At 68.3% G+C, this 111,330-nt stretch carries 115 protein-coding genes, 1 tRNA gene and 1 pseudogene (1 of these 117 only partly in view); 36 read left to right on the forward strand and 81 right to left on the reverse strand.

Annotated elements, in window-relative coordinates; all coding sequences use genetic code 11:
• Positions 1-818 (reverse strand): AI-2E family transporter (locus N4R40_RS11425; RefSeq protein WP_261607513.1); only part of this gene is annotated, 818 nt, incomplete at its 3' end.
• Positions 819-923: 105 nt separating this feature from the next.
• Between N4R40_RS11425 and N4R40_RS11430 the strand changes: the two genes are divergently transcribed.
• Both N4R40_RS11430 and N4R40_RS11435 read left to right on the forward strand, forming a co-directional pair.
• The gene (locus N4R40_RS11430; RefSeq protein WP_261607514.1) at positions 924-1,133 is read left to right on the forward strand and encodes a hypothetical protein; all 210 of its coding nucleotides are present in this window, start codon (positions 924-926) and stop codon (positions 1,131-1,133) included.
• On the forward strand, positions 1,130-2,485 hold the full coding sequence (locus N4R40_RS11435; protein WP_261607515.1) for a DUF2252 domain-containing protein: 1,356 nt from the start codon (positions 1,130-1,132) through the stop codon (positions 2,483-2,485). Before N4R40_RS11430 ends, N4R40_RS11435 begins: the two co-directional genes overlap by 4 nt.
• On the opposite strand, the gene N4R40_RS11440 is transcribed toward N4R40_RS11435, so the two are convergent.
• The 7 genes from N4R40_RS11440 to N4R40_RS11470 form a co-directional block, all read right to left on the reverse strand.
• Positions 2,462-3,562, reverse strand: a complete 1,101-nt coding sequence (locus tag N4R40_RS11440; RefSeq protein ID WP_261607516.1) for an alcohol dehydrogenase catalytic domain-containing protein — start codon at positions 3,560-3,562, stop codon at positions 2,462-2,464. The two genes, N4R40_RS11435 and N4R40_RS11440, sit on opposite strands and share 24 nt — an antisense overlap.
• A gap of 104 nt (positions 3,563-3,666) precedes the next feature.
• Positions 3,667-4,095, reverse strand: a complete 429-nt coding sequence (locus tag N4R40_RS11445; protein WP_261607517.1) for a heat shock protein transcriptional repressor HspR — start codon at positions 4,093-4,095, stop codon at positions 3,667-3,669.
• A gap of 5 nt (positions 4,096-4,100) precedes the next feature.
• A complete protein-coding gene (locus N4R40_RS11450) occupies positions 4,101-5,090 on the reverse strand; it encodes a DnaJ C-terminal domain-containing protein (protein ID WP_261607518.1) in 990 nt (329 codons plus the stop codon).
• Positions 5,091-5,105: 15 nt separating this feature from the next.
• The gene (locus N4R40_RS11455; protein WP_261607670.1) at positions 5,106-5,690 is read right to left on the reverse strand and encodes a nucleotide exchange factor GrpE; all 585 of its coding nucleotides are present in this window, start codon (positions 5,688-5,690) and stop codon (positions 5,106-5,108) included.
• A gap of 9 nt (positions 5,691-5,699) precedes the next feature.
• Positions 5,700-7,562, reverse strand: coding sequence for a molecular chaperone DnaK (gene dnaK / locus N4R40_RS11460; protein ID WP_261607519.1), 1,863 nt, complete (start codon positions 7,560-7,562; stop codon positions 5,700-5,702).
• Between the two features lie 182 nt (positions 7,563-7,744).
• The gene (locus N4R40_RS11465; RefSeq protein WP_261607520.1) at positions 7,745-8,050 is read right to left on the reverse strand and encodes a hypothetical protein; all 306 of its coding nucleotides are present in this window, start codon (positions 8,048-8,050) and stop codon (positions 7,745-7,747) included.
• A 16-nt stretch (positions 8,051-8,066) separates the two neighbouring features.
• Positions 8,067-9,815, reverse strand: coding sequence for a DEAD/DEAH box helicase (locus N4R40_RS11470; protein ID WP_261607521.1), 1,749 nt, complete (start codon positions 9,813-9,815; stop codon positions 8,067-8,069).
• Between the two features lie 141 nt (positions 9,816-9,956).
• Here N4R40_RS11470 and N4R40_RS11475 point away from each other — a divergent pair, with 141 nt between their 5' ends.
• Together N4R40_RS11475 and N4R40_RS11480 are read left to right on the forward strand one after the other, a co-directional pair.
• Positions 9,957-11,348 (forward strand): MFS transporter, encoded by a 1,392-nt coding sequence (locus tag N4R40_RS11475; RefSeq protein ID WP_261607522.1) that lies wholly within the window; start codon positions 9,957-9,959, stop codon positions 11,346-11,348.
• Positions 11,349-11,477: 129 nt separating this feature from the next.
• On the forward strand, positions 11,478-11,744 hold the full coding sequence (locus N4R40_RS11480; RefSeq protein WP_261607523.1) for a hypothetical protein: 267 nt from the start codon (positions 11,478-11,480) through the stop codon (positions 11,742-11,744).
• A 154-nt stretch (positions 11,745-11,898) separates the two neighbouring features.
• Here N4R40_RS11480 and N4R40_RS11485 read toward each other — a convergent pair whose 3' ends face one another.
• On the reverse strand, positions 11,899-12,447 hold the full coding sequence (locus N4R40_RS11485) for a MarR family winged helix-turn-helix transcriptional regulator (protein WP_261607524.1): 549 nt from the start codon (positions 12,445-12,447) through the stop codon (positions 11,899-11,901).
• 124 nt (positions 12,448-12,571) lie between these two features.
• Here N4R40_RS11485 and N4R40_RS11490 point away from each other — a divergent pair, with 124 nt between their 5' ends.
• Positions 12,572-13,282 (forward strand): MarR family winged helix-turn-helix transcriptional regulator, encoded by a 711-nt coding sequence (locus N4R40_RS11490; protein ID WP_261607525.1) that lies wholly within the window; start codon positions 12,572-12,574, stop codon positions 13,280-13,282.
• A gap of 139 nt (positions 13,283-13,421) precedes the next feature.
• Here the strand turns inward: N4R40_RS11490 and dcd are convergent, their stop codons facing one another.
• Complete coding sequence (dcd, locus tag N4R40_RS11495) at positions 13,422-14,027, reverse strand: dCTP deaminase (protein ID WP_261607526.1); 606 nt, start codon at positions 14,025-14,027, stop codon at positions 13,422-13,424.
• 50 nt (positions 14,028-14,077) lie between these two features.
• On the opposite strand from dcd, the gene N4R40_RS11500 reads away from it, so the two are divergent.
• Complete coding sequence (locus N4R40_RS11500; RefSeq protein ID WP_261607527.1) at positions 14,078-14,317, forward strand: hypothetical protein; 240 nt, start codon at positions 14,078-14,080, stop codon at positions 14,315-14,317.
• 56 nt (positions 14,318-14,373) lie between these two features.
• Here N4R40_RS11500 and N4R40_RS11505 read toward each other — a convergent pair whose 3' ends face one another.
• Positions 14,374-18,540 carry an RICIN domain-containing protein gene (locus N4R40_RS11505; protein ID WP_261607528.1) on the reverse strand — a complete coding sequence of 1,389 codons (4,167 nt, stop codon included), beginning with the start codon at positions 18,538-18,540 and terminating at the stop codon, positions 14,374-14,376.
• A gap of 198 nt (positions 18,541-18,738) precedes the next feature.
• Here N4R40_RS11505 and N4R40_RS11510 point away from each other — a divergent pair.
• Positions 18,739-18,812, forward strand: a tRNA-Gly gene (locus N4R40_RS11510).
• Between the two features lie 40 nt (positions 18,813-18,852).
• A pseudogene (locus tag N4R40_RS11515) lies at positions 18,853-19,068 on the forward strand (aldo/keto reductase); the annotation flags it as partial.
• 278 nt (positions 19,069-19,346) lie between these two features.
• Here N4R40_RS11515 and N4R40_RS11520 read toward each other — a convergent pair.
• From N4R40_RS11520 to N4R40_RS11545, 6 genes are read right to left on the reverse strand one after another with little or no spacing between them, the layout of a single operon-like run.
• A complete protein-coding gene (locus tag N4R40_RS11520; protein ID WP_261607529.1) occupies positions 19,347-20,012 on the reverse strand; it encodes a peptidase M23 in 666 nt (221 codons plus the stop codon).
• A gap of 44 nt (positions 20,013-20,056) precedes the next feature.
• Positions 20,057-20,401, reverse strand: coding sequence for a DUF2834 domain-containing protein (locus N4R40_RS11525; RefSeq protein WP_261607530.1), 345 nt, complete (start codon positions 20,399-20,401; stop codon positions 20,057-20,059).
• A gap of 29 nt (positions 20,402-20,430) precedes the next feature.
• A complete protein-coding gene (locus N4R40_RS11530; protein ID WP_261607531.1) occupies positions 20,431-21,477 on the reverse strand; it encodes an NAD(P)-dependent alcohol dehydrogenase in 1,047 nt (348 codons plus the stop codon).
• A gap of 50 nt (positions 21,478-21,527) precedes the next feature.
• A complete protein-coding gene (locus tag N4R40_RS11535; protein WP_261607532.1) occupies positions 21,528-21,830 on the reverse strand; it encodes a Dabb family protein in 303 nt (100 codons plus the stop codon).
• A 3-nt stretch (positions 21,831-21,833) separates the two neighbouring features.
• Positions 21,834-22,961, reverse strand: coding sequence for a Gfo/Idh/MocA family protein (locus N4R40_RS11540; protein WP_261607533.1), 1,128 nt, complete (start codon positions 22,959-22,961; stop codon positions 21,834-21,836).
• Positions 22,958-23,782, reverse strand: coding sequence for a sugar phosphate isomerase/epimerase family protein (locus tag N4R40_RS11545; protein ID WP_261607534.1), 825 nt, complete (start codon positions 23,780-23,782; stop codon positions 22,958-22,960). Before N4R40_RS11545 ends, N4R40_RS11540 begins: the two co-directional genes overlap by 4 nt.
• A gap of 112 nt (positions 23,783-23,894) precedes the next feature.
• Here N4R40_RS11545 and N4R40_RS11550 point away from each other — a divergent pair, with 112 nt between their 5' ends.
• Entirely contained in the window at positions 23,895-24,497 is a 603-nt protein-coding gene (locus N4R40_RS11550) for a TetR/AcrR family transcriptional regulator (protein WP_261607535.1), read from the forward strand.
• 58 nt (positions 24,498-24,555) lie between these two features.
• Here N4R40_RS11550 and N4R40_RS11555 read toward each other — a convergent pair whose 3' ends face one another.
• The gene (locus N4R40_RS11555) at positions 24,556-26,595 is read right to left on the reverse strand and encodes a beta-galactosidase (protein WP_261607536.1); all 2,040 of its coding nucleotides are present in this window, start codon (positions 26,593-26,595) and stop codon (positions 24,556-24,558) included.
• A gap of 67 nt (positions 26,596-26,662) precedes the next feature.
• Between N4R40_RS11555 and N4R40_RS11560 the strand changes: the two genes are divergently transcribed.
• A complete protein-coding gene (locus N4R40_RS11560) occupies positions 26,663-27,262 on the forward strand; it encodes a TetR/AcrR family transcriptional regulator (protein ID WP_261607537.1) in 600 nt (199 codons plus the stop codon).
• A gap of 8 nt (positions 27,263-27,270) precedes the next feature.
• Here N4R40_RS11560 and N4R40_RS11565 read toward each other — a convergent pair whose 3' ends face one another.
• Both N4R40_RS11565 and N4R40_RS11570 read right to left on the reverse strand, forming a co-directional pair.
• Positions 27,271-28,140 (reverse strand): EamA family transporter, encoded by an 870-nt coding sequence (locus N4R40_RS11565; protein WP_261607538.1) that lies wholly within the window; start codon positions 28,138-28,140, stop codon positions 27,271-27,273.
• A gap of 16 nt (positions 28,141-28,156) precedes the next feature.
• Positions 28,157-29,407 carry a serine hydrolase domain-containing protein gene (locus N4R40_RS11570; RefSeq protein ID WP_261607671.1) on the reverse strand — a complete coding sequence of 417 codons (1,251 nt, stop codon included), beginning with the start codon at positions 29,405-29,407 and terminating at the stop codon, positions 28,157-28,159.
• 80 nt (positions 29,408-29,487) lie between these two features.
• Between N4R40_RS11570 and N4R40_RS11575 the strand changes: the two genes are divergently transcribed.
• Together N4R40_RS11575 and N4R40_RS11580 are read left to right on the forward strand one after the other, a co-directional pair.
• Positions 29,488-29,799, forward strand: coding sequence for a DUF2470 domain-containing protein (locus N4R40_RS11575; protein ID WP_261607539.1), 312 nt, complete (start codon positions 29,488-29,490; stop codon positions 29,797-29,799).
• Positions 29,800-29,844: 45 nt separating this feature from the next.
• The gene (locus N4R40_RS11580) at positions 29,845-30,495 is read left to right on the forward strand and encodes a biliverdin-producing heme oxygenase (protein WP_261607540.1); all 651 of its coding nucleotides are present in this window, start codon (positions 29,845-29,847) and stop codon (positions 30,493-30,495) included.
• A gap of 118 nt (positions 30,496-30,613) precedes the next feature.
• Here the strand turns inward: N4R40_RS11580 and N4R40_RS11585 are convergent, their stop codons facing one another.
• Complete coding sequence (locus tag N4R40_RS11585; protein WP_261607541.1) at positions 30,614-31,996, reverse strand: ATP-dependent DNA helicase; 1,383 nt, start codon at positions 31,994-31,996, stop codon at positions 30,614-30,616.
• A gap of 43 nt (positions 31,997-32,039) precedes the next feature.
• Between N4R40_RS11585 and N4R40_RS11590 the strand changes: the two genes are divergently transcribed.
• Positions 32,040-33,134 (forward strand): hypothetical protein, encoded by a 1,095-nt coding sequence (locus tag N4R40_RS11590; protein WP_261607542.1) that lies wholly within the window; start codon positions 32,040-32,042, stop codon positions 33,132-33,134.
• A 2-nt stretch (positions 33,135-33,136) separates the two neighbouring features.
• On the opposite strand, the gene N4R40_RS11595 is transcribed toward N4R40_RS11590, so the two are convergent.
• The 15 genes from N4R40_RS11595 to N4R40_RS11665 form a co-directional block, all read right to left on the reverse strand.
• Positions 33,137-35,113 carry a bifunctional copper resistance protein CopD/cytochrome c oxidase assembly protein gene (locus tag N4R40_RS11595; protein WP_261607543.1) on the reverse strand — a complete coding sequence of 659 codons (1,977 nt, stop codon included), beginning with the start codon at positions 35,111-35,113 and terminating at the stop codon, positions 33,137-33,139.
• Positions 35,114-35,207: 94 nt separating this feature from the next.
• Complete coding sequence (locus N4R40_RS11600) at positions 35,208-35,486, reverse strand: HU family DNA-binding protein (protein ID WP_203190217.1); 279 nt, start codon at positions 35,484-35,486, stop codon at positions 35,208-35,210.
• Between the two features lie 399 nt (positions 35,487-35,885).
• A complete protein-coding gene (gene rpsN / locus N4R40_RS11605) occupies positions 35,886-36,191 on the reverse strand; it encodes a 30S ribosomal protein S14 (RefSeq protein ID WP_261607544.1) in 306 nt (101 codons plus the stop codon).
• A 3-nt stretch (positions 36,192-36,194) separates the two neighbouring features.
• Positions 36,195-36,365 (reverse strand): 50S ribosomal protein L33, encoded by a 171-nt coding sequence (rpmG, locus tag N4R40_RS11610; protein ID WP_005051772.1) that lies wholly within the window; start codon positions 36,363-36,365, stop codon positions 36,195-36,197.
• Complete coding sequence (gene rpmB / locus N4R40_RS11615; protein ID WP_261607545.1) at positions 36,365-36,601, reverse strand: 50S ribosomal protein L28; 237 nt, start codon at positions 36,599-36,601, stop codon at positions 36,365-36,367. The genes rpmG and rpmB overlap by 1 nt, the downstream gene beginning before the upstream one ends.
• Before the next feature lie 106 nt (positions 36,602-36,707).
• Entirely contained in the window at positions 36,708-37,460 is a 753-nt protein-coding gene (locus N4R40_RS11620; protein WP_261607546.1) for a DNA-3-methyladenine glycosylase, read from the reverse strand.
• A gap of 5 nt (positions 37,461-37,465) precedes the next feature.
• Entirely contained in the window at positions 37,466-38,878 is a 1,413-nt protein-coding gene (locus N4R40_RS11625; RefSeq protein WP_261607547.1) for a hypothetical protein, read from the reverse strand.
• A complete protein-coding gene (locus N4R40_RS11630; protein ID WP_261607548.1) occupies positions 38,868-39,629 on the reverse strand; it encodes a TIGR03943 family putative permease subunit in 762 nt (253 codons plus the stop codon). Before N4R40_RS11630 ends, N4R40_RS11625 begins: the two co-directional genes overlap by 11 nt.
• A complete protein-coding gene (locus N4R40_RS11635; RefSeq protein ID WP_407665899.1) occupies positions 39,622-40,647 on the reverse strand; it encodes a permease in 1,026 nt (341 codons plus the stop codon). The genes N4R40_RS11630 and N4R40_RS11635 overlap by 8 nt, the downstream gene beginning before the upstream one ends.
• Positions 40,640-41,062, reverse strand: coding sequence for a Fur family transcriptional regulator (locus N4R40_RS11640; RefSeq protein WP_261607549.1), 423 nt, complete (start codon positions 41,060-41,062; stop codon positions 40,640-40,642). The genes N4R40_RS11635 and N4R40_RS11640 overlap by 8 nt, the downstream gene beginning before the upstream one ends.
• 77 nt (positions 41,063-41,139) lie before the next feature.
• On the reverse strand, positions 41,140-41,994 hold the full coding sequence (locus N4R40_RS11645) for a metal ABC transporter permease (protein ID WP_261607550.1): 855 nt from the start codon (positions 41,992-41,994) through the stop codon (positions 41,140-41,142).
• A complete protein-coding gene (locus N4R40_RS11650) occupies positions 41,991-42,812 on the reverse strand; it encodes a metal ABC transporter ATP-binding protein (protein WP_261607551.1) in 822 nt (273 codons plus the stop codon). Before N4R40_RS11650 ends, N4R40_RS11645 begins: the two co-directional genes overlap by 4 nt.
• Positions 42,809-43,801: a metal ABC transporter substrate-binding protein gene (locus tag N4R40_RS11655; protein WP_261607552.1), complete on the reverse strand. Its 993-nt coding sequence runs from the start codon at positions 43,799-43,801 to the stop codon at positions 42,809-42,811. The genes N4R40_RS11650 and N4R40_RS11655 overlap by 4 nt, the downstream gene beginning before the upstream one ends.
• Positions 43,802-43,846: 45 nt before the next feature.
• A complete protein-coding gene (locus N4R40_RS11660; protein WP_261607553.1) occupies positions 43,847-45,268 on the reverse strand; it encodes a flavin-containing monooxygenase in 1,422 nt (473 codons plus the stop codon).
• The gene (locus N4R40_RS11665) at positions 45,268-45,846 is read right to left on the reverse strand and encodes a TetR/AcrR family transcriptional regulator (RefSeq protein WP_261607554.1); all 579 of its coding nucleotides are present in this window, start codon (positions 45,844-45,846) and stop codon (positions 45,268-45,270) included. Before N4R40_RS11665 ends, N4R40_RS11660 begins: the two co-directional genes overlap by 1 nt.
• 56 nt (positions 45,847-45,902) lie before the next feature.
• Here N4R40_RS11665 and N4R40_RS11670 point away from each other — a divergent pair, with 56 nt between their 5' ends.
• From N4R40_RS11670 to N4R40_RS11700, 6 genes are all read left to right on the forward strand, one after another.
• Positions 45,903-47,615, forward strand: a complete 1,713-nt coding sequence (locus N4R40_RS11670; protein WP_261607555.1) for a GMC oxidoreductase — start codon at positions 45,903-45,905, stop codon at positions 47,613-47,615.
• Positions 47,616-47,792: 177 nt separating this feature from the next.
• Entirely contained in the window at positions 47,793-48,212 is a 420-nt protein-coding gene (locus N4R40_RS11675; RefSeq protein ID WP_261607556.1) for an alpha/beta fold hydrolase, read from the forward strand.
• On the forward strand, positions 48,209-48,919 hold the full coding sequence (locus N4R40_RS13175; RefSeq protein ID WP_315902499.1) for an acyl-CoA dehydrogenase family protein: 711 nt from the start codon (positions 48,209-48,211) through the stop codon (positions 48,917-48,919). Before N4R40_RS11675 ends, N4R40_RS13175 begins: the two co-directional genes overlap by 4 nt.
• The gene (locus N4R40_RS11690; RefSeq protein ID WP_261607557.1) at positions 48,916-50,130 is read left to right on the forward strand and encodes an acetyl-CoA C-acetyltransferase; all 1,215 of its coding nucleotides are present in this window, start codon (positions 48,916-48,918) and stop codon (positions 50,128-50,130) included. The genes N4R40_RS13175 and N4R40_RS11690 overlap by 4 nt, the downstream gene beginning before the upstream one ends.
• 27 nt (positions 50,131-50,157) lie before the next feature.
• Positions 50,158-52,332 carry a 3-hydroxyacyl-CoA dehydrogenase NAD-binding domain-containing protein gene (locus N4R40_RS11695; RefSeq protein ID WP_261607558.1) on the forward strand — a complete coding sequence of 725 codons (2,175 nt, stop codon included), beginning with the start codon at positions 50,158-50,160 and terminating at the stop codon, positions 52,330-52,332.
• Positions 52,329-52,970, forward strand: coding sequence for an acetoacetate decarboxylase family protein (locus N4R40_RS11700; protein WP_261607559.1), 642 nt, complete (start codon positions 52,329-52,331; stop codon positions 52,968-52,970). The genes N4R40_RS11695 and N4R40_RS11700 overlap by 4 nt, the downstream gene beginning before the upstream one ends.
• A gap of 138 nt (positions 52,971-53,108) precedes the next feature.
• Here the strand turns inward: N4R40_RS11700 and N4R40_RS11705 are convergent, their stop codons facing one another.
• The 4 genes from N4R40_RS11705 to N4R40_RS11720 all read right to left on the reverse strand — a co-directional run bounded on the left by N4R40_RS11705 (position 53,109) and on the right by N4R40_RS11720 (position 57,812).
• Positions 53,109-54,449: a dihydrolipoamide acetyltransferase family protein gene (locus N4R40_RS11705; RefSeq protein ID WP_261607560.1), complete on the reverse strand. Its 1,341-nt coding sequence runs from the start codon at positions 54,447-54,449 to the stop codon at positions 53,109-53,111.
• A 110-nt stretch (positions 54,450-54,559) separates the two neighbouring features.
• A complete protein-coding gene (locus N4R40_RS11710) occupies positions 54,560-55,543 on the reverse strand; it encodes an alpha-ketoacid dehydrogenase subunit beta (RefSeq protein WP_261607561.1) in 984 nt (327 codons plus the stop codon).
• Positions 55,540-56,670, reverse strand: a complete 1,131-nt coding sequence (locus N4R40_RS11715; RefSeq protein ID WP_261607562.1) for a thiamine pyrophosphate-dependent dehydrogenase E1 component subunit alpha — start codon at positions 56,668-56,670, stop codon at positions 55,540-55,542. Before N4R40_RS11715 ends, N4R40_RS11710 begins: the two co-directional genes overlap by 4 nt.
• 77 nt (positions 56,671-56,747) lie before the next feature.
• On the reverse strand, positions 56,748-57,812 hold the full coding sequence (locus N4R40_RS11720) for a histidinol-phosphate transaminase (protein ID WP_261607563.1): 1,065 nt from the start codon (positions 57,810-57,812) through the stop codon (positions 56,748-56,750).
• Positions 57,813-57,957: 145 nt separating this feature from the next.
• On the opposite strand from N4R40_RS11720, the gene N4R40_RS11725 reads away from it, so the two are divergent.
• On the forward strand, positions 57,958-58,359 hold the full coding sequence (locus N4R40_RS11725) for a phage holin family protein (RefSeq protein ID WP_261607564.1): 402 nt from the start codon (positions 57,958-57,960) through the stop codon (positions 58,357-58,359).
• A gap of 1 nt (position 58,360) precedes the next feature.
• Here the strand turns inward: N4R40_RS11725 and N4R40_RS11730 are convergent, their stop codons facing one another.
• Both N4R40_RS11730 and N4R40_RS11735 read right to left on the reverse strand, forming a co-directional pair.
• Entirely contained in the window at positions 58,361-59,668 is a 1,308-nt protein-coding gene (locus N4R40_RS11730; RefSeq protein ID WP_261607565.1) for a hypothetical protein, read from the reverse strand.
• The gene (locus tag N4R40_RS11735; protein WP_261607566.1) at positions 59,659-59,931 is read right to left on the reverse strand and encodes a hypothetical protein; all 273 of its coding nucleotides are present in this window, start codon (positions 59,929-59,931) and stop codon (positions 59,659-59,661) included. The genes N4R40_RS11730 and N4R40_RS11735 overlap by 10 nt, the downstream gene beginning before the upstream one ends.
• 199 nt (positions 59,932-60,130) lie before the next feature.
• Between N4R40_RS11735 and N4R40_RS11740 the strand changes: the two genes are divergently transcribed.
• Both N4R40_RS11740 and purB read left to right on the forward strand, forming a co-directional pair.
• Positions 60,131-60,574 (forward strand): low molecular weight protein-tyrosine-phosphatase, encoded by a 444-nt coding sequence (locus N4R40_RS11740; protein ID WP_407665918.1) that lies wholly within the window; start codon positions 60,131-60,133, stop codon positions 60,572-60,574.
• A gap of 40 nt (positions 60,575-60,614) precedes the next feature.
• On the forward strand, positions 60,615-61,994 hold the full coding sequence (purB, locus tag N4R40_RS11745; protein ID WP_261607567.1) for an adenylosuccinate lyase: 1,380 nt from the start codon (positions 60,615-60,617) through the stop codon (positions 61,992-61,994).
• Between the two features lie 40 nt (positions 61,995-62,034).
• Here purB and N4R40_RS11750 read toward each other — a convergent pair whose 3' ends face one another.
• The 4 genes from N4R40_RS11750 to N4R40_RS11765 form a co-directional block, all read right to left on the reverse strand.
• On the reverse strand, positions 62,035-62,343 hold the full coding sequence (locus N4R40_RS11750; RefSeq protein ID WP_261607568.1) for an amino acid transporter: 309 nt from the start codon (positions 62,341-62,343) through the stop codon (positions 62,035-62,037).
• Positions 62,340-62,978, reverse strand: a complete 639-nt coding sequence (locus tag N4R40_RS11755) for an acyl-CoA synthetase (protein ID WP_261607569.1) — start codon at positions 62,976-62,978, stop codon at positions 62,340-62,342. The genes N4R40_RS11750 and N4R40_RS11755 overlap by 4 nt, the downstream gene beginning before the upstream one ends.
• 65 nt (positions 62,979-63,043) lie before the next feature.
• Complete coding sequence (locus tag N4R40_RS11760) at positions 63,044-63,481, reverse strand: hypothetical protein (protein ID WP_261607570.1); 438 nt, start codon at positions 63,479-63,481, stop codon at positions 63,044-63,046.
• A gap of 19 nt (positions 63,482-63,500) precedes the next feature.
• A complete protein-coding gene (locus N4R40_RS11765) occupies positions 63,501-64,448 on the reverse strand; it encodes a Gfo/Idh/MocA family protein (RefSeq protein ID WP_261607571.1) in 948 nt (315 codons plus the stop codon).
• A gap of 83 nt (positions 64,449-64,531) precedes the next feature.
• On the opposite strand from N4R40_RS11765, the gene N4R40_RS11770 reads away from it, so the two are divergent.
• Complete coding sequence (locus tag N4R40_RS11770) at positions 64,532-65,455, forward strand: NADP-dependent oxidoreductase (RefSeq protein WP_261607674.1); 924 nt, start codon at positions 64,532-64,534, stop codon at positions 65,453-65,455.
• A 20-nt stretch (positions 65,456-65,475) separates the two neighbouring features.
• Here the strand turns inward: N4R40_RS11770 and N4R40_RS11775 are convergent, their stop codons facing one another.
• The 9 genes from N4R40_RS11775 to N4R40_RS11815 all read right to left on the reverse strand — a co-directional run bounded on the left by N4R40_RS11775 (position 65,476) and on the right by N4R40_RS11815 (position 72,046).
• Positions 65,476-65,874: an LssY C-terminal domain-containing protein gene (locus tag N4R40_RS11775; protein ID WP_315902501.1), complete on the reverse strand. Its 399-nt coding sequence runs from the start codon at positions 65,872-65,874 to the stop codon at positions 65,476-65,478.
• Positions 65,875-65,879: 5 nt separating this feature from the next.
• On the reverse strand, positions 65,880-66,680 hold the full coding sequence (locus N4R40_RS11780; protein ID WP_261607572.1) for an alpha/beta fold hydrolase: 801 nt from the start codon (positions 66,678-66,680) through the stop codon (positions 65,880-65,882).
• Between the two features lie 37 nt (positions 66,681-66,717).
• Positions 66,718-67,020, reverse strand: a complete 303-nt coding sequence (locus tag N4R40_RS11785) for a DUF427 domain-containing protein (RefSeq protein WP_261607573.1) — start codon at positions 67,018-67,020, stop codon at positions 66,718-66,720.
• 66 nt (positions 67,021-67,086) lie between these two features.
• A complete protein-coding gene (locus tag N4R40_RS11790) occupies positions 67,087-68,616 on the reverse strand; it encodes an MATE family efflux transporter (RefSeq protein WP_261607574.1) in 1,530 nt (509 codons plus the stop codon).
• A gap of 94 nt (positions 68,617-68,710) precedes the next feature.
• Complete coding sequence (locus tag N4R40_RS11795; RefSeq protein WP_261607575.1) at positions 68,711-69,226, reverse strand: GNAT family N-acetyltransferase; 516 nt, start codon at positions 69,224-69,226, stop codon at positions 68,711-68,713.
• Complete coding sequence (locus tag N4R40_RS11800; protein WP_261607576.1) at positions 69,223-69,825, reverse strand: DUF1349 domain-containing protein; 603 nt, start codon at positions 69,823-69,825, stop codon at positions 69,223-69,225. Before N4R40_RS11800 ends, N4R40_RS11795 begins: the two co-directional genes overlap by 4 nt.
• A 54-nt stretch (positions 69,826-69,879) precedes the next feature.
• Positions 69,880-70,230 (reverse strand): SRPBCC family protein, encoded by a 351-nt coding sequence (locus N4R40_RS11805; protein ID WP_261607577.1) that lies wholly within the window; start codon positions 70,228-70,230, stop codon positions 69,880-69,882.
• Positions 70,227-71,102 carry a 3-methyladenine DNA glycosylase gene (locus N4R40_RS11810; RefSeq protein WP_407665905.1) on the reverse strand — a complete coding sequence of 292 codons (876 nt, stop codon included), beginning with the start codon at positions 71,100-71,102 and terminating at the stop codon, positions 70,227-70,229. The genes N4R40_RS11805 and N4R40_RS11810 overlap by 4 nt, the downstream gene beginning before the upstream one ends.
• 26 nt (positions 71,103-71,128) lie before the next feature.
• Complete coding sequence (locus N4R40_RS11815; protein ID WP_261607578.1) at positions 71,129-72,046, reverse strand: phosphotransferase family protein; 918 nt, start codon at positions 72,044-72,046, stop codon at positions 71,129-71,131.
• A gap of 121 nt (positions 72,047-72,167) precedes the next feature.
• Between N4R40_RS11815 and N4R40_RS11820 the strand changes: the two genes are divergently transcribed.
• The 4 genes from N4R40_RS11820 (at position 72,168) to N4R40_RS11835 (ending at position 75,356) form a co-directional block, all read left to right on the forward strand.
• Positions 72,168-72,548, forward strand: coding sequence for an FAD-dependent oxidoreductase (locus N4R40_RS11820; protein ID WP_324291878.1), 381 nt, complete (start codon positions 72,168-72,170; stop codon positions 72,546-72,548).
• Positions 72,549-72,565: 17 nt separating this feature from the next.
• Positions 72,566-72,964, forward strand: a complete 399-nt coding sequence (locus N4R40_RS11825; protein WP_261607580.1) for a DoxX family protein — start codon at positions 72,566-72,568, stop codon at positions 72,962-72,964.
• Positions 72,965-73,123: 159 nt separating this feature from the next.
• Complete coding sequence (locus tag N4R40_RS11830) at positions 73,124-74,545, forward strand: HNH endonuclease signature motif containing protein (RefSeq protein WP_261607581.1); 1,422 nt, start codon at positions 73,124-73,126, stop codon at positions 74,543-74,545.
• A gap of 22 nt (positions 74,546-74,567) precedes the next feature.
• Positions 74,568-75,356 carry an EI24 domain-containing protein gene (locus N4R40_RS11835; protein WP_261607582.1) on the forward strand — a complete coding sequence of 263 codons (789 nt, stop codon included), beginning with the start codon at positions 74,568-74,570 and terminating at the stop codon, positions 75,354-75,356.
• Positions 75,357-75,390: 34 nt separating this feature from the next.
• On the opposite strand, the gene N4R40_RS11840 is transcribed toward N4R40_RS11835, so the two are convergent.
• The 5 genes from N4R40_RS11840 to N4R40_RS11860 all read right to left on the reverse strand — a co-directional run bounded on the left by N4R40_RS11840 (position 75,391) and on the right by N4R40_RS11860 (position 78,879).
• Positions 75,391-76,032 (reverse strand): cation diffusion facilitator family transporter, encoded by a 642-nt coding sequence (locus N4R40_RS11840; protein ID WP_261607583.1) that lies wholly within the window; start codon positions 76,030-76,032, stop codon positions 75,391-75,393.
• Positions 76,029-76,382 carry a Cd(II)/Pb(II)-sensing metalloregulatory transcriptional regulator CmtR gene (cmtR, locus tag N4R40_RS11845; RefSeq protein ID WP_261607584.1) on the reverse strand — a complete coding sequence of 118 codons (354 nt, stop codon included), beginning with the start codon at positions 76,380-76,382 and terminating at the stop codon, positions 76,029-76,031. The genes N4R40_RS11840 and cmtR overlap by 4 nt, the downstream gene beginning before the upstream one ends.
• A gap of 341 nt (positions 76,383-76,723) precedes the next feature.
• On the reverse strand, positions 76,724-77,062 hold the full coding sequence (locus N4R40_RS11850) for a DUF2269 domain-containing protein (RefSeq protein WP_261607676.1): 339 nt from the start codon (positions 77,060-77,062) through the stop codon (positions 76,724-76,726).
• A gap of 54 nt (positions 77,063-77,116) precedes the next feature.
• Positions 77,117-77,812: an ABC transporter ATP-binding protein gene (locus N4R40_RS11855; protein ID WP_261607585.1), complete on the reverse strand. Its 696-nt coding sequence runs from the start codon at positions 77,810-77,812 to the stop codon at positions 77,117-77,119.
• On the reverse strand, positions 77,809-78,879 hold the full coding sequence (locus N4R40_RS11860) for an ABC transporter permease (RefSeq protein WP_261607586.1): 1,071 nt from the start codon (positions 78,877-78,879) through the stop codon (positions 77,809-77,811). Before N4R40_RS11860 ends, N4R40_RS11855 begins: the two co-directional genes overlap by 4 nt.
• A 163-nt stretch (positions 78,880-79,042) precedes the next feature.
• Between N4R40_RS11860 and N4R40_RS11865 the strand changes: the two genes are divergently transcribed.
• Both N4R40_RS11865 and N4R40_RS11870 read left to right on the forward strand, forming a co-directional pair.
• Entirely contained in the window at positions 79,043-80,230 is a 1,188-nt protein-coding gene (locus N4R40_RS11865) for a sensor histidine kinase (RefSeq protein WP_261607587.1), read from the forward strand.
• Positions 80,227-80,853 carry a response regulator gene (locus N4R40_RS11870; protein WP_261607588.1) on the forward strand — a complete coding sequence of 209 codons (627 nt, stop codon included), beginning with the start codon at positions 80,227-80,229 and terminating at the stop codon, positions 80,851-80,853. Before N4R40_RS11865 ends, N4R40_RS11870 begins: the two co-directional genes overlap by 4 nt.
• A 344-nt stretch (positions 80,854-81,197) precedes the next feature.
• Here the strand turns inward: N4R40_RS11870 and dnaB are convergent, their stop codons facing one another.
• The 6 genes from dnaB to N4R40_RS11900 form a co-directional block, all read right to left on the reverse strand.
• A complete protein-coding gene (dnaB, locus tag N4R40_RS11875; RefSeq protein ID WP_261607589.1) occupies positions 81,198-82,574 on the reverse strand; it encodes a replicative DNA helicase in 1,377 nt (458 codons plus the stop codon).
• 404 nt (positions 82,575-82,978) lie between these two features.
• Positions 82,979-83,431, reverse strand: a complete 453-nt coding sequence (gene rplI / locus N4R40_RS11880) for a 50S ribosomal protein L9 (protein ID WP_261607590.1) — start codon at positions 83,429-83,431, stop codon at positions 82,979-82,981.
• Between the two features lie 11 nt (positions 83,432-83,442).
• Positions 83,443-83,697: a 30S ribosomal protein S18 gene (gene rpsR, locus N4R40_RS11885; protein WP_261607591.1), complete on the reverse strand. Its 255-nt coding sequence runs from the start codon at positions 83,695-83,697 to the stop codon at positions 83,443-83,445.
• Positions 83,698-83,723: 26 nt separating this feature from the next.
• Positions 83,724-84,242, reverse strand: a complete 519-nt coding sequence (locus N4R40_RS11890) for a single-stranded DNA-binding protein (protein ID WP_261607592.1) — start codon at positions 84,240-84,242, stop codon at positions 83,724-83,726.
• A 5-nt stretch (positions 84,243-84,247) separates the two neighbouring features.
• Positions 84,248-84,586 carry a 30S ribosomal protein S6 gene (gene rpsF, locus N4R40_RS11895; protein WP_261607677.1) on the reverse strand — a complete coding sequence of 113 codons (339 nt, stop codon included), beginning with the start codon at positions 84,584-84,586 and terminating at the stop codon, positions 84,248-84,250.
• Between the two features lie 140 nt (positions 84,587-84,726).
• A complete protein-coding gene (locus tag N4R40_RS11900) occupies positions 84,727-86,031 on the reverse strand; it encodes a glycosyltransferase (protein ID WP_261607593.1) in 1,305 nt (434 codons plus the stop codon).
• Between the two features lie 76 nt (positions 86,032-86,107).
• On the opposite strand from N4R40_RS11900, the gene N4R40_RS11905 reads away from it, so the two are divergent.
• The 3 genes from N4R40_RS11905 to N4R40_RS11915 are packed head-to-tail and all read left to right on the forward strand — an operon-like array spanning position 86,108 to position 88,051.
• A complete protein-coding gene (locus tag N4R40_RS11905) occupies positions 86,108-86,728 on the forward strand; it encodes a TetR/AcrR family transcriptional regulator (protein WP_261607594.1) in 621 nt (206 codons plus the stop codon).
• Positions 86,729-86,762: 34 nt separating this feature from the next.
• Positions 86,763-86,933, forward strand: a complete 171-nt coding sequence (locus N4R40_RS11910; RefSeq protein ID WP_261607595.1) for a hypothetical protein — start codon at positions 86,763-86,765, stop codon at positions 86,931-86,933.
• Positions 86,930-88,051 carry a hypothetical protein gene (locus N4R40_RS11915; protein WP_261607596.1) on the forward strand — a complete coding sequence of 374 codons (1,122 nt, stop codon included), beginning with the start codon at positions 86,930-86,932 and terminating at the stop codon, positions 88,049-88,051. Before N4R40_RS11910 ends, N4R40_RS11915 begins: the two co-directional genes overlap by 4 nt.
• Positions 88,052-88,053: 2 nt before the next feature.
• Here N4R40_RS11915 and N4R40_RS11920 read toward each other — a convergent pair whose 3' ends face one another.
• The 11 genes from N4R40_RS11920 to N4R40_RS11970 form a co-directional block, all read right to left on the reverse strand.
• Positions 88,054-88,680: a TMEM175 family protein gene (locus tag N4R40_RS11920; protein WP_261607597.1), complete on the reverse strand. Its 627-nt coding sequence runs from the start codon at positions 88,678-88,680 to the stop codon at positions 88,054-88,056.
• Between the two features lie 172 nt (positions 88,681-88,852).
• Positions 88,853-90,520 (reverse strand): ABC transporter ATP-binding protein, encoded by a 1,668-nt coding sequence (locus N4R40_RS11925; protein WP_261607598.1) that lies wholly within the window; start codon positions 90,518-90,520, stop codon positions 88,853-88,855.
• On the reverse strand, positions 90,520-91,512 hold the full coding sequence (locus N4R40_RS11930) for an ABC transporter permease (protein ID WP_261607599.1): 993 nt from the start codon (positions 91,510-91,512) through the stop codon (positions 90,520-90,522). Before N4R40_RS11930 ends, N4R40_RS11925 begins: the two co-directional genes overlap by 1 nt.
• Before the next feature lies 1 nt (position 91,513).
• The gene (locus N4R40_RS11935; protein ID WP_261607600.1) at positions 91,514-92,599 is read right to left on the reverse strand and encodes an ABC transporter permease; all 1,086 of its coding nucleotides are present in this window, start codon (positions 92,597-92,599) and stop codon (positions 91,514-91,516) included.
• Between the two features lie 79 nt (positions 92,600-92,678).
• Positions 92,679-94,310: an ABC transporter substrate-binding protein gene (locus N4R40_RS11940; RefSeq protein ID WP_261607601.1), complete on the reverse strand. Its 1,632-nt coding sequence runs from the start codon at positions 94,308-94,310 to the stop codon at positions 92,679-92,681.
• Positions 94,311-94,475: 165 nt separating this feature from the next.
• The gene (locus N4R40_RS11945) at positions 94,476-94,859 is read right to left on the reverse strand and encodes a DUF779 domain-containing protein (RefSeq protein WP_261607602.1); all 384 of its coding nucleotides are present in this window, start codon (positions 94,857-94,859) and stop codon (positions 94,476-94,478) included.
• 2 nt (positions 94,860-94,861) lie between these two features.
• Entirely contained in the window at positions 94,862-96,409 is a 1,548-nt protein-coding gene (gene exaC / locus N4R40_RS11950) for an acetaldehyde dehydrogenase ExaC (protein WP_261607603.1), read from the reverse strand.
• Between the two features lie 143 nt (positions 96,410-96,552).
• Positions 96,553-98,685 carry a 4-alpha-glucanotransferase gene (malQ, locus tag N4R40_RS11955; protein ID WP_261607604.1) on the reverse strand — a complete coding sequence of 711 codons (2,133 nt, stop codon included), beginning with the start codon at positions 98,683-98,685 and terminating at the stop codon, positions 96,553-96,555.
• Positions 98,686-98,842: 157 nt separating this feature from the next.
• Positions 98,843-100,162 carry a GAF domain-containing protein gene (locus tag N4R40_RS11960; RefSeq protein WP_261607605.1) on the reverse strand — a complete coding sequence of 440 codons (1,320 nt, stop codon included), beginning with the start codon at positions 100,160-100,162 and terminating at the stop codon, positions 98,843-98,845.
• 51 nt (positions 100,163-100,213) lie between these two features.
• Positions 100,214-101,641, reverse strand: coding sequence for a CCA tRNA nucleotidyltransferase (locus N4R40_RS11965; RefSeq protein ID WP_261607606.1), 1,428 nt, complete (start codon positions 101,639-101,641; stop codon positions 100,214-100,216).
• Between the two features lie 9 nt (positions 101,642-101,650).
• A complete protein-coding gene (locus N4R40_RS11970; RefSeq protein WP_261607607.1) occupies positions 101,651-103,216 on the reverse strand; it encodes a DUF7059 domain-containing protein in 1,566 nt (521 codons plus the stop codon).
• A 110-nt stretch (positions 103,217-103,326) separates the two neighbouring features.
• Between N4R40_RS11970 and N4R40_RS11975 the strand changes: the two genes are divergently transcribed.
• The 4 genes from N4R40_RS11975 (at position 103,327) to trxA (ending at position 108,461) form a co-directional block, all read left to right on the forward strand.
• Positions 103,327-105,393, forward strand: coding sequence for a DUF6049 family protein (locus N4R40_RS11975; protein ID WP_261607608.1), 2,067 nt, complete (start codon positions 103,327-103,329; stop codon positions 105,391-105,393).
• Positions 105,386-106,996, forward strand: a complete 1,611-nt coding sequence (gene murJ / locus N4R40_RS11980) for a murein biosynthesis integral membrane protein MurJ (protein WP_261607609.1) — start codon at positions 105,386-105,388, stop codon at positions 106,994-106,996. Before N4R40_RS11975 ends, murJ begins: the two co-directional genes overlap by 8 nt.
• Positions 106,997-107,092: 96 nt before the next feature.
• A complete protein-coding gene (trxB, locus tag N4R40_RS11985) occupies positions 107,093-108,070 on the forward strand; it encodes a thioredoxin-disulfide reductase (RefSeq protein WP_261607610.1) in 978 nt (325 codons plus the stop codon).
• Positions 108,071-108,137: 67 nt separating this feature from the next.
• On the forward strand, positions 108,138-108,461 hold the full coding sequence (gene trxA, locus N4R40_RS11990) for a thioredoxin (protein ID WP_261607611.1): 324 nt from the start codon (positions 108,138-108,140) through the stop codon (positions 108,459-108,461).
• Positions 108,462-108,522: 61 nt separating this feature from the next.
• On the opposite strand, the gene N4R40_RS11995 is transcribed toward trxA, so the two are convergent.
• The 4 genes from N4R40_RS11995 to N4R40_RS12010 all read right to left on the reverse strand — a co-directional run.
• Positions 108,523-108,855, reverse strand: a complete 333-nt coding sequence (locus N4R40_RS11995; RefSeq protein WP_261607612.1) for a tryptophan synthase subunit alpha — start codon at positions 108,853-108,855, stop codon at positions 108,523-108,525.
• Between the two features lie 34 nt (positions 108,856-108,889).
• Positions 108,890-109,849, reverse strand: a complete 960-nt coding sequence (locus N4R40_RS12000) for a ParB/RepB/Spo0J family partition protein (protein ID WP_261607613.1) — start codon at positions 109,847-109,849, stop codon at positions 108,890-108,892.
• Positions 109,849-110,781, reverse strand: coding sequence for a ParA family protein (locus N4R40_RS12005; protein WP_315902502.1), 933 nt, complete (start codon positions 110,779-110,781; stop codon positions 109,849-109,851). The genes N4R40_RS12000 and N4R40_RS12005 overlap by 1 nt, the downstream gene beginning before the upstream one ends.
• A gap of 425 nt (positions 110,782-111,206) precedes the next feature.
• Positions 111,207-111,330 carry the 3' end of a GIY-YIG nuclease family protein gene (locus N4R40_RS12010; RefSeq protein ID WP_261607614.1) on the reverse strand. The gene runs 200 nt beyond the window's last position, so the window shows 124 of its 324 coding nt (coding positions 201-324); its start codon lies beyond the right edge, outside the window; the stop codon is at positions 111,207-111,209.

Here is a 111,330-nt window from a genome sequence, read left to right on the forward strand (position 1 = left end):
GATGTCCTGCGAGATGACAGGGCGAGCAACGCGGGCGGGACCAGACCGACGATGAAACCGACGTTGGGGATGAAATTCGTCACGAACGCGAGGATCGCCCACACGATCGGCGCCGGAACCTGCAGGGCCCAGAGCGCCAGACCATCGATGATCGCGACGACCGCGCCGAACGACGCATTGACCACGAAGTAGCGGCGCACTCCCCGGTTGAAAGCCTGGAATCGCGCGACGGTTGGTCGCACGGCGGCACCGAGAGAGCGCTCGGCGCGGGCATAGCGAGAACCATCGGCGGCCATGAAGACGACATACGCGAGGATGAAGAAGAAAGCGGTCAGGATGCCGAGAGCCGCACTGCCGAGCGAACCCGCCCACCCCAAGAGCGTCTCCGGATCAAGCACGGAGGTCGCGGCATCCGTCGTTTGCGACTCGATACCGAGCCCTTCCAACCACACTACGAGGCGCTCCGCGGCCGCGGTCAGCTCGTCCGCGGAGTCGCGCACGAGCCGGACGAACTGCGACCCGGCGTAGGTGAGGAGAAAAGCGAGCAGGGCAAGGATGAGATAGGCGACGACGATCACCGCGGTGGTCGCTGCCCAGGTGGGCCATCCGTGGCGCTCCAACGGATGCCGCACCGGGTGACAGATGATCACGATCACGGCGGCCAGCGCGAGAGGCCCCACCAGCTCGCGGGCGAGCGAGAGGCCGGCCAGAACGATCACCGCGGCGGCCAAGCCGATGAGAATCCGCAGCGTCGGTGACAGTGGCGACGGCGCGGGCATCGTCGCGACCGGCGCGGGTGCGGCTCTGTTGCGTCTCACCCGGCCAGGCTAGCGGCTGTGCCCGTGGGGTCTCGGCCGGGAGTGTCCGGTCGCCCCGATTCTCTGCAGCCGTCGGAGAGATCGCTCCGATGCCATGATGAGCGCATGACATCTGGGGCGGCACCGATCTCACCGCGCACGATCGCCGTGGGTCTCATGATGGGCGGGCTCGTCGTCCTCGGCGTGACGAGTGCGACCGTGATCTCGGCGCTCACCGACCAGATCCACCGCACCGCTCAGCGACAGGCGCGCGAGACCGACGCTGAACCCGCAGCGGACGCTCCCGTCCGCCCGGGAACCGGGGTGTCGTCGTGACCCGGGTCGGCGACGCGCACGAGCGCGGGCGCGCGGCACGGCGCATCGTTCCGCGACGGGCCTTGGCCCAGCTCGAGACCGACGGGCGTGATCCGCTCGGCATCCTCTCGGCGCAGAACGCCGGACGGGTCCCCGAGCTCGTGCCGCTGCGCGCGGAGCGGATGTCGGCAAGCCCCTTCGCCTTCTATCGCGGAACGGCGGCGCTCATGGCCGCAGACCTTGCGGCGGGCCCGAGTTCCGGCATCCTGGTCGCATCGTGCGGCGATGCGCACGTCGCCAACTTCGGCTTCTACGCGTCTCCGCAACGCTCGCTCGTCTTCGACCTCAACGACTTCGACGAGGCCGGCTGGGCACCCTGGGAATGGGACCTCAAGCGGCTCGTGACGAGCATCGTGATCGCGGGGCAGTCGTCGGCGCGCGCGGAGAGCGTGACCGATGCGGCTGCCCGCGGCGCCGTGCGCACGTACGCCCGGGCGATGTCGACGGCCGTGGCACGCAGCCCTCTGGACCGCTACTTCCAGCACTACGAGGTGACCGGCCGCAACAAGGCTCTCGACAAGCGCAGTCGCGACGTCGTGAAGTCCGCCGTGCGCGAGGCGCAGAGGCGCACCGGCGAGCGCGCCGTGCGCAAGCTCACCGAGCCGGGCCACGACGGTCGACTCCGCTTCGTCGAGACACCGCCGACGATGACCCACCTCGAACCCGACCTCGCCGGGCGCGTGCAGGCGGCGACCGACGCCTACCGTCTGACGACGAACGCCGATATCCGCCTGCTCCTGCAGCAGTTCACCCCGTCCGACACGGTGCGGCGCGTCGTGGGCGTGGGGAGCGTCGGTACCCGCTGCTACATCACCGTTCTGCAGGATGCCGGCGGCCATCCGCTGATTCTGCAGGTCAAGCAGGCCGGGCCGAGCGTCCTGGTGGAGCATGGCCGCCAGGAAGTGCCGCCCGGAGTCGCCGCCCTCATCGACGCGTCGGGTGAAGGCGCCCGGGTCGTTGCTCTGCAGCGCATTCTGCAGGGTGTCTCCGACCCCTTCCTCGGGCACTTCCGCGGGGATCAGGGCGACTACTACCTGCGCCAGTTCCGCGATATGAAGGTCGGGCTCGACATCGAGACGCTCCACGATGCCGCCTTCCACGACTACGCCCAGGCGTGCGCGGCAATTCTCGCCCGCGCGCACAGCCAGTCTCCGCACGCCACCGAAGTCGTCGGATACCTGGGCAGCGGCCGCGTCGCCGGCGACGCGCTGCTGGAGTGGGCACACGCCTACGCCGCACTCTCCCGCACCGACTTCGACGCGTTCGTCTCCTCCTCGGCCGCACGCAGATCAGAACGTGATCAGTTGGCGTAGCTCGCCGCCGGCGGCCAGGCGATCCATCGCGCCGGCGATGTCGTCGAGGTCGATGCGACTGGAGACCAGCTGCTCCAGCGGCAGCCGCCCGTCGCGCCAGAGCTCGATGTAGCGGGGGATGTCACGGGCCGGCACCGCGGATCCCAGATAGCTCCCGATGATCGTCCGCGCCTCGGCGGTCATCTGCAGTGGTGAGACTTGCGCCCGGGCATCCGGCGCCGGAAGACCCACCGTCACCGTCACGCCGCCGGGGGCGGTGAGAGCCACCGCCGTCTCGAACGCGCGCACGTTCCCCGCGGCCTCGATGACCGCGGGAGCGCGGATGCCGGCATCCACCGCATCCTGGGGCGAGAGCGCGCGGGCCGCGCCGAGTCGGCGCGCGACGTCGAGCTTGGTGTCGTTCGCATCGATGCCGATCACCTCGAGGTCGAGCGCGAGCGCCACCAGGAGCGCCGCCATCCCGACCCCGCCGAGTCCGACGATGACGATCGTGGAACCCGGCGCCGGATCGGCCCCGTTGATCACCGCACCGCCACCGGTGAGCACGGCGCACCCGAGGAGCGCCGCGATCTCGGCCGGCACATCGGCGGGCACCGGCACGACGGAGGTGCGACTGACGACGGCGTGCGACGCGAACCCGCTCACACCCAGGTGGTGATGCACGGGCGCCCCCGAGCGGTGCAGACGGATGCCTCCGCCGACGAGCGTTCCCGCCGTGTTGGCCGCCGTCCCGACCTCACACGGCAACCGTCCGTCGGTCGCGCACCCGGCGCAGGCTTCGCACCGGGGCAGAAAGGTCATGACGACCCGATCGCCGATCGAGACATCGTCGACGCCGCCGCCGATCTGCTCGACGATCCCAGCGGCCTCGTGCCCCAGGAGCATCGGCGTCGGCCGCAGGCGGTTGCCATCGACGACGCTGAGGTCGGAATGGCAGACGCCCGCGGCTTCGATCCGGACGAGGATCTCGCCGGACTCCGGCGGATCGAGCTCGAGCGGACCGATCGTGAACGGGCGATTCTCCGCGAACGGCGGCTCCGCGCCGCTGCGCTCGAGCACGGCTCCGATGATCTGCATGCGCGACCTCCTCGTCACCCCCGACGCTACCGGAGGTCTGCCGACGCGACCGGGCATCACCGGAGAAGAGTCCATCCGGTCATGTCAGCGAGTGGGAGATGCGGTCAGAACGCGTCGTCTGCCTCGGGCCGCCAGAGCACGACCTCGGTCGCACGACGCACGCGCGTTCCGTGGCGCACCGAGACGACCGAGCCGCTCGCGCCGGCAGCGAACACCCGCGAACGTTGCTCGAGCTCTTCCCGCACGCGCACCTCGAGTTGCGCGATCCGTCGCCGGAGCGCGCGATTCTCGTTCTCGAGTTCGAGCAGGCGCGAGATCGCCGGCAGGCTCATGCCTTCTGCCGACAATGCGGCGACTTCACGCAGCTGCTTCACGTGCCGCAACGAATATCGGCGCGATCCGCCCTGCGTGCGGCCGGGGACGACGAGGCCGAGGCGGTCGTACTGGCGGAGGGTCTGCGGATGCATCCCCGACAGTTCGGCCGCCGCCGCGATCGCGAAGATCGGCGTCTCCTCGTCCACTTCCTCGGCCATCACCGTTACTCCCGCGCTTTGGCCATCAGATCAGCGCGTGGGTTCTCGGACGGTTCCAGCTCGTGGAAGCGTTCGAGCGCCGCGCGTGCCGCGTCGTCCAGATGCGACGGAACGGCCACCTGAACCTCGGCGAGGAGGTCTCCGGTGCCCTTGGACGTCTCGACCCCGCGACCCTTGACCCGCAGAACACGGCCCGACGGGGTGCCGGGCGCGACGCGGAGCTTGACCGGGTTACCGCCGAGCGTGGGTACCTCGATCGTGGCGCCGAGAGCCGCTTCGGTGAAGGTCACCGGCACGGTCACCCGCAGGTTCAATCCGTCGCGAGTGAAGACCGGATGCGGGCGCACGGACACGCTGACGACGATGTCGCCCGATTCGCCGCCGTCCGGCGAGCGGCGACCGCGGCCGCGGAGCCGAATCTTCTGCCCGTCCGAGACTCCCGCGGGGATCTTGACTTTGAAGGGCTTACCGTCTTCGCCGGCGAGACTGATGGTCTCGCCGCGCACCGCGGTCTGGAAGTCGAGCGTCGTCCGCGCGGTCACGTCCGCGCCGCGATGCGGACCGCCGTTGCCACGGAATCCGCCGGTCGACTGGCCGAACCGTCCGGATCCGAAACCGCCGCCCTGCTGACCGAACATCGCGAACAGGTCATCGAAATCGGCGGACTGCTGACCCCCGGGTGCGCCGCGCCCCTGACCGAAGCGACTGAAGACGTCCTCGAACCCGCCACCCGCTCCGGACTGGAACCGCGCGTTACCCGCGCCCATCGCCCGGATCTGGTCGTACTCTTCGCGCTGTTCCTTGTCGGAGAGCACCGAGTACGCCTCGCTGATCTCCTTGAACTTCGCCTCTTTCGTGGCGTCACCCTGCGCCTGATCGGGGTGATACGTGCGCGCGAGCTTGCGGTAGGTCTTCTTCAGTTCCGCATCGGTGATGTCTTTGCTGACACCGAGGACTTTGTAGAAGTCCTTGTCGAACCAGTCTTGACTGGCCATGTGGTTCCTCCCGACTTACTCGACCGGAACGGCCACGACGACTTTCGCCGGACGCAGTTCGATCCCACCGAGTCGGTAGCCCACCTCGACGACCTCGAGGATCGTCGCGGTCTCGACACCGGGTGTCGGCGCCTGGAAGATCGCTTCGTGCTGCTGCGGATCGAACGCCTCACCCGCGAGCCCGTAGGTCTCCACACCCAGCTTCGCGGCGACAGAGCGGAGCTTTTCCGCCATGACGGCGAAGGGCGATCCTTCGGTCAGGTCGCCGTGCTTGTCGGCACGGTCGAGGTCATCGAGCACGGGAAGCAGGCTCTTCGCGACCGAGCCCTTGGCGCGCCCGATCTCGATCTCGCGCTGATCTTCCGTGCGCCGACGGTAGTTGGCGTACTCGGCCTGCAACCGCTTGAGGTCCAGCAGCAGATCGCGGTCCTCTTCGGACGCGTCGGCCACGGCCGCTTCATCCGTCTGCGTCGCGTCGAGGATGTCCTCGACGGTGAGTCCGTCATCGGTGTTCATGTCCCCCTGCGAGTCGGGGCCGGAAGCGTTCGCTTCCGACCCCTCGTCACCGGGGACTTCGTTCTCGAAGTCCTTCGTCATGATCCGATTCTCTTACTTCTTCTCGTCTTCGTCGTCGACGACCTCGGCGTCGATCACGTCTTCGTCAGACGGGGCGGCGCTGTCGGCGGGCTGCTCGGCACCGGCATCCGGAGCCTGCTCTGCCTGCGACGAGGCGTAGATCGCTTCGCCGAGCTTGCCCTGCGACTCGTTGAGCTTGTCGAACGCCGTCTTCACAGCGTCGTCGTCCTCGCCCGCGAGTGCCGTCTTGAGCGCGTCGACGTCGGCCTGGACCGACTCCTTGACGTCTGCCGGGAGCTTGTCGTCGTTGTCCTTGATCAACTTGTCGATCGAGTACGCGAGCGTCTCGGCCTGGTTGCGGACCTCGGCGGCTTCGCGACGCTTCTTGTCGTCGGCGGCGTGCTCCTCGGCCTCGCGCACCATGCGCTCGATGTCGTCCTTCGCCAGCGACGAGCCGCCGGTGATCGTCATCGACTGCTCCTTGCCGGTGCCCTTGTCCTTGGCCGACACGTGGACGATGCCGTTCGCGTCGATATCGAACGTGACCTCGACCTGCGGGACCCCGCGCGGCGCCGGCGCGATGCCGGTGAGCTCGAATGTGCCGAGCGGCTTGTTGTCGCGCGTGAAATCACGCTCGCCCTGGAACACCTGGATGGCGACCGACGGCTGGTTGTCGTCGGCGGTTGTGAAGGTCTCACTGCGCTTGGTCGGGATGGCGGTGTTGCGCTCGATGAGCTTGGTCATGATGCCACCCTTGGTCTCGATACCGAGGCTCAGGGGAGTGACGTCGATGAGCAGAACGTCCTTGCGCTCGCCCTTGAGGACGCCGGCCTGGAGGGCAGCGCCCACGGCGACGACCTCATCCGGGTTGACACCCTTGTTCGCGTCCTTGCCGGTCTCACTCTTGACGAGCTCGGCGACGGCCGGCATACGCGTCGATCCGCCGACGAGCACGATGTGGTCGATCTCGGACACCTTGATGCCGGCCTCACGGATGACGTCCTGGAACGGCTTCTTCGTGCGGTCGAGAAGGTCCTTCGTGAGGTCCTCGAACTTCGCACGGGTCAGCGTTTCGGAGAGCGACACGGGGCCCGAGTCGGTAAGCGACAGGTACGGCAGGTTGATGCTCGTGCTCGTCGAGGACGAGAGCTCCTTCTTCGCCTGCTCTGCGGCCTCCTTGAGGCGCTGCAGGGCGATCTTGTCGCTCGAGACATCGACACCTGTGGTGTCCTTGAACTGCTTGATCAGGTAGTCGACGACGCGCTGGTCCCAGTCGTCGCCACCGAGACGGTTGTCACCGGCGGTCGAACGCACCTGGATGGTCGAGAAGTCGTCGTCCTTGCCCACTTCGAGCAGCGAGACGTCGAAGGTTCCGCCACCGAGGTCGAAGACGAGGATGAGCTCATCTTCCTTGCCGCGGTCCAGTCCATAGGCGAGGGCTGCTGCGGTCGGCTCGTTGATGATGCGGAGGACATTGAGGCCGGCGATCTCGCCGGCTTCCTTCGTGGCCTGACGCTCGGCGTCGTTGAAGTACGCGGGAACGGTGATCACGGCATCCGTCACGGTGTCACCGAGGTACTCCTCGGCGTCACGCTTCAGCTTCTGAAGGATGCGGGCCGAGATCTCCTGCGGCGTGTAGGCCTTGCCGTCGATCGCCTGGGTCTTCCAGTCGGTGCCCATGTGACGCTTGACCGAGGTCAGCGTGCGGTCGACGTTGGTGACGGCCTGGCGCTTCGCGGTCTCACCGACGAGCACCTCGCCGTCCTTGGTGAACGCGACCACCGACGGGGTGGTGCGGAATCCTTCGGCGTTGGCGATGACCTTCGGCTCGCCGCCTTCGAGGACGGACACAACGGAGTTCGTCGTACCGAGGTCGATACCTACTGCACGTGCCATGTGTGTTTCTCCTTGTTCGTTGCTCGAGTGCCGCGGCGGAGCCGTGGTGTATCGAGATCCAGTAATCCTGCGGACATTGAGTCATAGCGGCTCAACTTCGTCCGAGTTCCAAGATACGCAGGTCGGGATGCCGTGTCAAATGAACTTGATATGACTCATATCAAGTTTTCAGGTGGCACGTCTTACTCGCTGTCGAGCTCCAGGCGGCCGCGCACGAACGGCAGCACCGGCGCGCGATAGACGAGCGCGCCGGTGTGTTCGGGGTGCAGCATGAACTCCGCCCGGCCGAAGTACCAGAGGCGGGTGTAGAGATACACACCGATGACGACCGATTCTCCGGCGGGAACCTGCCACGTGCCGGCACCCCACTGCACCGGTTGACCGCGCCCCTCGATCACGAGCGTCGGGCGCAGCCCGGCGTACACAGCGATCCGCGGTTTGTGCAGTCGCAGATCGATCCGGCGCGTCGCCCCGGTGGCGTCACCCATCGCTTCAGGCGCGGCGTCAGTCGCGGGGACGCTGGTTCGGCCGCTCGACGCGCTTCGCCGAGCGCTGGAACTTGTCCGGCTTCAGCTCGATCAGGCGGCCACTGATGCGCGTTCCCTCGAGGCGTCGCAGCGTGTCGTGCGAGATGTCGGCGGGCAGCTCGACGAGCGAGAAGTCCGGACGGATCTGGATCGCCCCGAAGTCTTCGCGGCGGAAGCCGCCTTCGTTCGCGAGTGCGCCGACGATCTGACGCGGCTCAACCTTGTGACGGCGGCCGACCTCGATGCGATACGTCGCGGTCGCTCCCCCGCCGCTCCGACGGTCGTCACGACGCGGGCGGTCATCGCGGTCGCCTCGGTCGGCGCGTTCGCGGTCGCGGGCGTCGCGGTCCTCGCGGGCCGCCGTCTTGAGGGCATCGGCATCCAACAGCAGGGGCGTCTCGCCCTGCGCGACGACGGCGAGCGCCGCTGCCACATCCCCCTCGGGAACGTCGTGGTGCTCGACGTAGTGGGCGATGATGTCGCGGAATCGGTTGACGCGCTCCGTATCAGCGAGCGCCGCCGTGATCGCGTCGTCGAAACGGGTGAGGCGGGTCGCGTTGACGTCGTCGACGCTCGGCAGCCGCATCTCGGTCAGGGGCTGGCGGGTCGCCTTCTCGATCGAGGTCAGCATCCGACGCTCGCGCGGGGTGACGAAGCTGATCGCGTCACCCGTGCGGCCGGCGCGGCCCGTGCGGCCGATGCGGTGGACGTACGACTCGGTGTCGATCGGCAGGTCGAAGTTGACGACGTGGCTGATGCGGTCGACATCCAGACCACGCGCGGCGACATCGGTGGCGACGAGGATGTCGAGCTTTCCGGACTTGAGCTGGTTGACCGTGCGCTCGCGCTTGTCCTGCGCGACGTCGCCGTTGATCGCCGCAGCCGTGTAGCCGCGCGCACGGAGCTTTTCGGCGAGCGTCTCGGTCTCGTTCTTGGTGCGGGTGAAGACGATCATGCCCTCGAAGTTCTCGACCTCGAGGATGCGGGTGAGCGCATCGACCTTCTGCGGGTAGGCGACCATGAGGTAGCGCTGCGTGATGTTCGTCGCGGTCGAGGTCTTCGACTTGACGTTGATCTCTTCCGGATCCTTCAGATACTGCGCCGAGATACGGCGGATCTGCGCGGGCATGGTCGCGGAGAAGAGGGCGACCTGCTTCTCGGCGGGGGTATCGGCGAGGATCGTCTCGACGTCCTCCGCGAAGCCCATCTTCAGCATTTCGTCGGCCTCGTCGAGGACCAGGTACTTCAGCTGCGTGAGGTCGAGCGTGCCCTTGGCGACGTGATCCATGATGCGGCCGGGGGTACCGACCACGATGTGCACGCCGCGACGGAGGGCCGACAGCTGCTGCCCGTAGGCCTGACCGCCGTAGACCGGAAGGACGTGCACACCGCGCAGGTGCGACGCGTAGCTCTCGAACGCCTCGCACACCTGGAGCGCGAGCTCGCGGGTGGGGGCGAGCACGAGCGCCTGCGGGGTCTTCTGCGCGAGGTCGAGTCGCGAGAGGATCGGCAACGCGAACGCGGCCGTCTTTCCGGTGCCGGTCTGAGCCGTGCCGAGCACGTCTTTGCCGGCGAGGAGGGGAGGGATCGTCGCGGCCTGGATGGCCGACGGGGTCTCGTACCCGACGTCCTTCAGAGCCTTCAGAACTGCGGCATCGAGGCCGAGGTCGGCGAAGCCGAGAGGGGTGTCCGCGCCGGCGGAGTCGGGAGTGCTGTCAGATGCCATAAGACCACGGTACTGGTACGGCCCCGTCAAAACCCCGAACGCGCGGGACAGCTCTATTCTGAGGACGCACCGCGACGACGCGGCGCGCGGCACCGACGCGCGTGCACCTGTCGTTCACCGAAGGGACCTAGCGTGACGAACATGTCGCTGCCCGACCAACCTGCTCCCGACGCTCTCGCCGCCACCGGCGGCCGCGCCACCGTCACCCGCAAGCCCCGCGTCCTCGCGTGGGCTCTGTGGGATTGGGGATCGGCCGCGTTCAACGCCGTCGTGACGACGTTCGTCTTCAGCACATATCTGTCGAGCAACTACTTCATCGATCCGGCGATCGTGGCCGCCGCCGGTGACGATGAGAAGAACCCGGCGCTCGTCGCCGCAAAGGCCGGGAACGCGTCCTTCATCGGGGTGGCGCTGATGATCGCCGGCATCCTGATCGCCGTTCTCGCACCCGTCCTCGGTCAGCGCTCGGACGGCTCGGGGCGACGCAAACTCTGGCTCGCGATCAACACGGGCGTCGTCGTGCTGTCGATGGCCGCGATGTTCTTCGTCGAAGGCTCCCCCGGCTACCTCGTGCTGGGTGCGACGCTGCTGGCGGTCGGCAACATCTTCTTCGAGTTCGCCGGAGTGAACTACAACGCGATGCTCGTGCAAGTCTCCACGCGCGAGAACATGGGCCGTGTCTCAGGCTTCGGCTGGGGCATGGGATACGTCGGCGGCATCGTCCTGCTCATCATCTTGCTCGTCGGCTTCATCGGGCTCGTCACCAGCCCCGGCCCGCTCGGGATCACGACCGAGGCTGGTTTACACATCCGTCTTGCGGTGCTCGCCTCGGCCATCTGGTTCGGCGTCTTCGCGATCCCCGTGCTTTTTCGGGTGCCCGAGATCCCTGCCCGCGCACGCACGGGTCGGGTCGGATTCTTCGCCTCCTACGGCGTCTTGTTCGGCACGCTGAAGAAGCTCTGGCACGGCAACCGTCAGGTGCTGATGTTCTTGCTCGCGAGCGCGGTGTTCCGCGACGGGCTGGCCGGGGTGTTCACCTTCGGCGCGATCATCGCGGCGCAGGTCTTCGGGTTCAGCTCTTCCCAGGTGCTCTACTTCGCCGTCGCCGCGAACGTCGTCGCCGGAATCTCGACCATCGTCGCCGGCCGACTCGACGATCGCTTCGGCGCGAAGAACGTGATCCTCTTCTCCCTGATCGGCCTGGTCATCGCCGGGACGGCGGTCCTGTTCATCGGCACGGCCCCGATCGGATTCTGGATCGTCGGCCTCATCCTCTGCATGTTCGTCGGCCCGATCCAGTCGGCATCCCGCTCATTCCTGGCTCGCATCACTCCGGCCGGTCGCGAGGGCGAGATCTTCGGCCTGTACGCCACGACCGGGCGCGCGGTGTCGTTCCTGGCACCCGGCCTGTTCGCCCTCTTCGTCGGCCTCTCCGGCGACACGCGTCTCGGCATCCTCGGGATCGTCCTGGTGCTGCTCGCAGGGCTGCTCCTCATGCTTCCGGTGAAGGCGAAGCAAGCACAGATCGAGTAGCGGGGGCAGTTGCGGCATTCGTCCCCCGAAATGACGGGCGCGTTTTGTCGCATCGAGGCGGCTGAGGCGACCGAATGCGCCCGTTATCGCGTCGCTCCCACGGGAAAGAGCAGCGCGTACCGTGGAGGGATGGATGCCTGCGCTGCCCTGGCCGACGTGGTGTCGCGGATTGCCCAGCGCGGGTATTCGAACGGGCGGTTCCTACGCGAGGTCGGCCGCATCGGCGGGGTGCGACGAGGTCCGCTCTGGCTGACGGATGCCGCCTCCGGCGGGAGAAACATGCTCCGCGGGCGCGGGTTTCGGCCGGTGCTGGATGACGCCACCGACGGCCAGGCACGTCACTTCGCCGGAACCGTGGCCGTCTCCGCACGCCTCGGCGGACGGCTCGCCCGCTGACTCACGACCGTCGTCCTGCGTGACCCTCCGCACACCGCCGATGGCCGGTTGAGTGACGAGGCGATCGCGTTCGTCCGCGCGATCCGCTCCGGCGAACTCGCGCAAGCCGACGCTGCGGAGTGGATCCGTCGCCGGCTCTGCGGCCTGTGAGCGTTCAGCGCTGGGGCCAGGCCTCGGCGAGCTTCGTCAGCAGGCGCACCAGATCGGCGCGCTCCTCCGGGCTGAAGTCCGCGAGTGCCTCGGAGAGGTGCTCACGGCGCTGACCGCGGAAGCCGCGCGCGAACCGCGCTCCCTCCTCGGTGAGCGCGACCCGCGTACGCCGAGCATCGTCCGGATCGGCCTCGCGCCGCACGAGCCCGAGTTCGACGGACTGCTGAATCAGGCGCGACGCGCGCGGCTGATCCACGCCGATCATCTCGCCGACTTCACCGACCGAGAGCGGGTGGGATGCCGTGGCCAGCGCGTCGAGCAGTCGCATCCGCGCCGGCCCGCCGAAGCGCGCACCCGCCGCCCACTCTGCACGCCCCCGCATTCCCGGCCCACCGTGCGCCCAGGGCCCCCGTTCGTGCGGCCCTCCGCGGTGACTGTGCGGGCCGTCCCCGCGGGGACCCTCGTGCTCGAACGGACCGCGACCACGGCCGCGGAGTCGAGACAAGGCCCGGGCAATCGCGTCGAGGTCGCTGGCGGCATCCGGTTCGGTCATACGACAAATTTACATGCGACTTGACATGTTTCGATAATGCATGTCATACTGCATATGTATGCCATCTGACATGCATCTGGCGGACATACCGGTCCGCCCCCTGATCACATCGAAAGGATGTCTCATGAACACCGAGAACATCACCACAGAACCCACTCCCCGCCCGCTCGGATACTGGCTGCGTGCCGTCGACAGACTGCTCGCCCGCGAGTTCGAGACCGCCTTCCACGCGGAGGGCATCAGCCGCCGCGACTGGCGCATCCTCACTCTGCTCGCCGGTGACGCCGTCGATCCCGAGCGCCTCGCGCGTCTCCAGCGCGGCGGCGGCAAGAAGCTGCGCCCGCTCCTCGAGCGCGGTTGGGTCATCGAGTCGGACGGCGTCTGGTCGCTCACCGACGAGGGCCGCGCCGCTCAGGCACGCCTCGCCGAGATCGTCACCGGCATCCGCGCGAAAGTCTCCGGCGCCGTGCCGGATGAGGACTTCGCCACCACGGTGGCGACTCTCGAGGCGATCGCCCGCGAACTCGGTTGGGACCCAGCCGAGCAGACGCCGCGGGGCTCCGGTCACCGGCGCGGCTTCGGCCACGGACGCCCCGGATTCGATCCCGGCCCTGCCGGCTTCGGCCCACGTCACGGCTTCGGTCCCCGCGGCGAGCGCTTCGGCTCCCTCGAAGATGTCTCCGTCGCCGGTGGCTTTCCGGGCGCTCACCCGCGTGGCGACCGCCCGTGCCACCCGCACGGCGAACCGGGCCGCCACGGACGCCACGGCGAGCGCGCGTACGAGCGCGGATTCGACGCCGGGTTCGCCCGCGGCGCGCAGAATCGCGCCGCCTGAACCCGCCACCTGAATAGCTCCTGCGCAGATCCCGCTCCGGCTCACCGCCGGGGCGGGATTTCGCGTGACCCGTCGCCACGAGCGCGATCACTGCAGGAGTTGTTCAGGTGCCCGCGCCGAGAGACACCGGCGCCGGCGATCAGCCTCCGAGCGATCCGGCCTGTGTGGCGCCGACGTCGGTGCGGTGGAAGTTCTGCGACGAACGGGATGCCGTGGGCCCCCGCTGGCCGTGATACCGGTTGAGATATGGGCCCGTGCCGTAAGGATTCTCAGCGGGCGACGACAAGCGGAAGAAGCACAGCTGCCCGATCTTCATACCGGGCCACAGCTTGATCGGCAGCGTCGCGACGTTGGAGAGCTCGAGCGTGACGTGACCGGAGAAGCCCGGGTCGATGAAGCCCGCCGTCGAGTGGGTGAGGAGCCCCAGCCGGCCGAGCGAGGACTTCCCTTCGAGGCGCGCAGCGATGTCGTCGGGGAGGGTGATCTGCTCGAACGTCGACCCCAGCACGAACTCCCCCGGGTGCAGGATGAACGGCTCGTCCGGCGCGACCTCGATGAGGTGCGTGAGATCGGGCTGGTCCTCGGCCGGGTCGATGAACGGATACTTGTGATTGTCGAAAAGCCGGAAGTAGCGATCGAGCCGCACATCCACGCTGGATGGCTGCACCATCTCGGGGTTCCAGGGGTCGAGGGCGACCCGTCCGGCGGAGATCTCGGTTCGGATATCGCGGTCGCTGAGCAGCACGCGGCCAGCCTACCCGGGGGCAGGCATCTCGCTCGCGATAGGTTGCGAGCATGAACCCCGACTATTCAGGAGCAGCCGCCGGATTCGGCATCGGCTTCTTCCTCATCGCCATCGTCATCTATCTCGCGATCCTCGCTCTCATGCTGTGGCTCGGATACCTCATCATGCGCACCGCGGTGAAGAACGGGGTGAAGCTCGCCATGCAGGAGACCGGGCAGCAGTTCGCGCCGCAGGGGTACCGCCCGCCGATGCCGCCGCAGTCGTACCCGGGCGCGCCGCCGCAGCGCTGACCGAACGAGAACGGCGGGTGGATCGAAGGATCCACCCGCCGTTCTCGTTTCTCAGGTCACCGCGCGACGGTCACCGTGATCGGCGCGCTGGTGGTCGCGCCGGCCGCGTTCGTGAACACGACCGTGTAGACGTGCTTGCCCACACTCGCGCCGGTGATTGCGGCCGTGGCGCGCTGGGCGGCCGGGGTGCCCGCCGTCAGGTCGCCCGATGCGATGGCCGTCGAGCCCTCATAGAAGACATACGACGTCGCGTTCGTCCCCCACCACAGGTCCGCGGTGAGCGTGAAGCCCCCGTCCCGGTCCCAGTTGTCGTGGCTGAGCGAGGGCTTGCCCGGGTTCGCGTCGCGAACCGTCACCGCGACCGGCTGAGTGACGGTCGTGCCCGACGAGTTCACGAGTTCGCCCGTGTAGACGTAGGTCCCGTTCGTCCGTCCGGCGATCGGCACCGAGACAGCTTGCGCCGCCGGAGTCGCCGCGGTCAGGCGCTTCGTCGCGATCAGCGTGCCGTTCTCGTAGAGCTTCAGCAGCGTGGCGTTCGTGCCCCACCACAGGTTCATGGTGATCGCGTAGTCGCCGTCCTGGAGCCCGGTGTCCCACCCGTTGTCGGACGACAGCACCCCACGACCGGGCGCGGCCTTCGAGCCGTCGCCCGGTTGCACCTCGACCGGTACGACGGGCTGCGACGTCGCCGACGCATCCGTGAATCCGGGGGCGGATGCCGTGGCCCGAACGGCAATGGCCTGTCCGATGTCGGCAGCACCGACTCGGAACGAGGCACCGGTGGCGCCCGCAATGTCGGCTCCGTCCCGCGTCCACTGGAACGCGATCGTCGCCGCGGCGGGGTCGGACGTACCTGCCCCGGCGGTCAGCGTCTCACCTAGGAGGGCGTCGCCGCTGATCGTCGGGTCGGCGAGCGCCACCGTGCGGCTCACCGTCACGGTGTAGGTGCGCACCGTGCCGTCGGGCGCGGTCACCCGCACCGATCCGGCGCCCCCGGCATCCGCCGGCTGGACGATGTCGACTCGCGCCGCGGAATCGACCGCGACGGCGCCAATCCGGGGCCACGCGCTACCGACCCGCTCGACGGAGTACGCCGTCGTGTCGGCCGAGAAACCCTCGAGCGGAGCCGTGTCCAGCGTCAGCCGAGCGAGATCTGTGACACCGGCCGGCGACGGGGCAATTGCCAGGATCCGTACTTCCGAGACGATCATGTGCGTCGCGGGGTGCGCATCCATCACGACGCGCACCTGATCGGCCTTCACCCCGCCGAGCGGCACCTCGACGATCGGCGCAGGGCCGGTCGCGGGAGCCGTGACGGGGATCGTCGCGGTCTGTGTCCACGCGCCCGATCCGAGCCGCGTCTCGACCCGCAGCTGGCGTGCCCAGCTGTTGGTACCGTCGCGGTAGAAGTGCACGGCGACCGACCCGAGCGATGCCGGCTCGCGCAAGGCATAGGTCAGGGTGTCCTGCGCGTTCTTCGTTCCCGACCGCCAGTTCGACCACCCCTTGTCGTCGAGGATGCCGTTCTTCGTCCGGTCGACGCTGTACGACGAGCTTTCGGTGAACGTCGCCGACGCGGTGGACGTCGGAGCGACGTTCGCGTGGGTCGGCGCGGTCACGATGACCGAGAGCGTCGCCTCGAGACTCGGGGCGTCGGGCTGGTTGGATGCCGCACTACCCGGCACGACGACCACACCCGGTGCGGCGAAATCGGCGTCGGAGAGCGCGCTCCAGTCCCACGTCACCGATGCGGGGAACCGGTTCTCGCTCGAACCGATCCGGCTGGGCACCGTGGCGGGGGCGGCGGCTTGCACCGCGGCGAGCGAGGCACCCGCATACGTCGTCAGCGACACCGGGTCGGTGCCGGCGAAGCCGCCGACCTCGACCGTCGCCGTGGCCTCGAAGGAAGAGCCGAAGAGGTCGGTGCCGGAGCCCGCCACCGTGACCGATCCCGGGCTGCTCCAATCAGCGCCGTCGGTGTTCCACACCACGGCCGCCGTACGCTCGACGCCGCCGCGATAGACGAGCGTCACCTGCGCCGGCAGCTGCGGCGGGGTGCCGACGATCGTGCTGGAGGTGACGGGGCGGACGCCCGTCACCTCGGTGTCGGCGAGGGTCCAGCGCTGGTTGGTGCCGTTGTTCGACGTCCAGGTTCCGACGGTCGTGCCGTCGGCGGTCCCCTGACCGTTGACGTCGAGCACACATTCGGCGGAGACGCTCACGAGGGAGAACGTGCGGCCATCGGTCGACGACGGAATCCATTGCAGTCGCGATTCGGCGGCCGCTTGCTCCCCCGACGCGGCGACGAGGGCCGTCGAGGTGCCGGATACCGCCAGATACTGGCCGTTGCCGTTGACGAGCGCGACGCGCTCACGGTTGGTGCCGTCGCCCGAGAGCGTCTGGACGGTCCAGGTCTGCGCTTTCGCAGCATCCGTCGTCGTCGCCGCCGAGCGGATCGTGACGTTCGCCTCTCCACTGAGGGCGCGGCCGCTCTGGACGCCGACGAGCTGGTAGCTGTGGCCGTCCTCGAACTGGGGGGCATCGACCGCGACGCCGCTGACACCGGAGATGACGAGCGTGGTCACGGACTGCGCCGGGACGGTGACGACCGCGCTCTGGGTGGCAGCATCCACCGACACCGGCTGACCGGCTACGAGGCCGTTCGCGGTGACGTCGCTCGCCGGCGACTCGGTCGTAACGATCGGCGTGACGGTGGCGCCGGGAGCGATCGTGCCGAACTTCGAGAGGTCGACGGTCAGCGCGCGCTCGCTCGTGCCCGAGTTGACGTGCACGATCGTGGCCGCGTCGCCCGTCGAGGACAGTGCGGCCGTGCTCTGCGTGTCGCTCGTCGGGATGAGACGGTCGCCCGGACGGATGTAGTGCGTGAAGTTGCGCACCGTGTTGTACTTCGCGTTCGTCAGGACCTGGCACGACGGGTCGGCGTCGCCATCCGCGAGCCGGCGCTCCGAGTTGCCCTCGGCGTTGCAATCGAAGTCGACGAAGATGCTGCCCCAGTTGAGGTTTTCGACCTTCTCCATGTTGTAGAGGTCCTCGACGGGCTGCCAGAACACCCAGGCGCTCGGCTCGAGCTCGCGCAGGTCGTCGACGATGCGGCCGGCCATGCCGAGGCCGTTCTCGATGTTCACCTGGTTGAAGCCGTCCGGATCCCAGTTGCCTTCGACCTCGCTCATCCACAGGGGCTTGTCGGATGCCTTCGCGATATCGCGCACGACGAGCCGGTCGCCGGTGCCATACGTGTGCACGTTGAGCTGGTCGACCTCGCTCTTCGCCGCGGCGGACCAGCCGTTCCAGTTGGTCGTGAAGATCGACGGGTTCGTCTCATCCATCGCCGAGATCGCGACGTCGGTCGTGGTGCCCTCGTCGGCGAGTTTTTCGGCGAGGACCTTGATCATGGCGTCCTGCCGCGACGGGCCGATGTGCGCGCCCTCCTGCCGGCTCGCCGACGTCGGCCAGCCGTTCGCGCCGAGCCGCGTCGACCAGTAGTTGGTGTTCGGCTCGTTGAACGGGTCGAGGGTTTTGAAGTCGATGTCGTGTTCGGCCTCGATGTACTCGACGACGGTCGTGAGGTACGTCGCGAAGTCTTCCATGTCGGCGACGGCGAGTTGCTCGGAGGTCGCGTTGTTGATGCCGCCCGAGACGAAGCCGCTCTCGGTGAGGAAGTAGGGCGGGGAGTTGCTGAACGCTTCCCAGGTCGTGATGCGATCGCGAAGAGCGTCGATCCACCAGCGCTGGGTCTCGTCGGCCGTGAAGTCATAGCTGGCCGGGTCATCGGCATCCCAGGCCGCCGCATACCGGTCGCGGTCGGCGTAGGTCGCCGTGATCTCACCCTGCGCGTCGGTGGCACCGAGATCGGGGTTCCACCATCCCTCGACGGCGCCACCGGGTCGGAGGTAGGACGGCACGTCGGTCGCATTGCCGCCACCGATGTTGTAGCGGGCGATGTTGAGCCGGAGGCCCTCGTCGCCGAAGACCTTGTCGAAGAGGTCCTGCCGGACATCCTCGGGGTAATTGCCCGTCGCGTTCGCGAACCAGACGAGGCTCGTCCCCCACCCTTCGAAGGGTTCGCCCGCGTACGCCGGGTTCGGCGTGATGGTGAGGGGTGTCGGCGCCGCGACGGCGGCGGGTGCCGCAATGGCGAGGCCTCCTGCGACGAGCGTTCCGATGGTCAGTGCCGCGAGTGCGCGCTGTGACTTCATTGTCATGGACCTTTTCTCGCCGCGACGAAGCGCGGCTGCGAGAGGGGGTGGAGGAAGCATGTTTACGTCAACATGCCCTTGTTGAGCGAGGTCAGCCGCACATCCGTCCGGTCTGCAAGGATTTACTCAGATCCGAGCGCGACACCTGTCGTGCGGCGACCGCGGGCAGACACGATAAGCTGGCGGGGCGCCTTCGGGCGTTTCGGGACTGTAGTTCAATGGCAGAACTTCTGCTTCCCAAGCAGATAGCGCGGGTTCGATTCCCGTCAGTCCCTCCACTTTTCCTCTTGTTTCCGCGACATCCGCGGTACAGCGCGCGACCGGTTCTCGGTCTTCCGCGAGGTGGGCGATGCGCACGGCGTCAGCCCTCAGCAGGCCGTGCTCGCGTGGGAACTGGCCCTCGACGCGCATGTCATCCCGATCCCGGGTGCGCGGCGTGCAGCATCCATCACCGACTCGGCGAACGCCGCCCACCTGGAACTCACCGCCGATGAAGTGACGCGGCTGTCAGAGTCGGTCGGACTCTTCGACTGACCCTCCACCCGATTACGCTTCGAATCGTCGCGCGGCTCCGGCGGGCGATGAATGCACGCGCGGCCGAGCGCCTTGCACTACCGGCATGCGCGCAATCGTCTACTCCCGGTCCGTCCAAGTCATGATCGAAGGCTAACCGTAGCGCCCCGCACGACCCCGCCTACCCGGCCGTGCGGCCGGGTTGCCTGTGGGCACGGCGGCCGCTCCATAGAGCGTGGCCGGCTGAGCCGACCCGCCGCGGCGGACGAGCGGCCTGCGGATGCGGGAGCGGCCGCGGGCTACCGGCATCCACCCTGGGCGATGGCGGAGACAAGCTGCTGCGCACGCTCCCAGTACCGTGCGTAGTGCTGCGGGTCGCGGTTGACCTGTGTGCGATGGGCCACCAGCGTCGGCTCGAGCGCCGACCGTTCCGGCTCGGGCACACGGGTGACCATCGCCCGATAGAAGAGGATCGCCGCGGTGTGCGGATCGAGGCGCTCCTCCCGCGTTCCCCAGCTGTCCTGCTGCTGGAAGAGCCCGATCGAGGTCGTGCGCGTGCCGTCTGGATTGGTCACCCCGCTCGTCTCCCAGTCGCCGTAGTCGATATTGCGCAGGCTCGACTCCCCCAGCGCCGTCATCACGCCGATCGTCTGGTCACGCTCGGAAGCGCCGAGAGCCCGCCCTGCCGCGACGATCGTCTCGGCGTGCACCCATTGCGCGTCGCTGTAGGACTCCACAGCCTGGCACGTCACTTCGGCCGCCGAGAGCGGGGCGAGAGGTTCGGCCGTCGCGTGAACGAGAGCCACTCCGCCGAGCGCCAGCGACGGCACGAGCACCCCCGCGACCGCGGCGGCAATCGTCCACCGGCGGCGGCGCACCTCCCGGGCCCGACGACGCGCGGCGAGCGCTCGCGCACTCGGACCTCGCGGCGCGGTGCGCCGAGCGCGGGATGCCGAAGAAGCCACCTGCGGATCATGTCACGCGATCCTGGCCGCTCGCCGACCGCGGTCTACTCTGCGGCCGCGCGAGCCCGCCGGGTGAGATGCCGCTGCCGCATCGCCAGGAACAACGGAAACGCGAACGCGAACGCCGTCACGCCCGACACGACCACGTACAGCCAGCCACGTTTCATGCCGATGCGACGCGCTTCGACGATGATCAAGATCGCGCCGGCAACCGCCACCACGAGGAGGTCGACCGTGATCGACGACACCGCCGGCCCGCTGTTCACGAGATCGCCGACGAAATCGACCATCTGCGTGATCGCGAGGATGTTGAACGTCCACGTCCAGATGAGACCGATGGCGGCGAGCGCCAGATAGACGAGAGCGAGCGGGGTCCAATCACGGGTCATAGCGCCAGGATGCCACGGCGCCGAGCGCGTCAGAGCGTCGCGGTATCGATCACGAAGCGGTAGCGGACGTCGGAGCGGAGCACCCGCTCGTACGCCTCGTTGATCTGGTCGGCGGAGATGAGCTCGATCTCCGGCGCAACGCCGTGCTCTGCGCAGAAGTCGAGCATCTCCTGCGTTTCGGCGATGCCGCCGATCGAGGATCCGGCGAAGGAACGACGGTTGTTGAACAGGGTGAACACCCGCACCGGGAGCGGCTCCGGGGGAGCCCCGACGTTCACCATCGTGCCGTCCAGGCGCAAGAGCTTCAGGTAGGCGTTGATATCGAGCTCGGCGCTCGAGACCGTGTTGATGATCAGATCGAACGTGCTCGCGAGCGTCCGGAACGTTTCGCTGTCGCTCGTCGCGTAATAGTGCTTCGCGCCGAAGGCCAGGCCATCCGCCTGCTTCGACAGCGACTGCGACAGCACGGTGACGTCCGCCCCCATCGCGACGGCGATCTTGACGGCCATGTGTCCGAGGCCGCCCATGCCGACGACCGCGACCTTCTTGCCGGGGCCCGCGTTCCAGTGCGCGAGCGGGGAGTACGTGGTGATGCCGGCGCAGAGCAGCGGCGCGACCGCCTCGTAGGGAATCGCCTCGGGGATGCGGAGGACGAAGTCCTTGTCGACGACGACGTGGGTCGAGTATCCGCCCTGCGTGATCGTCCCGTCGCGGTCTACCGACGCATAGGTGCCCGTGTTGCCCTTCGCGCAGTAGTTCTCCAAGCCCCCGCGGCAGTTCTCGCACTCGCGGCAGGAGTTCACCATGCATCCGACCCCGACGCGGTCACCGACGGCGAACGAGGTCACCCCGGCGCCGATCTCGACGACCTCGCCGGCGATCTCGTGCCCGACGACCTGCGGGTAGGCGATCTTGCCCCAGTCGCCCCGCACCGTGTGGATGTCGGAGTGGCAGATCCCGGCGTAGCGGATGGCGATCAGCACGTCGTTCTCGCCGACGTCCCGGCGCTCGATCGTCGTGGGGACGAGCGGCTCGGTGGCGGACGGCGCAGCGTAGGCGCGAACGGTCGTGGGCATGAGGGTGTCCTTTCGGGACGAATCGCGACGGCGACGAATCGCGACGGCGCTCAGGCGCGGCGCGTGAAGTCGTACTCCTGGAACTCCGCGACCTCGCTCCCCCAGCGCTCCTCGACGAAGGCGACGTGGGTCGGGTGCTCGTTGTAGGCGCGGTAGGCCGCGTCGTCGGCGAAGACCATCGAGAACTGGAACGTCAGGTCGCTCTTCGGGCTCACCTGGTCGCTGATGCGGAACTCCGTCACCCCGGGAATCGAGGTGAGCACGTCGCGCGCGGCGGCGAGGAAGGCCTGTTCGGCTTCCGATCCCGCGGGGTGCGCGAGCCGGAAGACGACGGTGTGCTGGATAGCGGCCATGCCTTAAAGCGCAGCCGCGAACGGGTCGAAGCCGGCGGGGAGCAGCGGCACCTCGGCCACGGTGCTGTCGATCTCGAGGTACTGCCCGGTGGATGCCGAGTCCTGCGCCGAGAGCAGGACATCGAGCACGTGGTAGCCGAGCTCGCCGGTCGCGACGTGCGGTCGGTCCTCGGCGATCGCACGGGCCATGTCGAGCACGCCGAGGCCTCGGCCGGTGACGGTGCCCTGCTGCTCGATCTCGATCCATTCCTGGTCGACGCTCATGCCGTCGCGGATCACGCCGAGCGGCTTGACGAACGCGATCCGTCCCTCGAATCGGTTCGGGTCGGGCAGAACGAGCGAGCCCTCCGTGCCGTGGATCTCGATGATCCCGTGACGTTCGAGGGCGGAGTCGAAGCTCAGCAGATGCGTGCCGGACTGTCCGCCGGCGAACGTCGAGAGCACCTGCACGGTCGACGGAACCTCCACGGGGAAGGTCTCGCCCGCGCGCGGCCCCGCGTGGATCTGGCGCTCCGTGCGGAAGCGCGAACCGTGCGCCGCGACCCCCGCGATCGGGCCCAGCAGGCTGACGAGCGCGGAGAAGTAGTACGGACCCATGTCGAGGAGCGGGCCCGCGCCTTCGGCGAACAGGAACGCCGGCTCGGGATGCCAGAGATCGGGGCCCTGGGTCTGGAACGCCGTCTGCACGAACAGCGGAGTGCCGATCACACCGTCCTGGATTGCGCGCTTGGCGGTCTGGAATCCGGGGCCGAGGATCGTGTCGGGCGCGGCGCCGAAGCGCACACCGGCGGCGTCCGCAGCATCCAGCAAGGCACGCGTGCTCTCACGATCGAGACCCGTGGGCTTCTCGGTCCACACGTGCTTGCCGGCGGCGATCGCCTGCCGCGAGACTTCGACGTGCGCCTGCGGGATCGTGAGGTTGACCACGAGGTCGACGCTCGGGTTCGCGAGGACATCCTCGGGGGTCCCCCAGGAGGCGACGCCGTGCTCGTCGGCCTTCGCCTGCGCCCGCTCGGGCAGGAGATCGCCGATCGCGACGACGTCCACGTCGGGGAAGGAGGTCAGGTTCTCGAGGTAGGTCTGGCTGATGACGCCGGCACCGATGATGCCGACTCCGAGGCGGCCGCTCATGCGACGAACCCGCCGTTCTTCAGGAAAGCCAGGCTCGCAGCGATGTCCTCGAAGACGTCTCCGGGTGCGCTGTCGTACTCGACGATCGCGTAGCGGATGCCGGTGCCCGCCCGCAGCGCCTCGGCGAGCGGGACGTCGGCGGTGCCGGCGTGACGCTGATCGAGGCTCGCGGACCCGAACTCGCCGGCGCCGGGCGCCCACGGGTTCGTTGTCGGCACGACGCCGTCCTTCACGTGCACGGCGGTGAGGCGGTCACCGAGCTGGGCCACGAGCGCGGGGACGTCCTGTCCGCCGGTCAGTGCCCAGAAGAGGTCGAGCTCGAGCTCGACGCGCGCGTCGGTGAGTTCGACGAAGCGCGCGTACGCGGTCTGGCCGTCGAAGGAGGCCACGAACTCCTGCGCGTGGTTGTGATAGCCGACCGTCAGACCGAAAGTCGCGGCCTGCTCGGCGGCCCGGTTGAGGCGCTCGGCGATGTCGGCGACGCCGTCTGCCGTGAGCCAACGCTCCGGGTCGACGAACGGATCGATCACGGTCGTCATGCCGATCTCGGCTGCCGCGGCGAAGACGACCTCGGGCTCCGGGGTCGGGATGGCGCCGTCCGGCGTCCACAGCTGGTCGGACAGGAGCGGCGCGTGTCCGGTCGGCGAGGCGAGACCACTCGCATCGAGGGCGGCGCGGATCTCGGCCGGGCGGCGGACGAAGTCGAAGGCCTCGACGTTACTGAAGCCGATCTCGGCGAGGCGGTCGAGCGATCCCTGCGGATCGGCGCTGAACTCGTTCGCCAGCGTGTAGAGCTGGACGGATGCCGCGGGGAGGGCCATGGTGAATCCTTCGTACGTCGTTGTTCGGAAGCGCCGCGAACGGCTTCCGTCGAAGATAACACAAAACCTCCATGTGGAGGTTCTTGGGTTGTCGCTCGACTAGATTGGTCGCATGACAGCATCCGCCGACGCCGCGCTGGGTCGACCCGGCCTCCAACCCAAGGGCGTCGCACGTCGGCAAGAGATCCTCGACCGTGCGATCGGCGTGTTCCAGGAACGCGGAGCCGACGGCACATCGTTGCGCCGCATCGCGGAAGCCCTCGGTGTGTCGCACGCCGCACTGCTGCACTATTTCGACTCGCGCGAGCAGCTGCTGGTCGCCGTGTACGCGCACGCCGAGGCGCAGCGGGCAGCACTGGCGCCGTCATCCAGCACGGGCGTCGAGGCGCTCGTCGAGGCGGCCGTCGCCAACGTCGAAGTCCCCGGCCTCGTGCAGCTCTACACGACTCTCCTGGCCGCGTCGCTCGAAGCCGGGAGCGACGTCGGCAAGCAGCACTTCTCCACCCGCTTCGAGCGCCTGCGGGCTCGACTGACGGCCGAGTTCGAGGCCGACCAGCGCGCCGGACGCATCCGCACCGACGTCCCCGCCGCCGACATCGCGGCACTGCTGGTCGCGTCCTCCGACGGCCTGCAGATCCAGTGGCTCCTGGAGCCCTCACTCGAGCTCGAAAACACGCTGCGGAGCTTCGCTGCGCTCCTCCAGCCACCCACCTGAGCCGGGTAGTGCGAACTGCATCCACCGCCCGCGTGCACGCCGCGTGGCCGGCGGGGCGCTACGCCACCGGCTCGGTGACGATCACGACCTCGCGCGGCTGGATCTCGATCGTGGCGCCGGGGGCACCGGCATCCGTCCCGAAGCGGGCACCGGCGGGCGTGAGCGTGACGACCTCGTCGGTGCGGTTCGCGAAGAACTCGTACCGGATGCCGTCAGCCGCCCGCGTGATGACCTCGAGGCGACCGTCCTGCGTCCGAGCATCGCCGCGGAGCGCATCGATGTCGCCCGCGAGCGAGCGCAGCACACCCGTGACGCCCTCGACGCCGAGATCGGCCGAAACGTAGGTCGCCGACCCCGCACCCACGCGGCGCCGGGTCACGGCGGGCTCCCCCGCCAGGTCACCGGACGCATACGTGTCGAGCACCTCGACGTCGTCACCGAGGCGGATGATCCGCTCGCTCCAGTTCGTCGCCGACGCACCCGAGGCCAGCTTCTCCGGCGCCAGCAGCGGCACGAACTCCTCGACCGTGAGGCCCACGAGCTCGCGCAGGGCACCGGGGTATCCACCCAGCCACACACGGTCGTACTCGTCGACCGTGCCGGAGAAGTAGGTCGTCACGAGGTGACGTCCGTCCGCGACGATCTGCTCGAGGCGCGCGCGCAGGTCGTCGGTCACGACATGCAGCATCGGCGCGATCACGACGTCGTAGTCGTCGAATGACGCATCGACCGGCACGACGTCCGCACGGATGCCGAGGTCGAGCAGCGCGAAGTACCAGCTCAGCGCCTCCTCGTCGTAGCGCAGCAGCTCGGTCGGGTGGGAGTCGCGGCCGCTGACCCACCACGAGATGTAGTCGAACGCGATCGCGACGCGGGCCTTCTCACGGTGCGCACCGGTCAACGGCGCGATCGCCTGCAGCTCGGCGCCGAGCGCCACGACGTCACGGAACACCCGGCTGTCGGCGCCCGCGTGCGGGACCATGCCGGAGTGGTACCGCTCGCCGCCGGCGCGTGACTGGCGCCACTGGAAGTAGCAGACGCCGTCGGCGCCGTGCGCGACGTGCGTGAGCGCATCGCGCATGAGCTCGCCGGGACGCTTGGGCGGGTTGATCTCGCGCCAGTTGACGGCGCTCGTCGCGTGCTCCATGAGCAACCACGGCCGTCCCTCGGCGATGTTTCCGGTCAGGTTCGCCCAGAACGACAGGTCGTCACGGCCGCGGGCACCCGGACGCAGGTAGTGGTCGTTCGAGACGAAGTCGACGTCGCCGGTCCACGACGGGTAGTCGATGTCGCGGATGTTCTGCGCGACCATGAAGTTCGTCGTGCGCGGGACACCCGGGGTGAGCTCCCCCAGCAGCGCGGCCTCGGCGCGCAGGTGGTCGCGCTGCGCGTCGGACGAGAACCGCTGGAAGTCCAGCTGCTGACCGGGGTTGCGCTGCGCGGCGGCGACGCGAGGCGGGAGGATCTCATCCCATTCGCTGTAGTGCTGCGACCAGAACGCCGTGCCCCACGCGTCGTTGAGCGCGTCGAGCGAGGTGTAGTGCTCCTGCAGCCAGATGCGGAAGGCCCGCGCGGCGTCGTCGGAGAAGTCGTAGAGGTTGTGGCACCCGAGCTCATTGCCGATGTGCCACGCGACGAGCGCGGGGTGATCGGCGTAGCGGGTCGCGAGCTGGCGCACGAGCCGCAGGGCATACTCGCGGAAGATCGGCGAGGTGGGACGCCAGTGCTGGCGACCGCCCGGGGAGAGAATCGTGCCGTCGACGGTCACCGGCAGGACCTCGGGATGCTTGGTCGTCAGCCACGCAGGCGGCGACGCCGTCGCGGTGGCCAGGTCGACATCGATCCCGTTCTCGTGGAGCAGGTCGATGATGTCATCGAGCCAGCCGAAGTCCCACTCACCCTCGCGCGGCTCGAGGAGTGCCCAGGAGAAGATCCCGAGCGAGACGATGTTCACGCCCGCTTCGCGCATGAGCCGGACGTCCTCGGCCCACACCTCGCGGGGCCACTGCTCCGGGTTGTAGTCCGCGCCGTAGCGCATCTTCCCGGCGCCGAGAGCGCCATCCTTCACCCATTGATACGTCGTTGCATCCGTTGCCATGGTCTCAGCCTATATCCCAAACACGTGCAGTTGCACGGTTTACAACGAAACCCGCTAGCCTCAACCCATGACCGATCCCGGCCGCCGCGGCCCGTACGCCAAAACGGCCGAGCGTCGCAGCGAGATCATCGCCTCGGCGACCGCCGTGTTCGCCGCCTACGGGTACCACGGCGGATCCCTCCGGCAGATAGCGAAGGATCTCGATCTCGGCCTCACGACCCTCATGCACCACTTCCCCACGAAGGTCGCTCTCCTGGAAGCCGTGCTGGAGCAGGAGGATGCCGCCAACCCCGACTTCACCGGGCAGTCTCGGCGCGACGGCTTCGTCCCCGGCATTCTTGCGATCGTCGAGCGGAACCTCGAGCGCCGTGAACTCGTCCGGATGTTCTCGATCGTCTCGGCCGAAGCCACGCATCCCGAGCATGAGGCGCACGCCTGGTTGCTGCGGCGGTACGCCGAGGTGACCGCGACGTACGCCGAGCTGATCTCGTTCGACCGCGTCGCGGGGCGAATCACGACGGACGGCGATCCGGAGCGGCTCGGGCAGCTGATCATGAGCGGGTGGGAGGGGATCCAGATCCGCTGGCTCGCCGACGGCAGCGACCCGGTCGCCGCGATGCGGCTGCTGCTCGACGCGCTGCTGGTACCCGCCGTTCGACCTGAGTGATTCCTGCCTCAGCCCACCGGCTCACTGACGACGCGCGCGGCGCGGCCGGTCGCGCGGACGGCGCCGATCGAGGCCGTGATCACGAGCGCGATCCCCGCCAGTTCGAGCCACGCGAGGTGTTGACCGAGCAAGACGAAACCCGCGAGCGCCGCAGTCGCCGGCGCCAGGCTCATCAGAATCGCGAAGGCGGATGCCGGTAGCCGGCGCAGTGCGATCAGTTCGAGGGCGTACGGGATCGTCGAGCTGAGGATGGCAACCGCCGCGCCGATCCCGAGGATCTCCGGCCGCAGCAGTGCGCCCCCGGCATCCACGACACCGAACGGGAGCGACACGATTGCGCCGACGACCATCGCGAGCGCCAACCCGTCGAGCTTCGGGAAGGTGGCGCCCACGCGGGCCGACGCGAGGATGTAGAACGCCCACGTCGCCGCCGCACCGAGCGCGAAGAGGACGCCGATCGGATCGAGGCGGTCCCATCCGCCGCCGCCGAGAGCAATCACACCCGCCAGGGCGAGCGCGGCCCACAGCCACGCCGAGCGACGCCGGCTCGCGACGACCGACAGGACCAGTGGCCCGAGCACCTCGATCGTCACGGTGATCCCGAGCGGCAGACGTTCGAGCGCGAGGTAGAACAGGCCGTTCATGAGCGCGAGCACGCCACCGAGCCACAGCACACCGCGCCAGGCGGAGGCCCCGTGACCGCGCAACCGCGGACGGGCGATCAGCAGCAGAACGATCGCCGAGAAGACCAAGCGCAGCATGACCATACCGAGCGGCCCGACATCGTCGAACAGCAGATACGCGAGCGAGGCGCCGACTTCTTGGCACGCAAGACCGATCACGACCAGCGCGACGGCCGCGGGGGCGGTCGTCTTCACGACCGGGCGAGCACGATCACGGAATCGGGCAGACGGCCGCGGCCGCGAGCTGCGCCGACATGTCCTCGGCCGTCCACGGAAGACCGGCCTCCGGCGCCGATTGCCCGGCCGCCGCGGGAACCTTGGACACGACCGCCGCGAGTTCCCACGCCAGCACGCGCGCGACGTCAGCGCCGGCGCGGGAGTTGTTGAGGACGACCACGACGCTCATGCCGGTGTTCTTGTCGGCGAAGGCGGCGGTGAGGTATCCGGGCACGGATCCGTACTGCCCGATGAGGTCACCGGCCTGGTAGGCACCGCCGCTCGCCGTGAACCATGCCGGGCCATCGGCTACGACGGGCAAGGGGCTCTCGAAGCGCGCATCGTCGTCGTACGCCCGCGCGCCGATCGCGAGAGCCTGCACGTAGCGACCGAGCTCGGTGACATCTGTTTCGACGCCGGATGCCGTGAACCCGGCCGACGGCGACAATCCGGTCACGTCGGTCGGTGCCGCGCAGGCGACCGCGCCGTCGACATCACCGGACAGCAGCCCGTGGAGCGTCGAGGTGCTGGTCGATGCCAACTGCGTCTGCGTCAGTCCGAGCGGCTGGGCGATGTAGTCCTCGTACAGCGCCGCTGCCGACATGCCGGACGCATTCTCCAACGCCAGGCCGAGCAGGAGATATCCGGTGGATGAATCGCGGAAGGTCGCACCGGAGTCGCCGCCGATCCCCTGCGCTGTGCCGTAGGCCAGGAGTTCGCGGGGATTCCAGTTGCGTGCGGGATTGGCCAGCATGCGTCCGGTCAGTCGATCGGTGTACGAGCCGAGACCGGCGGTCGAGTCGCAGAGCTCGCCGAGGCTGATCTCGCTGTCCATCGGGACGCCACGCACCCAGTCGGTGACGGCATCGTCGAGATTCACCGTGCCCTCCGCGGCGAGCGCGTACAACACGTCGCAGGTCATCGCGCGTGTCGTCGCGCCGGCCTTGAAGGTCATGTCGGTCGTCACGGGCTCGCCATCCGGCGTCGATGTCCCGATTCCCGTGACCCAGGATCCCGCCCAGGGCGCCCACACGCCGACGATCGCACCGCTGGACCCGGTCGCCGCGATGGCCCGGTCCATGGCCGCCTGCAGCTGTGCTTGCGTGTCGTCCGGGAGTGCGGCATCCACTTGCGTGGGGAGTTCGACCTCGATCTCAGAGTCCGCGGCGCACGCGGATACTCCGAAGAGCAAGACGGCTGCGCCGACGAACGCGACGAGCCGACGCGTGTAGTGGGAACGCCGCATATTCACCCCCGAATGGTGTTGCTTCCAGCGTAGATCACATCACATACCGGCCCGATCATCTGCGTGCCTAAGGTGGACGCATGCCGCACAGTTTCGAGCCCGAAGCGCTCTCGGGCGTCCTCGGACACATGAACAACGACCACATCGACGACAACCTCCTCATCGCGCGGGCCTTCTCCCCGCTCGCCGACGTCGTCCACTCCGAGATGACGACGTTCGACGGCGATCGGGGGCAATGGCATGTGATCACGGCCGACGGCGCCGAAGACGTCATCTCGGTGCCGTGGCCCGGAGGGCCGATCACCGAACGACGCGAGGTGCGCCGCGAGATCGTGGCACTCTATGACGCCGCGTGCGCACGCCTCGGGATCACACCTCGGCCGCACGAGTGAAAAAGCTTCAGGTTAGCTGTACCTAACTCCGCTATAGTCGGTGACGTGACCGACACGATCTCCTTTTCGACCGCTCTGCGCGAGCGGTCCCGCACCGCGCACTCCGGCAGCGAGCATGCCGGTTTCATGGATGACCTCATACGCGGCAAGGGCACGCGCGAGGATTACGTCGCCCTCGTCGCCCAGCACTGGTTCATCTACGAGGCGCTCGAGGGTGCCACCGACCGGATGAAGGAGTCGCCCATCGCGGCGCCGTTCCTCAGCGACAAGCTCACCCGCCTGCCGGCGCTCGAGGCCGATCTCGCCTTCCTCATCGGGCCGAATTGGCGGGAGCGCATCGAGCCGCTGCCGACGACCGTCCGATACGTCGATCGCATCAACGAGGTCGGTGCGACCTGGCCCGGTGGGTTCGTCGCGCACCATTACACGCGGTACCTCGGCGACCTGTCGGGCGGGCAGTTCATCGGCAAGCTGATGGCACGCCAGTTCGGGTTCGACACCAATGGCATCGGCTTCTATGTGTTCGCCGAGATCGCCGATCCGGCATCCTTCAAGGATGTCTACCGCGAGCAGCTCGACGCTGCCGGGTGGGATGCCGACGAACGCGAGCGCGTGATCGACGAGGTGCTGCTGGCCTACCAGCTGAACACCGACCTGTTCCTGGACCTGGCCGCCGCGAAGTCGACCGCCGCCTAACCCCGCGCGCGCTCCTCCTCCGACCGCGAGACACTGTCGCTGCACCGAGACACCCGCCGTGCGCACGTGTCTCGGTGCACCAACGGTGTCTCGCGGAAGTTCGGGCGGGGATGCCGGGTCAGCGGGCGGCGGCGGCGCGGACGCCGGCCATGAAGCGGCGCACGTCCGCGTCGACCAGGATGTCGGCGGGGCGCAGCGGTCGCGAGAGGTACAGACCGTCGAGCGAGGTCAGGCGCGACAGCGCGACATAGGTCTGGCCGGGGGCGAAAGCGCCCGAGCCGAGGTCGATGATCGCACGGTCGTAGGTCTTCCCCTGCGACTTGTGGATCGTCACGGCCCACGCCAGCCGCAGCGGAAACTGGGTGAACTCGGCGACGATGTCACGGCTGAGTTTGCGCGACCCCGGGTCGTACGCATACCGGAATCTCTCCCACACGGCCGGCTCGACGTCGTGCTCCTCGCCGTCGAGCTCGACGCGCACCGACGTCCCCGCGATCCGGATCACGGTCCCGATCGAACCGTTGACCCAGCGCGGCCCGTCGCCGCCGTACCCCGCGATGTCGTTGCGGAGGAACATCACCTGCGCCCCGACCTTCAGCTGGAGATCGGCGTCGGCCGGGTACCCGGCATCCCCCCGCCCGAAATCGCCGCTGATCTCGGCCCGCGCCGTCTGCACCGGCCCGGGCAGCGCGTCGAGATGGCGCTGATTGATGCGGTTGACGATGTCGTTGCGCGTGGCCAGCGTGATGATCGGCGGTTCGTCACCGGTGGGCTCGGGAGGCACGCGCGCGCCGGCCGCGTTGAGCGCGCCGGCGATCTCCGCCGTGACGACGCCGTGGCGCACAGCATTCAGCATCGCCTTGAAACCGTCGTCGGCTTGGCGGTGGATCTCGCGCAGCTCGCGGATGTGCAGCGGCGCGCCCACCCGGCCGAGATCCAGCAATCCGTCCGAGCGGATCGCGGACCCGTCGGCCGAGGGCCCCGCCCACACCTGCGCGTCGAAGAACCAGAACGACCGATAGTGATCCTGGATGTAGCGCAGTTCATCGCCGCGCGGCGGCACGGGCGAAAGTTGATAGGGATCGCCGAACATCACGATCTGCACGCCGCCGAACGGCTCCGACCTCTTACGCCGCGCTTGCCGCAGTGACCGGTCGATCCCGTCCATGACATCGGCGTTGACCATCGAGATCTCGTCGATGACGAGCGTGTCGATCGCGTTGAGGATCTTGCGCGTCGGCTCGGACTGCTCGAGCTCGCTGTCGGCGATGAGACCGATCGGCAAACGGAACAGCGAGTGGATCGTCTGCCCTTCGACGTTGAGAGCCGCCACACCCGTCGGCGCGCACACGGCAATCTGCTTGTCGGTGTTCCACGCGAGGTGCTGCAGAAGCGTCGATTTGCCGGTGCCGGCACGGCCGGTGACGAACACGTGCTCGCGGGTGTCCTCGATGAGACGGAACAGCGCTTCCTGCTCGGGAGACAGGGACGGCGCGCTCATCCTCACCATGCTAACCATCAGGCGCCTTTCCTAGACTGAAGCCATGGACGTGATCGAGGAGCGCAGCGGGGTGGATGCCGCCACTCCACCGCCCGTGAGATCACGCCGTCGTCGCGGGCTCGCGTTCGACCTCACCGCGCTGGCACTCATCGGCGTGCTCCTGGCCGGCGCGATCGGGACCACCGGCATCCTGATGTACCGGCATTTGTACAGCCCGACGGCGTTCGTCCTGAACTATCTCGATCTCCTCGGACGTGGCCAGGCCGCCGACGCCCTCGCCCTCCCGGGTGTCGCGATCGACTCCGCGACCGTACCCAACGCAGACCTCTTCACGAGCGCGAGTGACGCTCTGTTGCGCCGCGACGCCCTCGCTCCGTTGACCGATGCCACCGGCATCGGCGAGGTCCCGGGCGACGACGGCACGACCCTCGTCACGGTCGCGTACACGGCCGGCACCTACGCGGGGCAGAGCACCTTCCGCGTACGACAGGCCGGATGGCTCGGCATCGCGCCGGCGTGGCGCTTCACCGACAGCCCGCTCGCCGTGATCGACCTCACGGTACGCGGCGCGATGCAGTTCCAGGTGAACGGATTCGAGGTCGACAAGCGTCAGGTCTCCCCGGCACAGCTGGATGCCGATCCGCTCGCCCCGGTGGCCCTGCTCGTCTTCTCCCCCGGGCTGTACTCGATCGAGATAGACACGCCTATCTCGGCGAGCCCCGGCGTCGCTGTCCTCTCCGACACCCCCGCGGCCGATATCCCGGTGGACCTCCAGACCCAACCCACGGCGCAGTTCACTGCGGTCGTGCAGGAGCAGGTCCATGCCTTCCTCGACTCGTGCACGACGCAGCAGGTGCTTCAGCCCACCGGCTGCCCGTTCGGCTTCACCGTGCGCAACCGCATCGTGGACGCTCCGGTGTGGACCATGGCGCAGCAACCGGCGATCACTCTCGCCCCTGCGGGCGCGAACTGGACGATCGAACGCACCGAGGCCACCGCGCACATCCAGGTCGGCATTCAGTCGATCTTCGACGGGTCGATCACCCCGGTCGACGAAGACGTGCCGTTCTTCCTCACGGGTGAGGTGACGATCCTGCCGGACGGGACGGCATCCATCACCGTCGCCGGAACCGACTGAGCTCAGCGCCCGGCGCGCGCGTCGCGATCGGCGAGCGCCTGCAGGCGCGCGTTGTACTCGCCCAGCTCCGCCTCGCCGGTGCGATCGGCTTGCCGGTCCGCACGCTTCTGCGCGCGGTCGTCGTTGCGGCTCCACTGGATCGCCACCGTCATCGCGAGGATGAGCGTCGGGATCTCGCCGATCGACCAGGCGACGCCGCCACCGGTGTACTGGTCCTCGAGGGGCGTGGGGCCCCACGTCCGGCCCATCGAGCCGAACCACTCCGCGACGAACAGGCCCGAGCTCATCATGATCGCGATGCCGAAGAACGCGTGCATCGCCATGACCGCGATGAGGATCAGCAAGCGGAACGGATACGGCAGGCGGTACGGCACCGGGTCGATGCCGATCAGCGACTGGACGAACAGGTATCCGGTGATCAGGAAGTGCGCGACCATCCACTCGTGGCCGATGTGGTCGTAGAGCGACCAGCGGAACAGGTCGGTGTAGTAGAAGATCCACAGTGACCCGATGAACAGGGCCGCGGCGAAGAGCGGATGCGTGATCACGCGCGAGAACGGCGTGTGCACGGCCCACAGGATCCACTCGCGGCCGCCGCGCGTCCCATCGGCGCGCTTGTCGATCGCGCGCGCGGCGAGGGTGACGGGCGCCCCGGCGACGAGGAGCATCGGGATCGCCATGGACAGGAGCATGTGCCCCATCATGTGCATGCTGAACAGGTAGTCCTGGTACGCGTTGATCGGACCGCACGTGACCCACAGCAGCAGCAGCAGCCCGCACACCCAGAGAATCGTGCGGTACAGCGGCCACCGGTCACCGCGACGGTGCAGGCGCCATGCGCCGACGAGGTAGAAGAACAGGCCGAACCCCACGGCGAACGCCCACAGGACATCGATGTCGACGGCCGTGAACCACTGCGTGATCGTGAGCTCCGGCGGCAAGACCGACCCGGTGAGCACCTCCGCGGGTGTCGGCACCGGCGGCAAGCTCGTGTCGACGGGCGGAGGTGTGCGGGCCAGAGCCACGGCGGCGCCGCTCGCGATGCCCATGAAGGCGAGCTCGAGCGCGATCAGTCCCCAGAACCGATGCCCGGGCTCGGCTGTGCGCATGCGGCCGATGACCCGGCGGCGATACCAGGCTCCGAGGACCCCCATTCCGAGCAGGGCGACGACCTTGACGGCGAGGATAACGCCGTATGACGAGAGCAGATTCTCCCAGGAGAGCAGGCCCACGACGGCGCGCGCGATCCCTGAGAGCGACACGACGGCGAACGCGGCCAGCGCGATGCTGGAATAGCGCGCGAGGACGTCCGCGAGCTCATTCCTGCTGAGCTTCGGACGGACGATGACGAGGAGCAGGAGCCCGCCGAGCCAGACGGCCGCCGCAAGGATGTGGAGCGCCAGGGCCGTGACGGCGGTGTTGTGGCCCGACTCGTCGCCCGAGTGGCCCTGCGTCGCCATCGGGATGAGCGAAGCCGCCGCAAGCGCCGCGACGACCAGGGTCGCCGTCCAGCTACGCACGGCGAAGGTCAGCACCGTGAGAGCAGCGCCGGCGATCGTGGTGATCGCCCACGCGCGCCCGGGCTCGGTGTCGACGAGGAAGCGACCCAGCAACTGCCCGAACTCGGCATCGGCGCTGGGCGCCGCATTGAAGATGTTGATGAACGTCAGGAAGGCCGTGCTCGCGCTCGCGATCGTGAACACGGCTGCCGAGACGGATGCCGTATCCAGCGCCGTGTCGAAGCTCTCGGTCCCCGAACGGAGCACGAAAAGAGCGAGGACCAGGGATCCCAGCATCCCGGCGGCGGACAGGTTCACGGTCAGGGTCGCGATCGGCAGGCCCCAGCGCACGACGGGGCCGGGGTCGGCGATCAGCAGGGGCGCAGCGCCGCCGCCGTAGAGCAGACCGGCGATGAGCGCCAACAGGGCGGCCCCGGCGAGGATCGCCGGTCCGGCCAGACGCAGCGCGCGGGAGTTCACCCGTCCAGCCTACGTCGGCCGGGATGGACCCCCGGCCGCACGCGAAAGGGGGGATGCCCGAGTGGGCATCCCCCCTTCACAGGGTGTACGTGAATTACTTCACGGCCGCCTTCAGCTTCGAACCGGCGGTGACCTTGACACGCTGGCCGGCGGCGATCTTGATCTCTTCACCGGTCTGCGGGTTGCGGCCCGTGCGAGCGGAGGTCTCGACGCGCTCGAAGGCGATCCAGCCGGGGATCGTGACCTTCTCGCCCTTGGCGACAGCCTCGGAAACGGAGGAGAAGAGAGCATCCAGCACGCCGGAGACGGTGGACTGGCTCTGTCCGGTCGCGGAAGCGATGCTGGCAACGAGCTCGGTCTTGGTGATAGCCATGGGGTTGTCCTCCAGCCAGCAGCGAGTGCCGACTTTAGTTACTTCGGACCGGGGGCGAGCCTCCGGTTTGGTCGGGTGGACCGTCCCTGAATATACCCAGAAACCGCGGAAAATCGCGGATTTCGACCCCGTTCGGCCATCTTTTCCCGGCGTGTCGCCACCTAATGTGACGAATGTGGCCTCGTGTGGCCCTCTTCACCCTCGTCAACGACCTCCCCCGCGCCCGGGCCGCCGCAACCAGAATCGGATGCCGTCACCGGATTCGGCGGCGCGCGCCCTCCGGCATCCGAATCTGGCGACTCTGTCCGAATCTGGTGCGCGCCAGCCACGCGGCGTGAGCCACCGAAACGACGAAGGCCCGGATCTCCGAGGAGATCCGGGCCTTCGTGAAGCGGGTGCTTACCAGCTCGACTTGGTCACGCCGGGCAGTTCGCCCTTGTGGGCCATGTCGCGGAAGCGGACACGCGAGATGCCGAACTTCGAGAGGTGGCCACGGGGGCGACCGTCGATGGCGTCACGGTTGCGCAGGCGCACCGGCGACGCGTTGCGCGGCAGCTTCTGCAGGCCGACGCGAGCGGCCTCGCGGGCCTCGTCGGTGGCGTTCGGGTCCACGAGAGTCTTCTTCAGCTCGGCACGCTTCTCGGCGTAGCGAGCGACGATGACCTCGCGCTGGTTGTTGCGCGCGATCTTGCTCTTCTTAGCCATGGATCAACGCTCCTCTCGGAATTCGACGTGCTTGCGGATCACCGGGTCGTACTTCTTGAGCACGATGCGGTCGGGGTTGTTGCGGCGGTTCTTGCGCGTCACGTAGGTGTACCCCGTGCCGGCGGTCGAGCGCAGCTTGATGATCGGACGTACGTCCTGAGCCTTCTTGGCCATTAGAGCTTCACACCCTTCGCGATCAGGTCCTTGACAACGGACTCGATGCCGCGGGCGTCGATGACCTTGATGCCCTTAGTCGAGACGTTGAGCGAGATCTTGCGACCCAGCGAGGGGACAAAGTACGTCTTCTTCTGCACGTTCGGGTCGAAGCGACGCTTCGTCCGGCGGTGCGAGTGCGAGATGCTGTGACCGAAGCCAGGAATCTTCCCGGTCACCTGGCACACTGCTGCCATTGTTCTACTCCTTATACCGTGAGGCCGGACGGCCTCACCCAAGATCCCTTGTCTGCGTCCGACAGGCGGACGCGAACTGCGTGCTGGAGTGCGCGCAGACAAAGAGTCAGTCTAGCACGGCGATTGCCTCAGCCTCGGCGCCGCGGCCCCACCGGAAAGGGGACACCGTCGGGTCGCCGGGCAGCCAGAAGCGCCACGGAAAGACGGTGGTGCCCGCGACGCCCGCGACGCCGACGCGCGGCCCCGCAGCGATCTCCTTCGCACGGGATACCGGTAGCCGCAGCCGCGCGACGGCGTCTTCCTGCGGCAGGCCCGCCACGGCGTCGATCCCGTCGTGGAGCGGATGCCGGAGCCCCACCGCCGCGCCGAGCCGCCCGGGCCCCCGGGCGAGATCGCGGGCCGAGCGCGCGGCCGGGCGCCGGGCGAAGGCGGCATCCACCCCGTCGATGACCTCACCGGCCCTCAAAAGGATTCCCCCGGCGACCCCGACCGGACCGCAGACGACATTGACGCACGAGTGGATGCCGTGACTCAGGTAGACGTAGAGATGCCCCGGTTCGCCCCACATGGTGGTGTTCCTCAGGGTGCGTCCCATCCGGGCGTGCGATCCGGGATCGGGAATCGACCCGGTCCCCGCACCGTGGTAGGCCTCGACCTCGGTCAGCCGCACCGCCACCGTCACGCCGCCGGCCTCCACTTCGAGCACTCCGCCGAGCAGGCGGGGCGCCACGTCGACCGGCAGCCCGGTCAGGTCCGCCCGGGTCGCCGCGGCAAGGCGCGAACCCCCACCAGTCGTATGGGCATTCGGTGTGGCGACGCCTCGCGTGCCCCACCAGGACTCACCCGCACCACCGGCCATGCGACTCATCCTCGCGGCGGGGTCTGGCACCACGAAATGTCGAATCCACTGAGGGTGACGACCTCGGTGCCGTCCCCGAGCGCGACGACGTGGGTCTGCACGCGCTCAGGCAACGGCAGGAGGTACCCGTCGTACGGGTTGTCGACGACATCCGGGGCGACGAGGAACGCCGCGTACCGCCCACTGGGCGAGACGCACGTCTCCATCAGCGTGTCCGTCGGCTCGACCGCGAACACCGACCGCGCGACGCCCTCGGCATCCACGACGTCGACCGAGGTGGACGACACCGTGAAGCCGTCGAGCTGTGCGAGCACGCGCAGCGTCGACCCGTCGGCGAGCGGGGTGATGGCATTGAGCTGTCCGAGGGCAGGGTCGGTCGCCGACAGCGGGGTCTCTTCGGCGGTCGCGAGATCGATCGCGACCGGAGCGTCGGTGCGCTGGACGACGGCGACGGTCGATCCGCGGGCGATGCCCTCGATCGTCAGCGCGTTGCCGAGTGCGACCGGCTCCCCGCCCGCGGACGAGGCGAGCGTGAGCGCGCCGTCGAACGTGATCATGAGGATGCTGTCCGTCCCCGGGACGAAGCGCCAATCGCCCACGCGCGAGTCGCCGCCGGGCCGCTCGATCGCGGTCGGCGCCTCGCTCGCCTCCGCGGCGTTGAGGGATGCCGTGAACAGCTCGCTCTCGCGCCCGCTGTCGGCGCTGATCGACGCGTCCGTGAAGGTGTACCCGACCAGGTTTCCCCGATCGGCGCTCTGCAGGTTCGACACGACGCCGTCGCCGGGCAACGGCAGATCCCGCTCGCCCGTGCCGTCGAGGTCGGTGACGATCACGTGCGACAGTCCGTCGTCGTCGACGGTCGAGACCACCAGGTGGCTCGAGGTGGCCCGGAAGTCCTCGATGTGTTCATGCGTGTAGACGGGTTCCGCCGCATCACCGACCAGGTCGGTGCGGAAGATCGTGTCCCCGGCCGCGCTCCGCGTCAGGACGAACACCGTGAGCCCCGGCGTCGTGAACGACTCCTCGATCGTCGCCGCAGGCCCTCCGCCGATCCCGGTGACGTCCGTCACGGTGACGGCATAGTCGGTCTCGTCCCAGAGCGGCAGCGCGAAGCGGATACCGATGCTCCGCCCCGAGGTATCGACGGTGAAGTCTGCGGCGGGCGTCACGGTCACCTGCTCGGGCGTGATCTCCTGCAGCGACTGCGTCGTCGTGATGATCATGCGCGATCCGGATGCCGCGACCGCCGCATCCGGATCGACCTGCACCCCGGTGACCCGCGGCCCCTGGGCGACCGAGATGGCCGCCGCGGCCAACCCGAGGACAGCGAGGATGCCGATCACGATCGCGAAGCTCGTGACGAAAGCGCGCGACCGGCGCCGCCGCGCGCGCGCGCGCCGCGATCCGTCAGTACTCATACGGGTCCTTCGGCTGATCGACGACGGCGACCGAGGCCGCATCGATCTGCAGGCGCCCGTCGACGTCGCGAATGGTGCCGGTCACGGTGACCCACGTGCCGGTGTCCGGTGCATCCGAGACCGCGATCGGCACGCTCGCCGGCTGCGCATCGATCACGCAGTGCGTGATCACCAGCCGCGTGAGGTCGAAGCCGTCGCCGCCGGGCGTGACGAACCCGGTCAGGGTGATCTCGTCGCCGTCGAACGCTTCCGGGTTCGTCGCGGTCGCAAAGACACTGGCCCATTCGCCGACGCCGAAAGCTGCGGTGTCGCCGGTCGCGGCGAGCGCGATCGTGTCGGAGCCTTGGAAGAGCGGCGCGGTTCCGGTGTCCCGTGACATCGCGAGCTCGGCCGACAGGGTCGCGGGCGGGGTGAGGACGATCGCCAGCGCGGTTCCGGTGGCGAGGACCCCGCCGGTGACAGTCGCGATGACGCCCGCCGCGCTGGGCCGATGCGCGGATTCCGCGTGATCGTGCGCGTCGCCGTGGTCGTGTCCATGATCCGACTCGGCGCCGAGCGGTAGGGCGAAGCTCGCGATCGTGCCGAGCAGCGCGACGATCGCCATCGTCACCGCGAACCATGCCGACTCCGGGTTGATGTACAGGCCGAGCTGCCCGGTGAGGGTGAGCGCGATCGTGACGGCCGCCAGCGCGGCGGTCAACCCGACGCCCAGCAGGCGGGCGCCGAACTGCGAGGTCCGTGACTCAGACAAGGAGGTTCACCACCCCGCCGATGACGATCGCGGACAGGACGACGATCACGACGAGGCCGACCAGCACCTTCGTGCGGAAGGTCGTGCGCAGCAGCGCCAGCATCTTGACGTCGACGAGCGGTCCGACAAGCAGGAAGGCGACGATCGACCCCGGAGTGAACGTCGACGCGAACGACAGCGCGAAGAACGAGTCGACATTCGAGCAGATCGACACGATCATCGCGAGCGCGATCATGGCGATGATCGACAGCGCCGGGTTCGAGCCGATCGCGAGCAACGCATCCCGCGGAACGAGCACCTGCACGGCACCGGCCAGCGCCGAGCCGATCACGAGGGCGGGCATGACCGCGCGGAGCTCCACGACGAACTGCGCGAGGCTCCGCCGCCTCTTGCCGCCCGTCTCCTCTTCGACGATCGCGCACGTCGCGCGGAAGCGGTCGGTGACCAGGCCGTCCGGGTCCGGATGCCGGCTGTACAGCCAGCCGATCAGGTTCGCGATCGCGTAGCCACCCAGGAGTCGGGCGATGAGGATGCCGTCGTCGAAGCCGAATGCCTGATGCGTCGTGATGATCACGATCGGGTTCACGATCGGCGCCGCGATGAGGAACGTGAGGGTCTCGGGGACGCTGAACCCGCGCATCAGCAGGCCGCGGGCGAACGGGACGTTGCCGCACTCGCACACCGGGATCAGCATTCCGAGCAGCGACAGGACGGCCCGGCGGCCCCAGGCGTTCCGCGGCATCCACCGTTCGATGACGCCGGGCGGCACCCACACCTGCACGACGATCGACAGCAGCACGCCGAGGACGACGAACGGGAGCGATTCGATCAGCACGCTGATCGAGAGGGTCAGGCCGTCCTGCGCGCGCGTGGGGAGGCTCGGTCCGGGGGTCAGCAGCGCCACCACGATGAGCGCGGCGACGACGATGATCCCCGCGCCCACGAGGAGCGCCGGGCGCACCCGAGGATCACGTTGCAGACGCTGCGTGCGCGGCGCCGTAGTGATCTGGTCAGCCACGCTCGTCCGGCGCGGGGGCTGCAGGAGCATTCGCGGCGCAATCCGCGCAGACACCGAAGATGTCGACGACGTGCTCAGCCTGCGTGAACCCGTGCTGGGCTGCGGTGCGCTGCGCCCATTCCTCGACGTCGCTGGCCTGGATCTCGACCGCGCGACCGCACGAGCGGCAGATCAGGTGATGGTGGTGACCCGCGCTCGAGCACGCGCGGTAGATGGCTTCGCCCTCGGGGCTCTGCAGTTGGTCGGCTTCGCCGCTTGCGGCGAGGGTCGCCAGTGCCCGGTAGACCGTCGCGAGGCCGATGCCCGTGTTGTCGGTACGGAGCGCGGCGTGAAGGTCCTGGGCGCTGACGAATCCAGCGGCGTCGCCGAGCGCCGTGCGCACGCGATCGCGTTGCCAAGTGTTGCGCTGGACCATGGTTCGCAAGTGTACCCGCGCGGTTTCGGAGGCGGCTGGGAGCATGGCGCGGCATCCACCGCCCCCCTACTGGGGAATCAGCGGGTGACGCGGCCGCGGCGGCTGCCGACGATGCGGCAGACCAGGTAGATCGCGAACGACAGCGTCGTGATGTACGGACTGACGGGGAGCGTCCCCATGACCGCGAGCAGGATGCCGCCGACCGCCGCGACGACGCCGAACACCGCCGAGAGCAAGGGCAGGGCGAGTTTGCCCGAGGTCACGCGGGCCGCGGCGGCCGCCGGCGTCACGACGAGCGCCATCACGAGCAGCGCGCCGATGATGTGCACGGCGACGGCGACGACGAGGCCGAGCAGCAGCATGAATCCGAGCGAAACCGTGACGGTCGGAACGCCCCGTGCGGCGGCGGATTGCGGGTCGAGGGAATCGAAGCTCAGCGGACGCCAGATCAGCAGCAGTGCGACGAGCACGAACGCCGAGATGCCGATGAGCCAGCCCAGCTGAGCGTTCTGCACCGACACGATCTGACCGGTGAGCAGACTGAACCGGTTCGCGCTCCGGCCGTCGTACAGCGAGAGGAACAGGATGCCGAGGCCCAGGCCGAACGGCATGAGCACGCCGATGATCGAGTTGCGGTCACGGGCTCGCGCGCCGAGCCAGCCGATCAGCGCCGCCGCGATCAGCGACCCCACGATCGATCCGGTGACGACATCCACGCCGATCAGCAGTGCCGCGGCGGCTCCCGCGAACGACAGCTCGCTGATGCCGTGTACCGCGAATGCCATGTCGCGCTGCATCACGAAGACACCGATCAGGCCGCCGACGAGCCCGAGGACGGCGCCCGCCCAGATCGAGTTCGACACGAGCGCGAGGATGTCGCCGTAGTCGGCGAGGCCGCCGAACATCGCGTCGCCCACGTCGGACCAGTTCATGAGTGATCCTCGTGGTCGTGATGGTGGTGGGAGTCCTCGGCATCCGGCGCACCGACGACGACCAGCCGGTCGCCCGCGCGCAGCACGAATACGGGTGCGCCGTACAGGTCGGTGAGCACCGGTGAGGTGAGCACTTCTTGCGGGCGACCGAGGGTGAAGCGGCCGTTCGCGAGGTAGAGGATGCGGTCGACCTTGCCGAGGACGGGGTTGATGTCGTGTGTGACCAGGAGGACGCCCGCGCCGGTCTTGCGGTGTTCGTCGATCAGCCGCACGACGCCCTGCTGGTTGGCGAGATCGAGGCTCGTGAGCGGCTCATCGCAGAGCAGCAGACGCGGATCGTCGGCGAGCGCCTGTCCGACGCGCAGGCGCTGCTGCTCGCCGCCGGACAACACGCCGACCGGCTTGTCGGCGAAGTCCCGCGCGCCGACGGCATCGATGAGCGCTTCGACGCGGTCCCGGTCGGAGCGCCGCACGAACGGCAGACCGAACCGGTGTCCGTCGACGCCGAGGGCGATCAGGTCCCGCCCGCGCATCGCGGTGTCGCGCGAGAGGGGTCGTGCTTGCGGAAGGTAGCCGATGCGCCGGTTGCCGCGGTGGTGCACCGGCTCGCCGAGCGCCGTGATCGTGCCCTCGCTGAGCGGTTCGAGCCCGAGAATCGCTCGCAGCAGTGTCGTCTTTCCCGACCCGCTGGGGCCGAGGACGGCGATCAGTTCGCCGGGCGCGACATCGAGGTCGAGGCCGCTCCACAACTCGCGGTCGCCGCGCCGGAGCGCCGCGCCGCGCACCTGCAGGACAGGGGGGGTTTCGGCCTCGCTCACCGCGCCAGCGTACCGGCCAACGCGTCGACGTTCGCCTGCATCCACGTCAGATACGTGTCACCCTCGGGCACGAGTTCGGTGAATTCGAGGACGGGGATGCCGGCATCCTCGGCCTTCGTGATCACTTCGGTGGTCTCGGCGCCCCCGGTCTGCGCATTGACGATCAGGGCGCTGACGTCACCGGAGGCGACGATGGTGAGTGCCTCGAGAAGTGTGGCGGGCGGGACGTCCTGCCCTTCTTCGACAGCTTCACTGAAGGCAGCCGGTGTCGCGTTCTCGAGCCCGGCGGCGGCGGCGAGGTAGAGCGGGACGGGCTCGGTGACGAAGATCTGAGTGCCGCTGTAGGTCGCCGCGATCTCGTCGAGGGAGGCTTCGATGCCCTCGACGCCGGCCGCGAAGCTCTCGTAGTTGGTCTCGTAGGTCGCCGCGTTGTCCGGGTCGATCTCGGCCAGCTCATGCGCGATCTCTTCGGCGACATGGGCGATTGTGTGCGGGTCGTACCAGACGTGCTCGTTGAAGCCCTCGACGTGATCGTGCCCCGCATGGTCGTCCGCGGCATCCGTCTCGTCGTCGGCGTGGTCGTGCTCCTCGTCACTGTGGCCGCCGTTCTCGGGCCAGTCGTGGGAGTACTCCACCGCCATGATGACCGGTGCTTCGGTGCCGGTGGCCTCGATGAGCGAGTCGAGGAACGCGTCGTAGCCGCCACCGTTCTCGATCAGAAGATCGGCCTTCGACACCGTCAGCTGATCCTTCGCGGATGCTTCGTACGAGTGCGGGTCCTGCGAGATCGAGTCGATGATCGAGGTGACCTCGATCAGGTCGCCGCCGATCTCCTGCGCGATGTCGCCGTACACGTTCGTCGAGGCGACGACCGTGAGCGTGCCGTCCTCCTCGGAGGATGCCGACGGCGCGGCGCCGGCACATCCGGCGAGGACGAGGGTGGAGGCCAGGACGAGCGCACCTGCGGCGGGAAGCTGTGTGGAAGGCATCCCATGATTCTACGCTACTGATAATCGTTCTCAGATCTCGAGCCCTCAGGTCCAGGTGAAGTCGGCGAGCGCCAGGTCGTGCGTGCGCGTGACGTAGCTGTCGGTGCCGCCGGGCCAGTTGGACGTGATCCGGCCCGAAACCGGATGCCGGTACCAGCTGTCGCAGCCGGTCCAGGCGGATGTCGCCAACTGCGCCTGCACGTCGTCGTCCCACTGCTGTTCGGCGGCCGCTGTCGCCTCGATCGCGCGTCCCCCGGCGCCGACCATCCGGTCGACGGCGAGGCGCATGTGCCGGGCCTGCGCCTCCAGCATCCGGATGATCGAACTGCCGCCGAGGTTCGTGTTCGGGCCGTACGACAGCATCAGGTTCGGGAATCCGGGCACGTAGATCCCCAGGTGCGCCCTCGCGCCGAGCGCCCACTGCTCCTGCAGATCCGCACTATCCCGCCCGGTGATGCGGATGCCCCGGAGAAAGGACTGCGTGTCGAATCCGGTCGCGTAGACGAGGACGTCGGCGGGATGTCTCACGCCGCCCGTCGTCACGATCGCGCCCGGTTCGATCCGCTCGATGCCCTCCGTGACGACGTCGACGTTCGGGCGGCAGAGTGCCGGGTAGAAGTCGTTCGAGAACAGGATGCGCCGGCATCCGATCGGGTAGTCCGGCGTGAGCGCTCGGCGCAGGTCCCGGTCGCGCACCCGAAGACGCAGGTGGGTCAGCGTCACCGCCCGGCCCATGCGCGCGGCCGGCGAGCCGGGATCGAGCTGGCGGGAGAACAGCTCGCCGAGCGCGCGGAAAAACGGACGCTCGGCGCGCGCGGCGAACCGGCGATACCACGGCGGATAGACCGCATCCGGTTTCGGCCAGATGTAGCTCGGCGTGCGCTGGAACAGCGTGACCTGCCGGGCGGTGACCGCCAGCTTCGGCACGACTTGCACGGCGGTCGCCGCCGCGCCGATCACCGCCACTCGCGCCGAGGCCAGGTCGAGATCTTCCGGCCAGCGCGCCGTGTGGAATGCCGGACCGCCGAACGAATCGGCTCCCGCGATCGCCGGGATCACCGGATTCGACAGCTGGCCGACGGCCGGCACCAAGAGGTCGACCTCGTCTGTTTCGCCGGTGTCGAGCGTCACCGTCCACGCGGCGCCGGTCCACTGCGCCGCGACGACGCTCACCCCCAGCCGCGTGCGCGGCGTCACACCTTCGCGGTCGGCGACACCGCGGAGGTACCGCAGGATGTCGGGCTGCTCGGCGTAGCGCCGGTTCCAGGATGCCGACGGCGCCCAGGAGAACGAATAGAAGGGCGACGGCACATCGCACGCGGCTCCCGGGTAGGTGTTGTCGCGCCACACCCCACCCAGGGCATCGGCCCGCTCCCACAGCCGGATGTCGCGGTACCCGTGGCGCAGGAACTCGGCGGCGACCGCGATCGCACCGAAACCCGAGCCGATGATTCCGATGCGAGGCATCACTGCTCCCGGACGGCGGCGAGCACGGCTGCGGTGCTGAGATCGAGGACGTCGTCGCGCGTGAGCGTCTCGCGCTGCAGCCATTCACGGCAGAGCGCTTTGATGAACGCGGCGACCGGGCGCAGGCGTGCGCGGAGCGCGGCGTCATCGGGCAGGCCGAGTGCGTCGAGCACGAATCGCGCCGCACGGTCGTCCGCGACGTCGACGAGCACCTGCACGTCACCCCCGTCGTGCATCCCCTCGGCGCCGGCCGTGTTGACCCACCGCTGACCGTACGTCCGCGCCCCCTCGAGGATCCACGCCATCATCAACCGCGCCCGCTCGGCGATCGGACGCCCCTCGAGGTCGGGCAGCTCCTCGACAGGAAGACGCACCGACTGCGTCATGACAGCGAGGAACAGCTCGCGCTTCGACCCGAAGTAGTGGTGTAGAAGTCCCCGTGCGACACCCGCGGCGGCGGCGAGTTCCTCCATCGAGATGTCGTCGTAGCGCCGCTCGCGGTAGAGCTCGCTGGCGGCATCGACGATCTGCTGCCGGCGCTCGTCGGGGCTCAGCCTCGTCCTCGGGGTCTCGCTCACATCGGTCAGTGTGATCGGCTATTGGCAAAGTGTCAATAGTGGGTTACGGTGGCCGCGTGAGCGACTACGACGTTGTAGTGATCGGCTCCGGCTTCGGCGGGAGCGTCGCGGCGTTGCGCCTGAGCGAAAAGGGCTACCGCGTCGGTGTGATCGAAGCGGGACGGTGGTTCCGCGACGACGAGCTCCCGGAGACCTCGTGGCGACTGCGGCGCTACCTGTGGATGCCGGCGGCCCGCTGCTTCGGCATCATGCGGATGACGCTGCTGCGCAACGTCCTCGTCGTGAGCGGCACCGGCGTCGGCGGCGGATCGCTGGTCTACGCGAACACGCTGTACGAGCCGCCAGAGGCCTTCTACCGCGATCCGCAGTGGGCGCACATCACCGATTGGCAGAGCGAGCTCGCGCCCTACTACGACCAAGCGAAGCGGATGCTGGGGGTCACCCGCGCGCACGCGACGACGCGGCCCGACGACCTGCTCCGCGAACTCGCCGCCGACGAGGGCGTGAGCGACACGTTCCATGCCGCCGAGATCGGTGTCTTCTTCGGGGAGGGTCACGGCATCCCCTCACCCGACCCCTTCTTCGGAGGAGTCGGACCGGAGCGGCGCGGGTGCATCGAGTGCGGCGCCTGCATGACCGGCTGCCGGTACAACGCGAAGAACACTCTCGTGAAGAACTATCTGCCGCTCGCCCAACGCGCCGGTGCCCGCATCCACGCGCTGACGACCGTCACCGATGTCCGTCCGCAGCGCGGCGACCGCTACCGCGTGACCGGACACGTCACGGGCAATCCGCTCCGCCGGCGCACGTTCACGGCGGATCACGTCGTCTTCGCGGCGAATGCCCTGGGCACCCAACGCCTCCTCCACACGCTCCGCCGGCGCTCGCTCCCCCGCCTGTCACCGCGACTCGGCGAACTCAGTCGCACGAACTCCGAAGCCGTGCTGTCCGCGCGCACGAGCGATCCGCACGCCGACCTCACTCCCGGCACGGCGATCACGTCGTCATTCCATCCCGATCCGCACACGCACGTCGAGGCGGTCAGGTATGGCCGGGGGTCGAGTCTGCTCGCTCTCCTCAACGCGCACCTCGTCGACCCGGTTGAGGGGATGCCGCGCTTGCGTGCGACGCTCCGCACGTATGCCCGATTGGGCATGCGTCCCGCTCTGCGCCTCCACGCGGTCCGGCGATGGGCCGAGCAGTCGATGATCGTGCTCGTCATGCAGTCCCTCGACAACTCGCTGACGACCTACCTCACGCGCGGAATCTTCGGTCGGCGTATGACGACCCGGCAGGGGACCGGCCAGCCCAACCCCGAGTGGATCCCCGCCGCCCACCGCGTCGCCCGCGAGCTCGCCACCCGCGTCGACGGCCTCGCCGGCGGGTCATCGGCCGACCTCATCGGCATCCCGACGACGGCGCATTTCATCGGCGGCTGTGCGATCGGCACGTCGATCACGAGCGGCGTCATCGACCCCTACCAGCGCGTGTTCGGCTACGACGGCCTCCACATCCTCGACGGTTCCGCTGTCAGCGCCAATCTCGGCGTGAACCCGTCGCTCACGATCACGGCACAGGCCGAACGGGCCACCGCGCTCTGGCCGAACAAGGGCGAGCCCGACGCACGTCCGCGGCTCGGCGAGCCGTATCGCCGCATCGAGCCGGTCGCTCCGCGCACTCCCGTGGTCCCCGAGTCGGCGCCCGGTGCGCTCCGCCTGACGACACCGACGCTCCGTCCCGGTGCGGCCGCGAGAGGCTGCATCGCATGAGCATCTTCGTGGGCGCCGCGGGACCGGATCTCGTGTTGCCGCACGGGCTCGGCAGTCGCCATCAGGCGTTCGCACCCGTCGTGGGCGAGCTCACCCGTCGCCCCCGCATCCTGGCGCTCGCCGATCGGATTCTGGAGCACTCCCGAGCGCCGCTTCGCGCAGTGGTTCCTCACGCAGATGCGGAACGCCGCGCGCGCGATCCCCGCCGCGTTGGAACGCGGCGTCAGCACGCCCGGCATCCGCACACTGCTGCTCGGCCCGTTCTTCGGGCGCCCCGCGCACGTCACGCCACTCGATGCGGCGGACGACCTCGCGGCGCTCGCGGCGGCATCCGGCTTCGAGCGCGCCCGCGACTCCTTTTCGACGTTCTCCGCACCCGCGCCGAACCCGGCCGTCCCGATCGTCATCGTCTGGGGCAGACGCGATGTCATCCTGCCGTTCCTCACGCAGTCGCGTCGCGCGCGGCGGCGCTACCCGGCGGCACGCCATATCGCCCTGGGCGGCGCCGGGCATCTTCCCTTCTCCGACGACCCGCACGCGTGCGCCGGCATCATCGCCGGCACCCATCCGTTCACGGCAGACCAGGACCAGACATGAAGAGCACCTTCTACACCGACGACCACGAGGCGTATCGCGAGAGCGTCCGAGAGTTCCTCCGTCGCGAGGTCGAACCGCACCACGAGCGCTGGGAGCTCGAGCACGGCGTCGATCGCGCGATCTGGGAGAAGGCCGGCGCGCACGGGATGCTGGGCCTCGGCGTGCCGGAAGAGTTCGGCGGAGGCGGCGAGCCGGACTACCGCTACCGGTTCGTGTTCGCGGAGGAGATCGCGCGAACGGGATTCACGTCCTTCGGCGTCGGCATCGGGCTGCAGGACGACATCGTGATCCCGTATTTCCTCGATCTCGCGACTCCCGAACAGAAAGAGCGCTGGGCGGATGCCGATGCCGTCGCGGCCGCGCAGTACGACCCGCGCACCTGGCCGGCGCTGCGTGTGCGTCTGTCCGATACGTTCGCGACGCGCCCGCGGGATGAGTGGGCCGAGGTCTTCGACGGGTCGGATGCCTGTGTGACCCCCGTCCTCTCGTTCACCGAAGCCACCACCCACCCCCACCTCGTCGCCCGGGGCACACTGGTAAAGGCCGACGGAGTGGTGCAGGCCGCGCCGGCACCGCGGTTCTCCCGGACTCGGGCACCCGGCATCCGCCCGCCCCGGTCAGCGCCCGATGACATCGTCGATGTGCTCACCGACTGGGCCCCCGTCCAGAGCACCGACCTTCCGACCGAACGACAGGAGACCCGATGACCGAGGCGTTCGTCTACGACGCGATCCGCACCCCGCGCGGCCGAGGCAAGGCGACCGGCGCCCTGCACGAAGTGAAGCCCGTGTCGCTGGTGACCGGACTTCTCGATGCCCTGCGCGAGCGGAACCCGGGCCTCGACCCCGCGGGGATCGACGATGTCATCCTCGGCTGCGTCACGCCCGTCGGCGACCAAGGCGCCGACATCGCCAAGACCGCGGCGCTCGCGGCGGGCCTCCCCGACATCGTCCCGGGCGTGCAGCTCAACCGGTTCTGCGGCTCGGGGCTCGAGGCCGTCAACCAAGCCGCGGCACGCGTGCGATCGGGCTGGGAAGACCTGTTCGTCGCGGGTGGCGTCGAATCGATGAGCCGCGTGCCGATGGGGAGTGACGGCGGACCGTGGGCGATGGACCCCGCCACCGCGTTCGCTGCGGATTTCGTGCCACAGGGCATCAGCGCCGACCTCATCGCCACGATCGAAGGCTACGACCGCGACGCCGTCGACACGTTCGCCGCCGAATCCCACGCGCGCGCCGAGCGTGCCTGGAACGAGGGCCGCTTCGCCCGATCCGTGGTGCCCGTGCGCGACCGCAACGGTCTCGTCATCCTCGATTGTGACGAGGCGATCCGCCCCGGCACCTCGCGGGAGTCGCTGGGCGCCCTCGCCCCGTCGTTCGCACAGGTGGGTCGCGCGGCGGGCTTCGACGCGGTGGCCCTCGAGAAATACCCCCATGTCCGCGAGATCGACCACGTCCACCACGCCGGCAACTCCTCGGGGATCGTCGACGGTGCCGCGCTCGTGCTGGTCGGTTCGGAAGCGGCGGGGCTTCGGCACGGCCTCACGCCTCGCGCGCGCATCGTCTCGGTCGGAGTCACCAGCACCGAGCCGACGATCATGCTCACCGGCCCCGCCCCGGCATCCCGCATCGCCCTCGATCGTGCCGGGCTCACGATCTCCGACATCGACCTCATCGAGATCAATGAGGCGTTCGCCGCCGTCGCCCTCAAGCTCATGCGCGACCTCGGCGGTTTCCCGCACGCGCGCACGAACGTCAACGGCGGGGCGATCGCGATGGGGCACCCGCTGGGCGCCACCGGGGCGATGATCCTCGGCACGCTCGTCGACGAGCTCGAACGCACGGGCGGCCGGTATGGACTCGCCACTCTCTGCATCGGCGGCGGCATGGGCATCGCGACCGTCGTCGAACGCATCTGAACCCGTCTGCCAGAACAGGATCACGCCATGACAGATCTCGCACCCGCCGTGCGCTTCGACCTCGACGACGGCATCGCGCACCTCGTGCTCGATGACCCCACCCAGTCGGCCAACACGATGAATCCGGCCTTCCGCTCCGCCCTGACCGCCGCGGTCGACGCCGTCGCCGACCAGATCGCCGCAGACCCTACTTCCGTGCGGGGTGTGGTCATCTCGAGCGCGAAGAAGACGTTCTTCGCCGGCGGGGACCTCGTCGCGCTGATGGCCACCGGGCCGTCGGGCGCTGCCGCGTTGTTCGCGGAGGTCGAGGGGATCAAGGCCGACCTCCGGCGCCTCGAGACGATCGGACGCCCGGTCGTCGCCGCGATCGCGGGGGCGGCCCTCGGTGGCGGCTTCGAGATCGCCCTCGCCACACATCACCGCATCGCGGTCGATGGTCGCTACGACCTCGGCCTGCCCGAAGTGACGCTCGGGCTGCTTCCCGGCGGCGGCGGCGTAACCCGCACGGTGCGGATGCTGGGGCTGCAACAGGCGCTCACCGGTGTGCTCCTGGAGGGGCGTCGATTTCGTCCCGCGCAGGCACGGGAAGCCGGGATCATCGACGAGGTGGTCTCGTCCCGCGACGACTTGTTGCCCGCCGCGATCGCGTGGATCGACGCGCACCCCGACGCCGCGCAGCCATGGGATCGCCCCGACTACCGCATGCCCGGCGGCACACCGAAGACGCCCGCTCTCGCCGCGATGCTCCCCGCGTTTCCCGCTACTCTGCGTGCGAAGCTCAAGGGCGCCCGCTACCGCGCGCCGCGCGCGATCCTCGCCGCAGCCGTCGAGGGCGCGCAGGTCGATCTCGAGACCGCGTCGCGCATCGAGTCACGCTACTTCGTCTCGCTCGCGACCGGCCAGCAGTTCCGCAACATGACCCAGGCGTTCTTCTTCGACATGCAGGCGATCGGCAGCGGCGCCTCGAGACCGGCCGGCATCCCGCCGCGCCCGGTCACCCGTCTCGCCGTCCTCGGTGCGGGCATGATGGGCGCCGGTATCGCCTTCTCGGCGGCCCGCGCGGGCATCGGGGTGGTGTTGAAGGACGTGACGCCGGAGGCCGCGGCCCGCGGTCGCGCGCATGCCGAAACGCTGCTCGACGGACTCGTCGCGAAGGGCCGCCTCAGCGCGGAGCAGCGCGATGAAACCCTCGCCCGCATCACGCCCACCGCCGATGTCGCCGACCTCGCCGGGTGCGACGCGGTCGTCGAGGCCGTGTTCGAATCCGTCGAGCTGAAGCATCGCGTGCTCGCCGAGGCGGAGGCATCCGTTCTCCCCGGCGCACTGCTGGGATCGAACACCTCGACGCTGCCGATCAGCGTGCTCTCGGAGGGGGTGGAGAACCCAGCCGATGTCATCGGCATCCACTTCTTCAGCCCGGTGGACAAGATGCCGCTGATCGAGATCATCGTCGGGGAACAGACGAGCGACGCGGCGCTCGCGCGCGCGTTCGACCTGGCGGTGCAGCTGCGGAAGACGCCGATCGTCGTGAACGATCGCCGCGGTTTCTTCACGAGTCGCGTGTTCGGGTCGCTCGTCATGGAGGCCGCGCGCATGGTCGGCGAGGGCATCGATCCCGTCGCGATCGAGCGCGCCGCATCGCTCGCCGGCTTCCCCGGGCAACCACTCGCGATGCTCGACGAAGTGTCGCTCGAGCTCCCCCAGAAGATCGAGAAGGAAGCGCAGCGACTCGCCGGCGCGGCCTACGAATCGTCCCCCGCGATGCAGGTACTGGACGAGCTCATCGCCCTGGGCCGGTGCGGCAAGGCGGCAGGCGCGGGGTTCTACGAGTACCCCGAGGGCGGGCGGAAGGTGCTCTGGCCGGGGCTTTCCGATCTGTTCGGCGGCGACGTGGACGTTCCGCTCGCCGACATCGAAGATCGGCTGACGTTCGCGATGAGCAATGAGACGATCCGGGTGTGGGAGGAGGGCGTGCTGCGGACGGTGCCGGATGCCAACATCGGGTCGATCCTCGGGATCGGGTTCCCACCCCTCCTCGGCGGCGCGCTGCAGCACGTCGACGGCTACGAGGCCGCAGACGGCACCCTCGGTGTGGCGGCCTACGCGCGGCGCACCCGCGAGCTGGCAGATCGCTACGGCGACCACCTCGCCCCGCCGACCTCGCTGATCGAGAAGGCGAAGACCGGAGCGACGTACCGGTGAGGTCTTATCCTCCTGAACCATGGCACCTCCGGGGCGAGTTCCTGGCCGGAATCTTCCTCGTGCCGACGAGCGAACTGCCCGCATACGTGTGGGCCCAGATACCGTCCGCCGCGCGGCCGCTGGCACTCGGCGGGCGGGCGATCGTGGCGGTGGCGGCCGTACGGTACACGCCCGGCGGCGTGCTCGAATACGACGAACTCCTCGTGGCCGTCCCGACGATCCAGCGCCGTCGCCTCGCCCTGACGATCCCCCAGATCTGGGTGACCTCCCCCGCCTCGCGGGCCGGTGGGCGGGCCCTGTGGGGCATCCCGAAGGAGCTGATGACGACACGGCGTGCAGCGGCGGGTCGCCGTCTGCGGGTGCGGCACCGCGCGGAAGACCGGGCCGTGCTGGCCGAACTCGACGGGGCCGCGACGATCGATCTTCCCGGCACCTGGACGCTCCCGCTGCCGACACTGCAGCGGCGCCCGGGCGGTGGCGTGATCCGCTCGTCGAACTCCGTGCGCGGGCGAATGCACCTGGCCCGCACCGCGTGGACGTTCGGCTCATCACTGTCGTGGCTGGGCGGCCGGCGTCCCGCGCTGAGCGCTGCCCTCACCGGCGCGGCGATCGTCTTCGGCACACGCGTCGAGCGCTGATCCCCGCCCTCGCCCGTACCGCGCACAGGACATTTCGACCGCGGGCCGACCATCACCCCCGGAAATCCGGGGCTGGGCGTCACGCACCGGCCAGGTTCTCCTGTACGGGGTACAGCACGCCGCTGACAGCCCGATGGGTCAGTCGAGCAGCAGCGCCGGCTCTTCGAGCACGGCGGCGATATCGGCGATGAACCGGCTCATGCCGTCACCGTCGATCACGCGGTGATCGAACGATCCCGAGACCGTCGTGACGAAACGCGGGCGCACTTCGCCGTCGACGACCCACGGCTTCTGGCGGATCGTCCCCATCGCCACGATCCCGCTTTCGCCGGGATTGATGATCGGGGTGCCGGCATCCATCCCGAACACACCGATGTTGGTGATCGTGATCGTGCCGCCCTGCTGGTCGGCCGGGGTCGTCTTGCCCTCGCGGGCCGTGACGGTCAGCTTCTCCAGGGCCCGCGCGAGTCCACGCATGTTGAGGTCCTGCGCGTCTTTGATGTTCGGGACGAGCAAACCTCGCGGCGTCGCGGCCGCAATGCCGAGGTTGACGTAGTTGCGCACCCGGATCTCGGCGGTGCCGTCTTCCTTGTCGACCCAGGCGGCGTTGACCATGGGCGTCCGGCGCGAGGCCCAGACGACGGCGCGCGCGACGATGAGCAACGGCGAGATCTTGACATCCGCGAAATCCGGCGAGGTCTTGAGCCGCTTGACGAGCTCCATCGTGCGGGTCGCGTCGACGTCGGTCCACACCGATACATGCGGAGCCGTATACGCCGAGCGCACCATCGCCGAGGACGTCGCCTTGCGCACACCCTTGACCGGGATCGTCTCCTCGCGGTGGTCGTCCTCACGCTCGGCGACCTCGACACGGGGCTCGGGTGCGACCGGGATCGTCTGCTCACGCTGGGCGGGGACCGCCGGAGTCGCGATGTTGCGAAAGACGCTGGCCTGCTCGGCGTGGCGGACGACGTCGTCGCGCGTCACTTCGCCGGCCGGACCGCTGGGGCTGACTTCGGAGAGGGTGACACCCAGGTCGCGCGCGAGCTTGCGGACGGGCGGCTTGGCCACGACCCCGACCGAGGCCTTCACTGTCTCGGCGCGTTCGGCGGGCCGCTTGCGGCGCGAGGTCGGGGCTTCCGCGGTGCCGTAGCCCACGAGCACGGCGCCACCGGCCTCGGCCTCCGCCGGCTTCTCGCCGTGCTGCGAGTCGCCGACCACGGCATCCGTCGTCTCGGCCCCGCCGCCGATCGTGATGATCGCCGTGCCGACGGTGACCGTCTCACCCTCGGGCGCGAGCAGTTCACCGACCGTGCCGGCGAATGGAGACGGCAGCTCGACGAGCGACTTGGCTGTCTCGATCTCGACGAGCACGTCGTTGACCTCGACCGCATCGCCCGGAGCCACCCGCCACTGGACGATCTCCGCCTCGGTGAGGCCTTCGCCGACGTCCGGCAACCGGAAGGTCTGTTCGCTCATGTGATTCTCCTCGTCATGCCCATGCCACGAGACACGGTTTCTGCTCCGAGACACCGGTGTGCATCGGGTGTCTCGGTGCACATCAGGTGTCTCACTGTAAGGGGGGCGGGTCAGTAGGCGAGGGCGCGGTCGACGGCCTCGAGGATGCGGTCGACATCCGGCAGGAAGACGCCCTCGAGCTTCGCGGGCGGGAACGGCACATCGAAGCCCGATACCCGCAGCACCGGGGCTTCGAGCGCGAAGTACGCGCGCTCCATCACGGTCGCCGCGACCTCGGAGCCGAGCGATGTGAACCCCGGGGCCTCCTGCGCGTAGACCATCCGACCGGTGCGCCGCACCGAGTCGAGGATCGGACCGTAGTCCACCGGCGAGAGCGAGCGCAGGTCGATGACTTCGCAGGACGTCCCCTCGCTCTCGGCGAGCACGGCGGCCTGCAGCAACATCGTCACCATCGCGCCGTGGCCCACGAGCGTGACATCGGTGCCCCGACGGACGACGCGCGATGCGTGCAGCGGAACAGCGCGCTGGGTCGTGTCGACCTCGCCCTTCATCCAGTACTTGGCCTTGGGCTCGAGGAAGATCACCGGGTCGGGCGAGGTGATCGCATCCTGGATCATCCAGTACGCATCGTTCGGCGTCGAGGGCGAGACGACCCGCAGCCCCGGCGTGTGGGTGAAATAGGCCTCGGGGCTCTCCTGGTGGTGCTCGATCGCGCCGATGTGGCCGCCGTACGGGATGCGGATGACAATCGGCATCTGCAGGGCGCCCTCATGGCGATTCGTGATCTTGGCGAGCTGCGAGGTGATCTGGTCGAACGCCGGGAAGACGAACCCGTCGAACTGGATCTCGACGACCGAACGGAAACCGGCCATCGCGAGTCCGATCGCGGTGCCGACGATGCCCGATTCGGCCAGCGGACTGTCGAGCACGCGCCGGTCGCCGAACTCCGCCTGCAGTCCTTCCGTCACGCGGAACACGCCGCCGAGCCGGCCGATGTCCTCGCCCATGAGCAGCACGTGATCGTCGGCGGTCATCGCCGCGCGCAGCCCGGCATTGAGCGCTTTCGCGAACGGCATCACGACGGGCCCGCTCATGCGGCTCCCCCCTCGAACGTGGACTCGTAGTCCGACAACCAGCGCTGCTGCTCCGCGAGGAGCGGGTGGAACTCGCTGTAGACGTGCGCGAACATGTCAGAGGCTTCCAGCCCGCCGAGCTCGTTGGTGCGCACGCGCACATCGTCGGCGTAGGCCTGAGCCTCGGCATCCACCTCGTCGAAGAATGTGGATGCCGCCCCCTTCGCCTCGAGGTAGGTCCGCAGGCGCGCGATCGGATCGCGGCGGGCCCACGACTGCTCCTCATCGGACGTGCGGTACTTCGTCGGGTCGTCGCTCGTCGTGTGCGCGCCCATCCGGTACGTGAGGGCCTCGATCGCCTGCGGGCCCCCGCCCGCACGCGCCTCGTCGAGCGCGAGCTTGCTGACGGCGTAGCTGGCCAGCACGTCGTTGCCGTCGACGAGGGTCGAGGGCATGCCGTACCCGGCGGCGCGCTGGTGCAGCGGTCCACGAGCCTGCGTGGCGACGGGGACCGAGATCGCCCAGTGGTTGTTCTGGAGGAAGAACACCTGGGGCGTGCGGTAGCTGTTCGCGAAGACCATGGCTTCGTGCACGTCGCCCTGACTCGAGGCGCCGTCGCCGTAATAGACGATGACGGCCGCGTCGGAGTCGGGATCACCGGTGCCACTGCGCCCGTCGAATGTGAGCCCCATTCCGTAGCCGGTGGCGTGCAGGGTCTGCGACCCGAGGACCAACGTGTAGATGTGGGTGTTGCCGTTCTTCGGATCGGTCGGATCCCAGCCGCCGTGCGTGAGTCCACGCATGACGCGGATGATGTCGATCGGATCGACACCCCGCGTCGTGGCGACGACGTGCTCGCGATACGACGGGAAGATGTGGTCCTGCGGGCGCGTCGCGCGCACCGAGCCGACCTGCGCGGCCTCTTGCCCGAACGACGGCGGCCAGAGGGCCAACTGGCCCTGGCGCTGCAGGTTCGTGGCTTGGCGGTCGAAGGCGCGGACCGTCACCATGTCACGGTAGAAAGTCTGCAGATCGTCGTCGCCAAGGGTGTCGATCAGCGGCAAGAAGCGCTCCGCTGCAGGGCTGGGGGCGAACGTCCCGTCCGCCGCCAGGACGCGCACGAGGGCAGGGTCGTCAGGCGGGGTCATGCGTTCACGCTACCGCGCAGGGCATGCGCGGCTCTGCATGAGTTCGACAATGGATGCTGTGATCCGCCGTCCTCGGTCTACAGTCGCGTGGCCGCGGCGACCTCGACCACGCGGTCGAGGGATTCTTCTTCGCCGATCGAGATCCGCACGCCGTCGCCGGCGAACGGGCGCACGATCAGGTCGGCCGCCTCGAACGCGGCGGCGACCTCGAGCGCACGGTCTCCTGCGGGAAGCCAGACGAAGTTCCCCTGCGCGACCGGGACGTCCCAGCCGACGTCGCGGAGGCGCGCGGCCAGGCGATCACGACGGTCCGCGATGGTGCGCACCCGCTCGAGCAGCTCGTCTTCGGCATCGAGGCTCGCGAGGGCGGCCGCTTCGGCGCCCGCCGTGACCGATAGGGGAATCCCGGTGGTCCCCGCCGCGGAGAGGATGCGAGGGTCCCCCACCGCGTAGCCGACGCGCAGGCCCGCCAGACCGTACGCCTTGGAGAACGTGCGGAGCACGACGACGTTCGGATGCCCCGCCGCCAGAATCCGTGCGCCGTCCACGGCGTCGGGATCGGTGACGAACTCCGCGTAGGCCTCATCGAGGACGACGAGCACGTCAGCGGGCACGCGCGTGAGGAACGCCTCGAAGCCGGCCTGTGTGACGATCGGGCCGGTCGGGTTGTTCGGACTGCAGACGATGATCATGCGGGTGCGGTCGGTGACGGCATCCGCCATCGCGTCGAGGTCGTGCCCGCCCGCCACGGTGTTCGGCACCGGGACCGGCGTGGCGTCGGCGACGATCGCGAGGCCCGGGTACGCCTCGAAGGAGCGCCAGGAGAAGAGCAGCTCATCACCGGGACCGCATGTCGCGTGGGCGAGCTGGTAGAGGATCGAGACCGAGCCGGCGGCGATGTGCACGGCATCGTCCGCGACACCGAAGCGCTCGGCCAGGCGCGCGCGCAGGCGCGGCGACGACGCGTCGGGATAGCGGTGGAAACCGGCCGCAGCCTGCATCGCCGCGACGACGCCCGGAAGCGGCTCGAACGGGTTCTCGTTGCTCGAGAGCTTGAAGGCCTCTGCCCCGGCCTGCTTGCCCTGCTTGTAGGCGGGATGCGCGGCGATGGCGGGACGGATACGGACGGGGAAGTCGGTCACGCGTCGATTCTACGAGCGCAATGTTTCACCCGGAATGCGACGAGTGCTCTCCCCCGCGGTCGCGCGCCCGGAGAGCTCGGTGTCCCAGCAGCTCGTCGAGATCACTGATTCCCTCCGCGCACACTCCGTGGGAGACTGACGCATCATGCGATTCATCATCCGCGTCGTCGTCAACGCCTTCGCCATCTGGGTGGTCACCCTGATCACCGCTCTCGAGGTGGACGTCATTCCGTTCGCCCCCGGGGACACCCTGCAACTCGTGCTGACGTTGCTCGTGGTGGCCGCGATCTTCGCGGTCGTGAACACGATCATCGGGACGGTGATCAAGGTCCTCGCATTCCCGCTGTACATCCTGACGCTGGGGCTGATCTCGCTCGTGATCAACGGGCTGCTGCTGTGGATCACCGCCTGGTTCACGGCATCCTGGAACTGGGGTCTGCGCGTCGAGGACTTCTGGCTCGGCGTGGTCGCCGCCCTTCTGATCTCGCTGATCAACTGGGTGTTCGGCATCATCCTGCGCCCGCAGACCTCCCGCCGCGACCGCTGACTCAGCTCGGCCGTGTCGCGCCGTACGTCGTGACCTGCACGGACACGGCCTGACCGAGTCCCTCGAACAGCGACCGCACCGGAGTCATGCGTGGATCGCTCGATCGATCCAGCAGGGCCGCCGTCTCGACGTACCGCGTGAGAGCGTGGGGCTGCATCGGCATTTCGCCGTCGACGAGGGATGCCGCGCTCGTCCGCCCGGCGACGAAGCTATCGGCCGATCCGACCGCAGCGGGATGGCCCCCGGCGGCGAGCGCCGACACGGGGTCGTCGCCGTGACGGATGTCGACACTCAGGGTGCCCGGGCCCACGGCTACCTGTACCGGATCGCCGAGGGTCACCAGCGCCGGCACCTCATAGACGCCGGATGTCGCGACATGGGAGGCGACCATGGCGCCCTGGGAATGTCCGGCAAGGTGCACGGTGTCACCCGGATGCGCGCCGGCCGCCTCCAACGCCGCCATCGTCGCGTCGTACGAGGCTGAGCGCGACCCCGTGTACAGCTCGACATTGGACTGCATGTCCCAGGGTTCGTCCGCATCGGCGCCGATCTGGGTGCCCGCGACGTAGGCGACGAACTGGGTCGACCCGTCCGCCATCGTGTATTTCTCGACGCGCACGCGTGCGTCATCGCGCGGGATGCGGGTGGCCATATCGGCGAGTCCGGTCGGCGCCGTGCCGCGAGTCGATGTGAGCGGAGTCACCGTGACCGGGCGCGGATCGCCGCGGAGCGGCGTCGCGGCGACCGCCCCCCGGCCGACGCCGTCGATCGCGATCGTGCCGAGCAATGCCACGGCACTCCCCACGAGGCCCGCCGCCTGGCGCAGACTCCAGCCGGGCATGAGATAGCCGAACGCACCCACCGAGCCTCCGAGCTGTGCGACGGCTCCCTCGCGATGTCCGACGACCCAACCGGCGACCTCACCCGCGGCCCGAGCGGCGGCATCCGGGTGCGCCGCGATGAGCTGTCCCGAGAGCGCCGCCAGCACCGCGACCCGCGCCGAATCGTCAGACGAGCGGGCGACCTCGATCTGAATCCACAGCTCGACCAGGTCGTAGGTCTCGGCCATCGACCTCACGCCACCGGCGAGGGATGCCGCCTGCGCGCCGGCCGCGGTGACCTCCGCCGTCGGCACGAACGCCCAGACATCTGCATCGCGGAGCACTCCGGCCAGCTCACTCAGCCGAGAGCGGAGCACGTCGCAGTCGTCCGCCAGGACCGCCAGCCGCGCGGCCGCGTCGCGGAGATGGTCCGTGTCGACGGCGATGATGCCGCCGCTGCGGATCTCGAGATCGTCGGTCAGCGACACGAGGCCCCCGCGATCGACAGCCGGTGGAGAGCGGCGACATCATCGTCGGCGAGATCGAGGAGCACCGCGATCCGATCGAACGTCGCACACAGTTCCTCGACCGCCGCGCGATAGTCGTCGGCGGCGCGCGCCCGCCAGCCGGTGTCGGCGCGGAGTGCGCGCGCCCGGCCCCGCAGGTCGGCGGCATCCGCACGGGCGTCGTCGAGGAGCCGACGTGCGTGCGCGAGCGCGATCGGGGAGGGGATGCAGGCGTCTGAGCCCATCCACCCAGGCTGGCGGGGTCGCGCGCCCGAGGGACGCCCGCGAGGGCATTCCGTGGACAACTTCCGCTCGCGGCCCCTTGGGGAGGAGGATCGGGCCTCGCGAGGACCTGTCGTGGGGACCACAATAGGGACCGTGCCCCGCACCCTCTCCCCCTTCCGCGTGGTCTTCGTCTGCACGGGCAACATCTGTCGCTCGCCGATGGCCGAAGTCGTCTTCCGCGGATTCGCCGAGCGCTCAGGGCTGGGCGACCTGGTCACGTCGACGAGCGCCGGCACGGGCGACTGGCACGTGGGAGAGCGTGCCGACGGTCGCACGCTCGACGCGCTCGCGCGCCTGGGCTACGACGGCACACGGCATCGCGCTCGTCAGTTCTCGCTCGAGGATTTCGACCGCAACGATCTGATCGTCGCTCTCGACCGGTCGCACGAGCGGATCCTGGCGAGCTGGGCACGCACCCCGGCCGACACCGACAAGCTCGCACTGCTCCTGTCGTTCGACGCCGCGGCCGGAGGGAATCTCGACGTCCCCGACCCCTACTACGCCGGCCCGCCGATGTTCGACGAGGTGCTCGGTATGATCGAAAGCGCGAGCCGGGCGCTCTTCCGGCAGCTCGAACCGGCCCTCCGGCCGGCTTCTCCCTGAGTCTCCACGTCCGAGCGCCCGCCACCCCGATCGGAGCTTCGTGACCTCTCTGCCGCCCCAGCCCCTCAGCCCTCTCGACGGTCGCTACCGCGCCGCCGTCTCAGGGCTCGCCGACTACCTGTCCGAAGCGGGCCTCAACCGCGCCCGCGTCGAGGTCGAGGTCGAGTGGATCATCGTCCTCACCGACCGGTCGCTGTTCGGCTCGACGCCGTTGACGGATGCCGACAAGGACACCCTCCGCGCCCTGTACCGCGACTTCGGTCAGGCCGAGATCGACTGGCTGGCCGAGAAGGAAGCCGTCACCCGGCACGACGTGAAGGCCATCGAGTACCTCGTGCGTGACCGCTTGTCATCGCTCGGGCTCGATCACCTCGCCGAACTCACGCACTTCGCCTGCACGAGCGAGGACATCAACTCCGCGTCGTACGCGCTCACCGTCCGACGCGCCGTCGAAGAGGTCTGGCTGCCGAAGCTCCGCGCCGTGATCGCCGCGATCGGCGAGCTGGCGCAGCAGCACCGCGATGCCGCGATGCTCTCGCGGACGCACGGTCAGCCCGCGACGCCCTCGACGATGGGCAAGGAGCTCGCGGTCTTCGCCTGGCGCCTCGAACGCGTCGCCGCGCAGATCGACGGCGGGGAGTACTTCGCGAAGTTCTCCGGCGCGACGGGCACCTGGTCGGCGCACCTCGCCGCCGCCCCCGATGTGGATTGGCCGGAGCTCTCCCGCACCTTCATCGAGGGTCTCGGGATCGACTTCAACATCCTCACGACTCAGATCGAATCGCACGACTGGCAGGTCGAGTTGTATGACCGCGCCCGCCACGCGGGCGGCATCCTGCACAACCTCGCGACCGACATCTGGACCTACATCGCGATGGGGTTCTTCGCGCAGATCCCGGTCGCCGGCGCGACGGGGTCCTCGACCATGCCGCACAAGATCAACCCGATCCGGTTCGAGAACGCCGAAGCGAACTTCGAGATCTCCGGCGGTCTTTTCCAGACCCTGTCTCAGACTCTCGTCACGTCGCGCATGCAGCGCGACCTGACCGACTCGACGACGCAGCGCAACATCGGCGTCGCGTTCGGGCACTCGCTGCTCGCGCTCGACAACCTCCAGCGCGGGCTGACCGAGATCTCCCTCCGTCGCGACGTGCTGCTGGCCGACCTCGACGCGAACTGGGAAGTGCTCGCCGAGGCGATCCAGACCGTGGTGCGCGCGGAGATCGTCGCCGGTCGCTCGCAGATCACCGACCCGTACGCACTGCTGAAGGAGCTCACGCGCGGCCGTCGTGTCGGCGGACCCGAACTCGCGGAGTTCGTGCAGGGACTGGACATCGGCGACGAAGCCAAGGAGCGCCTGATCGCGCTGACTCCCGCGAGCTACATCGGCGTGGCCGACTCCCTCGTCGACGAGCTGTAGCCCCCGGCATCCACCCCCGCGAGACGCGAGCGAGCGACGGTCAGTGGGCCGAAGGGCGCGAGTCGTCGTCCTTCGGGTGCAGCACGGGCTGATCGATCTGCTTGGTGACCTGGGCGGGATCGACCGCCAGCATCAGCAGCGCGATCATCACGAGCGTCGCGATGAACGAGATGCCGGCGACCACGAGGGCGACGACGACGACGTGCGCGCGCTGATCTTCGGTGAGGTCCTGGAAGAAGCCCATCGACACCAGCGCGATGATTCCGCCGAACAGGGCCGCCGCGAAGGCGAAACCCAGCAGCTGCACAGGCTTCATGAGGTCGCGCCGGGTGGGTCGCTGCTCGCTCATGCGGACTCTCCTACAGGTCGATCGGTGGCGGGTGCGACGGATGCCGCCGGCTCGCGGCGCGGAGAGAACCCCGCGATCCCGAGGAACACGGCCACGATCGCGGCGTACGCACCGAAGATGCCGACGGCGATGACGATGCCGGTCAGCGTGAACGATCCGGCCGCGTCGATGACGTAGTCGAGGCGGTACGCCGGATTGACGATGAGCAGCCCGATGCCGAGCGCGATCGTGAAGATGCCGATGAGGACCGAGTCCCGCGCTTCCGGCACGCCGGTGCGACGTCCATGGATGCCGAACGCCACCTCCGCGATGCCGGTCGCGAGCGCCCAGGTGATCACGAGGACGAAGAACAGGGTGGTCGAGCGGATGCCAGGGAGTCCGCCGATCATGCCGGCGAGCATCGTGAGCACTCCGAGGAGCACGGGCAGGGCGCGGCGTCCGCGCGGGTAAGCGAGTCCGGCACCGATCAACAGCACGAGGGCGGTTGCGATCGCCCATCCGCTGAAGACCGCGAGGCCGACCTCGGCCGAGTGATCCGCCGAGAAGGTGACCATGATCGCCGCGACGGCGGCGAAGAGGGCGCGACCGAGCTGCACATGGCGCACGGCAAACGTGCGGGCGGGGTTCTCGGACACTCCCCCAGTCTATTCCGCGCCGCACCGGTCACCGACTGCGCGGGTTCGGCGAGACAGGGGCGGGATTACCCGGCGGCCTTCTTCACCAGGGCGCGCAACGTGGCCTCGACCGCGGGGGTGACCTCGATCACGGCGAAGGACGTCGCCCACATCTCGCCGTCGTCGAGGAGCGCGTCCTCCTGGAACCCGACGGTGCCGTAACGGGCCTCGAACTTCTCCGCCGGCTGGTAGAACACGACGACCTTGCCGTCGCGGGCGTACGACGGGAACCCGTACCAGGTCTTGTGCTGAAGATCGGGGGCCTCATCGATCACGATGCGGTGCAACGCCGTCGCGACTTCCTTGTCGGTGCCGGTCAGCGCGTCGATGGCCTCGACGCAGGCTTCCGCTTCTTTCGCGAGCTTCGCCGCACCCTTCAGGCCTTTCGTGGACCGCAGCTCGTCGGCCCGCTGCTTCATCGCGGCGCGTTCGTCGTCGCTGAAGCCGCTTTTCGTGTCACCCATGTGTGCTCCTGTGTCTGGACTAGCCCCGCAGCGCCTCGATGACCCGCAGTACGTCGAGGGTGCGTTGCTGGTCGGGCCTGGCGTCGACCTCGCCGCGCACGAGCTCCGCGAACCGACCCACCTCGTACGCCATGTTGTTGTCGGCGCCGTCGATGCGACGCTCGACCGTCGTGCCATCGAGTCGCGTCAGGACCACGTGCCGCGGCTGGGTGATCTCGTCGATCGTGAGCGTGCCGGTCTCGCCCTGGATCTCGTTGGGGCGTGAGGAGAATCCGATCTTCGAGAAGGCGAGCTGCGCGACCATGCCCGGGTAGGTGAGCGTCGCGGCCCCGGCGCCGTCGGCACCCGTCGCGATCTCGACGAGGCCGCCCGCAACGCTCGACGGCGTGCCGAACAGGTCGATGAGAGCCGACAGCGGGTAGACCCCGAGATCGAAGGCCGCGCCGCCGGCGAGTGCTGGATCGAAGATGTTGGGGGTCTCGCCGGCGAGCACCAGGTCATAGCGCGCCGAGCGCTGGCACTGCGCGAATGCGACGAGGCGAACGGTACCGACCTCCGGCAGGAGCTCGCGGACGGCCGCCATACCCGGGTCGTAAACGTTGCGCATGCCCTCGAAGATGATCACGCCGCGTGCGGATGCGGCATCCACCAACGCCGTGAACTCGGCCGAGGTCGGCGTCGCGGGCTTCTCGAGGAAAACGTGCACGCCCGCCTCGATCGCCCGGTGCGCCTGCGCGCCGTGCGCGCCGTTGGGAGACCCGACGTAGACAGCGTCGATGCGGCCGGAGGCCAGCAGCGCATCGAGGTCGTCGGAGGCCCCCGCAACGCCGGTCTTGTCGGCGAAGGCGCGCCCGCGCGCGAGGTCCCGCGAGAAGACGACATCGACGCGGATGCCGTCGTTCTGCCGGACGGCGTCGATGAAGCGCTCGGTGATGGCGCTCGTTCCGATCGTGGCAAGTCTGATCACGCTGCAACGATAGGCCACGACGGCACGCGCGCGAGGGAATGCATCCGTCGCGGGCACGGTTGTCTCTCGGCATGGCTGAGCAGATGAAGGCACTCGTGTACCGCGACTTCGGTGGCAATGACCGCTTCGAGATCGCGCAGGTCGACCGACCGCACATCGGCCCCGACACGCTGGTCGTGCGGGTCGTCGCCGCGGGCATCAATCCCGTCGACTACAAGGTGCGCGAGGGGTACCTGCGCGGCGCGATCGACACGGTCCTTCCGGCCGTCCCGGGCTGGGATGTCGCCGGCATCGTCGAGCAGACCGGGCTCGACACCCCCGAGTTCGCCGTGGGCGACGCCGTCCTCGCCTACGCCCGCGCGGATGTCGTTCAGCACGGCTCCCTGGCCGAATTCATGCCGGTGCCGGTGCGCACCGCGACGACCAAGCCCGAGGGGCTGTCGTTCACCGACGCGGCGGCGCTGCCGCTCACGGGACTCACGGCGCTGCAGACGCTCGAACGTCTGGCGGTCGGCGAGGGCGACACCGTGCTCATCCACGGCGCGGCCGGCGGCGTCGGCTCATTCGGCGTGCAGCTGGCGCGCCTCCGGGGCGCTACGGTCGTGGGCACGGCATCTCCCCGCAACCACGACTACCTCCGCAACCTCGGCGCCACCCCGATCCCCTACGGCGACGGGCTGGTGGCCGCTGCCCTCGAGGTCGCGCCGGACGGCTTCGACGTCATCATCGACTTCGCCGGCGGCACCTCGCTCGACGCGACGCCGGAGCTCCTCGCCGAGGGCGGGCGCGTCGCGTCGATCGCCGATGCGCGGGCGCGCACCGAGTTCGGCGGCCACTACATCTGGGTGCGGCCGGATGCCGACCAGCTCGCCGAGCTTGCCCGACTCACGGCGGCCGGAGACCTGCGGGTCGAGATCGCTGCGACCTATGCCCTCGATGAGGGCGCGGCCGCCTACGCCCAACTCGAAGAGGGGCATACGCGCGGCAAGATCGTCGTCACGATCTGACGCGGCGGCGCGTGCCCTCGTTACGACGCGCGTAGGCGGCGGCGCTCTGGCTCGACGCTGGATCTCAGCGTCACCGGGTCGGCCCGCGTCCACGCGGCCGCTTCCATCGCGCTCGTGATCTGATCCGCGGTGCCCATGAGCGCCAGATTCACCGGATCGCCGAGCAGGCCGTCACTCGTGCGGGTACGTCCGATGAAATAGTCCGGGACGTAGACGGTCGTGAGGATGCGGTGGATGCGCGGCAAGACGAGGTAGGCCAGGAGCGCCCAGAAGACGACCGCGAACAGCGCGCCCCACCATCCGACGACAAAGGTCTCCGTGAAACTGAGAACCGCGAGCCACAGCGCGGCGAGCCCGGCGACCACGAAGAAGAACCAGTCGAGGGCGGCGCCTCGCGAGTACCGCTTCGCATCGGCCATCTGCGTCAGCCTTCGCCGAGGAACTCGATCGCGGCGGCGCGGAAGACGCGAGAGCCGGGGGCGTTGAAGTGATGCCGGTCGGGGATCTCGACGAACCGGCCCTGCGGGCACGCCGCCGCCAGGGTCTTGGACCCCTCGATGATGGCGTCGAGCGACCCGGTCGCGAACATCACGGGCTGTTGCGGCGCGCGCGCGGGATCGGGGTCGACCGTGCGCGAGGCCCGCAGCCCTCCGGCGATCGCCAACAACGCCCGGAGGTCGTTGCCCGGAACCCGTTCGGTCAACCGGATGTAGTTCTGTGTGACCGGGTCGGTGACCTCGGTGCCGTCCTCGACATAGGCGCGCACCTGATCGATGTCGAGACGGGCGAGCGGAATGCCGTCGGGGACCCCACCGAGCACCGCCTTCGGGATACGGGTGGCGATGTCCTGCAGCACTTCCCACCCGACGCGTGCACCCAGGGAGTAGCCGACGTAGAACGCCTCGTCGACCAGGTAGGTGTCGAGCATGGTTTCGACGTCGCCGGCGAGCTGGCGCAGGTCGTAATCGCCCGGCTCGTGCGGCTTGTCGCTGGCGCCGTGCCCACGTTGATCGAGCGCGAGCACCCGGTAGCCGGCGCGCAAGAGGTCCCGTACCCACCCGGTGCTCACCCAGTTGTCGCGCGTCGACGAGGCGAACCCGTGCACGGTCACGACGACCGGATCAGCCTCGTCTCCCCAGGAATACGTCGCGACGCGATGCCCCTCGCCCACCATGATGTACTGCGGGTCGGGCATCTCGGTCAACTGCTGCAGCGGGGAGCTCACTCCTCGATTCTGCCGCGTTCGCCAGTCCTCGGCATCCTCAGTCCTGGACGCTGATCTCTTTCCAGAAGGCGACGTATCCGCTGAAGTCCTTGCCGACCCGCTCGAACGCGGTCGGATACGGATGCGGGTACGCCCACGCGCGATCCTTCAGGACCTTCTCGCGGTCGGCGACCGAGTAGTACTGGCACTCGCCCTTCCAGGGACATGTGTAGGGCGTCGGGCTTTCGCTCAGCAGGTCCCAGGCGACGCTCGCGGGCGGGAAGTACCAATTCCCCTCGATCGAGATGAGGTCGTCCTTGTCCGCCTCAGCCACCACGGTGTCACCCAGCATTGCGCGCATGTGCGCCTCCTTTGTCCTCCCCCAGCGTGTCGTGCGGCGCCCGGGGAGGCAAGGGCCTTGCGCGCGTCAGCGCGCGTCGCTGCGTCGCCGGGGCTGTCCCGAGCGTCGCCGGGGCAGGATGCGGATGAGGTGTCCGCGCTGGCTCGCTCCGTGCTGCTGCGGCAGGGTGATCGGCTGCGTCACGATCGCGTCGACGACCATCGAACCGTCGGTCGGTCCGACGACGGGGATGGGCGTCGTCAGGGTGACCTCGGCCGGGTTGACCGGCAGGAGTGCGAGCTTGCGGTGTGCGGCCAGGTAGGCGGGGACGAGGATCAGCACGGCGCCGAACCAGGCCAGCGGGTTCGACCAGGCGACTCCCGCGAAGCCGAAGAGGGACCCCAGCACGAGCGCGGCGACCACGCGCATGACGAGTTCGACGACACCGGTGACCGTCGGGATCATCGCGTCGCCCAGACCCTGCAGGGTGCCGCGGAGCACGAAGAGCACGCCGAGGGCGCTGTAGCTGACGCCGTTGATGATGAGCATGAGGTGCGCGAGATCGACCACCTCATCGGCGGCATCGCCCACGAAGATGCGCACGACGGGGGCGCCAAAGGCGACGAGGAGCGCGCCGAGGATCACCGCGCCGGCGATCGCCATCCACACGGCCTGCACGACGCCGCGGCGGATGCGGTCGGGGCGTCCACCGCCGTGGTTCTGGGCGACGAACATCGAGACGGCAAGGCCCAGCGACATCAAGAGCGCCACGGCGAGACCGTCGACGCGGCTCGCGGCCGTGTAAGCAGCCACGGCGTCGGACCCGAGACGGTTGAGCGCGACCTGCACCGTGAGGGTGCCGATCGCGATGATGGATGCCTGGAACCCCATCGGCAGGCCGAGGCGCAGGTGCTCGCGCAGCTCCGCGCGGGTGACGTGGAAGTCGGCACGCGTGATCCACAGGACGCGGACGCGACGACGCACGTACTCCAGGCACAGCAGTACCGAGACCGCCTGCGAGAGCACGGTCGCCAGCGCCGCGCCGCCGACCCCCCACTCGAGCGGGCCGACCATGAGGACGACCAGCACGACGTTCAGGATGCACGCAATCGTCAGGAACACGAGTGGCGTGCGGGAGTCGCCGATCGCGCGGATGATCGCCGACAGGTAATTGAAGAACATCATCGTGCCCGCGCCGAGGAAGCTGATCTGCGCGAACACGGTCGCGTCGGCGAGCAGCTCGGGCGGCGTCTGGAGGAGCTGAAGAAGGGGCTCCGCGATCAGCGGGGCACCGACCGTGAGGACCACGCTGACGATCGCCGTGAGGATCGTGCCGGCCGCGACCGACCGCCGCACGGCGGCGTCATCGCGGGCGCCGAAGGCCTGCGCCGTCGGAATGGCGAAACCGCTCGTCATTCCCCACGCGAAGCCGAGCAACAAGAAGAGCAGGGCGCCCGTCGCACCGACGGCAGCGAGCGCATCGACACCGAGCCACCGGCCCACGACGATCGCGTCGGCCACGTGGTACAGCTGCTGGATGACGTTGCCGATCAACAGCGGCACGGCGAACATGAGGATGACGCGCCAAGGGCTGCCGGTAGTGAGGTTCTTGGCCATGCGCGTGCCTTCGTGCGTTCGTGGGTGGAAATCGAATCGATTCGAGACGAAGTTTCCATTATCGCACACGATCAGCACGCGTCACCAGCGGAGATCAGGGATTCGGGCGGTCGTCCAGCGTCAGTTGCAGCAGGGCGAGGTCGAGCCAGCGGCCGAACTTCATCCCCACCTGGGGCATCGTGCCGATGCGCGCGAAGCCGAGCTTCTCGTGCAGGCGGAGTGATCCGGTGTTGCCGGCCTCGATCGCCCCCACCATGACGTGGATGCCGGTTTCTCGCGCCCGTGCGATCGCGGCGCGCAGCAGCGCTTCACCGATCCCACGTCCCCGCTGGTCCCCGCGAACGTACACGGAGTGCTCGGCCGTGTGACGGTATCCGTCGTGCGGACGCCAGGGGCCGAACGACGCGTATCCGAGCACGTCATCGGCGGGATCCACCGCGACCAGCACCGGGTACCCGGACGTCTGACGCCCCTCGATCCAGGCGACGCGATCGGCGGCATCCACCTTCTGCTCGTTCCAGATCGCCGTCGTGTGCGCGACGGCGTCGTTGTAGATCTCGGCGATGCCCCCGGCATCCGCCGCCACGGCGTCGCGGATCGGCGAGGTCACGAGCCGTCGCGCAGGTCGTCCAGGCGGCGCTCGGCGAGCGAGATCTCGTCGAACCGTGCGACGCACGCCTCACCCATCGGCGCTTGCGAGAGGAACCCGACGCGCAGCGGCGCGCTTCCTTCCGGCAACCGGAACAGCCGCACGAAATCCCAGTGGATGCCGTCCGTCGAGGCGTGGAACGCACATGCCGGGCCGACGCGCGCGACCCGCAGGTACACGTGGGCGTCATCGACCGGCGCGCTGTTGACGTCGTCCGAGAAACGATCGGTGACGACGCTGACGACCATCGGCTGCCCCTGCGGCGAGTACTCGAAGCAGAGCTTCGCCCAGTGGTCCTCGTCGCTCCACAGTGCCAGCGCGCCGGCGTCGAACGTCGTCCGTTCGCCCGGCACCTGCACCCGGGCCGAGAGGATGAAGTCGTCCGCCGGTGCGGCGAAGACGAGCGCCGTCGCGGCATGCTGCTGCGGCCCGCCGAGCGAGTCGTTGCTCCAGTCGACACCCGGCGCCGCCGTGAGTTCGAGGATGTCGGCCGCGAACGTGGCCACGCCGGGGCCGTTCGTCCACGACAGGGCGGGCAGGCCGGGGAGCTGCAGAGTCATGTGTCCACGCTATCGCCGGAGCTCATGGTCGTGGCGGCCGGCCGGACAGCGGCGTCAGGCGCGCAGCGGGACCGCCACATCCGAGATCGTCGCCGTCACGGTGCACGCGGCATCCATGCCGGTGATCTCGATGCGCAGGGTCGTCTCCATCGGGCCCGACGTGCTGGCGACCGTCAGTCCGGTCGGCGGCACGAACCTTTCGATCCGCCACTCGAAGGTGACCTCGCGCCCGACCGCCAGCATCCGGGTGCGAAGTGTGCTGCCCGCTTCGATCGGCTCGGGCGAGGTGAGCTCTTCGGAAATGACCGACGAGTCCCACTCGACGCGATTGCGGGGGTCGCCGAGGTACGCGAACACGTCAGCCTGAGGTCGGTCGATCGCAATGGATTCGTTCACCGTGATCATGCGGCGCCCTCTTGAGCTGCTGCGATGATCGCGCGCAGGTGCGCGCGCAGAGTCGCCGCACGGTCGGTGAACTCCCGCTGGTGGGCGACGTAGGTCGCCTTGCCCTCGGGCGTCTCGATGGGCACCGGCGCGTAGCCCCACTCGACGAGGTCGTACGGCGACGCGCGCATGTCGAGTTCGCGGATGTCCCGCGCGAGCTCGAAGCAGTCGAGCAGCAGGTCGCCGGGAACGAGCGGGCCCAGCTTCACGGCCCACTTGTAGAGGTCCATGTTCGCGTGCAGGCACCCGGGCTGCTCGGTTGCGGACTGCTGCGCGCGGCTCAGCTCACGCCGGTTGAGGGGCACGGCGTCGGGGGTGAAGAACCGGTAGGCGTCGAAGTGCGTGCAGGTGAGGGGATGCGCGTCGACGACCGCATCCGTTCCTTCCCGCCCGAGACGCAACGGCACGGGATGCCGGTGCTCTGCCTCGCGGTAGACCATCGCCCATTCGTGGAGTCCGAAGCATCCGTACTGGGCACGGGCGTCGGACGTCGCGCGCAGAATGTTTCCGATGCCGGCGAGCATGAGGCCCTTGTCAGCGACGAAGCTGGCCGTGTCGACGACAAGGTCCTCGCCGTCTGAGCGGTACCAGCGCCACTCGGCCCGCGGGGTGTCGGCGGCCTCCCGTAACGCCACTCCGACACCCGGATGCCAGCGCCGCAGGATCGCCGGCTTGTACGAGTAGTACGTGTAGAGGAAGTCGTCGACCGGATGCGTCTGACCTCGCGATGCACGGGCTCGCCGCCCCTCGGTCAGCGCATCGGCTCGGGCGTGGTGTCGCTCTTCGAGCGGGCGCCACTCGCTGATCGCGAGAGCGGAATCGATGGTGAGCACGCATCGAGGATACGTCCGATGCGTGCTCACATCCTCGCGAGCGTGCGCCGCAGGAAGGTGTCGTTGAACGCATCCCTCTCTTCGGAGAGATCGCCGTCATGGGCCCACCGGTGCACGCCGAAGCACAGCCCGATGGCGGTGCTGTCGGCGCGCAAGCGCACCCGCGCGGCGTCGTCGGCGGCGTAAGCCGACAGGGTGGCGTCGGCGGTGGCGTCGTCCGTGAAGTAGCCAACGGCGGCGAACTCCCAGGCGGCGGGAGCGATGAGCGCCTCCCCGAAGTCGATGACGCCGATCTCGCCGCCCGCGTCGAGGATGTTCTCCTCGTGGAGATCGGGATGCACCAGAACGCCAGTCCCGCTCTCGAGCGCCGCGCGCACCACGGGCGCATGAGCTTGCAACCGCTCGCGGAGATGCGGTCGATCGGCGAGCGCCGCGTGATCCTCGAGCCGCGCGTGCCCCAGAGGCCACAGTGGGCGCCGGGCCCACGCCATCAAACCGGCGGGCATCGACGACTGCTCTCCGCGCAGGGCGCCACCGTCCACCTGCACGGCGCCGAACCCTGAGACAGGTTGCGCGTGCAGCACGCGGAGGAAGGCCGCCAGGGCGGGCGCGGCGCGCAGCCTGTCGCTCTCCGCAAGCGGTGCACCCTCGAGGCCGGTCGTCACCGAGAATGCGGGCCCGGTCCAGCCGTCGAGCTGCCAACTGCCGCGCACGGGCCGGGGCACGCGGGCACCGGCCCGCGCTAGCTCGGCCATCACCGCATGTTCCATGGGGTAGGTTGCGCCGGCGCCGGGCCGATCTCGCGCAATGCGCAGGGCCCACCACGCAGGCCCCGATCTCACACGCCACGCATCGCTCGCGAGCCCTGTGCCAAGCGGCGACGGGTGTTCGACTTCTCGCCCGAGCGCTCGGAGCACCCGCCGCGCGGTGGCGTCGGCTGCCATCGCTGGCCCGCTCCGCGCGACCCCGAACGTGCCCAGGCCACCCCCGCACGGTCGTCCATTCGGAGCGGCCTCATTGAACTGCTCCTTCTCGCGTCAAGGGTTCTCGTGGCCACCGTAACGCCTGCTCGCCGTCGACGGCCGTCGGAGCGGACCCGTCGTGCACACGGTGGTGATATCGCGCACGGTGCCGTCCTACGCTCCGAGCGGGCGACACCCGGTCGAGGCGACCTGCCTGCTGCCGTGCGCGGTCGCCGAGGCCGATGTGCGCAGGCACCTGAGCGAGATCTGGCAGGGCGATGTCGCTGCGTGGCAGCTTCTGCGGCGCGATGACATCCCCGACGCTCTTCCAGCACAACCCGCACCTCTCAGATCGCGTGGCCCCGCGCAGCTCGCCGACCGGATATTCGTCGCGGGCGACCACCGGGACACGGCATCCATCAACGGCGCGCTCGCGTCGGGCGAGCGTGCCGCGCGCGCGATTCTGGGTGCGACGCCGCGGTGAGCCTGCACAATGGCAGGATGAGTCGCCGCGCGAAGAAGCCAGCCGCCCACGTTCTCTGGGTCGTGGCTCTGCCGTTTGCGGTGTCGGGGATCATCCATCTGGTGCGACCCGGTGTGTTCACGCCGATCGTCCCGCGTCCGCTGCGGCGCTGGGATCGCACGCTCGTAGTGGCGTCGGGGCTCGTGGAGCTGGCGTGCGCCCTCGGTCTGGTCGCGCCCAAGACGCGTCAGCCCGCCGGATGTGCCAGCGCGCTCGTGCTCGCCGCGATCTGGCCGGCGAACATCCAGATGAGCCTCGACCTCGGTCGCCGCGCGCTCCGCCGGCGCACCCCGCGAGCGTGGATCGCGTTCGTCGTCTCGATCGCGCGGCTACCGCTGCAGCTCACCCTCATCCGGCAGGCGCTGCGCGCGCGCTGATTCGGGATCGAGCGCAGTTATGTTCTATTTTGTGCTGAAATGGCAGTTCATTATCTCGTCGATATATGCTAGTCTTTCTGTATTGGCGATCGGCCCGACTGGGGGCGAGCTTGGACGATGCCTCCAGGCGTGAATATTTTCTTCGCGTCGAGGAGTGCCATGAAAGAGTCGCAATCACCCACAGGGCCGCACCGCCCAGTGTCGTTCTCCGGTGGCGAGCAGGTGCCGCGCGAAGCGGCGGACCTGGACCCCCACTGGAAAGATCTGTCGCTGATCGTCGAGCGCGCCGAGCAGAATCGTGCCGAGATGGCCCGCCTGCACGCCGACCGCGCAGAACTGTGCGCGGAGGCGCTGAAACTCGTCGCCCTCCGCACCGCGCAGCGGCACGCCGCACGCCCAGGACGCGAGATCGGCGACACGATTCCTCTGCGCGAAGTGATGGCCGAGCTCGCCTGTGCGCTCCGCGTCGGCGAGCGCACCGTCTCGATCTGGCTGGGCGACGGTGCAGCTCTCGTCCACAACTTCCCCGCGACGCTCGAGGCGTTGCGCACCGGGCGCATCGACGAACGTCACGCGTCGGCGATCATCGATGCCGGCATGCCGCTCGATGAGGCCATCCGCCCCCACTACGAAGAGCTCGTCCTCACTCGCGCTGACGTCGCGACGGCACCTGAACTCCGCGAGATCGCCCGGGTCATCGCGGCGCACCTCCAGCCCGACATCACCGAGCAGCGGCAACGCGATGCGCTCGCGCAACGGCAGGTGAAGACCTACGCCCTGCAAGACGGGCTGTCGCGGCTCCTCCTCGACGCCCCCGCGGCTCTCGTTCAGGGCATCTTCGAACGCGTGACCGATATGGCCGTCGCGCTGAATGACGCCGACACTGAGGGCGACGGGCTCGAGGGCGACGGGGCGGAAGGCGACGAGTCCGACCCCGAAGAGCGCGACGACCGGACCCTCGACCAACGCCGCGCCGACATCATGTGCGACCTGTTGCTCAGCGGCGCTCCCGCCGCCCACGGCGACAGTGGCCTCGCCGCCATCCGCGCCACCGTGCAGGTGACGATCCCGATCCTCACTCTCGCCGGCCTCGACGACGCGCCGGCGATCCTCGACGGTCATGGACCGATCGATGCGGAGACGGCCCGCATCCTCGCGGCGGCGGCCGAGTCGTGGCAGCGAGTCATGATTCACCCGGTCACGGCCGAGCCGCTCAGGCTCGACAGCTACCCGCCGAGCAAGCGGCTTCGCCGCCTTCTCGATGCTCGTGACCGGTGCTGCCGGTGGCCCGGATGCCGTCGCCAGGCCCGCCGCAGTGACGCCGACCACACGATCGCCTTCTCCGAGGGCGGGAAGACCCACGCGGGCAATCTTGAGATCCTCTGTCGCCGACACCACCGGCTCAAGCACGCTTCGCCGTGGGTGATCGAACACCTCGGCGGCGGCACACTGCTGTTCACGTCGCCGACCCGGCGAAAATACCGAAACGATGCGCCACCCGTGCTCGAAGCAGTCACCGAACCGCCCTGGGCACGGCTCCTCGCGACACCCTACGATCCCGCCGACGGAGCGGGATTCTGAACCCGAGGCTATTCTGCATTGCATGCCCCGACCCCGCGCGCCGATGCGCGAGTTCACCCGAGGGATGGCCCTCCTGGGCGGCGGCTTCCGCTATTGGCGGCGACGCCCACGCCTGATGGCGCTCGGTCTGATTCCCGCCGCAATCGTCGCGACGGTGCTGCTGGTGGGCCTCGTCGCGCTCGCGTCGTCCGTCCCCGGCATCACGGTCGCCCTGACACCGTTCGCCGAGGGATGGCCGGGGCTCTGGGCGTCCGTCATCCGCATCGCCGTCGGCACCGCGCTGATCGGCGCAGCACTCGTGATCGTCGCGATTTCGTTCACCGCTCTGACCCTCTTCGTCGGGGAACCGTTCTACGAGCGCATCTGGCGAGCCGTCGAAGCCGACCTGGGCGAAGCGCCGCCGGCATCCGAGGGAGGATTCTGGCGGTCGCTCGCGGACAGTGCGGGACTCGTCTTCCGCGGAATCGGCGTCGCACTCTTCGCGGCTCTTCTCGGGCTGATCCCCGGAGTCGGCGGCGCTCTCTCTGCCGTCACAGCCGTTTTCCTCACCGGCATGCTCCTCGCCGACGAGCTCGGCTCACGCGCCCTGACTGCGCGGGGCCTCGTCGCGTCGCAGCGCCGCGCACTCATGCGTCGGCACCGCGCGCTGACGCTCGGGTTCGGCGTCGCGACACAGCTGTGCTTCCTCGTGCCGGGCGGAGCCGTGGCGACCATGCCGGCCGCAGTCGCCGGTTCGGCTCTGCTCGCACGCGAACTACTCCCGGCGACGGGTCAGCCCGCGGCCGCGTCGAAACAGAACACGTCGGCGTAGGCGGCTGCAGACTACGTGGAGAGATGTCTGCGGGCTACTCTTCCTTCATCTCGCTCAGCACCTCGAAGGGTGACTCGACGTCGCCGGTCCAGGCTTCAATACCCTCACGAACGGCGAGAGCGGCAACGACCAACGCGGCGACGGAGTCTGCCCACCACCAGCCGAACAGGCTGTTGAGGATCAGCCCGATGAAGACGGCGCCGGAGAGATAGACGCACAGCAGCAGCTGGCGTGCGTCGGCGAGGACGCTCTTTGATCCGAGCTCGCGTCCGGTGCGGATCTCGAACCAGGCCAGAAGCGGCATCACCAGCAGGCTGAGCGCGGTAATACCGATCCCGAGCGGGCTGTGTTCGGGTCCCTCTTGCGAGACGAGGCTGAGGATCGCGTCGATGGTGACGTAGGCGGCAAGGGCGAAGAACGCCAGCCCGATCGCGCGCACGGTGACCTTCTCCCACCGCTCGGGATCCTTCCGTGTGAACTGCCATGCGATCGCGACCGCCGAGAGCACCTCGACGACAGAATCGAGACCGAATCCGATCAGCGCCGCCGAGGACGCCAGCACACCGGCGGTGATGGCGACGATCGCCTCAATGACGTTGTACGTGATCGTGAACGCGACGATGAACCGCACCCGGCGGTGGAGCCGCTCTCGACGGTCGGGGGTAAGCGTGGTCATGCCGTGACCTCACAGCAGCCGGCGACAGCGCAAGACGGGTCCAGGCATGGGGCGTCCGCGTCGACGGCGAGAGCAACGTCGACGAGCGCGGTGAGCGCGGCTGTCAGGTGCGGGTCGGAGATCTCGTATCGGGTTTGCCGGCCCTCCGGCTCCGCGACGACGATCCCGCAATCCCGCAGACAGGTGAGGTGGTTCGAGACGTTCGACCGGGTCAACTCGAGGTCCCGCGCGAGCACCGCCGGGTAGGAGTGCCCCTCGAGCAACACCATCAGAATCCGCGATCGAGTCGGATCGGCCATCGCCCGGCCGAGCCGGTTCATTACATCGAGACGCGTCGTAATAGTCAGCATCCACTGATCATACAGTGGCCGCTGTACATAAAGCGCACTCGAAATGTCCACTTGGACATGCCGTGGACGACTCTCTTACGAAATGGACATCTTCCAGCGGTCCCTACATGACTACCTACTACCTGTAGGACTCGGTGCGACATGTCCATCCCGACCGCGCGACGCCACGACGCTCGGGGAGCGAAGATATCCACGCGGATTGCACCGCATCCGAGGACGAGTTGTCCATTCCGTTGAGCCCGCTGCACGCTGGGCGATTCCTGAGCGGTCAGCGGCGTGGCTCAGTGAGATGCACCCTGCCAACCGTTGAGCGCGTCGGATCGTGCACGTTCGTGCGGGTGTCAGGGCTTCCACACCATCAGCACGACTATCGCGACCAGGCATATGGCTGTGATGCCTGGGCTCACCGCGACGCGTGTGTAGCGCTGCTTCGGTTCCCGCCGTTCCGGGTGGAGGTATGTAGGGATGACGATCCCGAGCGTGAGCGCAACGGCGATCACATACAGGATGAGAGATCCCAGAACCCAGGGGGTGGTGATGGAGAGGTCATATTTCGGGTCGGCCATACCCATGACCCCGAATCCGGTGACAATCACCAGGAGGGACAGGTATGTCAGGCGGCCGAGGCTCTTGGCTGACGCGGTTGCGCGAGCGGTGTCTCCGGTGCGAAGCGCGCGCAGGCCGGACGCTGAACAGAAGGTCCAAGGGGATCTCCTTTGCTGAAGGGCTGCTTGTTACGCGGTTGCGGAGACGGTGTCGACGAGTTTGCCGTCGACGAGGTTGACGACACCGTGCATCCGGGGCAGGTGGACAAGATCGTGGGTGACGAGCAGCGTCGAGGTGTTCAACTCGTCGGTCAGGCGGAGGATGAGCTGGATGATGCTGGCGCCGCGTTCCTGGTCGAGGGCGCTGGTGGGTTCGTCAACGACGAGCACGCTGGGGTCGTTCATCAGGGCGCGGGCGATGTTCACTCGCTGGCGTTGACCTCCGGAGAGCTGATGGGGTCGTTTGTCTCGGTGGTCGGTGAGTCCAACCGCATCGAGAAGCGTCTCGGCTCGTTTGCCGGCGTTGCCACGGTTTCGGCGGGAGTGGCGCGCGCCGAGCTCGTTCATGACGGACAGCTGCTCGAGCGCAGTCAGGGACGGGATGAGGTTGGACTGCTGGAAAACGATGCCGATCTTGTTCCGGCGGGTCTCAGTCGCGTCGCCGGGGGTGAGGCGGGTGGCATCGACGTCGTCGATGATGACCTGCCCGGAGTCGGGGCGGATGAGGGTCGCGGCGACGGCGAGAAGGCTGGATTTTCCGGAGCCGCTGGGTCCGGTGATGCCGGTGACGGTTCCTGGGTGAGCGGTGAGGCTGACCTGGTTGACGGCGGTGACGCGATTGTCGCCGTCGGGGAAGGTGAGGGTGATGCTGTCGAGGCGGATCATCGGTTGCTCCCGAGGGCGGTGAGGGGGTCGGCGGAGGTCACGGAGCGGAGCGCGAATGCGGCTCCAGCGAGGCCGAGCGTGATCATGATCGCGCCGGGCAGCAGTGTCGTGAGTGGGTTCAGGAGGAACGGCAGGGCGGTACCGGCGAGCGCGCCAAAGAGGGTGACCAGTCCCAACCCGATTCCTATCCCCAGGAGCAAGACGATCAGCGCCTGACCCAGTGCGTCCCGGACCAGAGAGGACGTGCTTGCGCCGAGTGCTTTGAGCACTGCAATGTCGCCCTTGCGTTGCATGGTCCAGACGGTGAAGAACGCGCCGATGACCAGGCCAGAGATCCCGAACAGCATGGTGACCATCAGCAGAAGCGACCCGATCTCGGAGCGGAACGCGCTGAGCGCGGTCAACGACCCGACGACGGTGTGGGAGACGGTGGAGTTTGCGGTGTCTGTGGTCTCCCAGTCCGGCGACCCAGTGACAGCGAGGACCGTAGCGTAAGCGTCGGGGTTGCCGGTGGCTGCCGAGTAGGCCTGCCAGTCGGACCGGGTCATCTCCACCACGGGGGTGTGGCTGTACCAGGCATCACCAGCGATCGTTTCGACCGTGTAGGTGGTCCCCGCGATCGTCACGTCATCGCCGGTGGCGATGACGAGGTCTTTGGCTGCGGGAGCGGACAGACTCACCCGGCCGTCCTTAGAGGGGGCGGTGGCGTTGAAACCGGGCTGCACTCCGAAGATGGCGATCGCGATGCGGGTGTCGCCGGCCTCTGCCCGGGTCTGACTGATCCCGATGGGTTCTGCCGAGGTGACGCCAGCCGCGGTGTCCCAGGCAGTGGTCTGCTGTTCGCTGATGGTGGAGTCAGAGAAGCTTGGAGCCGCGCCGTCCGTGGTCGGAGCAGAGAATACGACCCGATCTGCCGGGATCGATAGGACGGCGGAGATGTTCTGGGTGGCGAGGCCGCCGGTGAGGCCGCTGAGGAAGCCGACGAGAACGGTGATGAGGGCAACGACCGACCCGATCAAGACGAAACGGCCGCGGGCGAAGCGTAGGTCGCGGAGCGCGACGAACATGAGATTCCTTTCCGGTCACCCGACCTGGGGACACGTACCACTTTTCCTTTCTCGACGCGCCATCTCATCGGCCGTCAGCACGGGCTCTGCCGACTGAAAGGTGGTGGGGGAAGTCGTCCTTTCGGACGATGCCGCAGTCGTAGCGCTGCGTAAGATTCGGTCCATGCCCCACACCGCGCTCACCCCGGTATTCGTGGGTCTCCGCACCGGGCTGCATGTACTTTTCGCTGCTCTCGCCGTTCTGGTCATCGTCCGCGCGGTGATCTCACCAACGGAGAGCAACGTCGCCGCGATCGTCCTCACGCTGGGGATGATCGTCACCTACGGAATCGGGGCGGTGAAGACCAGGACCACACGTCAGCGTGGTCGCGTCCTACGCCTACTGTGGTTGGCGGCGCTCAGTCTGGAGTGGGTAGTCCTCCTCTGGCTGACACCCGAAGCTGCGTACCTCGTCTTCCCGTTGTTCTTCCTCTACCTCCATCTCCTCGGCCCGTGGTGGGGGGGTGCCGCGATCGTCGTCGCCACCGCGACTGCTATCTGTGCGCTTGGCATCCACAGCGGATGGAGTCTCGGCGGAGTCATCGGTCCACTAGTCGGCGCAGGAGTCGCCCTTCTCATCGGTCTTGGCTACCAAGCTCTGGCCCGCGAGGCGGAGCAACGCGAAACCCTTATGCGTGAACTTGTCGCCACCCGAGGCCAGCTCGCCGCAACCGAACATGAATCGGGAGTTCTCGCCGAACGCGCGCGGCTAGCCCGCGAAATCCACGACACCGTCGCCCAAGGCCTCTCCAGTATCCAGATGCTCCTCTACGCCGCCGAGAAATCCGACCCTGAACGCCCTGGCGCCGAACACATCCGGCTTGCCCGAGACACGGCGGCCAGCAATCTTGCTGATGCACGCCGGTTCATCCGTGAACTCACCCCACCCGACCTCGACGACCGCGGCCTCGGCCGAGCGCTGCGGAGGCTCGCCGAATCGCAATGGGCTGCGCAAGGACTCCACGTCAACGTGCGTGTATCCGACACGATCGATCTACCGATGCACGTCCAGACGGCGCTGCTGAGAATCGCGCAGGGAGCCATCGCCAACGTCATCCAGCACGCAGACGCCACCACCGTGACAATCACGCTCGACGCCGATCACGAACGGCTGCAATTCACCATCGCCGACGACGGCAAAGGCTTCGACCCCAACATGGCAGCCTTCGAACCGCGCGGTCGTTCAGATTCGTTCGGACTCCAGGCGACCCGCGAACGCGCAGAACAACTCGGTGGCAGCCTCACCCTCGACACGCACCCTGGCGAAGGAACGCAACTGACCATCGAGCTCACCTTGGAGCAGACGACATGATCCGGCTTCTCATCGCCGACGACCACCCCATCGTCCGCGCGGGGCTCGTGGCTCTCTTCGCCCTCGAGGAAGACATCGACGTCATCGCGGAAGCTGCCACACCCGACGCAGCCGTTTCCGCCGCAGAACACGGCAACCCCGACGTCGTACTGATGGATCTCCAGTTCGGCGCCCAAGCCGCAACAACCGGAGCCGACGCCACCCGACGTATCCGCGCCCTCGACGCGGCACCCTACGTCCTCATACTCACCAACTACGACTCCGACGCCGACATTCTTGGAGCCGTGGAAGCCGGCGCCAGCGGCTACCTCCTCAAAGACGCCCCACCCCACGAGCTCGCAGCAGCCGTCCGCGCCGCCGCCGCAGGCGAAAGCGCACTCGCGCCCGTCATCGCCTCACGACTCTTGAACCGCATGCGGGCACCCCAAGCGAACCTCAGCAGTCGCGAGATGCAAGTGCTCAAGCTCGTCGAAGCCGGTCACTCGAACACCGACATCGCAACAGACCTCTTCGTCAGCGAGACCACCGTCAAATCCCACCTCGCCCACATCTTCACCAAGCTCGCCGTCACCTCACGAACCGCAGCCGTATCCACAGCCAGACAACGCGGCATCCTGCGCTAAGCCCGCGGCACGACGTCATCTCGCATGACGCGGAAGTCCGCAACGGAGCGACCAACGCGCATCCTCTTCACTCGAGCGGTGGTCAGATACCGCGACGAGGAGGAGTGCCCGTGCACCCCGCCGCGGTGAAGATGCCCGCAAAGGGGCTCATGTGCAACCCACGACAGGGCGGCTTAGCTGCTCCCCCTTCCGCACAGTCCCATAGCCGCATCAGACGCCCCTCCCCCGGGTAGGTGCACGGTTCCGCAGCTGACCACGTCATCCACCCGGGAGGCGAAATGTCCATATGGACACCGCGTGGACATTTCACCTGCCAAATCGACATCTCAAAAAAATCCCTACAACTACCCGAAGTCGCCCGGCGCCATGTCGGTGAAGCGCGAGAAGTGACCCTGGAAGGCGACCGTGATCGTGTCGGTCGGACCGTTACGGTGCTTCGCGATGATCAGATCGGCCTCGCCCGCGCGCGGGCTGTCCTTCTCGTAGGCCGCCTCGCGGTGCAGGAGCACCACCATGTCGGCGTCCTGCTCGATCGAGCCCGATTCACGCAAGTCGGAGAGCGCCGGCTTCTTATCGGCACGCTGCTCGGCGCCACGGTTCAGCTGCGACAGCGCGATGACCGGCACCTGGAGCTCCTTCGCGAGCAGCTTCAGCGCACGCGAGAACTCCGACACCTCTTGCTGACGCGATTCGACGCGCTTGCCACTCGTCATGAGCTGCAGGTAGTCGATCACGACCATCTTGAGCCCTACGCGCTGCTTGAGTCGTCGGCACTTCGCACGGATCTCGACGAGCGTCATGTTGGGACTGTCGTCGATATACAGCGGCGCATCGTTGATGCGACCGCGCGTCGCGGCGATCGTCGTCCAGTCGCGCGAGTCGAGCGTGCCCTTGCGCATGCTCTGCAACGGGATTGCGCCTTCGGCGCTCATCAGACGCATGGCGATCTCGCTCTTGCCCATTTCGAGCGAGAAGAAGATCGTCGGCATGTTGTGCTTGATCGCTGCTGAGCGCGCGAAGTCGAGTGCGAGCGTCGACTTACCCATCGCGGGTCGGGCAGCGATGATGATCATCTGCCCGGGGTGCATACCGTTCGTGAGCTGGTCGAGTCCGGCGAAGCCTGAGGGGATGCCGGTCATCTGACCGTCGCGCCCGCGCGCCGCCTCGATCTCTTCGACGGCAGCATCGACGGCGATCTGCAGCGGCACGTAGTCCTCGGCGCGCTCGGCACCGGTGACGGAGTAGATCTCGGCCTGGGCATTGTTGACGAGGTCGAGCGCTTCGCCCTGCCCGTTGTAGCCCATCTGCACGATGCGCGTCCCGGCCTCGACGAGACGGCGCAGCAGAGCGCGCTCGTTGACGATGGAGGCGTAGTAGCCGGCATTGGCGGCGGTCGGCACGATCGAGGTGAGCGAGTGGAGGTAGTCCGCACCGCCCGCGCGCTGCAGGTCACCCGTCTTGATCAGCTCGTCAGTGACGGCGACGACGTCGGTGGGCTCACCGTGCGAATAGAGCGAGAGGACCGCTTCGAAGATCAGCTCGTGCTTCGGGACGTAGAAGTCCGTACCCCGCAGCGTCTCGATGACATCGGCGACGGCATCCTTCGACAGCAGCATGCCACCGAGCGCGCTCTGCTCGGCCAGCAGGTCGTGCGGCGGCATCCGCTCAGGACCGCGCCCCGATCCACCCAGGCGCTCTTCCGAAATGTCCGCGATCGACATGCCGCGCCCCTCTTCCCCGACTCGATCCCCGAGCCACAGGCCACGCTAGGCACGGGTACCGACACCCGCAAACCCGGCTGTGGATAACTCTGTGGAGGAATCCCGCGAAACGCCGCCACGCCTGTGCACAACACCTGTGGAAAACGCCCGGGAACACCATCCATCTCGACATTTTCTTGCCGTTTGATCAGGAGTTTATTCACCAACACCCTGTGGAAAGCGAATGTGGTTGAAGTCAGCCTTGAAGGTTGCGTTCGCACATCAGGGTTGGGGACAAATCCGAAACCTGGACGGAAGCTATGAGCCATTTGTCAAGTCCTCCGCCAAGAGAATTCAGACAAAGACGAAACGACGGATGCCGCGAACCCGAAGGTCCGCGGCATCCGTCGTCGTGACGCGAGAAGTTACTTCGCGGCGACCACGTTCAACGTGATCACGGCGGTCAGGTCGTCGCGCAGACGAACCGTCGCCTCGTGCTCACCGGTCGCCTTGATGGGCGAGGTGATGTGGATCTTGCGCTTGTCGAGATCACCGAGACCGGCAGCCTTGACGGCGTCCGCGACATCGGCGGTCTGGACCGAACCGAAGAGGCGGCCTTCCTTGCCGGCTTTGACGGCCAGACGGACCTTGGCGCCCTCGAGCGTGTCCTTGAGTGCCACGGCCTCTTCGTGGTCGTGGATCGCGCGCGACTCGCGAGCGGCGCGAATGGACGCCACCTGCTTTTCGCCACCGCGGCTCCAGACCACTGCGAAGCCCTGGGGGACGAGGTAGTTGCGGGCGTACCCGTTCTTGACCTCGATGACGTCACCGGCGCTTCCGAGCCCGGCAACCTCGTTCGTGAGAATCAGCTTTGCCATGATCGTGCCCCTTAGCGGCCAGCGCCGGCGTAAGGCAGGAGTGCCATTTCGCGCGCGTTCTTGATCGCCGTGGCGATCAGACGCTGCTCCTGCACCGAGACACCGGTGATACGACGGGCGCGGATCTTCCCGCGCTCCGAGATGAACTTGCGAAGAGTCGGGACATCTTTGTAATCGATGACGCCGACGCGGATCGCCTTCGCGGGAGCGGCGTTCTTCGCGCCCTTCCGCGGCTTACGGCGATCGCCGGTAGCCTTTCCAGCCATTGTTTTTCCTTAAGTGTGTGAGTTGATCAGAACGGCGTGTCGTCGCCGTAGGACGTGCCCGGGGCGCTCCACGCGTCCGGAGCAGCAGAGCCGGGCGTGGACCACGGCTCGTCCTGCTGCTGTGCAACCTGCGCGGGACGCGCCTGGCCACCGCCGCCGCCGCCGAAGTTTCCTCCGCCGGATGCCGCACGCGTGACCTGAGCCGTCGCATACCGCAGCGAAGGGCCGATCTCGTCGACCTCCAGCTCGATCGCGGTCCGCTGGTTGCCTTCACGGTCCTGGTAGGAACGCTGCTTCAGGCGACCAGACGCAATGACCCGGGAACCCTTCGTCAGCGAACCGGCGACGTGCTCGGCGAACTCGCGCCACACGGACGCACGGAGGAACAGCGCTTCGCCGTCCTTCCACTCGTTCGCCTGACGGTCGAAGTTGCGCGGAGTCGACGCGATCGTGAAGTTCGCGACGGGCAGTCCGCCCTGCGTGTAGCGCAGTTCGGGGTCTGCCGTGAGGTTGCCCACGACGGTGATGATGGTCTCGCCGGCCATCGTCCTTACGCCTTCGCTGCCTTGCGGGCGGCCTTGGCGTCGGCGCGCTCCTTCTCGGCGGCGACGAGGGCGATGCCCTCTTCGGCGCGCAGGACCTTGGTACGCATGATCTGCTCGTTCAGCTTCAGCTGACGGTCGAGCTCCTGCGTGGTCGCGCTCGTGGCGGTGAAGTTGACGACGGCGTAGATGCCCTCGTTCTTCTTCTGGATTTCGTACGCCAGGCGACGCTTGCCCCAGATGTCGACGTTCTCAATGGAACCACCGTCTGCGGTGATCACCTTGAGGAACCCGTCGAGCTTGGGGGCGACCTGACGCTCGTCGATCTCGGGGTCGAGAATGACCATGAGCTCGTACTGGTGTGAGTGCGTCACTAACCCACCTCCTTCGGACTTGAACGGATGCCGGGCATTTCCCGGCATCAGGAGGGTTGATGCACGTGTCGGGACTTCCTCGGACACGGCCGATGCCAGACAACCTTCACAGTCTAGCGGACCTCCTCTGATCTGCGGAATCGCGGGGAGAGGGAGTGGAGCACACCGTCGAGACCGGCCAGCGCATCGGTATGGGCGAAGCGCGCCGCCAACTCTTGAGCCCGAGCGCGAAAGGTCGGGTCGGCGAGCACCGAACGCACCGCAAGACGCACGGCCTCCGGCGTCGGACGGTTCGTTTTGAGGTTGATCCCGGCCCCCGACCACCCGACGCGCGCACTGACTTCGACTTTGTCCTCGGTTTGCCCGGCGACGACCACGGGGATGCCGTGCCCCACAGCCTGTTGTACGCCGCCGTAGCCGCCGTTGGTGACGAGCACCGACGTCCGCGGGAGCAGCACGGCGTACGGCAGGTAGGCCGCGGCGCGGGCATTCGCGGGAAGCGGAGGCAATGCCGAGAGGGGACGCCCGCCGGTGCTCACCACCACGGTCACGTCTTCGCCCGCGAGCGCGGCGAGCGTCGGCGCGACGAGCTGGGAGAAGTCGTCGGTGGCAATCGTGCCCTGTGTCACGTGCACGATGGGGCGCGTTTCGTCCAGGTCGTTCCACCACTCCGGAACGTCGACGTGGGGCACCGAGGGCGGGAGCGGGCCGACGAAGTGGACGGATGCCGGCAGATCTGAGCGGGGATACTCGAACTCCTGCGCGCTGAACTGGACGAGTGCATCCGCGCCGGCGGCCCAGTCCAAGAAGAAGCGCGACAACGGTAAGCCGATAGTGGCGCGGGCCACGGCATCCGCTTCCTTCACGACGGGTCTGAACACACCCTTCTCTGCGACGACCGTCAGGATGCTGTTTCGTGCGCGGCCGACGACACCGGGCAACGGAGGGATTCCGAGTCCGAACGGCGCTGTGTCGCGACTCTTCGTCCCGAGCGGGAAGATACCGAGTGCGACGATCGCGGGCCGCGCATCGCGGGGAAGTTCGTTGAGCAGGGCGGCCGCGACGAAAAGCGGCTCGGTGAGCACGACGTCCGTCGGGACCTCGGCCAGGGCTGAGGTCAGCGCGGCGTACTGCTGCGCGGCGGGGCGCAGGAAGAGGTGGATCATGTCGAACCGGATGGCCGCGGGTCCGCGCAGTCCTCTCCGCTCGGGGAAGGCATCGTCGGGACGGTCGAGGTCGATGTCGGCGTCGGGAGGCAGCGGCAAGAATTCGACATCGGCCGCGCGGACACGCTCCGCGTACCGCACGCTTGTGAGCATGCGCACGCGGTGACCCTGTGTACGCAGGTGTCGCGCGACAGTGAGAAGCGCCGAGAGGTGACCGTGCGCCGGCGTACATGTGAGGAGGTAAGTGGACATGCAGAGATCCTTCGTTAAGATTAGGTTGCCTGACAAAGTATTCACCACACCGAGAGGGTAGTCAATAGTGGATTCCGTGATTTCACCGCGTGCCTATCGGTCGACGCTGCGCACCCAGCAGGCGGCACAGACGCGCACACGGATTCTCGAGGCGGCGGCAGTCCTCTTCTCCGCCAATGGGTACCAAGCGACGACCCTCCCGGCCATCGCGCGCCAGGCATCCGTATCCGTCGAGACGGTGAAAGGAACAGCTGCGAAGGCGGAGCTGCTGATCGCAGCGTTCGAGGTCACGTTCTCCGGCACCGAAGCAGCCGCCTCGCTGACCGATACGACCGCGGGTCTGGGGTTGCTGAACCTTCCCGACGACGACTTCGTCGACGGGGTCGTGGCGCGCATCAGCCAGGCCAACCTCGACTCATATGCGCTGTGGACGGTGCTGCTCGGCGCGTCGCTGTCCGATGACATCGTCAGGGACGCCCTCACCGGCATGCTCGCGCGGCGGGCCGCCGACTTCCGCGCGCTCGTCGACGAACTGACCCGGCGAGAGCTGATCGACCCCCCGGTCGACCGTCGCGCCGCCGCTGACGAACTGTCGTTCCTCATGTCACCGGAGAGCGCTCAGCAGCTGGTAGCGCAGTCGGGATGGAGCCCGGATCGCTATCGCGAGTGGTTGCGCGCCGCAGTCCTCGCTCTCTGAGGGCGACGCCTCGCACCCGAGGTAGCGTGGCCGCATGGAATGGACTGCGGACATGTCGGCCGACGACTGGCTGCGGGAGCGCAGCGAAGCCGCGCTGGGCTCGACCATGCACGTCGGCACGATCGTCGGCGGCACGGCGCAACTGATCGCAGCTCTGGTCACCGACCTGCGCCTCGAGACGTTCGAGATCGAGGTGAACCGATGAGCACGCCCTTCGATGCACGCCCTCTGCTCGAACCCGCCGATCGAGCTGCCGTCCGCGCCTACGTGCAGCAGCTGCGTCAGAGCGGGCGCGCCCCGACGGGCGGCGGGGTGCAGCTCGTCGTGGGAATCCTCGTCGGCGTTGTGTTCATGATGATCTTCGGATCGACGTTCTTCTCGGTGATCACCGGTCTGCTGAGCATGGGGGCGGGCGGCGGCGGCGTGCTGTTCGTGATCGTGCCGATCCTCATGCTGCTGGCCGTCGTCGCGGTCGCCGGCACCGCCATCTACCGGCTCGTGCAGGGAACATCCGGCGAGCGTTGGTGGCGCCTCGACCGGTTCGCGCAGGCGAACGGGATGACCTGGTATCCGGCGTCACCCGACCCGCCGCTCCCGGGCATGATCTTCAGCCAGGGGAGTTCCCGTGTCGCCACCGATGTCCTCCGGGGCACGACGCCCCGCTTCGTGGAGTTCGGCAACTACCGATACACGACCGGTTCGGGCAAAAACCGCACGACGCACCGCTGGGGGTACGTCGCCGTCAAGCTCTCCAGCCCGCTGCCGCACATCGTGCTGGATGCCACGAGCAACAACTCGCTGTTCGGCTCGAACCTGCCGGCGTCCTTCGACAAGGACCAAAGGCTCAGCCTGGAAGGCGACTTCGACCGTCACTTCACGCTGTACTGCCCGCAGGGATACGAGCGCGACGCCCTCTATCTCTTCACGCCCGACATCATGGCGCGCTTCATCGACAATGCGGCGGCGCTGGACGTCGAGATCGTCGACGACTGGATGTTCTTCTACGGCAAGCGGGAATTCTCGACTCTCGACCCGGCGACCTGGGCGTGGTTGTTCGCGGCCGTCGCGGCGGTACTCGACAAGTTCGCCCAGTGGGAGCGCTGGCGTGATGACCGCCTCGCGGCGCCGGCCGCAGTCGAGAGCGCGCTGCCATTCGTCGCGCCCGCCGCCCTGCTCCGCCCGCCGGGGGTTGCGGCCCAGGGTCGGCGCCTCACGCGCGGCGTGCCGTGGCGGACGTTGATCGTCGTCGGGGTGTTCGTCGCGATCTGGGTGCTCGGCCAGCTCGGTACGTTCGGTTCGATCCTGGGAGGCCTGTTCCGCTGAGCTCAGCGCGCGGGAAGGATCCGCAGCAGGAGACTCTGCGCCGGCCCCATCAGGAACATGACCAGGAGCGCGAGATAGCCGACCACCGGTACGAGCACGGCGACGACCAGCGCGATGCTGAACAGCACGCACATCGCGATGTCGGCGGCCAGCCCCGAGCGGAGGACGTCGGGCGTGAGGTTGTGCAGCTCGGAGTGTTCACGGAGATAGAGCCGGTGGATCAGACCGATGGCCGCCGTCGCGATGAGGCTACCGATATAGATGCCCTTGACGAGCGGGTCTTCCCCGTCCGCGCGTCCCGAAAGGGCCGTGGCCACCGGCAGCCACACGATGCTCAAGAGCCACGCCATGCAGATCCACAGCAGTCCAGTGGTCACGTGTTCGACGCCGGAGAACAGGCGCTGGTGATTGAGCCAGAACATCGCGATGAGGACGAAGCTCAGCACGAACGATGTCAACTGCCAGCGGTGGTCGACGAACCAGTCCGCGGTCGACACGCTCGCATCGTCGAGGTCCGCGACGCTGTCCATCAGCGGCAGGATCAGCAGGGTCATCGCGATGGCGACCACGGCGTCGATGAACGCCTTCGGACGTTCGGCGCGATACAGGTGCGGCGCGTCGCGGGTCATGCTCGAATAGTAGAGCCCTGCGGCCCTTGACCGGCTCGCACCTGAACAACTCCTGCTCCGCTACGGGCTGGCGACCGGTCACCCGCGGAAATCCGCACCCACCCCGACGGCCAGTGGCCGCGCTGCAGGACTTGTTCAGGTGAGCGAGCACAGAAGAGGGCTCGCCTCCCCCTCACACGTCGTAGCGGTGGGCTTCCCACACGGCGCGGCGCGCGGCCTGCTCGGCCGGGTCGGGGACCGGCAGTGATGCGATGAGCTTGCGCGTGTAGGGGTCCTTCGGGTTGCCGAGAACCTCGGCGGCCGTTCCCTCTTCGGCGATCTCACCCTTGTGGAGCACGACGACCCGATGGGCGAGCATGTCGACGACGGCGAGATCGTGCGTGATGAACAGGGTCGCGAACCCGAAGCGTTCCTGCAGCTCGGCGAACAGCTCGAGTACCCGCGCCTGCACCGACACGTCCAGAGCGCTGGTCGGTTCGTCGGCGATCAGTAGCTTCGGGTCGAGCGCGAGTCCCCGCGCGAGCGATGCGCGCTGGCGCTGCCCGCCGGAGAGTTCGTGCGGGAATCGGTCGCCGAACGCCTTCGGCAGCTGCACGGCCTCGAGCAGCTCGTCGACCTTGTCTCGGGCATCGTCGGCGTTCTTCGCGCCGCCGTGCACGATGAGCGGCTCCGCGACATTCTGCGCGATCGTCAACAGCGGGTTGAAGCTCGTCGCGGGGTCCTGGAAAACGAAACCGAGATCCTTGCGGTGACGGCGGAAGACCCGCTCCTTCACCCCGAGCATTTCGACGCCCAGAACCTGCAGAGATCCACCGCTGACCGGGGTGAGTCCAGCGATCGCGCGACCGATCGTCGTCTTTCCCGATCCGCTCTCGCCGACCAGGCCGAGAACCTCACCAGGCGCGATCGAGAAGCTGACCCGGTCGACGGCACGGAACGTCGGGCGCCCCAACCGGCCGGCGTATTCGATGACGAGGTCGTCGGCGACGACGATCGGGGCTGCGGATGCCGCGCCCGCCGGCAGCTGGCGATCGACGATCTGCAGCCGGGGGACAGCAGCCAACAGCCGCTTCGTGTACTCGTGCGTCGGCGCGGCGAAGAGATCCACAACGGGCGCCGTCTCGACGACTTCACCGTTCAGCATGACCGCCACGCGGTCGGCAAGATCGGCGACGACGCCCATGTTGTGCGTGATGAGCACGATCGCCGTGCCGTCTTCATCGCGGAGGCGCCGCAGCAGATCGAGGATCTCGGCCTGCACCGTGACGTCGAGCGCGGTCGTCGGCTCGTCCGCGATGATGACCGTCGGGTCGAGCGCGAGCGCCGTCGCGATGACGATGCGCTGCTTCTGCCCACCGGAGAACTGGTGCGGATAGTCGTCGACCCGGCGTTCCGGCTCGGGGATGCCGACGCGCGCCAGCATCTCGATCGCCTTGGCGCGCGCTTGCTTCTTCGTGTAGGTGCCGTGGGCCCGAAGCCCTTCCGCGAGCTGCCACCCGACCGTGAACACGGGGTTCAGCGCGGTCGAGGGCTCCTGGAAGATCATCGCGGCCTTCGTACCGCGGACGGCGCGGAGGCCTTCCGCATCCAGTCCGACGACGTCGGTACCGTCCAGCAGCACCACACCCTGGGTGACCGCGGTCTCGGGCAGGAGTCCCAGGATCGTGCGCGCCGTGACGGTCTTGCCACTGCCGGATTCACCCACGATCGCGAGAACTTCGCCACGGCGGACGTCGAGTGAGACGCGGCGAACGGCGTGCACATCGCCGCCGTCGGTCGCGAACGTGACGTCGAGCCCTTGGATGTCGACGGCAAGCCCCGTCTCGGATGCCGTGGTCATCACTCGACCTCTCCCATGAATTCGCGGCTGGCGGGCTGCGTCGCGGCGACCGCGTCGGCCGGCGTCTGCTTCGTCGCGCGGCGCCGCGCGCGCAGGCGCGGGTCGGCCAGGTCGTTGAGGCTCTCCCCGATGAGGGTGACACCGAGAACGGTCAAGACGATCGCGATGCCCGGCGGGATCGCCGTCCACCAGATGCCGGCGGCCACATCGCTGATCGACTTGTTGAGGTCGTACCCCCACTCGGCCGCGGCCGTCGGCTGAATGCCGAACCCGAGGAAGCCGAGGGCCGCCATCGTCGAGATCGCCTCTGACGCATTGAGCGTGACGATCAGCGGCAGGGTGCGCGTGGAATTGCGCAGCACGTGACGGAACATGATCCGGGGCGTCGAGGCCCCGATCACCTTGGCCGACTCGATGAACGCCTCCGCCTTGACCCGCACGACTTCGGCACGGACGACACGGAAGTACTGCGGGATGAAGACGACGGTGATGGATGCGGCCGCCGCGAGTACGCCGGGCCACAGGCCCGACTGACCGCCGCTGATCGCGATGGCGACGACGATCGCGAGCAGCAGGGTCGGGAACGCATAGATCGCATCGGCGATCACGACGAGCACACGGTCGACCCAGCCGCCGAGATAGCCGGAGACGAGGCCGAGAAGGATGCCGAGGAACACCGAGAGCGCGATCGCGACGATCACGACGTACAGCGCGGTCTGGGCTCCCCAGATCACGCGCGAGAGCACGTCGTATCCACCGACGGTCGTGCCGAGCAGGTGCTCCGCGCCCGGCGGCTGCTGCGCACCGAAGTTGCCGTCGGGGCCGCTCAGCTGCGAGAAACCGTAGGGTGCGAGGATGGGTGCGAAGACCGCGGACACCAGGAACAGCAGGGTCAACACGAGACCGGCCACCAGCATCCCGCGCTGCAGGCCGACGCTCTGACGGAGCTGGTGGACGACCGGAAGGCGGTCGACGAGGCGAGGCTTGGTCATCTCAGAACCTCACACGGGGGTCGATGAAGGCCGCGATGATATCGACGGCGAAATTGGTGAGGGCGACGATGATCGCGATCATCGCGACGATGCCCTGCACCGCGACGAAGTCGCGCGAGGAGAGGTACTCGGTCAACTGGAAGCCGAGACCCTGCCACTCGAACGTCGTCTCGGTCAGCACCGCGCCGCCGAGCATGAGGGCGATCTGCAGACCGATGACGGTGATGATCGGGATCAACGCCGGCCGGTACGCGTGCGTCCGCACGAGGCGACCCTCGCCGACACCACGCGATCGTGCGGCGTCGATGTAGGGCATGTTGTAGGTGCCGATGACGTTCGTGCGCACCAGGCGCAGGAAGATCCCGGCGGTCAAGAGCCCGAGCGTGAGCGCCGGGAGCACGGCGTGCGCGAGGACGTCTTGGACGTAGGCCGGATTGCCGGAGGCGATCGCATCGATCAGATAGATGCCGGTGCCGCCCTCCCGGTTCAAAGCGATCTCTGTGCGCACGCTCGCGCGGCCGGAGACGGGAAGCCAGCCGAGCCAGACTCCGAAGACGAGCTTGGCGACGAGCCCGGCGAAGAACACCGGCGTTGCGTAGAAGAGGATCGCGCTGACGCGGAGGAGGGCGTCGGGCCAGCGATCGCGCAGGGCGGCCGCGACGAGACCGAGCGGGATGCCGACGATGAAAGCGACGACCAGCGAGTAGAGCACGAGCTCGAGCGTCGCGGCGCCGTACGTCGCGATGACCTCGATGACCGGTTGGTTGTCGGTGATCGTCGTGCCGAAGTTCAAGGTGAACACCTGGCCCAGATACTCGAAGTACTGGATGAAGATGTTCCGGTCGTAGCCGGCTTCGCTGATGCGCTCGGCGAGTTGATCGGCCGGGAGGCGTCCGCCGAGGGCCGCGGTGATCGGGTCACCGGTGAGGCGGATGAGGAAGAAGACCAGCGTCACCAGGATCAGCACGGTGGGGATGATCAACAGGAACCGCACGAGGATGTAGCGGCCGAGCGTCGATCCCGGCTTCTTCGTCCGGGAATGCAGGGCGGGGGGTGGCTCGGCGACGAGGGCAGCGTCGGTGCTCATGAGTGACTACCTTACGGACAACGGGCGTTCCGGCTCGCCGCGCACGAGACGCAGACGAGACGGAACGCCCGTAGTGGGATTACTTGGTGATCGGTGCGAAGCGGAGCTTGAACGACGCGTCGAGGGTGACCCCGTTCACGTCAGCACCGGTCACGGCAACCTGCGCGCCCTGCAGCAGCGGGAGAGTGGACAGGTCGCCCGCGACGAGCTCCTGGATCTTCTCGATGTCCGCGGTGCGGGTCGCCGGGTCTGTCTCGACGGCCTGCTGGAGGATCAGGTCGTTGACCTCTGCGTTGTCGTAGTGGTTGCCGAGGAAGTTCTCCTGGAGGAAGAACGGCGCCAGGTAGTTGTCGGCGTCGGAGTAATCCGGGAACCATCCGAGCTGGTACGCCGGGTAGACGTCCGCCGTGCGGTCCTTGGAGTACTGGACCCACTCGGTCGACTGCAGGTTGACCGTGAACAGACCATCGGCTTCGAGCTGCTGCTTGATCAGCGCGTACTCGTCACCCGACGACGGTCCGTAGTGATCCGGGCTGTACTGCAGGTTCAGCTCGACCGGGGTCGTGACGCCGGCAGCTTCCAGGGTCGCCTTCGCCTTCGCGGCATCCGGTCCACCCTCGCCATCGCCGTAGAGGCCCTTGAGTGCCTCGGTTGCGCCAGCGAAGCCCTCGGGAACGTAGGAGTACAGCGGGGTGTAGGTGCCCTTGTAGACCTGCTCCGCGATCGTGTCGCGGTCGACGAGGTCGGCGGCGGCCTGACGGACGGCGAGCGCCTTGGCGGCGTCGGCGTCGGCGGTCGTGGCGCCGTACGGCTGCGTGTTGAAGTTGAAGACGATGTAGCGGATCTCTCCACCGGGACCGTCGACGACCTTGACCTTGTCGTTGCCGGAGAGGTCATCGACATCCGTGGCCGAGAGGCTCCGGTAAGCCACGTCGACGTCACCCTCCTGCACGGCGAGCTTCAAGTTGGACGATTCGGCGAAGTAGCTGAGGATCACTCCGGAGTTCTCCGCGGCCGACAGGAGGCCCTCGTAGCTCTCGTTCGGGGTGAACTCGACGGCCTTGTTGAAGTCCCACGAGGTGATCGCGTACGGGCCACCGAACGCGTTGGCATCCACGATCTCCTGGTCGGGCGTGATCGCGTCGGCCGAGAAGACCTCTTCGTCGACAATGGCGCCGGGGAAGGAGGTGAGGATGAACGGGAAGACCTGGTCGTTGTCGGTCTTCAGGGTGAAGACGACCGTGGTGTCATCCGGTGCCTCGACGCTGTCGAGGTTGTAGAGCAGGCTCGAGGCGCCGTTGGGGTCGGCGATCGCGACGTTACGGTCGAACGAGAACTTCACGTCCGACGACGTCAGGTCGTTGCCGTTGGCCCACTTCAGGCCGGCGGGGAGCGTCACGGTGTACTCGTTCGGCGCGGTGAACTCGGCCGACTCGGCGAGGTCGGGAACGACCTCGGTGCTGTTGTAGTCCGTGTTGACCAGGTACGGGAAGACCTGCGTCTGGACGGCGAGCGAGCCGTTGTCGTACGAGCCGGCCGGGTCGAGGGTGGTGACCTTGTCGGTGGTGCCAACGATGATCGGGTCGCCGGAGGCGCTTCCGCCATCCGTGCCGGTCGACGCGCCGGCGCAACCGGCGAGGAGCAGCGCCGAGACGCCGAGCGCCCCGATCGCGAGGCCGGCGCGGCCTCGGTTGCTGGTGTGCAGTGCCATGGGTGATACCTCTGCTGTGTGGGTTCGGTCCCGTCAGTGCGCGAGACCCGATGGCCATCATTCACCCGGTGCGGGGTACTTCCGGCACTCACGCCACATTTGTAACGAGAACGAAACCGAGTGCCATCAGAGACGACGGTCGGTATCAGCGCCCGTCACCGACCATTACGACAGTCCGAACTGCCCCAACTCGGCCTCATCCAGCATCCGGGAGCGGATGATGAACCGGTTTCCGGTCGGGCCCTCGACGCTGAATCCGGCGCCGCGGCCCGGCACGACGTCGATCGTCAGGTGCGTGTACTTCCAGTACTCGAACTGCGCTTCCGAGATGAATACCTCGATGAGATCGTCGAGCCCGACGTCGAGATCGCCGAGCTTCACATCGCTCGGTCCGGTGAGGAACATGCCGACGGGGAAGCACATCGGCGCCGAGCCGTCACAGCATCCGCCCGACTGATGGAACATGAGCGTGCCGTGTTGCGCCGTCAACTGGCGCAGCAGGGCCGCCGCGGCTTCCGTCACGGCGACCCTGCTGAGTGTGTCGTTCATGCTCAGAAGAAACCCATCGCGCCTTCGGCATACGACACCAGAAGGTTTTTGGTCTGCTGATAGTGGTCGAGCATCTTCAGGTGGTTCTCCCGCCCGATGCCGGACTGCTTGTACCCCCCGAACGCCGCGTGCGCGGGGTACTGGTGATACGTGTTGGTCCAGACGCGACCCGCCTCGATCGCACGGCCCGCGCGGTAGGCGGTGTCGCCCGAGCGACTCCACACACCTGCCCCGAGGCCGTACAGGGTGTCGTTGGCGATGTCGATCGCCCCGGAGAAGTCGTCGAAGCTCGTCACCGAGACGACGGGTCCGAAGATCTCCTCCTGGAAGATCCGCATGCTGTTCTGACCTTCGAAAACGGTGGGCTGCACGTAGAAGCCCTCGCTGAGATCGCCACCCAGATCGACCCGTTCGCCGCCGATCAGGACCTTCGCGCCCTCCTGCTTGCCGATGTCGATGTAGCTGAGGATCTTCTCGAGCTGATCGTTGGATGCCTGTGCCCCGATCATCGTGGCCGGATCCAGCGGGTTGCCCTGCACGATCTTGCCGACCCGCTCGATGCCGTCGCCGAGGAACTGGTCGTAGATCGAGCGCTGGATGAGCGCGCGGCTCGGGCACGTGCACACCTCGCCGCCGTTGAGGGCGAAGAACGTGAAGCCCTCGAGCGCCTTGTCGTAGTAGTCGTCCTTCGCGCGTGCGACGTCCTCGAAGAAGATGTTCGCGCTCTTGCCACCGAGCTCGAGCGTCACCGGGATGAGGTTCTGCGACGCGTACTGCATGATCAGGCGCCCGGTTGTCGTCTCACCCGTGAACGAGACCTTGCGGATCCGCTTGTGCTGAGCGAGCGGTGCGCCCGCTTCGATCCCGAAGCCGTTGACGATGTTCACGACGCCGGCCGGCAGCAGGTCACCGATGATGTCGAAGAGGAACAGGATGGATGCCGGGGTCTGCTCGGCCGGCTTCAGCACGACGCAGTTGCCGGCGGCGAGGGCCGGGGCGAGCTTCCACGTGGCCATGAGGATCGGGAAGTTCCACGGGATGATCTGACCGACCACACCCAGCGGCTCGTGGAAGTGGTACGCGACGGTGTCTTCGTCGATCTGGCTGAGCGACCCCTCCTGTGCGCGCAGGACTCCGGCGAAGTAGCGGAAGTGGTCGACGACCAGCGGGATGTCGGCGGCGAGCGTCTCGCGCACCGGCTTGCCGTTGTCCCACGTCTCGGCCACGGCGATCGCCTCGAGGTTCTGCTCGATGCGATCGGCGATCTTGTTCAGGATGTTCGCCCGATCCGCCGCCGTCGTCTTCTTCCACGACTCGAACGCCTTCCAGGCGACGTCGACCGCACGATCGATGTCTTCGACCGTGCCGCGACCCACCTCGGTGAACGGCTTGCCGTTGACCGGCGAGATGTTCTCGAAGTACTGACCCTTGATCGGCTCGACGAACTCACCCCCGATGTAGTGCCCATACCGGGGGCGATAGTCGGCGACAGCTCCACGCTGTCCCGGGTTTGCGTAGACGCTCGAGACGCCCTCTTCAACGATGGTCATGATGTCTCCTTCGACGGTCATGGTCCGCGGCATCCTCGCCGCGCTTCAGATGCCGCCGACACTACGTCGCCCCACGTTGCATGCGGTTGCGCCCCCGCCGTGGCTCCCCGCGCCACGACCGTCCGCCTTCCGCGGGGCGGGGGTCAGAGCGCGGCGTCGACGGCCGACAGCAGGGAGACGAAGCGGGGGTGGGTCGCCAGGTCGTCGAGGAGCACGGCCGCGCCGGCGCCGTCGGCGAGCGGGACCTGCCAGTTCGGATACTCCTTGTCCGTGCCGGGCTGGTTCTGCGTGCGGCGTTCGCCGACGGCATCCACCAGCGCCACCCCGAGCAGCTGCGAGGGGGATGCCGTGATCAACACGTTCAGCGCCTCGATCACCTGCTGCTCGCTCGCCTCCCCACCCAGCAGCCCGCGCTCGCGCAGCAGGGCGAGCATCGCACCGCGCTCGGCGTCGGCCTCGGCGAGCTCCACCTCCACCGGGCGGGTGAGGAGCCCCAGCCGGGCCCGCAACGCGACGTGCTCGTCGGCGAGATACCCGGCGGTCGGGGGAAGATCGTGCGTGTTGACGGTCGCGAGCAGCGACTCGCGGTAGTGCTCGGGCGGACGAAACCCCTCACCCTCGCGTTCGAACCACAGCACCGAGGTCCCGAGGATCCCGCGCGCGGACAGGTAGTCGCGCACCCACGGCTCGACGTTGCCGAGGTCTTCGCCGATCAGCACGGCGCTCGCGCGGTGGGCCTCGAGCGCCAGCACGCCGATCATCGCCTCGTGGTCATAGCGAACGTAGGTGCCGGCCGCCGGCGAGAGTCCTGCCGGAATCCACCACAGACGGAAGAGGCCGATCACGTGGTCGATACGCAGCGCTCCGGCGTGACGGAGGAGCGTGCGGATCATGTCGCGGAGGGGCGCGTACCCGGCCTCGGCGAGCGCGGGCGCGAGCCACGGCGGCTGGTTCCAGTTCTGGCCCTGCTGGTTGTACATGTCCGCGGGGGCCCCCACCGTCATTCTCGGGGCATACATCCCGCGGAGCGACCAGGCATCCGACCCCTGCGTGTGCACCCCGACGGCGAGGTCGTGCATGACCCCGATCGTCATGCCGGATGCCTTCGCCGCCGCCTGCGAACGCTCGACCTGCTGGTCCGCGACCCACTGCAGCCAGATGTGGAAGTCGACCCGGGTCGTCAGCTGCGCCCGCAACTCCGCAACCAGGGGCGAGGAGATGTCGCGCGCATCGTCGGGGCGCGGGGCGCCGTCGTAGTGCTCTTCGAGTGCGCACCACAGGGCGAAGTCCTGCAGCGGCTGACCCTCGCGGGCGATGAAGGCATCGAGCTCGGCCCGACGGCCGGTCGACAACGGCGCGAGGAAGATCGCGTCGAGCGCGAGACGCTTCGCCGCCCACACGGCATCGCGATCGATGCGCGTCGGATCGTCATCGGTCGCGGCGACGGGGGTGCGGGCTGCCTCGACGACGGCACGCTCGGTCGGAGTGAGATACGCGACCTCGCGGATGTCCTCCGGCCGCACGTACAGCGGCGCGAGGAATCTCCGCGTCGCGGGAAGATACGGCGACGGTTCGATCGGGCTCGTGACCTCGGCCGCGTGGATGGGGTTCACCAGCAGGAAGTCTGCCCCCTCGGCGCCCGCGACCGCGGCGAGATCGGCGAGATCGGCGAAGTCACCCATGCCCCACGAGGCGCGCGAGCGCACCGAGTACAGCTGCGCCATCAGACCCCAGCCCCGCCGGCGGCCGGGCCGCGTGGGCGGGGCCGGCAACCGCTCGGGAGTGATCACAAATGGAGCGGATGCCGTCCGATTCACGTCGCCGCCGAACGGCCGCTGCCACGCGTGGACTGTGTGCCACCCGAGTGGGAGATCGACCGGCACCGGGATCTGCAGGCGCCACACCGGGGCGCCGTCGACTGTGCGGGCGGTCGCCTCCTGTGGCGGGACGGGGAGGTCACGCCACGATCCGTCCTCGAGCGCGATCGACAGGGTGACATCGTGACCATCGGCGACGTGGACGAGCAGCACGCGTGCGCCGGGGCGCGACACGAGCGACGCCGGCAGCAAGCGCCGCCAGGGCTCTTCCTGAATGTCGTCCAGCGCCGCGGTGATCTCAGCATCCGACCCCACCGCGACACCCATCGACCGCAGCACCGCCTGCAGGGTCGTGGCGGGAACCGTCACCCGGTCACCGAAGAACGACCAGTACGAGGTCGCGATACCGTGCGCCTCGGCGAGCTCCGTGAGCGCGGGTGTGGGGGTGTCGTCGGTCATGTCTTCCCTCCGTCACGATCATCCTGCCAGGACCGCGCCGCGCGCGCCCCCGCCGCCCCGTCATCAGATCGGACAATGTCACCCGAATCGGATGCCGCAACCCTCGCGCGGCCGAATCTGCGGCATCCGTCCGAATCCGGTGCACGGCGAGGGGCGCTCAGAGGCGCTCGATCCGGGCGACGAGCCCGGCCCGCTTGGGCGATCGCGCCGGCAGCATGCTGAGCGCGAGGCGCAGGATCTCCTCATCCGCCGAGCCGTCCGAGGTCTCGGCGTAGGCCAGGAGGACATCGATCGAGGCTTCGGCGAGGAGGGCATCGCGCAACGCGACCCGCACCGTCTCGCGGAATTCCTCCACGCCCGGGGCCACCGAATCCGGCAAGACCGGCCCCCGGTAGGCCGCGAGGGCGACGCGATGCGCTCCGCGACCGAGCAGCGACAGCACCTGGTGCGCATCGATCTCGAGGTCCGCCGCCAGCCGATACGGCCGGGATGTCGGGACCAAGTGCGGAGCCGTCCGCTCGAGCACCTTGCGCAGGCGCACCATCTCGGGCCGGAGTGTGCCCTCGGCCGCGTCGCCGTAGACGAGCTCGCCGAGACGCTCCGCCGACAGCCCTTGCCGGTGCACCGCGAGCATGAGGAGGATCTCAGCGTGCCGCGCCGATACTTCGGTGAGGGTCTCGGCCGCGTCACCCGCGATCTCCAGCAGCGCGCGATCACGGCCGAGGACTCGCAGCGTCGCGGTCTCGGGCGCCCGCACCACCGACCGTCGGCTGGGGATCGGCGCCGTGACGGCCGCACGTGCGCGCAAGCGCGCCACGAGCAACTCACCCTCGATCGCTCGGGCCGTCGCGTCGACGAGCAACTGCGCCTGGGGTGTGACGGCATCCGCTCCGCCGGTGACATCGATGACCCCGAGGATCCGACGGGTTTCCGGGTCGTGGACGGGGGCGGCCGTGCACGACCACGGCTGCACGAGCCGGTTGTAGTGCTCGGCCCCGTGGATCTGCACGGAGCGATCGAGCGCCAGCGCGGTGCCGGGAGCGGAGGTGCCGACGAACTTCTCGGACCAGTTCGTACCGGCGACGAACCCCATCGCGCCGGTCAGCGCCCGCACCGACCGGTCACCCTCGATCCACAGCAGCCGTCCGGCCGCGTCCCCGACCGCGACGACCACCCCGGCATCGCTCGCGTTGTCTCCCGGCAACAGCAGCGCGCGGATCATGTCCAACGCTCCGGCGAGCGGATGGGTGCTGCGATACGCCTCGAGCTCCTCGTCGGTGAGTTCGAGGGGCGGGAGGTCCTCGGCACCTACACGACCCGCACGCGAGCGGCGCCACGAGTCCTGCACGAGCGGGCGGACCTGATCGACCCGGGGATCACCCGGATTGCCGCCGACGAACTCTTCGTGCGCACGCTCGATGAGCAACCGGGACGTCTCGGGTGAGACCTCCCGGCGTGACGACCACGACGAGGGCACGGCGACTCCGTTCGACGGCGAGGGGAGTGCGCACAGTCTAGGTCGATCGGCTCAGCCTCGGGCGGCCCACCACTCGCGCAAGCGCCGCTCGGCGACCTCGGAGCCGACCATGCCCTCATCCAGTCGCAGTTCGAGCAAGAACCGGTACGCCTCGCCGACCTCGCGACCGGGGCCGATCCCCAACACCTGTTGGATGCGGTTGCCGTCGAGTTCCGGCCGGATGGCGTCGAGCTCTTCCTGCTCGGCGAGCTCGGCGATGCGCCGCTCGATGTCGTCGTAGGCACGGGCCAGCCGCCCGGCCTTCTTCGTATTGCGGGTCGTGACGTCGGCGCGCGTGAGGATGTGGAGCCGCTCGAGCTCGGCGCCCGCGTCACGCACGTAGCGGCGCACGGCCGAATCCGACCACGTACCCTCCGCGTACCCGAAGAACCGCAGGTGCTGCTCGATCAGCTGAGTGACCGACGCGGTCGTATCACCGTCGAAGCGGAGCGCGTGCAGCCGCTTGCGCGCCAGCCGCGCACCTTTGAGATCGTGATGGTAGAAGCTCACGCCGCCGCCGGGCTCGAGCTTGCGGGTCGCGGGCTTGCCGATGTCGTGGAGGAGCGCCGCGAGGCGGAGCGCGACGTCGGGCGCCTGGCCGGGATGCCGCGCCTGCTCCAGTTCGATCGCCTGCCGCAGCACCGTGAGCGAGTGCTCGTAGACGTCCTTGTGGTGGTGGTGCTCGTCGATCTCGAGCCGCAGAGACGGCACTTCGGGGAGGAACTCACTCATGAGTCCCGTCTCGACCAGCAGTCGGATGCCGGGGTCCGGCGCCGCGGTCTGGAGTAGCTTGACGAGCTCACCCTGCACCCGCTCGGGACTCACGATGCGAAGACTCTCACGCAGCTCCGTCATCGCCGCGAGCGTCTCCGGAGCGACGTCGAAACCGAGCTGGGCGGCGAAGCGCGCAGCGCGGAGCATCCGCAGCGGATCGTCACCGAAGCTGATGGCGGGGTCGGCGGGGGTGCGCAGGTGCCGGGCGACGAGGTCTTCCACGCCTCCCGTCGGGTCGACGAGCGCCGGAACCGGCAAACGCAGCGCCATCGCGTTGACCGTGAAATCACGGCGCACGAGGTCGGCCTCAAGCGTGTCGCCGAACTCCACCGTGGGCTTGCGCGTCGCACCGTCGTAGCTGTCGGCGCGGTACGTGGTGATCTCGACCTGCTCGCCGTGGATCTTCGCCCCGATCGTCCCGAACGCGCGACCGATGTCCCATGTCGCCGTGGCAAGGGGCTTCACGATCCGCAGGATGTCATCCGGCCGTGCATCGGTCGTGAGGTCCAGATCATTGGTCGTCCGGCCGAGCAGCGCATCGCGCACGGGCCCGCCGACGATCGCGATCTCGAAGCCCGCGTCCACGAAGGCGGAACCGAGAGTGGCCATCAACGGTGACGATGCGAGTGCCCCCAGCCGGTCAAGTCCCTCGGCCATATTGAGCATGTGTCGAGCCTACCGGGGGTCGGGATGGGTCACTTCGGACGTCGTCGGAGCCGACTCGGTGAACGCGAGGAACCCGGTGAACAGCAGCTCTCGCACGCGGGGCAAGACGTCGGCGGCGAGGGCGTCGGCATCCACCTCCAGCAGATCGGCGATCGCGGCGACGAGCACACCCACCGGCAGATCGCCGTCGCTCGCGCCGACGAGCGCGGCCAGAGCAGGGTCGACCTCGATCGTGCGCGCGAAACCGCCACCCTGGCGCAGCTCGATGATGCTCGGCGCCTCGGACCCGGGTAAGTGGTGGCGAGCCTCGGTGACGTCGCCCGCAACCATGAGCGTGGATGCCGCGAGCGCCGCGTCGTCCATCCGACTCACCCGTTCCCACGCCGTGACGGCGGCCAGCAGATGCTCGCCCAGACTCTTCGAGACCGGCTGTGACACTCGCTCGTAGCGGGCCAGCGTCGGGGTGCCGGATGCCGGTCGATGCAGCAGGAGGTAGCCGAATCCGATCGCCGTCACGCCACGCGCCGCGAAGTCGGCGAGCCAGGCTTCAATGAGCCGCGCGTACTCGGGCGAACCTGGCACCGTGCCGCCGTCGCGCACCCACAGTTCGGCGTAGGCGAGTGGATCGAGCTGCTCACGCTCGATGATCCAGGCATCCAGCGGCACCGGCGAGTCGGCCACCCAGCCGCGAACGCGATCGAGCCCGTCCTCGTCGCCGCGATACTCCCAGTTGCCGAGCAACTGCGCAACGCCACCCGGGGCGAGCACGGCACCGACCTGCGTCACGAACGCGGCCACGAGATCATCGCCGGCCATCCCGCCGTCCCGGTACTCGTACTCGGGCACGCCGGCGACCCGCGGCGTGATCACGAACGGCGGGTTGGACACGACGCGCTCGAACTGCTCGCCCGCCACCGGGTCGAACAAGCTGCCGAGCCGCACGTCGATCCGGCCATCGGCTCCGGCCAGCAGTGCGTTCAGCCGGGTGAACTGCAGCGCCCGGGCGGACACGTCGGTTGCGACGACCCGATCCGCGTGGCGCAGCGCACGCAACGCTTGGATGCCGCATCCCGTGCCGACGTCGAGAACCCGGCCCGCGAAGGATGGCAGTTGCAGACCGGCGAGGGTCATCGAGGCGCCGCCGACACCGAGCACGTGGTCGGCGGGCAGAGCGCCGCCGAGGGCCCCCTCATCGAGATCGCTCGCGATCCACCACAGACCGGATCCCGCGGCGTCGCCGAATTCCTGTGGCCGCACGAGTGCCGCCGGCACCACGCGTCCGCCGTCGATCGATACCAGGCCGAGAGCGCGGAGGCCCGCAGCCCCGACGCGCGGCAGCGCGGCATCCACATCCGAGACCGGAGCGCTGGTGCCCAGGAAGAACACCCGCGCGAGGACGGCGAGCGCATCCGTGCGGTCACCCAGCGCTGTCAGCGCCGGCCCGTGCAGGCCGCGGCCGATCGCGTCGTCGGCAATCCCACCCCACGCCGCGCGCACGGCGGCCGCCGTGTAGTCCGCCTCGCGGAGATCCTCACGCAGTGCCGCGCACAGCTCACGGTCGGCGGTGACATCCACAGGAGAGTCCAATCGTCGTCGGTGCGGCTCCGTCACGGTTCGCGCACAGGGCCCTCACTCTAGAATCGCATCTGATCGTGCGGTCGGGGATCGCACAGGAGTCCAATCCCATGACCGTGACCTCGTCCACATCCACGCCCGCGCGCCGCTTTCGGGTGCGCCTGGCGGTGCTGGTGGCGCTCGTGCTCGGCGTGGCCCCCGCCGCCGCGGCGGGCGCGGTGGAGACGCCACTGAACACCACGGGTGTGACCTTCACGGCCGGCCCGACGGACGACGGTGTCCTCACCGAAGGCCAGCCGCTCACCGTGGCGCTGCGCGCGAGCAACCCCACGGCGGTCCCGATGGCATCGGGCCCGGTGAGCATCTCGGTGACCGACACGGCACTCCCGACCCGCGAGGCGCTGCGGGCGTGGCTCGATGACGCCACGCCGGAGGCCGCGGCCCGCGAGATCGGCGCCGCCACGATCGGTGGGCTCGACGCGTACGCCCAGCGCACCGAAACCGCGACGATCGACCCTGATGCGACCGGGCTCCGGCAGCTTGCCCCGGGCGTGTACCCGCTCACCGCGACGTACGCGTCGGCGCGGGGCGATCTCACGACCGCCAGTGTGCTGGTCGTTCCGGATGCCGCCGCCTCCGCACCGGTGGGTGTCATCGTGCCGATCACGACACCGGCACGCTCGGTGGGGCTCCTCACGAGCGAGGAGCTCGCGACGGAGACCGGCGTCGGCGGCGACCTGCGTGCACAGCTGGATGCGGTCAGCGGTACGCCCGCGATCCTCGCGGTCGACCCGGCGATCGTCGCCTCGATCCGCGTGCTCGGGTCGTCGGCCCCCACCGCCGCGCGTGCCTGGCTGGCCGATCTCCTCGCCCTCCCGAATGAACGGTTCGCTCTGCAGTTCGGCGATGCCGACCTCGCGACGCAGTTCGGCGCCGGCCTGGGCGCGCCGCTGGGTGTCACATCGCTCGGCTCGGCCCTGACGGCGAGCGACGGTGGCACGGGGGCGACATCGCCCGCTCCGACACCGACGACCGCGCCAGAGGGGGCCATCCGGACTCTCGAGGAGCTTCTCGCGATCGGGTCCGTGACCGATGGCCTCTACTGGCCGGCGAGCGGTACAGCCGGCGGAACCGTCGCGGCCGCCGTCGCGGCGCTCGCCACGGCCGAGCTTCCGACGACGACGCTGGTGCCGTCGTCTGTCGCGGCGGAGTCGATGTCCGGGCGGGCGAGTGCCGGCGATGCGCACCTCCTCGTCTACGACGCGGATGTGTCGAGTGCCCTCCATGCCGTGTCGGTCGCCACCGGCAGTGTCGATCGTGGCCGAGGGCGCGCCGCAGCATCCGCCTTCACCTCGCTGGCACACGCGGAGTCGCCGGGTGCGGGACTGCTCGTCACGATCGATCGCGGCGCGAATCGGACGGCGAGCGCGCTGGACGACGCGGTCCGTGCCGCGTTCGCGCTCACCGGGCGCATCCCGATCGGGCTCGATTCCTTCCTCGACGACGTGCCGACACCTGTGACCCTCAGCGAGGTCGAGCCGAACCCGGCCCACGTCGCGGCGCTCACCGAGTTCCTCACGGGTGAGACCGAACTCGGCAGTTTTTCCTCGATCCTCGCCGACCCGCGCGTCCTCCTCGGCCCCGAGCGCATGTCGATCCTCCAGCTGATCGGCAATGCCTGGCTGCCGGATGCCGCCGGCTTCGCCCGTGCTGTCGCCCGGCATCGCACCGCGACCCGGGCGACACTCGATGCCGTCTCGATCACCCGACCGTCCGGGCTCACTCTCGCGGCTTCGAGTGCATCACTCGGGTTCACGATCCGCAATGACCTCCCGTGGCCGGTGTCCCTCGTGCTGATCACGACGCCGAACGATCCCCGCGTGATCGTGCAGAACACGACCCCGATCCAGGTTGGCGCGAGCCAGAATTCCCGCGCGGACGTGCCGATCCAAGCCCGGGTCGGCAGTGGTGAATCCAACCTCACGGTGCAACTGCGCAGCCCCAGCATGATCGCGATCGGCGACCCGGTCTCGGTGGACGTGTCCGTCCGCGCCGAGTGGGAATCGGTCGGCATCGCCGTCCTGATCACCCTCGTGTCCACGATGATCGTGCTCGGCATCATCCGCACGATCATGCGACGTCGAAAGCGCACCACGAAGGAGCATGCGGATGGCTAGCCTCGGGCGCGCCAGCGCGATCATCGGCGCGGGCACTCTCGTTTCACGGCTCACCGGCCTCTTGCGCTCGGTCGTGTTGGTCGCCGTCATCGGCTCGTACGGCTCTCGCGCGGCGGATGCGTTCACGACCGCGAACATGCTGCCGACGAACATCTACGAGCTCGTCGCCGCCGGCGTCATCACGGGCATCATCGTGCCGCAGATTGTGAAGGCCGCCGCACACACCGACGGTGGATCACGGTTCGTCTCGAAGCTGTTGACTCTCGGCACCGTGTTGCTCGTGGCGGCAACCGCGCTCACCATGGCGCTCGCGCCGTTGCTCATCTGGCTTTACGTGCCCGGCTACACCCCCGAGCAGAGCGCGTTGGCGTTGTCGTTGGCGTACTGGTGTCTGCCGCAGCTGCTGTTCTACGGCCTGTACGCCCTGCTGGGCGAAGTCCTCAACGCCCGCAAGGTGTTCGGCCCCTACAGTTGGGCACCCACCGTCAACAACCTCGTGTCGATCGCGGGATTCGGTGTCTTCCTCGCGGTGTTCGGTGGGCCCTTCACCGCGGTGTCCGACTGGAACGGCGCGATGGTGACGGTGCTCGGTGGCACCGCGACCCTGGGAATCGCGCTTCAGGCGATCGTTCTCGTGTTCTTCTGGCGCCGCACCGGCCTCCACGTCCGCCCCGACTTCCGCTGGCGCGGCATGGGTTTGCGCCACATCGGGACCCTCGCCGGGTGGACGTTCCTCACGGTCGTGATCGGACAGATCGCGGGTCTCGTGCAGTCACGAGTGGTGTCGGATGCGTCGGGTTCCGCCGGCATCACGGTCATCGTCTACGCCTGGCTGATCTTCATGCTGCCGCACTCGATCGTCGCGATGTCGATCTCCACGACGTACTTCACGCGCCTCTCGGAATTGGTTGTGGCGGGCGAGGTCGACCAGGTGGGACCGAACCTCGATGAGTCGATCCGGGCGCTCAGTGTCTTCGCGTTCGGCTTCATGGCGGCCCTGGGCGCGGCATCCGTTCCGATCTCCCGGATCTTCACCAACAGCCCCGACGGCGCGGAAGCCATGGCGTGGGTGCTCGGGGCGTACCTCATCGCCCTGGTGCCGTTCGGCGTGCTCGTGATCGTGCGGCGTGCCTTCTTCGCCTTCCAAGACACCCGCACACCTTTCTTCTTCACGATCGTGCAGTGCCTCCTCGCGGCCGGTGGAGCCCTCCTGGCCGCCCTCGCCGTCAGTGCGGGATGGCTGCCCCTCGCCTTCCTCGCCGCCGGTGTCGCCCTCACCCAGTCCCTCTCGACGTTCGTGCAACTCCCCGTCGCTCTGCGCCTTCTGCGTCGGCACACCGGCACCCTGCGACTCGGTGCGACCTGGCGCGCGCTCGCCCGCTTCGCCGTGGCCTCCGTGCCGGCCTTCGCGGCCGGATGGCTCACTTTCCTCCTTCTCGGAGGCGCGGAGGGCTGGACGGCATCCGATCGACTGCTCGGAGCGGTAGGCGCCACCATCATCGGCGCCGCCGCACTGGTCGTCTACGTCGCGATGCTGGCCGTCCTGCGGGCCCCCGAGCTGACGATCGCCGCCCGCACCGCACGGCGTCTGTTCGGCCGCTGAGAATACGGCGTCGTCGGCCGGTCAAGGAATGCGCCGCGACTACCATGGGTTGACTGCGGTGAGGCCCTTCGGCCTCTCCCACCAAGGAGGAAAAGCGTGCGACAGGTCATCATCATCGGCTCGGGCCCCGCGGGTTACACCGCGGCGATCTACGCGGCGCGCGCGAACCTGTCTCCCCTCGTCATCGCCAGTTCGGTCGAGGCCGGCGGGGAGCTCATGAACACCACCGAGGTCGAGAACTTCCCCGGCTTCCCCGAGGCGATCATGGGCCCCGACCTCATGACGAAGATGCAGGAGCAGGCTGAGCGTTTCGGCGCCGAGGTCGTGTACGACGACGTCGTCTCCCTCGACATCACGGGCCCCGTCAAGACGATCACGATGGGTTCCGGCAAGGTCGTCGAATCGGATGCCCTCATCTACGCGACCGGCTCCGCACCCCGCAAGATCGGGATCGAGGGCGAAGCCCGCCTCTCGGGTCGTGGCGTCTCCTACTGCGCCACGTGTGATGGATTCTTCTTCCGCGAACGCGTCATCGCGGTCGTCGGCGGTGGCGACTCGGCGATGGAAGAGGCGACGTTCCTCACCAAGTTCGTGTCAAAGGTCTATGTCATCCACCGCCGCGGCGAACTGCGCGCGTCGAAGATCATGCAGGAGCGCGCGCAGCGGAACGAGAAGATCGAGTTCGTCTGGAACAGCGCCGTCGTCGACATCCTCGGTGAGGATGCGGTCACCGGTGTCGTTTTGGAAGACACCGTCAATGGTTCGCGCCGTGAACTGGCCCTCGAGGGCGTCTTCGTCGCGATCGGAAACGACCCGCGCACACATCTCGTGCACGACATCCTCGACCTGACCGCCGACGGCACTGTCTGGGTCGACGGCCGCTCGTCCCGCACGTCGGTCCCCGGCGTCTTCGCGGCGGGTGATGTGATCGACCCGACGTACCGTCAGGCCGTCACCGCCGCCGGCAGCGGCACCGTCGCGGCCCTCGACGTGGAGCACTATCTGGCCGGTCTCGGCGAAGCCGGATCCCCGGCCGAAGACGTCTCCGAGATCGACGCACTGCCCACCGTCTGAGCGCCGGGAACAATCCCCGGCATCCAGGCGTTTCCAGATCTCAACACTTCTAAAAGGAGAAGAACACATGACTTCGAAGGCCACGAGCGAAAGCACCTGGAAGCAGGATGTCATCGAGGCCGACGGCCCCGTCCTGGTCGACTTCTGGGCCGAATGGTGCGGACCGTGTCGCATGGTCGGCCCGATCCTCGACGAGATCCAGTCTGAGAACGGCGACAAGATCACCATCCTCAAGCTCAACGTCGATGAGAACCCGATCCTCGCGATGGAGTACCAGATCACGTCGATCCCGGCGATGAAGGTCTTCAACAAGGGCCAGGTCGAGAAGACGATCGTCGGCGCCAAGCCGAAGTTCGCGCTCGAGCAGGACCTCGCGGCGTACCTCGCCTAAGAGCGGAAGCATCGGCCCCTGACCGGGAATCATCCCCGGTCAGGGGCTTTTTCGTATCCAATTATGGGCGGACGCGCGCGTCCCACGTGCGGTGCGGCTCACTGCCGAGCAAGCGCCACACGGCTCGCGTGAGTTCCGGATGTTGCAACGCGATCTGGCGGAGCACTCGATAGTTGCGCGCGGCCGACGGGCGCGATCCACCGTCCGACGCGATGTTCTCGGCGCGAAGCGTCAGAACGACGAGTTCATCGACCGAGGGGAGGTCCTCCATGAACTCCCAGGGATCCTCACCTGAGCGAATGCGTTCCTCGATCAGCACGGCGAGTTCGTCCGTAGCCTCGGCCCGCAACAGCTCGAGGCTGGCGCGGCGCGGGAGGCTGGGGTCGTCCGTCACTCATCCAGCCTACGACGACCCGGGGGCACGGGCGTCAGAGCGCCCCGTACTCGGTCTCGCCGATCTCGCCGAGGATGCGGTTGAGATCCTGGATGGTGGCGAAATCGATGTTGATCTGGCCTTTTCTTGCCGTGAGTGTGATCTTCACTTTGGTGTTCAAGCGGTCACCCAACCGCTCCGCGACGTCATCGAGGTGAGCCCGGCGCGCACCCGCTTTGGGTGCGATCGGCCGCAACGAACCGGCATCCGTCATTTTGGCGGCAGCTTCGGCCGCGCGCACAGACAGGTCTTCGTTGACGATCTTGTCGGACAACCGCTGCATGGCCGCGACGTCGTCGAGTGACAGGATCGCCCGCGCGTGGCCCGCACTCAGCACGCCTGCCGCGACGCGCTGCTGCACCGGCATGGGGAGCTTCAACAAGCGGATCGTGTTGCTGATCTGCGGCCGTGACCGGCCGATGCGCTGCGCGAGCTCTTCCTGAGTGATCGCGAAATCCTCGAGAAGCTGCTGGTAGGCCGATGCTTCTTCCAGCGGGTTGAGCTGGGAACGGTGGAGGTTCTCGAGCAGCGCGTCCCGCAGGAGATTCTCGTCCGTGGTCTCGCGCACGATGGCAGGAATCGACGTCAAGCCGGCTTCGCGCGATGCTCGTGTGCGGCGCTCACCCATGATGAGTTCGTACTTACCGTCTTCGTTCGTGCGGACGACGACAGGCTGCAGCACACCGAATTCGCGCACACTGTGGACGAGCTCGGCGAGGTCATCGGCGTCGAAGTTCGACCGCGGCTGGCGCGGGTTCGGCACGATGTCGTGCGGGTCGATGTCGATCAGCCGCGTACCGGGCACGTTCAGCAGCTCTGTCGTGTCATCGGGTACGGGTGTCGCCTCGGAAAGCGAAGCCCCCGGGAAGAAGACGTCGACCGGGCGTGCTTCCGACGACTCGGTCGTCGGAATGAGCGCTCCGATGCCGCGCCCCAGTCCAGTTCGCTTTGCCATCAGTGGGCTCCCTCGTTGTCTGTGTTCTTGAGCCCTCGCCGCGCAATCTCCACGGCCGCTTCCCGGTACGCGACGGCGCCCGCGGACTGCCCGTCGTACGCGATGACGGTTTGTCCGAAGCTCGGAGCCTCGGAAACGCGCACGGATCTGGGGATGACGGTGGACAGCACCTCCTGCGGAAAGTGTGTCCGGACTTCATCGGCGACCTGCTGCGCGAGGCGGGTGCGGCCGTCGTACATCGTCAGGAGGATCGTGGAAAGGTGCAGGTTCGGATTCAGGTGCTTCTGGATCATCCGAACGCTCCCGAGGAGCTGACTGAGGCCCTCTAGCGCGTAGTACTCGCACTGGATCGGGATCAGAAGCTCCTGCGCGGCCGTGAAAGCGTTGATGGTGAGCAATCCGAGCGACGGTGGACAGTCGATGAGGACGAAATCGAGTCGCTCCTCGAGGCCACCGATGTAGTCATCGAGGGCCGTGCGGAGGCGATGTTCACGGGCGACCTGTGATACCAACTCGATCTCTGCGCCGGCGAGATGGATCGTGCTGGGAGCGCACAGAAGTCGCGGGGATTCAGGGCTGACCTGGACAATATCCGCAAGCGGAAACTCGTCGATGAGCACATCGTAGATGCTCGGAATGTCGGCCGTGTGCGGCACACCCAGTGCTGTCGATGCATTTCCCTGCGGGTCCAGGTCGATGACGAGGACCCGTGCACCGACGGAAGCCAGCGCAGATGCAAGATTGACGGTCGTGGTGGTCTTTCCCACCCCGCCCTTCTGGTTCGACACCGTCACTACACGCGTGGACCCGGAGAATTCGATCTCCACGGCGGCGAGAGCCTTGCGCCGAGTGGTCAGATCAGCGAGTTCGCGCGCAATAGGGCTATCTGCGAGGAGGGGTGCGGGAGAGTTCGCATTCTCCGATTGCTGCACCATCAACTCCTGTCACGCGGGGGGTCCTCCCACTGTAGTCGAGCACACCGACACCGCTCCCCGATCCTGCCCGTTTCACGTGAAACACACGTAGTGGTTTCGATACGGCGCCTCCGGCGCCTACTCAACCACCGAATCTTGCCCAATCCCCGCTGATCGAGTGCCGGCGCGCAGCGCCGGTGTATCGAGATCACCCTGCATACCTCGTTTCACGTGAAACATCCAAGTGGTTTCGATACGGCGCCTTCGGCGCCTACTCAACCACCGAAAGTGGGACCGGTGATCTCGATCACTCCCCACTCACCCGATGTTTCACGTGAAACGCGACACCTAATTTCGATACGGCACCTCCGGCGGCCGCTCAACCACCGGGACACATTGTCGCCGCTGATCGGGTGCCGGCGCAGAGCGCCGGTGTACCGAGATCACCCATGATCAGACTCGTCGTCAGACACCTCTGTGTAACGACGACCGAAGGTCTTGCGACTCAGATCGGAGAGCTGATCGTATTCACGCGCGATCAAGGCATTCCGCTTGGCGCGACTCCAG

The sequence above is a fragment of the Microbacterium memoriense genome, from assembly GCF_025398275.1.
GTDB classification, from domain to species: Bacteria; Actinomycetota; Actinomycetes; order Actinomycetales; family Microbacteriaceae; genus Microbacterium; species Microbacterium memoriense.

What these genes read in the sequence shown, in the direction of transcription:
- N4R40_RS11430 (WP_261607514.1), top strand. Translation starts at nt 924, where the DNA reads ATGACATCTGGGGCGGCACCGATCTCACCGCGCACGATCGCCGTGGGT.
- N4R40_RS11440 (WP_261607516.1), bottom strand. Translation starts at nt 3,562, where the DNA reads ATGCAGATCATCGGAGCCGTGCTCGAGCGCAGCGGCGCGGAGCCGCCG.
- N4R40_RS11445 (WP_261607517.1), bottom strand. Translation starts at nt 4,095, where the DNA reads ATGGCCGAGGAAGTGGACGAGGAGACGCCGATCTTCGCGATCGCGGCG.
- N4R40_RS11450 (WP_261607518.1), bottom strand. Translation starts at nt 5,090, where the DNA reads ATGGCCAGTCAAGACTGGTTCGACAAGGACTTCTACAAAGTCCTCGGT.
- dnaK (WP_261607519.1), bottom strand. Translation starts at nt 7,562, where the DNA reads ATGGCACGTGCAGTAGGTATCGACCTCGGTACGACGAACTCCGTTGTG.
- N4R40_RS11465 (WP_261607520.1), bottom strand. Translation starts at nt 8,050, where the DNA reads ATGGGTGACGCCACCGGGGCGACGCGCCGGATCGATCTGCGACTGCAC.
- N4R40_RS11470 (WP_261607521.1), bottom strand. Translation starts at nt 9,815, where the DNA reads ATGGCATCTGACAGCACTCCCGACTCCGCCGGCGCGGACACCCCTCTC.
- N4R40_RS11475 (WP_261607522.1), top strand. Translation starts at nt 9,957, where the DNA reads ATGTCGCTGCCCGACCAACCTGCTCCCGACGCTCTCGCCGCCACCGGC.
- N4R40_RS11480 (WP_261607523.1), top strand. Translation starts at nt 11,478, where the DNA reads ATGGATGCCTGCGCTGCCCTGGCCGACGTGGTGTCGCGGATTGCCCAG.
- N4R40_RS11485 (WP_261607524.1), bottom strand. Translation starts at nt 12,447, where the DNA reads ATGACCGAACCGGATGCCGCCAGCGACCTCGACGCGATTGCCCGGGCC.
- N4R40_RS11490 (WP_261607525.1), top strand. Translation starts at nt 12,572, where the DNA reads ATGAACACCGAGAACATCACCACAGAACCCACTCCCCGCCCGCTCGGA.
- N4R40_RS11500 (WP_261607527.1), top strand. Translation starts at nt 14,078, where the DNA reads ATGAACCCCGACTATTCAGGAGCAGCCGCCGGATTCGGCATCGGCTTC.
- N4R40_RS11505 (WP_261607528.1), bottom strand. Translation starts at nt 18,540, where the DNA reads ATGACAATGAAGTCACAGCGCGCACTCGCGGCACTGACCATCGGAACG.
- N4R40_RS11525 (WP_261607530.1), bottom strand. Translation starts at nt 20,401, where the DNA reads ATGACCCGTGATTGGACCCCGCTCGCTCTCGTCTATCTGGCGCTCGCC.
- N4R40_RS11530 (WP_261607531.1), bottom strand. Translation starts at nt 21,477, where the DNA reads ATGCCCACGACCGTTCGCGCCTACGCTGCGCCGTCCGCCACCGAGCCG.
- N4R40_RS11535 (WP_261607532.1), bottom strand. Translation starts at nt 21,830, where the DNA reads ATGGCCGCTATCCAGCACACCGTCGTCTTCCGGCTCGCGCACCCCGCG.
- N4R40_RS11540 (WP_261607533.1), bottom strand. Translation starts at nt 22,961, where the DNA reads ATGAGCGGCCGCCTCGGAGTCGGCATCATCGGTGCCGGCGTCATCAGC.
- N4R40_RS11545 (WP_261607534.1), bottom strand. Translation starts at nt 23,782, where the DNA reads ATGGCCCTCCCCGCGGCATCCGTCCAGCTCTACACGCTGGCGAACGAG.
- N4R40_RS11550 (WP_261607535.1), top strand. Translation starts at nt 23,895, where the DNA reads ATGACAGCATCCGCCGACGCCGCGCTGGGTCGACCCGGCCTCCAACCC.
- N4R40_RS11555 (WP_261607536.1), bottom strand. Translation starts at nt 26,595, where the DNA reads ATGGCAACGGATGCAACGACGTATCAATGGGTGAAGGATGGCGCTCTC.
- N4R40_RS11560 (WP_261607537.1), top strand. Translation starts at nt 26,663, where the DNA reads ATGACCGATCCCGGCCGCCGCGGCCCGTACGCCAAAACGGCCGAGCGT.
- N4R40_RS11570 (WP_261607671.1), bottom strand. Translation starts at nt 29,407, where the DNA reads ATGCGGCGTTCCCACTACACGCGTCGGCTCGTCGCGTTCGTCGGCGCA.
- N4R40_RS11575 (WP_261607539.1), top strand. Translation starts at nt 29,488, where the DNA reads ATGCCGCACAGTTTCGAGCCCGAAGCGCTCTCGGGCGTCCTCGGACAC.
- N4R40_RS11585 (WP_261607541.1), bottom strand. Translation starts at nt 31,996, where the DNA reads ATGAGCGCGCCGTCCCTGTCTCCCGAGCAGGAAGCGCTGTTCCGTCTC.
- N4R40_RS11590 (WP_261607542.1), top strand. Translation starts at nt 32,040, where the DNA reads ATGGACGTGATCGAGGAGCGCAGCGGGGTGGATGCCGCCACTCCACCG.
- N4R40_RS11600 (WP_203190217.1), bottom strand. Translation starts at nt 35,486, where the DNA reads ATGGCTATCACCAAGACCGAGCTCGTTGCCAGCATCGCTTCCGCGACC.
- rpsN (WP_261607544.1), bottom strand. Translation starts at nt 36,191, where the DNA reads ATGGCTAAGAAGAGCAAGATCGCGCGCAACAACCAGCGCGAGGTCATC.
- rpmG (WP_005051772.1), bottom strand. Translation starts at nt 36,365, where the DNA reads ATGGCCAAGAAGGCTCAGGACGTACGTCCGATCATCAAGCTGCGCTCG.
- rpmB (WP_261607545.1), bottom strand. Translation starts at nt 36,601, where the DNA reads ATGGCAGCAGTGTGCCAGGTGACCGGGAAGATTCCTGGCTTCGGTCAC.
- N4R40_RS11620 (WP_261607546.1), bottom strand. Translation starts at nt 37,460, where the DNA reads ATGGCCGGTGGTGCGGGTGAGTCCTGGTGGGGCACGCGAGGCGTCGCC.
- N4R40_RS11625 (WP_261607547.1), bottom strand. Translation starts at nt 38,878, where the DNA reads ATGAGTACTGACGGATCGCGGCGCGCGCGCGCGCGGCGGCGCCGGTCG.
- N4R40_RS11640 (WP_261607549.1), bottom strand. Translation starts at nt 41,062, where the DNA reads ATGGTCCAGCGCAACACTTGGCAACGCGATCGCGTGCGCACGGCGCTC.
- N4R40_RS11645 (WP_261607550.1), bottom strand. Translation starts at nt 41,994, where the DNA reads ATGAACTGGTCCGACGTGGGCGACGCGATGTTCGGCGGCCTCGCCGAC.
- N4R40_RS11655 (WP_261607552.1), bottom strand. Translation starts at nt 43,801, where the DNA reads ATGCCTTCCACACAGCTTCCCGCCGCAGGTGCGCTCGTCCTGGCCTCC.
- N4R40_RS11660 (WP_261607553.1), bottom strand. Translation starts at nt 45,268, where the DNA reads ATGCCTCGCATCGGAATCATCGGCTCGGGTTTCGGTGCGATCGCGGTC.
- N4R40_RS11675 (WP_261607556.1), top strand. Translation starts at nt 47,793, where the DNA reads ATGCGGAACGCCGCGCGCGCGATCCCCGCCGCGTTGGAACGCGGCGTC.
- N4R40_RS13175 (WP_315902499.1), top strand. Translation starts at nt 48,209, where the DNA reads ATGAAGAGCACCTTCTACACCGACGACCACGAGGCGTATCGCGAGAGC.
- N4R40_RS11690 (WP_261607557.1), top strand. Translation starts at nt 48,916, where the DNA reads ATGACCGAGGCGTTCGTCTACGACGCGATCCGCACCCCGCGCGGCCGA.
- N4R40_RS11695 (WP_261607558.1), top strand. Translation starts at nt 50,158, where the DNA reads ATGACAGATCTCGCACCCGCCGTGCGCTTCGACCTCGACGACGGCATC.
- N4R40_RS11705 (WP_261607560.1), bottom strand. Translation starts at nt 54,449, where the DNA reads ATGAGCGAACAGACCTTCCGGTTGCCGGACGTCGGCGAAGGCCTCACC.
- N4R40_RS11710 (WP_261607561.1), bottom strand. Translation starts at nt 55,543, where the DNA reads ATGAGCGGGCCCGTCGTGATGCCGTTCGCGAAAGCGCTCAATGCCGGG.
- N4R40_RS11715 (WP_261607562.1), bottom strand. Translation starts at nt 56,670, where the DNA reads ATGACCCCGCCTGACGACCCTGCCCTCGTGCGCGTCCTGGCGGCGGAC.
- N4R40_RS11725 (WP_261607564.1), top strand. Translation starts at nt 57,958, where the DNA reads ATGCGATTCATCATCCGCGTCGTCGTCAACGCCTTCGCCATCTGGGTG.
- N4R40_RS11735 (WP_261607566.1), bottom strand. Translation starts at nt 59,931, where the DNA reads ATGGGCTCAGACGCCTGCATCCCCTCCCCGATCGCGCTCGCGCACGCA.
- N4R40_RS11740 (WP_407665918.1), top strand. Translation starts at nt 60,131, where the DNA reads ATGGCCGAAGTCGTCTTCCGCGGATTCGCCGAGCGCTCAGGGCTGGGC.
- N4R40_RS11750 (WP_261607568.1), bottom strand. Translation starts at nt 62,343, where the DNA reads ATGAGCGAGCAGCGACCCACCCGGCGCGACCTCATGAAGCCTGTGCAG.
- N4R40_RS11760 (WP_261607570.1), bottom strand. Translation starts at nt 63,481, where the DNA reads ATGGGTGACACGAAAAGCGGCTTCAGCGACGACGAACGCGCCGCGATG.
- N4R40_RS11770 (WP_261607674.1), top strand. Translation starts at nt 64,532, where the DNA reads ATGAAGGCACTCGTGTACCGCGACTTCGGTGGCAATGACCGCTTCGAG.
- N4R40_RS11775 (WP_315902501.1), bottom strand. Translation starts at nt 65,874, where the DNA reads ATGGCCGATGCGAAGCGGTACTCGCGAGGCGCCGCCCTCGACTGGTTC.
- N4R40_RS11785 (WP_261607573.1), bottom strand. Translation starts at nt 67,020, where the DNA reads ATGCGCGCAATGCTGGGTGACACCGTGGTGGCTGAGGCGGACAAGGAC.
- N4R40_RS11790 (WP_261607574.1), bottom strand. Translation starts at nt 68,616, where the DNA reads ATGGCCAAGAACCTCACTACCGGCAGCCCTTGGCGCGTCATCCTCATG.
- N4R40_RS11800 (WP_261607576.1), bottom strand. Translation starts at nt 69,825, where the DNA reads ATGACTCTGCAGCTCCCCGGCCTGCCCGCCCTGTCGTGGACGAACGGC.
- N4R40_RS11805 (WP_261607577.1), bottom strand. Translation starts at nt 70,230, where the DNA reads ATGATCACGGTGAACGAATCCATTGCGATCGACCGACCTCAGGCTGAC.
- N4R40_RS11815 (WP_261607578.1), bottom strand. Translation starts at nt 72,046, where the DNA reads ATGGCAGCCGACGCCACCGCGCGGCGGGTGCTCCGAGCGCTCGGGCGA.
- N4R40_RS11825 (WP_261607580.1), top strand. Translation starts at nt 72,566, where the DNA reads ATGAGTCGCCGCGCGAAGAAGCCAGCCGCCCACGTTCTCTGGGTCGTG.
- N4R40_RS11830 (WP_261607581.1), top strand. Translation starts at nt 73,124, where the DNA reads ATGAAAGAGTCGCAATCACCCACAGGGCCGCACCGCCCAGTGTCGTTC.
- N4R40_RS11835 (WP_261607582.1), top strand. Translation starts at nt 74,568, where the DNA reads ATGCCCCGACCCCGCGCGCCGATGCGCGAGTTCACCCGAGGGATGGCC.
- N4R40_RS11840 (WP_261607583.1), bottom strand. Translation starts at nt 76,032, where the DNA reads ATGACCACGCTTACCCCCGACCGTCGAGAGCGGCTCCACCGCCGGGTG.
- cmtR (WP_261607584.1), bottom strand. Translation starts at nt 76,382, where the DNA reads ATGCTGACTATTACGACGCGTCTCGATGTAATGAACCGGCTCGGCCGG.
- N4R40_RS11855 (WP_261607585.1), bottom strand. Translation starts at nt 77,812, where the DNA reads ATGATCCGCCTCGACAGCATCACCCTCACCTTCCCCGACGGCGACAAT.
- N4R40_RS11860 (WP_261607586.1), bottom strand. Translation starts at nt 78,879, where the DNA reads ATGTTCGTCGCGCTCCGCGACCTACGCTTCGCCCGCGGCCGTTTCGTC.
- N4R40_RS11865 (WP_261607587.1), top strand. Translation starts at nt 79,043, where the DNA reads ATGCCCCACACCGCGCTCACCCCGGTATTCGTGGGTCTCCGCACCGGG.
- N4R40_RS11870 (WP_261607588.1), top strand. Translation starts at nt 80,227, where the DNA reads ATGATCCGGCTTCTCATCGCCGACGACCACCCCATCGTCCGCGCGGGG.
- dnaB (WP_261607589.1), bottom strand. Translation starts at nt 82,574, where the DNA reads ATGTCGATCGCGGACATTTCGGAAGAGCGCCTGGGTGGATCGGGGCGC.
- rplI (WP_261607590.1), bottom strand. Translation starts at nt 83,431, where the DNA reads ATGGCAAAGCTGATTCTCACGAACGAGGTTGCCGGGCTCGGAAGCGCC.
- rpsR (WP_261607591.1), bottom strand. Translation starts at nt 83,697, where the DNA reads ATGGCTGGAAAGGCTACCGGCGATCGCCGTAAGCCGCGGAAGGGCGCG.
- N4R40_RS11890 (WP_261607592.1), bottom strand. Translation starts at nt 84,242, where the DNA reads ATGGCCGGCGAGACCATCATCACCGTCGTGGGCAACCTCACGGCAGAC.
- rpsF (WP_261607677.1), bottom strand. Translation starts at nt 84,586, where the DNA reads ATGGTCATTCTCGACCCCGAGATCGACGAGCGTCAGGTCGCCCCCAAG.
- N4R40_RS11900 (WP_261607593.1), bottom strand. Translation starts at nt 86,031, where the DNA reads ATGTCCACTTACCTCCTCACATGTACGCCGGCGCACGGTCACCTCTCG.
- N4R40_RS11910 (WP_261607595.1), top strand. Translation starts at nt 86,763, where the DNA reads ATGGAATGGACTGCGGACATGTCGGCCGACGACTGGCTGCGGGAGCGC.
- N4R40_RS11915 (WP_261607596.1), top strand. Translation starts at nt 86,930, where the DNA reads ATGAGCACGCCCTTCGATGCACGCCCTCTGCTCGAACCCGCCGATCGA.
- N4R40_RS11920 (WP_261607597.1), bottom strand. Translation starts at nt 88,680, where the DNA reads ATGACCCGCGACGCGCCGCACCTGTATCGCGCCGAACGTCCGAAGGCG.
- N4R40_RS11925 (WP_261607598.1), bottom strand. Translation starts at nt 90,520, where the DNA reads ATGACCACGGCATCCGAGACGGGGCTTGCCGTCGACATCCAAGGGCTC.
- N4R40_RS11930 (WP_261607599.1), bottom strand. Translation starts at nt 91,512, where the DNA reads ATGACCAAGCCTCGCCTCGTCGACCGCCTTCCGGTCGTCCACCAGCTC.
- N4R40_RS11935 (WP_261607600.1), bottom strand. Translation starts at nt 92,599, where the DNA reads ATGAGCACCGACGCTGCCCTCGTCGCCGAGCCACCCCCCGCCCTGCAT.
- N4R40_RS11940 (WP_261607601.1), bottom strand. Translation starts at nt 94,310, where the DNA reads ATGGCACTGCACACCAGCAACCGAGGCCGCGCCGGCCTCGCGATCGGG.
- N4R40_RS11945 (WP_261607602.1), bottom strand. Translation starts at nt 94,859, where the DNA reads ATGAACGACACACTCAGCAGGGTCGCCGTGACGGAAGCCGCGGCGGCC.
- exaC (WP_261607603.1), bottom strand. Translation starts at nt 96,409, where the DNA reads ATGACCATCGTTGAAGAGGGCGTCTCGAGCGTCTACGCAAACCCGGGA.
- malQ (WP_261607604.1), bottom strand. Translation starts at nt 98,685, where the DNA reads ATGACCGACGACACCCCCACACCCGCGCTCACGGAGCTCGCCGAGGCG.
- N4R40_RS11965 (WP_261607606.1), bottom strand. Translation starts at nt 101,641, where the DNA reads ATGCTCAATATGGCCGAGGGACTTGACCGGCTGGGGGCACTCGCATCG.
- N4R40_RS11975 (WP_261607608.1), top strand. Translation starts at nt 103,327, where the DNA reads ATGACCGTGACCTCGTCCACATCCACGCCCGCGCGCCGCTTTCGGGTG.
- murJ (WP_261607609.1), top strand. Translation starts at nt 105,386, where the DNA reads ATGGCTAGCCTCGGGCGCGCCAGCGCGATCATCGGCGCGGGCACTCTC.
- trxA (WP_261607611.1), top strand. Translation starts at nt 108,138, where the DNA reads ATGACTTCGAAGGCCACGAGCGAAAGCACCTGGAAGCAGGATGTCATC.
- N4R40_RS12000 (WP_261607613.1), bottom strand. Translation starts at nt 109,849, where the DNA reads ATGGCAAAGCGAACTGGACTGGGGCGCGGCATCGGAGCGCTCATTCCG.